The organism is Abyssibius alkaniclasticus, from assembly GCF_020447305.1.
Lineage (GTDB): Bacteria > Pseudomonadota > Alphaproteobacteria > Rhodobacterales > Rhodobacteraceae > Abyssibius > Abyssibius alkaniclasticus.
Genome location: NZ_CP095732.1, coordinates 1,077,844 through 1,189,784, shown reverse-complemented (window position 1 = coordinate 1,189,784; position 111,941 = coordinate 1,077,844). Strand labels below are relative to the sequence as shown.

At 61.8% G+C, this 111,941-nt stretch carries 113 protein-coding genes and 1 riboswitch (2 of these 114 only partly in view); of the genes, 52 read left to right on the top strand and 61 right to left on the bottom strand.

Going from position 1 to position 111,941, the window contains the following annotated elements:
- The 7 genes from tssF to tssA form a co-directional block, all read right to left on the bottom strand.
- Positions 1–1,079, bottom strand: partial view of a type VI secretion system baseplate subunit TssF gene (gene tssF, locus LGT41_RS06100; protein ID WP_274129226.1) — the 5' portion only. 808 nt of this gene lie to the left of the window's left edge; the window shows 1,079 of its 1,887 coding nt (coding positions 1–1,079); the start codon lies at positions 1,077–1,079; the stop codon falls past the left edge of the window.
- 1 nt (position 1,080) lies between these two features.
- Entirely contained in the window at positions 1,081–1,575 is a 495-nt protein-coding gene (tssE, locus tag LGT41_RS06095; protein ID WP_274129225.1) for a type VI secretion system baseplate subunit TssE, read from the bottom strand.
- Positions 1,568–2,416 carry a type VI secretion system accessory protein TagJ gene (locus LGT41_RS06090; protein WP_274129224.1) on the bottom strand — a complete coding sequence of 283 codons (849 nt, stop codon included), beginning with the start codon at positions 2,414–2,416 and terminating at the stop codon, positions 1,568–1,570. The genes tssE and LGT41_RS06090 overlap by 8 nt, the downstream gene beginning before the upstream one ends.
- A gap of 99 nt (positions 2,417–2,515) precedes the next feature.
- The gene (locus tag LGT41_RS06085; protein ID WP_274129223.1) at positions 2,516–3,055 is read right to left on the bottom strand and encodes a type VI secretion system tube protein Hcp; all 540 of its coding nucleotides are present in this window, start codon (positions 3,053–3,055) and stop codon (positions 2,516–2,518) included.
- A gap of 84 nt (positions 3,056–3,139) precedes the next feature.
- Positions 3,140–4,633: a type VI secretion system contractile sheath large subunit gene (gene tssC, locus LGT41_RS06080; RefSeq protein WP_274129222.1), complete on the bottom strand. Its 1,494-nt coding sequence runs from the start codon at positions 4,631–4,633 to the stop codon at positions 3,140–3,142.
- 2 nt (positions 4,634–4,635) lie between these two features.
- Positions 4,636–5,145, bottom strand: a complete 510-nt coding sequence (gene tssB / locus LGT41_RS06075) for a type VI secretion system contractile sheath small subunit (RefSeq protein ID WP_274129221.1) — start codon at positions 5,143–5,145, stop codon at positions 4,636–4,638.
- Between the two features lie 50 nt (positions 5,146–5,195).
- On the bottom strand, positions 5,196–6,236 hold the full coding sequence (gene tssA / locus LGT41_RS06070) for a type VI secretion system protein TssA (RefSeq protein WP_274129220.1): 1,041 nt from the start codon (positions 6,234–6,236) through the stop codon (positions 5,196–5,198).
- A gap of 255 nt (positions 6,237–6,491) precedes the next feature.
- Between tssA and LGT41_RS06065 the strand changes: the two genes are divergently transcribed.
- Positions 6,492–7,343, top strand: coding sequence for a M15 family metallopeptidase (locus tag LGT41_RS06065; RefSeq protein ID WP_274129219.1), 852 nt, complete (start codon positions 6,492–6,494; stop codon positions 7,341–7,343).
- A gap of 25 nt (positions 7,344–7,368) precedes the next feature.
- Here the strand turns inward: LGT41_RS06065 and LGT41_RS06060 are convergent, their stop codons facing one another.
- Positions 7,369–8,691 carry a serine/threonine-protein kinase gene (locus LGT41_RS06060; RefSeq protein WP_274129218.1) on the bottom strand — a complete coding sequence of 441 codons (1,323 nt, stop codon included), beginning with the start codon at positions 8,689–8,691 and terminating at the stop codon, positions 7,369–7,371.
- A gap of 28 nt (positions 8,692–8,719) precedes the next feature.
- Entirely contained in the window at positions 8,720–9,541 is an 822-nt protein-coding gene (locus LGT41_RS06055; RefSeq protein ID WP_274129217.1) for a c-type heme family protein, read from the bottom strand.
- Positions 9,542–9,710: 169 nt separating this feature from the next.
- Here LGT41_RS06055 and LGT41_RS06050 point away from each other — a divergent pair, with 169 nt between their 5' ends.
- The 4 genes from LGT41_RS06050 to LGT41_RS06035 all read left to right on the top strand — a co-directional run bounded on the left by LGT41_RS06050 (position 9,711) and on the right by LGT41_RS06035 (position 13,640).
- Positions 9,711–10,820, top strand: coding sequence for a peptidoglycan-binding domain-containing protein (locus LGT41_RS06050; protein WP_274129216.1), 1,110 nt, complete (start codon positions 9,711–9,713; stop codon positions 10,818–10,820).
- A gap of 77 nt (positions 10,821–10,897) precedes the next feature.
- Positions 10,898–12,469: a caspase family protein gene (locus tag LGT41_RS06045; RefSeq protein ID WP_274129215.1), complete on the top strand. Its 1,572-nt coding sequence runs from the start codon at positions 10,898–10,900 to the stop codon at positions 12,467–12,469.
- Positions 12,439–13,161 carry a hypothetical protein gene (locus LGT41_RS06040; RefSeq protein WP_274129214.1) on the top strand — a complete coding sequence of 241 codons (723 nt, stop codon included), beginning with the start codon at positions 12,439–12,441 and terminating at the stop codon, positions 13,159–13,161. The genes LGT41_RS06045 and LGT41_RS06040 overlap by 31 nt, the downstream gene beginning before the upstream one ends.
- Positions 13,162–13,178: 17 nt before the next feature.
- On the top strand, positions 13,179–13,640 hold the full coding sequence (locus tag LGT41_RS06035; protein WP_274129213.1) for a hypothetical protein: 462 nt from the start codon (positions 13,179–13,181) through the stop codon (positions 13,638–13,640).
- A 68-nt stretch (positions 13,641–13,708) separates the two neighbouring features.
- On the opposite strand, the gene LGT41_RS06030 is transcribed toward LGT41_RS06035, so the two are convergent.
- The 5 genes from LGT41_RS06030 to LGT41_RS06010 form a co-directional block, all read right to left on the bottom strand.
- Positions 13,709–14,332 (bottom strand): OmpA family protein, encoded by a 624-nt coding sequence (locus LGT41_RS06030; protein ID WP_274129212.1) that lies wholly within the window; start codon positions 14,330–14,332, stop codon positions 13,709–13,711.
- Positions 14,333–14,415: 83 nt separating this feature from the next.
- Entirely contained in the window at positions 14,416–16,584 is a 2,169-nt protein-coding gene (locus tag LGT41_RS06025; RefSeq protein WP_274129211.1) for a serine/threonine-protein kinase, read from the bottom strand.
- A 121-nt stretch (positions 16,585–16,705) separates the two neighbouring features.
- Positions 16,706–17,617: a dihydrodipicolinate synthase family protein gene (locus LGT41_RS06020; RefSeq protein ID WP_274129210.1), complete on the bottom strand. Its 912-nt coding sequence runs from the start codon at positions 17,615–17,617 to the stop codon at positions 16,706–16,708.
- Positions 17,614–18,816, bottom strand: a complete 1,203-nt coding sequence (locus LGT41_RS06015) for a pyridoxal phosphate-dependent aminotransferase (protein ID WP_274129209.1) — start codon at positions 18,814–18,816, stop codon at positions 17,614–17,616. The genes LGT41_RS06020 and LGT41_RS06015 overlap by 4 nt, the downstream gene beginning before the upstream one ends.
- 59 nt (positions 18,817–18,875) lie before the next feature.
- The gene (locus LGT41_RS06010) at positions 18,876–20,849 is read right to left on the bottom strand and encodes a lytic transglycosylase domain-containing protein (protein WP_274129208.1); all 1,974 of its coding nucleotides are present in this window, start codon (positions 20,847–20,849) and stop codon (positions 18,876–18,878) included.
- Positions 20,850–21,012: 163 nt separating this feature from the next.
- On the opposite strand from LGT41_RS06010, the gene dapA reads away from it, so the two are divergent.
- A complete protein-coding gene (gene dapA, locus LGT41_RS06005; RefSeq protein WP_274129207.1) occupies positions 21,013–21,888 on the top strand; it encodes a 4-hydroxy-tetrahydrodipicolinate synthase in 876 nt (291 codons plus the stop codon).
- 244 nt (positions 21,889–22,132) lie between these two features.
- On the opposite strand, the gene LGT41_RS06000 is transcribed toward dapA, so the two are convergent.
- Positions 22,133–22,381 (bottom strand): YjiS-like domain-containing protein, encoded by a 249-nt coding sequence (locus tag LGT41_RS06000; RefSeq protein ID WP_274129206.1) that lies wholly within the window; start codon positions 22,379–22,381, stop codon positions 22,133–22,135.
- Positions 22,382–22,515: 134 nt separating this feature from the next.
- Between LGT41_RS06000 and LGT41_RS05995 the strand changes: the two genes are divergently transcribed.
- The 4 genes from LGT41_RS05995 (at position 22,516) to LGT41_RS05980 (ending at position 26,205) form a co-directional block, all read left to right on the top strand.
- Positions 22,516–23,406: a LysR family transcriptional regulator gene (locus tag LGT41_RS05995; RefSeq protein ID WP_274129205.1), complete on the top strand. Its 891-nt coding sequence runs from the start codon at positions 22,516–22,518 to the stop codon at positions 23,404–23,406.
- Between the two features lie 85 nt (positions 23,407–23,491).
- The gene (locus tag LGT41_RS05990) at positions 23,492–24,112 is read left to right on the top strand and encodes a hypothetical protein (protein ID WP_274129204.1); all 621 of its coding nucleotides are present in this window, start codon (positions 23,492–23,494) and stop codon (positions 24,110–24,112) included.
- A 60-nt stretch (positions 24,113–24,172) separates the two neighbouring features.
- The gene (gene smpB, locus LGT41_RS05985; protein WP_274129203.1) at positions 24,173–24,649 is read left to right on the top strand and encodes an SsrA-binding protein SmpB; all 477 of its coding nucleotides are present in this window, start codon (positions 24,173–24,175) and stop codon (positions 24,647–24,649) included.
- A gap of 182 nt (positions 24,650–24,831) precedes the next feature.
- A complete protein-coding gene (locus LGT41_RS05980; protein ID WP_274129202.1) occupies positions 24,832–26,205 on the top strand; it encodes an MATE family efflux transporter in 1,374 nt (457 codons plus the stop codon).
- Here LGT41_RS05980 and fghA read toward each other — a convergent pair.
- From fghA to LGT41_RS05960, 4 genes are all read right to left on the bottom strand, one after another.
- Positions 26,202–27,038, bottom strand: a complete 837-nt coding sequence (gene fghA, locus LGT41_RS05975; protein WP_274129201.1) for an S-formylglutathione hydrolase — start codon at positions 27,036–27,038, stop codon at positions 26,202–26,204. The two genes, LGT41_RS05980 and fghA, sit on opposite strands and share 4 nt — an antisense overlap.
- A gap of 4 nt (positions 27,039–27,042) precedes the next feature.
- Positions 27,043–27,813 carry an NYN domain-containing protein gene (locus tag LGT41_RS05970; RefSeq protein WP_274129200.1) on the bottom strand — a complete coding sequence of 257 codons (771 nt, stop codon included), beginning with the start codon at positions 27,811–27,813 and terminating at the stop codon, positions 27,043–27,045.
- Positions 27,814–27,815: 2 nt separating this feature from the next.
- Positions 27,816–28,397: an ATP-dependent Clp protease proteolytic subunit gene (locus tag LGT41_RS05965; RefSeq protein WP_337993026.1), complete on the bottom strand. Its 582-nt coding sequence runs from the start codon at positions 28,395–28,397 to the stop codon at positions 27,816–27,818.
- 131 nt (positions 28,398–28,528) lie between these two features.
- Complete coding sequence (locus LGT41_RS05960) at positions 28,529–29,641, bottom strand: S-(hydroxymethyl)glutathione dehydrogenase/class III alcohol dehydrogenase (protein WP_274129199.1); 1,113 nt, start codon at positions 29,639–29,641, stop codon at positions 28,529–28,531.
- Positions 29,642–29,787: 146 nt separating this feature from the next.
- Here LGT41_RS05960 and LGT41_RS05955 point away from each other — a divergent pair, with 146 nt between their 5' ends.
- Complete coding sequence (locus tag LGT41_RS05955) at positions 29,788–30,060, top strand: I78 family peptidase inhibitor (protein ID WP_274129198.1); 273 nt, start codon at positions 29,788–29,790, stop codon at positions 30,058–30,060.
- On the opposite strand, the gene LGT41_RS05950 is transcribed toward LGT41_RS05955, so the two are convergent.
- From LGT41_RS05950 to LGT41_RS05915, 8 genes are all read right to left on the bottom strand, one after another.
- Positions 30,057–30,788, bottom strand: coding sequence for a hypothetical protein (locus LGT41_RS05950; RefSeq protein WP_274129197.1), 732 nt, complete (start codon positions 30,786–30,788; stop codon positions 30,057–30,059). The genes LGT41_RS05955 and LGT41_RS05950 overlap by 4 nt on opposite strands.
- A 38-nt stretch (positions 30,789–30,826) precedes the next feature.
- Entirely contained in the window at positions 30,827–31,249 is a 423-nt protein-coding gene (gene arfB / locus LGT41_RS05945) for an alternative ribosome rescue aminoacyl-tRNA hydrolase ArfB (RefSeq protein ID WP_274129196.1), read from the bottom strand.
- A gap of 23 nt (positions 31,250–31,272) precedes the next feature.
- Positions 31,273–31,626: a type II toxin-antitoxin system death-on-curing family toxin gene (locus tag LGT41_RS05940; RefSeq protein WP_274129194.1), complete on the bottom strand. Its 354-nt coding sequence runs from the start codon at positions 31,624–31,626 to the stop codon at positions 31,273–31,275.
- 28 nt (positions 31,627–31,654) lie between these two features.
- Entirely contained in the window at positions 31,655–31,858 is a 204-nt protein-coding gene (locus LGT41_RS05935) for a hypothetical protein (protein WP_274129193.1), read from the bottom strand.
- Between the two features lie 447 nt (positions 31,859–32,305).
- Positions 32,306–32,926, bottom strand: coding sequence for a queuosine precursor transporter (locus tag LGT41_RS05930; protein ID WP_274129192.1), 621 nt, complete (start codon positions 32,924–32,926; stop codon positions 32,306–32,308).
- Between the two features lie 85 nt (positions 32,927–33,011).
- Positions 33,012–33,530 (bottom strand): GNAT family N-acetyltransferase, encoded by a 519-nt coding sequence (locus LGT41_RS05925; protein WP_274129191.1) that lies wholly within the window; start codon positions 33,528–33,530, stop codon positions 33,012–33,014.
- Positions 33,527–34,057, bottom strand: a complete 531-nt coding sequence (gene moaB, locus LGT41_RS05920; RefSeq protein ID WP_274129190.1) for a molybdenum cofactor biosynthesis protein B — start codon at positions 34,055–34,057, stop codon at positions 33,527–33,529. Before moaB ends, LGT41_RS05925 begins: the two co-directional genes overlap by 4 nt.
- A complete protein-coding gene (locus LGT41_RS05915) occupies positions 34,050–34,865 on the bottom strand; it encodes a uracil-DNA glycosylase (RefSeq protein ID WP_274129189.1) in 816 nt (271 codons plus the stop codon). The genes moaB and LGT41_RS05915 overlap by 8 nt, the downstream gene beginning before the upstream one ends.
- Positions 34,866–35,013: 148 nt before the next feature.
- Here LGT41_RS05915 and LGT41_RS05910 point away from each other — a divergent pair, with 148 nt between their 5' ends.
- From LGT41_RS05910 to plsY, 4 genes are read left to right on the top strand one after another with little or no spacing between them, the layout of a single operon-like run.
- Positions 35,014–35,949 (top strand): aspartate carbamoyltransferase catalytic subunit, encoded by a 936-nt coding sequence (locus tag LGT41_RS05910; RefSeq protein ID WP_274129188.1) that lies wholly within the window; start codon positions 35,014–35,016, stop codon positions 35,947–35,949.
- Positions 35,949–36,536: an aspartate carbamoyltransferase catalytic subunit gene (locus LGT41_RS05905; protein ID WP_274129187.1), complete on the top strand. Its 588-nt coding sequence runs from the start codon at positions 35,949–35,951 to the stop codon at positions 36,534–36,536. The genes LGT41_RS05910 and LGT41_RS05905 overlap by 1 nt, the downstream gene beginning before the upstream one ends.
- Entirely contained in the window at positions 36,533–37,798 is a 1,266-nt protein-coding gene (gene pyrC / locus LGT41_RS05900) for a dihydroorotase (RefSeq protein ID WP_274129186.1), read from the top strand. The genes LGT41_RS05905 and pyrC overlap by 4 nt, the downstream gene beginning before the upstream one ends.
- The gene (gene plsY / locus LGT41_RS05895; protein ID WP_274129185.1) at positions 37,795–38,436 is read left to right on the top strand and encodes a glycerol-3-phosphate 1-O-acyltransferase PlsY; all 642 of its coding nucleotides are present in this window, start codon (positions 37,795–37,797) and stop codon (positions 38,434–38,436) included. Before pyrC ends, plsY begins: the two co-directional genes overlap by 4 nt.
- Positions 38,437–38,595: 159 nt before the next feature.
- On the opposite strand, the gene LGT41_RS05890 is transcribed toward plsY, so the two are convergent.
- From LGT41_RS05890 to LGT41_RS05870, 5 genes are all read right to left on the bottom strand, one after another.
- Entirely contained in the window at positions 38,596–38,841 is a 246-nt protein-coding gene (locus LGT41_RS05890; RefSeq protein ID WP_274129184.1) for a hypothetical protein, read from the bottom strand.
- Positions 38,842–38,914: 73 nt separating this feature from the next.
- Positions 38,915–40,285: a glutamate--cysteine ligase gene (locus LGT41_RS05885; RefSeq protein ID WP_274129183.1), complete on the bottom strand. Its 1,371-nt coding sequence runs from the start codon at positions 40,283–40,285 to the stop codon at positions 38,915–38,917.
- Positions 40,286–40,366: 81 nt separating this feature from the next.
- Complete coding sequence (locus LGT41_RS05880) at positions 40,367–40,882, bottom strand: hypothetical protein (protein WP_274129182.1); 516 nt, start codon at positions 40,880–40,882, stop codon at positions 40,367–40,369.
- A 42-nt stretch (positions 40,883–40,924) separates the two neighbouring features.
- Positions 40,925–41,764, bottom strand: a complete 840-nt coding sequence (locus LGT41_RS05875; RefSeq protein ID WP_274129181.1) for a GNAT family N-acetyltransferase — start codon at positions 41,762–41,764, stop codon at positions 40,925–40,927.
- On the bottom strand, positions 41,761–42,486 hold the full coding sequence (locus LGT41_RS05870) for a 16S rRNA (uracil(1498)-N(3))-methyltransferase (protein ID WP_274129180.1): 726 nt from the start codon (positions 42,484–42,486) through the stop codon (positions 41,761–41,763). The genes LGT41_RS05875 and LGT41_RS05870 overlap by 4 nt, the downstream gene beginning before the upstream one ends.
- 13 nt (positions 42,487–42,499) lie before the next feature.
- Between LGT41_RS05870 and ubiA the strand changes: the two genes are divergently transcribed.
- From ubiA to LGT41_RS05855, 3 genes are all read left to right on the top strand, one after another.
- Entirely contained in the window at positions 42,500–43,462 is a 963-nt protein-coding gene (ubiA, locus tag LGT41_RS05865; RefSeq protein WP_274129179.1) for a 4-hydroxybenzoate octaprenyltransferase, read from the top strand.
- A 77-nt stretch (positions 43,463–43,539) separates the two neighbouring features.
- A complete protein-coding gene (locus LGT41_RS05860; RefSeq protein WP_274129178.1) occupies positions 43,540–45,456 on the top strand; it encodes an OmpA family protein in 1,917 nt (638 codons plus the stop codon).
- A complete protein-coding gene (locus LGT41_RS05855) occupies positions 45,449–45,769 on the top strand; it encodes a hypothetical protein (protein ID WP_274129177.1) in 321 nt (106 codons plus the stop codon). Before LGT41_RS05860 ends, LGT41_RS05855 begins: the two co-directional genes overlap by 8 nt.
- A 698-nt stretch (positions 45,770–46,467) precedes the next feature.
- On the opposite strand, the gene ubiB is transcribed toward LGT41_RS05855, so the two are convergent.
- The 4 genes from ubiB to LGT41_RS05835 all read right to left on the bottom strand — a co-directional run bounded on the left by ubiB (position 46,468) and on the right by LGT41_RS05835 (position 50,723).
- The gene (gene ubiB / locus LGT41_RS05850) at positions 46,468–47,988 is read right to left on the bottom strand and encodes a 2-polyprenylphenol 6-hydroxylase (protein WP_274129176.1); all 1,521 of its coding nucleotides are present in this window, start codon (positions 47,986–47,988) and stop codon (positions 46,468–46,470) included.
- Positions 47,985–48,728, bottom strand: coding sequence for a bifunctional demethylmenaquinone methyltransferase/2-methoxy-6-polyprenyl-1,4-benzoquinol methylase UbiE (ubiE, locus tag LGT41_RS05845; RefSeq protein ID WP_274129175.1), 744 nt, complete (start codon positions 48,726–48,728; stop codon positions 47,985–47,987). Before ubiE ends, ubiB begins: the two co-directional genes overlap by 4 nt.
- A 214-nt stretch (positions 48,729–48,942) precedes the next feature.
- Entirely contained in the window at positions 48,943–49,509 is a 567-nt protein-coding gene (rsmD, locus tag LGT41_RS05840; RefSeq protein ID WP_274129174.1) for a 16S rRNA (guanine(966)-N(2))-methyltransferase RsmD, read from the bottom strand.
- The gene (locus LGT41_RS05835) at positions 49,509–50,723 is read right to left on the bottom strand and encodes an NAD(P)/FAD-dependent oxidoreductase (RefSeq protein ID WP_274129672.1); all 1,215 of its coding nucleotides are present in this window, start codon (positions 50,721–50,723) and stop codon (positions 49,509–49,511) included. Before LGT41_RS05835 ends, rsmD begins: the two co-directional genes overlap by 1 nt.
- Positions 50,724–50,878: 155 nt before the next feature.
- Between LGT41_RS05835 and LGT41_RS05830 the strand changes: the two genes are divergently transcribed.
- Together LGT41_RS05830 and LGT41_RS05825 are read left to right on the top strand one after the other, a co-directional pair.
- Positions 50,879–51,373, top strand: a complete 495-nt coding sequence (locus tag LGT41_RS05830) for a peroxiredoxin (protein WP_274129173.1) — start codon at positions 50,879–50,881, stop codon at positions 51,371–51,373.
- Complete coding sequence (locus LGT41_RS05825) at positions 51,370–51,801, top strand: VOC family protein (RefSeq protein WP_274129172.1); 432 nt, start codon at positions 51,370–51,372, stop codon at positions 51,799–51,801. Before LGT41_RS05830 ends, LGT41_RS05825 begins: the two co-directional genes overlap by 4 nt.
- Here the strand turns inward: LGT41_RS05825 and LGT41_RS05820 are convergent.
- The 11 genes from LGT41_RS05820 to LGT41_RS05770 all read right to left on the bottom strand — a co-directional run bounded on the left by LGT41_RS05820 (position 51,798) and on the right by LGT41_RS05770 (position 61,808).
- The gene (locus tag LGT41_RS05820; protein ID WP_337993025.1) at positions 51,798–52,127 is read right to left on the bottom strand and encodes a 4a-hydroxytetrahydrobiopterin dehydratase; all 330 of its coding nucleotides are present in this window, start codon (positions 52,125–52,127) and stop codon (positions 51,798–51,800) included. The genes LGT41_RS05825 and LGT41_RS05820 overlap by 4 nt on opposite strands.
- Positions 52,114–53,313: a GNAT family N-acetyltransferase gene (locus LGT41_RS05815; RefSeq protein WP_274129171.1), complete on the bottom strand. Its 1,200-nt coding sequence runs from the start codon at positions 53,311–53,313 to the stop codon at positions 52,114–52,116. The genes LGT41_RS05820 and LGT41_RS05815 overlap by 14 nt, the downstream gene beginning before the upstream one ends.
- On the bottom strand, positions 53,310–54,056 hold the full coding sequence (locus tag LGT41_RS05810; protein ID WP_274129170.1) for a glycerophosphodiester phosphodiesterase family protein: 747 nt from the start codon (positions 54,054–54,056) through the stop codon (positions 53,310–53,312). Before LGT41_RS05810 ends, LGT41_RS05815 begins: the two co-directional genes overlap by 4 nt.
- Complete coding sequence (locus LGT41_RS05805) at positions 54,049–54,507, bottom strand: RidA family protein (protein ID WP_274129169.1); 459 nt, start codon at positions 54,505–54,507, stop codon at positions 54,049–54,051. The genes LGT41_RS05810 and LGT41_RS05805 overlap by 8 nt, the downstream gene beginning before the upstream one ends.
- A 9-nt stretch (positions 54,508–54,516) precedes the next feature.
- Positions 54,517–55,125, bottom strand: a complete 609-nt coding sequence (gene cobO / locus LGT41_RS05800; protein ID WP_274129168.1) for a cob(I)yrinic acid a,c-diamide adenosyltransferase — start codon at positions 55,123–55,125, stop codon at positions 54,517–54,519.
- An 89-nt stretch (positions 55,126–55,214) separates the two neighbouring features.
- A complete protein-coding gene (locus LGT41_RS05795; protein WP_274129167.1) occupies positions 55,215–55,607 on the bottom strand; it encodes a GFA family protein in 393 nt (130 codons plus the stop codon).
- The gene (locus LGT41_RS05790) at positions 55,604–56,062 is read right to left on the bottom strand and encodes a GNAT family N-acetyltransferase (RefSeq protein WP_274129166.1); all 459 of its coding nucleotides are present in this window, start codon (positions 56,060–56,062) and stop codon (positions 55,604–55,606) included. Before LGT41_RS05790 ends, LGT41_RS05795 begins: the two co-directional genes overlap by 4 nt.
- Positions 56,059–59,799 carry a cobaltochelatase subunit CobN gene (cobN, locus tag LGT41_RS05785; RefSeq protein ID WP_274129165.1) on the bottom strand — a complete coding sequence of 1,247 codons (3,741 nt, stop codon included), beginning with the start codon at positions 59,797–59,799 and terminating at the stop codon, positions 56,059–56,061. The genes LGT41_RS05790 and cobN overlap by 4 nt, the downstream gene beginning before the upstream one ends.
- Positions 59,800–59,831: 32 nt before the next feature.
- Positions 59,832–60,902 carry a cobalamin biosynthesis protein CobW gene (cobW, locus tag LGT41_RS05780; RefSeq protein ID WP_274129164.1) on the bottom strand — a complete coding sequence of 357 codons (1,071 nt, stop codon included), beginning with the start codon at positions 60,900–60,902 and terminating at the stop codon, positions 59,832–59,834.
- Complete coding sequence (locus LGT41_RS05775) at positions 60,903–61,637, bottom strand: CbtA family protein (protein ID WP_274129163.1); 735 nt, start codon at positions 61,635–61,637, stop codon at positions 60,903–60,905.
- A gap of 3 nt (positions 61,638–61,640) precedes the next feature.
- Positions 61,641–61,808 (bottom strand): CbtB domain-containing protein, encoded by a 168-nt coding sequence (locus LGT41_RS05770; protein ID WP_274129162.1) that lies wholly within the window; start codon positions 61,806–61,808, stop codon positions 61,641–61,643.
- A 35-nt stretch (positions 61,809–61,843) separates the two neighbouring features.
- Positions 61,844–62,049, bottom strand: a riboswitch (cobalamin riboswitch).
- Between the two features lie 395 nt (positions 62,050–62,444).
- On the opposite strand from LGT41_RS05770, the gene LGT41_RS05765 reads away from it, so the two are divergent.
- The gene (locus LGT41_RS05765) at positions 62,445–63,218 is read left to right on the top strand and encodes a hypothetical protein (RefSeq protein ID WP_274129161.1); all 774 of its coding nucleotides are present in this window, start codon (positions 62,445–62,447) and stop codon (positions 63,216–63,218) included.
- Between the two features lie 5 nt (positions 63,219–63,223).
- Here LGT41_RS05765 and LGT41_RS05760 read toward each other — a convergent pair whose 3' ends face one another.
- From LGT41_RS05760 to LGT41_RS05745, 4 genes are read right to left on the bottom strand one after another with little or no spacing between them, the layout of a single operon-like run.
- A complete protein-coding gene (locus LGT41_RS05760) occupies positions 63,224–63,592 on the bottom strand; it encodes a DUF1636 domain-containing protein (protein WP_274129160.1) in 369 nt (122 codons plus the stop codon).
- Complete coding sequence (locus LGT41_RS05755; protein WP_274129159.1) at positions 63,589–64,293, bottom strand: cobalt-precorrin-6A reductase; 705 nt, start codon at positions 64,291–64,293, stop codon at positions 63,589–63,591. The genes LGT41_RS05760 and LGT41_RS05755 overlap by 4 nt, the downstream gene beginning before the upstream one ends.
- A complete protein-coding gene (locus tag LGT41_RS05750) occupies positions 64,293–65,354 on the bottom strand; it encodes a cobalt-precorrin-5B (C(1))-methyltransferase (RefSeq protein WP_274129158.1) in 1,062 nt (353 codons plus the stop codon). Before LGT41_RS05750 ends, LGT41_RS05755 begins: the two co-directional genes overlap by 1 nt.
- Positions 65,351–66,163: a propanediol utilization protein gene (locus LGT41_RS05745; RefSeq protein ID WP_274129157.1), complete on the bottom strand. Its 813-nt coding sequence runs from the start codon at positions 66,161–66,163 to the stop codon at positions 65,351–65,353. Before LGT41_RS05745 ends, LGT41_RS05750 begins: the two co-directional genes overlap by 4 nt.
- A 29-nt stretch (positions 66,164–66,192) precedes the next feature.
- On the opposite strand from LGT41_RS05745, the gene cobD reads away from it, so the two are divergent.
- Positions 66,193–67,182 carry a threonine-phosphate decarboxylase CobD gene (cobD, locus tag LGT41_RS05740; protein ID WP_274129156.1) on the top strand — a complete coding sequence of 330 codons (990 nt, stop codon included), beginning with the start codon at positions 66,193–66,195 and terminating at the stop codon, positions 67,180–67,182.
- Between the two features lie 4 nt (positions 67,183–67,186).
- Here the strand turns inward: cobD and LGT41_RS05735 are convergent, their stop codons facing one another.
- Positions 67,187–68,449 carry a DEAD/DEAH box helicase gene (locus LGT41_RS05735; protein WP_274129155.1) on the bottom strand — a complete coding sequence of 421 codons (1,263 nt, stop codon included), beginning with the start codon at positions 68,447–68,449 and terminating at the stop codon, positions 67,187–67,189.
- Positions 68,450–68,766: 317 nt separating this feature from the next.
- Between LGT41_RS05735 and LGT41_RS05730 the strand changes: the two genes are divergently transcribed.
- Positions 68,767–69,993 carry an MFS transporter gene (locus tag LGT41_RS05730; protein ID WP_274129154.1) on the top strand — a complete coding sequence of 409 codons (1,227 nt, stop codon included), beginning with the start codon at positions 68,767–68,769 and terminating at the stop codon, positions 69,991–69,993.
- On the opposite strand, the gene LGT41_RS05725 is transcribed toward LGT41_RS05730, so the two are convergent.
- Positions 69,972–70,772 (bottom strand): phytanoyl-CoA dioxygenase family protein, encoded by an 801-nt coding sequence (locus LGT41_RS05725; RefSeq protein WP_274129153.1) that lies wholly within the window; start codon positions 70,770–70,772, stop codon positions 69,972–69,974. The genes LGT41_RS05730 and LGT41_RS05725 overlap by 22 nt on opposite strands.
- Before the next feature lie 238 nt (positions 70,773–71,010).
- Between LGT41_RS05725 and LGT41_RS05720 the strand changes: the two genes are divergently transcribed.
- The 5 genes from LGT41_RS05720 (at position 71,011) to LGT41_RS05700 (ending at position 76,546) form a co-directional block, all read left to right on the top strand.
- On the top strand, positions 71,011–72,603 hold the full coding sequence (locus LGT41_RS05720; protein WP_274129152.1) for an ABC transporter substrate-binding protein: 1,593 nt from the start codon (positions 71,011–71,013) through the stop codon (positions 72,601–72,603).
- 91 nt (positions 72,604–72,694) lie between these two features.
- Positions 72,695–73,702 (top strand): ABC transporter permease subunit, encoded by a 1,008-nt coding sequence (locus LGT41_RS05715; protein WP_274129151.1) that lies wholly within the window; start codon positions 72,695–72,697, stop codon positions 73,700–73,702.
- 4 nt (positions 73,703–73,706) lie between these two features.
- Positions 73,707–74,597, top strand: a complete 891-nt coding sequence (locus tag LGT41_RS05710) for an ABC transporter permease subunit (RefSeq protein ID WP_274129149.1) — start codon at positions 73,707–73,709, stop codon at positions 74,595–74,597.
- Positions 74,598–74,600: 3 nt separating this feature from the next.
- Entirely contained in the window at positions 74,601–75,572 is a 972-nt protein-coding gene (locus LGT41_RS05705; protein WP_274129148.1) for an ABC transporter ATP-binding protein, read from the top strand.
- A complete protein-coding gene (locus LGT41_RS05700; RefSeq protein WP_274129147.1) occupies positions 75,569–76,546 on the top strand; it encodes a dipeptide ABC transporter ATP-binding protein in 978 nt (325 codons plus the stop codon). Before LGT41_RS05705 ends, LGT41_RS05700 begins: the two co-directional genes overlap by 4 nt.
- Before the next feature lie 2 nt (positions 76,547–76,548).
- Here the strand turns inward: LGT41_RS05700 and LGT41_RS05695 are convergent, their stop codons facing one another.
- From LGT41_RS05695 to LGT41_RS05685, 3 genes are all read right to left on the bottom strand, one after another.
- Entirely contained in the window at positions 76,549–77,205 is a 657-nt protein-coding gene (locus LGT41_RS05695; RefSeq protein WP_274129146.1) for a GntR family transcriptional regulator, read from the bottom strand.
- 44 nt (positions 77,206–77,249) lie between these two features.
- Entirely contained in the window at positions 77,250–79,358 is a 2,109-nt protein-coding gene (locus tag LGT41_RS05690; RefSeq protein WP_274129145.1) for a TRAP transporter permease, read from the bottom strand.
- Between the two features lie 69 nt (positions 79,359–79,427).
- The gene (locus tag LGT41_RS05685; protein ID WP_274129143.1) at positions 79,428–80,429 is read right to left on the bottom strand and encodes a TAXI family TRAP transporter solute-binding subunit; all 1,002 of its coding nucleotides are present in this window, start codon (positions 80,427–80,429) and stop codon (positions 79,428–79,430) included.
- Between the two features lie 160 nt (positions 80,430–80,589).
- On the opposite strand from LGT41_RS05685, the gene LGT41_RS05680 reads away from it, so the two are divergent.
- Entirely contained in the window at positions 80,590–81,579 is a 990-nt protein-coding gene (locus LGT41_RS05680) for an aldose epimerase family protein (RefSeq protein ID WP_274129141.1), read from the top strand.
- On the opposite strand, the gene LGT41_RS05675 is transcribed toward LGT41_RS05680, so the two are convergent.
- Positions 81,580–82,284, bottom strand: a complete 705-nt coding sequence (locus tag LGT41_RS05675) for a GntR family transcriptional regulator (protein ID WP_274129140.1) — start codon at positions 82,282–82,284, stop codon at positions 81,580–81,582. It abuts the gene before it with no gap.
- 225 nt (positions 82,285–82,509) lie between these two features.
- Here LGT41_RS05675 and LGT41_RS05670 point away from each other — a divergent pair, with 225 nt between their 5' ends.
- Positions 82,510–83,472 carry a dihydrodipicolinate synthase family protein gene (locus tag LGT41_RS05670; protein ID WP_274129139.1) on the top strand — a complete coding sequence of 321 codons (963 nt, stop codon included), beginning with the start codon at positions 82,510–82,512 and terminating at the stop codon, positions 83,470–83,472.
- A 50-nt stretch (positions 83,473–83,522) separates the two neighbouring features.
- On the opposite strand, the gene LGT41_RS05665 is transcribed toward LGT41_RS05670, so the two are convergent.
- The gene (locus LGT41_RS05665; protein WP_274129137.1) at positions 83,523–84,554 is read right to left on the bottom strand and encodes an Ldh family oxidoreductase; all 1,032 of its coding nucleotides are present in this window, start codon (positions 84,552–84,554) and stop codon (positions 83,523–83,525) included.
- Positions 84,555–84,677: 123 nt separating this feature from the next.
- Between LGT41_RS05665 and LGT41_RS05660 the strand changes: the two genes are divergently transcribed.
- From LGT41_RS05660 to LGT41_RS05620, 9 genes are all read left to right on the top strand, one after another.
- Entirely contained in the window at positions 84,678–86,195 is a 1,518-nt protein-coding gene (locus tag LGT41_RS05660) for an aldehyde dehydrogenase (NADP(+)) (protein ID WP_274129136.1), read from the top strand.
- Positions 86,196–86,329: 134 nt separating this feature from the next.
- Positions 86,330–87,145, top strand: coding sequence for an ABC transporter substrate-binding protein (locus LGT41_RS05655; RefSeq protein ID WP_337993024.1), 816 nt, complete (start codon positions 86,330–86,332; stop codon positions 87,143–87,145).
- An 80-nt stretch (positions 87,146–87,225) separates the two neighbouring features.
- Complete coding sequence (locus tag LGT41_RS05650) at positions 87,226–87,891, top strand: amino acid ABC transporter permease (protein WP_274129134.1); 666 nt, start codon at positions 87,226–87,228, stop codon at positions 87,889–87,891.
- Positions 87,892–87,901: 10 nt separating this feature from the next.
- Positions 87,902–88,555 (top strand): amino acid ABC transporter permease, encoded by a 654-nt coding sequence (locus tag LGT41_RS05645; protein ID WP_274129132.1) that lies wholly within the window; start codon positions 87,902–87,904, stop codon positions 88,553–88,555.
- Positions 88,548–89,270, top strand: coding sequence for an amino acid ABC transporter ATP-binding protein (locus LGT41_RS05640; protein ID WP_274129130.1), 723 nt, complete (start codon positions 88,548–88,550; stop codon positions 89,268–89,270). Before LGT41_RS05645 ends, LGT41_RS05640 begins: the two co-directional genes overlap by 8 nt.
- The gene (locus LGT41_RS05635; protein ID WP_274129128.1) at positions 89,270–90,505 is read left to right on the top strand and encodes an NAD(P)/FAD-dependent oxidoreductase; all 1,236 of its coding nucleotides are present in this window, start codon (positions 89,270–89,272) and stop codon (positions 90,503–90,505) included. Before LGT41_RS05640 ends, LGT41_RS05635 begins: the two co-directional genes overlap by 1 nt.
- Entirely contained in the window at positions 90,502–91,503 is a 1,002-nt protein-coding gene (locus LGT41_RS05630; protein ID WP_274129126.1) for a 4-hydroxyproline epimerase, read from the top strand. The genes LGT41_RS05635 and LGT41_RS05630 overlap by 4 nt, the downstream gene beginning before the upstream one ends.
- Positions 91,500–93,167: a cis-3-hydroxy-L-proline dehydratase gene (lhpI, locus tag LGT41_RS05625; protein WP_274129124.1), complete on the top strand. Its 1,668-nt coding sequence runs from the start codon at positions 91,500–91,502 to the stop codon at positions 93,165–93,167. Before LGT41_RS05630 ends, lhpI begins: the two co-directional genes overlap by 4 nt.
- Before the next feature lie 9 nt (positions 93,168–93,176).
- Entirely contained in the window at positions 93,177–94,205 is a 1,029-nt protein-coding gene (locus LGT41_RS05620) for a trans-3-hydroxy-L-proline dehydratase (RefSeq protein ID WP_274129123.1), read from the top strand.
- Between the two features lie 19 nt (positions 94,206–94,224).
- Here LGT41_RS05620 and LGT41_RS05615 read toward each other — a convergent pair whose 3' ends face one another.
- Complete coding sequence (locus tag LGT41_RS05615) at positions 94,225–94,968, bottom strand: sulfite exporter TauE/SafE family protein (protein WP_274129121.1); 744 nt, start codon at positions 94,966–94,968, stop codon at positions 94,225–94,227.
- A 186-nt stretch (positions 94,969–95,154) separates the two neighbouring features.
- Between LGT41_RS05615 and LGT41_RS05610 the strand changes: the two genes are divergently transcribed.
- The 7 genes from LGT41_RS05610 (at position 95,155) to LGT41_RS05580 (ending at position 102,219) form a co-directional block, all read left to right on the top strand.
- Positions 95,155–98,016 (top strand): monovalent cation/H+ antiporter subunit A, encoded by a 2,862-nt coding sequence (locus tag LGT41_RS05610; RefSeq protein WP_274129119.1) that lies wholly within the window; start codon positions 95,155–95,157, stop codon positions 98,014–98,016.
- Between the two features lies 1 nt (position 98,017).
- Positions 98,018–98,374 carry a Na+/H+ antiporter subunit C gene (locus tag LGT41_RS05605; protein WP_274129116.1) on the top strand — a complete coding sequence of 119 codons (357 nt, stop codon included), beginning with the start codon at positions 98,018–98,020 and terminating at the stop codon, positions 98,372–98,374.
- Complete coding sequence (locus LGT41_RS05600; protein WP_274129114.1) at positions 98,371–99,915, top strand: monovalent cation/H+ antiporter subunit D; 1,545 nt, start codon at positions 98,371–98,373, stop codon at positions 99,913–99,915. The genes LGT41_RS05605 and LGT41_RS05600 overlap by 4 nt, the downstream gene beginning before the upstream one ends.
- A 1-nt stretch (position 99,916) precedes the next feature.
- Positions 99,917–100,417, top strand: coding sequence for a Na+/H+ antiporter subunit E (locus LGT41_RS05595; RefSeq protein WP_274129112.1), 501 nt, complete (start codon positions 99,917–99,919; stop codon positions 100,415–100,417).
- Entirely contained in the window at positions 100,414–100,701 is a 288-nt protein-coding gene (locus LGT41_RS05590) for a K+/H+ antiporter subunit F (protein ID WP_274129110.1), read from the top strand. Before LGT41_RS05595 ends, LGT41_RS05590 begins: the two co-directional genes overlap by 4 nt.
- Positions 100,701–101,084 (top strand): cation:proton antiporter, encoded by a 384-nt coding sequence (locus tag LGT41_RS05585; RefSeq protein ID WP_274129109.1) that lies wholly within the window; start codon positions 100,701–100,703, stop codon positions 101,082–101,084. Before LGT41_RS05590 ends, LGT41_RS05585 begins: the two co-directional genes overlap by 1 nt.
- A gap of 67 nt (positions 101,085–101,151) precedes the next feature.
- Entirely contained in the window at positions 101,152–102,219 is a 1,068-nt protein-coding gene (locus LGT41_RS05580) for an alpha/beta hydrolase (RefSeq protein ID WP_274129107.1), read from the top strand.
- On the opposite strand, the gene LGT41_RS05575 is transcribed toward LGT41_RS05580, so the two are convergent.
- Positions 102,216–103,742, bottom strand: a complete 1,527-nt coding sequence (locus LGT41_RS05575; RefSeq protein ID WP_274129105.1) for a trimethylamine methyltransferase family protein — start codon at positions 103,740–103,742, stop codon at positions 102,216–102,218. The genes LGT41_RS05580 and LGT41_RS05575 overlap by 4 nt on opposite strands.
- Complete coding sequence (locus LGT41_RS05570; protein ID WP_274129103.1) at positions 103,739–105,817, bottom strand: oxidoreductase; 2,079 nt, start codon at positions 105,815–105,817, stop codon at positions 103,739–103,741. The genes LGT41_RS05575 and LGT41_RS05570 overlap by 4 nt, the downstream gene beginning before the upstream one ends.
- A gap of 140 nt (positions 105,818–105,957) precedes the next feature.
- Here LGT41_RS05570 and LGT41_RS05565 point away from each other — a divergent pair, with 140 nt between their 5' ends.
- The 6 genes in view from LGT41_RS05565 to LGT41_RS05540 are tightly spaced (at most 9 nt apart) and all read left to right on the top strand, a layout consistent with a single transcriptional unit that may run on beyond the window.
- Complete coding sequence (locus tag LGT41_RS05565; RefSeq protein WP_274129101.1) at positions 105,958–107,973, top strand: CocE/NonD family hydrolase; 2,016 nt, start codon at positions 105,958–105,960, stop codon at positions 107,971–107,973.
- Between the two features lie 9 nt (positions 107,974–107,982).
- Positions 107,983–108,933 (top strand): ABC transporter permease, encoded by a 951-nt coding sequence (locus LGT41_RS05560; RefSeq protein WP_274129100.1) that lies wholly within the window; start codon positions 107,983–107,985, stop codon positions 108,931–108,933.
- Entirely contained in the window at positions 108,917–109,807 is an 891-nt protein-coding gene (locus LGT41_RS05555; RefSeq protein WP_274129099.1) for an ABC transporter permease, read from the top strand. Before LGT41_RS05560 ends, LGT41_RS05555 begins: the two co-directional genes overlap by 17 nt.
- A complete protein-coding gene (locus LGT41_RS05550; RefSeq protein WP_274129098.1) occupies positions 109,804–110,775 on the top strand; it encodes an ABC transporter ATP-binding protein in 972 nt (323 codons plus the stop codon). The genes LGT41_RS05555 and LGT41_RS05550 overlap by 4 nt, the downstream gene beginning before the upstream one ends.
- Positions 110,772–111,779 carry an oligopeptide/dipeptide ABC transporter ATP-binding protein gene (locus tag LGT41_RS05545; RefSeq protein ID WP_274129096.1) on the top strand — a complete coding sequence of 336 codons (1,008 nt, stop codon included), beginning with the start codon at positions 110,772–110,774 and terminating at the stop codon, positions 111,777–111,779. Before LGT41_RS05550 ends, LGT41_RS05545 begins: the two co-directional genes overlap by 4 nt.
- Positions 111,763–111,941, top strand: the 5' portion of a protein-coding gene (locus tag LGT41_RS05540; RefSeq protein ID WP_274129094.1) for an ABC transporter substrate-binding protein. It continues 1,372 nt past the right edge of the window; only the first 179 of its 1,551 coding nucleotides appear in the window; its start codon is at positions 111,763–111,765; its stop codon lies beyond the right edge, outside the window. Before LGT41_RS05545 ends, LGT41_RS05540 begins: the two co-directional genes overlap by 17 nt.

Genomic DNA, 111,941 nt, shown 5'->3' with positions numbered 1-111,941 from the left:
ACATCCTGAATTTCGAATATCTCGAAATCCAGTGGTGCTGTGCGGTCGGGCACAACGTGATAGTCCACATCGCGCCCATCGACATGCACGCGGTCGCAGCGTTTTTCAAACAGGTTGATGGCAGGCGTGGCAAAAAGCTCGAAACTCGCAGGCTCGATCAGGGTTTTCAAACTGCCAACCGATTGTGACAGCAGAATATAGATATCGACCGCGTTTTCCTTCTGAACCTTCTTGATGATCGGCTTCAGCCCGGACAGTTCGACAAAGAAAAACCGGTTCGGCAGGGCGAAATATTCCTGCAACAGCCGATAGCCATCAAAGCTTTGGCCGGGGAAGGGCAACATCGCCTCGTTGGGGGCGAAGCCTTTGGCCGCAATGCCGCCGGGCGGGTTCACATGGCTCCAATCGGCACGGCGGTTGATGGAGCGGCCACCGATGCCCACGCCATCATTGGCCAGATGCTCGTAAAGCCGCCAGGGCTGCCAGCCGGTGCCGGTCATGAACAGGGTCAGCTTATCCAGCGGCAATTCACCCAGCTTGGCCTGACCAAGGGCTCTGAGGCGCAGGCGCACGGCGGCCTTGGCCTCTTTATTGCCACCAAGCCCGGCGGCAACCACATCCCCGCGCCCGTCGATATATTCGGCCTCGGCAATTTCGATTGGCCAAAGCGTTACATCATGCGCGGTGGTAAACTGGCAGGCGGTCACATCGCCCGCGCTCAAAGGGCTGCGCAGGGTCGCGCCGCGCTTCATCAGAAAGCCTTCATCCATGCCGCCCTGTGCCGGGTCGGGCACGAATTTGGCGATCATCATCGAAGGTGTCGGGGCCAGGTAATGCGGATAGACGATTTCCAGCAAATGCTGGGTCAGCACCGGATATTGCAGATCGAGTTCAAGCTGCACGCGGGCCGCCATGAAGGCAAAGCCTTCCATCAGCCGTTCGACATAGGGGTCGCGAATTTCGATCCCGTCCATGCCAAGGCGGGCGGCGATTTTCGGGTAGCTCTCGGCGAATTCCTCGCCCATCTCGCGCATATAGGCGAGTTCCTGTTCATAATGTTTGAGAAGCCGGGTGTCCATGTCAGGCCTTGTTCACCACCATATTGCCCGATGCGACATCGAGTTCGGTGCGCAGATACACCTCCATCGGCACGGGCTCCGCCCAAAGATCGGCGTTGATATTGAACACAATCCGCGACGCGGCCCCGATATCACCGGCCGACAGGTCAACCTGCAAACTGCCCTTTATGATACGCGGCTCGAAGGCTTCGATGGCGGCGTGCAGCATCCGCTCCAATTCATAGGGCCGCGCCTCGACCGCGCGCTTGCCCGATACATCGGTAATGCCATAATTCAGCGTGGATTTTGCCGCATAGGGGTAGGTATCGGCCGGGATGGCAAGATCCTGGTTCACGGTGTTGAGCAGCCAGCCAAGATCGCGCATGACGATCTCTTTCAGCCGGCGCATGTCGATCACCCGCTCGCGCGCCGATTCCTTTACCTCCGAAGGGTTGTCATCGGTCAATCGGTCGAGCAGCGAGGGTTGAAGCCGCTCAAGATCGCCCTGATTAGCCATCCTTCACCTCGGCTTCAGCCTCATCTTCCGGCATCTCTTCGGGCTCGGGCAGGTTCAAGTCCAGCGCGCGAATATCCATCACGCCGAAATCGCCGCCATCGGTGGCAAACAGCTTCTGGCCGGCGCCCAAATAGGTTTCCGCGCCAATATCCTGCCAGTCGGTCAGCCGTGCAAGGCGCACATCATCACTGTCTGAAGCCCCGGCGCCGGGGTAGCGCGTGGGAATGAAGGCGACCGATTCACCGCCCGTGGCGAACATGATATTGGCAGGGGTCCAGACCCTGTCGCGCAAATCTGTCGGCTCTTCGATCTGGATGCGTTTGATATTGGAAAACGGCGCCCAGTAATACTTGCCGTTCAGGATAAGCTCGCAAACCGGGCCAAGGCGGCTATCGGCATCGGCGACCCACGCGAAAGGTTCACCGTTCAGCGTGCCATCAATGGCGGGTGCGTCCTCAAAGGCTTTTTCACGCAAGGCGGCAGCGGCGGCGCCGTCCCCACGCGCGGCAGGCTCCAGCGCCTGAATAAGCAGCGCGATCCAGTTTTCCGGCTGGCCAAAGACCAGCGGCGCCTTTTTACCGGCAAAGACCTTTTCGCGCATCATTTCGCAGGCAATCGCCTCGCGATAGGTTTGCACCATCGACAGGGTGCCGGCGTCAAGCTCGCCACAAACCTTGAGCTGGGTCAGCGCCTTTTCCCAGGCACCCAGCACACAATACATTTGAAAGATGAAAATCCGCCCGCGCGCATCGGCGGGGTTTTTGCGCACCTGGTCGGTCAGGGCGGCCATAGTTTCAGCAATGCTGCCCGTTTTCAGAATATCTTCAGCAGCCACACTCATACCTCCCCAAGGCGCATTGCATCGCGGCGCACAAAGGCGCCGCGAGGTTTAGCTGGCCCGATTCTGGCGGCAGGTTTAAGCCTGCCGCCGCAATCAGATTTAGGCGACCGCGTATTTCGCAGTGTTGAGCACGCGGCTCCATTCGGCTTTTTTGGTTTTGCCGGTATCCATCGAACCATCCACCTTCTGCGGGATGTATTCGACCTTCATCGCGCCATACTGGTAGGTGATGCTTTCTTCGCAGATGTCATCACCGTCCGAGCCAGACCATTCAATGTCTTGCACCATGACGTGTTTGAAGGAGAAGCGCATGAAGATCGCGCCGGATTTATCGGCAGCACCGCCGGAACGGCGAAGCTCGACCAGCATTTCGTCGAAATGGCGGCCAACGCAGAGCTGCTGGAAAATGCCCGGCGAGCCTGTGTCGGTTTTCTTGGTCATGCTGAACTCTTTGAAGGTGGCTTTACCAGCGCCACCGCCGCCCGAGCTAGAACCGATATTGATCACGTTTTCGGCGCCGAAGGAAAAGCTGATCAGCTCCCATGCGCCCTTGTCTTTGTAGCCAGCGTCAAGCGTTTCGCCGGGAACCTTGTCTTTGTCAGCACTGGCTGTAAAAAATGCAAATGCGTCAAATGCCATGATATCTCTCCTGTGATATGGTCGTATCCGTTAATGTTACGGTTGCGGCGGACCAGGGGGCGAACCCCCGGGCCCAGTTCATAATCAGCCTTTTTCTGACGGTAGTTTCGAAACCAAACGTAGCGAAACTGACAGCCCCTCCAGCTGATAGTGCGGGCGAAGGAAGAACTTCGAAGAGTAATAACCGGGGTTGCCCTCGACCTCCTCGACGACCACTTCAGCAGCGGCCAACGGTCTTTCAGCCTTTACCTCTTCCGACGAAATGTCGGCGTTGAAATCAACATAGTTGTTGATCCATTCCTGTAGCCAGTTCTGCATGGCTTCGCGCTCTTTGAACGAGCCGAGCTTGTCGCGCACGATACATTTCAGATAATGCGCAAAGCGGCAGGTGGCAAACAGATAGGGCAGACGCGCACCAAGATTGGCGTTGGCGGTCGCGTCCGGATCGTCATATTCGGCGGGTTTGTGCAGCGATTGCGCGCCGATAAAGGCCGCCATATCCGAGTTCTTGCGGTGAATCAGCGGCATCAGGCCGTTATTGGCAAGCTCTGCCTCACGACGGTCGGAAATCGCAATCTCGGTCGGGCATTTCATGTCCACGCCCCCATCATCCGACGGGAAAGTATGCGTGGGCAGGTTTTCAACCGTGCCGCCGCTTTCAACACCGCGGATTCGCGTGCACCAGCCATACATTTTGAACGAACGCGTGATGTTCGTGGCCATGCCATAGGCGGCGTTCACCCAGCCATATTTGGAATGGTCCGAGCCATCGGTGTCTTCCTCGAACGAGAAATCCTCGACCGGGTCGGTTTTGGAGCCATAGGGCAAACGGCCCAGGAAGCGCGGCATGGCAAGGCCGACATATTGCGCTTCCTGGCTTTCGCGCAGGCTGCGCCATGCGGCATATTCCGGTGTCTGGAAGATTTTGGTCAGATCGCGCGGATTGGCAAGCTCCGACCAGCTATCCATCTGGAACAATGTCGGCTCGGCCCCGGTCAGGAAGGGGGCATGTGCCGCAGCGGCGATTTTCGACATCTCGCCAAGCAGTTCCACATCGGGCGGTGAATGGTCGAAATAGTAATCGCCCATCAGGCAGCCATAGGGCGCGCCACCGAACTGGCCATATTCTTCTTCATACAGCTTCTTGAAAATCGGCGACTGGTCCCAAGCGGTGCCTTTGAACTTTTTCAGCGTCTTGCCCAAATCCTTCTTGGAAATGTTCAGCACGCGAATTTTCAGCATTTCGTCGGTTTCGGTGTTGTTCACCAGATAGGACAGGCCGCGCCAGGCGCTTTCCAGCTTCTGAAAATCTTCGTGATGGAGAATTTCATTCACCTGTGCGGTCAGCGTCTTGTCGATCGCGGCGATAATGCCTTCGATGGTCTTCAGCGCGTCATCCGATACCAGATTCGTATTGGCCAGCGCCTGCTCGGCCAGGGTTTTTACCGCCTGTTCAACCGCAGTGCGCGCCGAGTCGGATTTCGGGCGAAACTCCTTTTGCAGCAGGCCTGCAAATTCCTCATTCGCAAAGATGGTTTTCGTTGCCCCACCTTCGGCTTGTTTTTCAGCTTCAGCCATTCTTATTCCTCCGCCGCATCAGATTTGGGTTTCGGGGTGGCGGCCAGCGCCTTCAGCAGCGCCGGGTCCTGGGTGATTTTCGCCATCAAATCCTCGGCCCCGGTTTTCCCGTCCATATAGGTCATCAGGTTGGAAAGCTGGGTGCGCGCCTCCAGCAGCTTGCGCAGCGGCTCGACCTTGCGCGCAATCGAGGCGGGGGTAAAATCGTCCATGCTGTCAAAGGTGATATCGACAGGCATATTGCCCTCGCCCGTCAGCGTGTTGGGCACCGAAAAGGCCACGCGCGGCTTCATGGATTTCATGCGATCATCGAAATTGTCGATGTCGATTTCCAGAAACTTGCGGTCTGCCACGGCGGGCAGTGGCTCTTCCGACTTGCCGGAAAGGTCTGACATCACGCCCATCACGAATGGCAGCTGCATCTTCTTTTCTGCGCCGTAAACTTCTACATCATACTCGATCTGCACGCGTGGGGCGCGGTTTCTCGCTATAAACTTTTGGCTGCCAGCCATTGTAAAGTCTCCTTCCTGATATGTCGCCCGATCCCTGGGCTTATAATTACTTAATAGTCGCTGGACTCGCTAATCCCGCTGATCGTTGCAACCTGTTCCACGCCACCCGAAGCCATATCCTTCATGATGGTCATAAAGTCTGCCGAAACAAGCCTGCGCGCGCGCTGCATCAAAAGCGGCACCGGGCTTGAAGGCTCATAACGGGCATAATACTCGCAAATGCGATCAATCGCACGTATTACATCATCGTTTGAAGCGATTGCGCCACCACCACCGCCGCCGGTCGGGCGCGGGCCGCCACCGCCGGTCGTGGCCGGGGCATCATCGCCGGCTGCCGGGGCCTCGGCCTCACCGCCGCCAAGCGCCTTGTTCACAGCACCCTGGGCCTTGAACAAAAGCTTGTCGAGCGCCGAAAGATCGGGGCTTTGGCTGGAAATGCGCGCATCGAGCGTTTTGCCAAGCTGCTTGAGCGCATCGCGTGATTTCGCAATGCCCGTGCGGATGCCATCCATCTGCTCGGGGTCGGTATCGGCAAAGGCACCGTTGATGATCGCCGTGGTCGGCACCTCGTCCATATCGGCGGCGGGCGGGTTTTCACCCTCGGCCACCTGCACATGGCGCAGACCGAAGCGGCCCATCCCGCGTGAAAGCGTCAGCGGCGCCCAGCGCACGGCGCGCAGCACGGTATCGGTGCCGACAAGCCCGCGAATGGCGTTCACACGCATGGTCGGGTCATCGTCATCATCGGCGTCGAGCATGGGATGCACCGTGTCCCAATACATGTCGAGCGCGCGGTCGATATACTCCATGACCTTGCCGAACGCAGCAAAACCTTCGGTATGCAGTGCCGCTTCGGCCAGAATTACCGCAATGCGCAAATCCTTGCTGCGGCCCAGAAGCTCCAGCGCGCGCTTGCCCACATCGTTGAAGTCAACCGCTTCGCCCGCGATAACAGCATCGCCAACCTGCTGTTCATCCTTGGGCTTGGCCAGGGTTTCAAGCTCGACAAAATCCGGGTCATATTCCAGGTCTTCGCCGCAAGGCGAGTCCCCGTCAAACGGTGCGATGAGGGCTTCTACATCAATATTCAAGCCGACGTTCCCCTAGGGCAGAAATTATTGTTGGGCGGAAATCCGCCATAATGCGGCTATCCTAAGCGGAAATTGCCAATTTGGGAAAGCATTTTATTCCACAAAATTTTCACCGCCGCGGCCAACTTCGCCTTGCAATCCTTGCGCATTGCCCTATGCGCAATTTCCTGTCTGGCGCGCGCTGATCGGGCCTCATCGTATCGACAGTCCCTTGCCGGGCCGCTAGACTGCGCGTGAATTTCAGAGGAGCGGTTTATGCGTTGGGCACTGGTTTTGATTGCGCTTGCAATAGTTACGGCACCTGCCGGGTGGTTTGGTGCCTATTATTTGCTGGGCCGCGATACCGCCACACGCGCCGATCTCGAGCAGGTTTCAACGGCACTGCGTGATTTGACGATCGATTTCAACAATTTGCGCCAGCAGGTTGAAATGCTCGAACAGCGCGGCGTTGGCGGGGATGAGACCATCACCTTTTCGGATGCGCCCGTCGCATCGGACAGTTTGCAAGACTCCTTTGCGCAAGTCGTGCTGATCGCCGACCGTCGCGAGGTGAACGAGGGGATGTCGACCGCATCGCCAAGCTATCTGACCAGCCTGTTCGGTCCACCCCGCACCGATCTGACGCAAGATTGCCAGACCATGACCAACCCGGTTCTGTCCGGCATGTTGCGCACCGAAAATGTGGGGCCGATCAATGTGCAGATGCTGGAACCGGCCATCATCTCACTGCGGCAGGTGTTCAAGAATGTCGAAATTTTCGAACCCGAGCTTTATGCGCGCATCCGTTCTGCCGGCAGCCTGTGCGTGCGGCTTATCCGTGGCTCGGACAGTTCGGTATCCACCCATAGTTTCGGGCTGTCGCTCGACCTCAATATCGACGGTGTGACCGATACTTTGGGCGATGACCGCACCCAATTGGGCCTGATTCTGCTGTCGGAGTTCTTCCAGCGCGAGGGCTGGTATTGGGGGGCGGGCTTTGGCCGCGAAGATTCGATGCATTTCGAGGTTTCGCGCGAAAAGGTCGAGCAATGGCGCCGCCTTGGCCTGTTGCCCGATGAGGCTGCGGTGGCGGCGATCATGTCAGGGGCCGCGCCCGCGCCCCAGTAATCAGCCCCCCAAAAAGGGCCGGTAACTAGCCCATTTCGCTGAGAAATGCGCGGCGCGCGCTGTCGCTGTCGATATGCCCGGCAAGGCTTTCGCACAGCTCGGCGCGGTTGCGGCAGGTCTTGGCCGTGCGGCGCACCAGCACCTTGGCAATAGGCCCCAGATGCGGCAGCAGATATTGGGTCATCGCATCAAGCGTGGCCTCATCCAGCCCCAGCCCGCCCTGGGTTTGCGACCCGCCAAGCATCGCCTTTACCGCATTGCGGAACTTTTCGCGCTGCTCGGGGGTGATCTCGGCCGAAAGCTTGTCAACCAACTGGTCGGTGGACGAAGTGCTGGAGGAAACCTTGCGCATCAGATGCTTGGCAATCGGGCCGATCTGTTCGGCCAAAAGCCGCTCGATCTTTTCCATCGCCGAGCGCGGCATCAGATCGGCCATTGTCTGTGACATTGGCGCGGCGGGTGCGGCACTGCGCGGGGCGGCCACAATCGTGCGCTCCATCGATTCCATTGCCTGCGCGTCGAGCGTGCGCATGGCTGCGTTGATCGCGGCGGCGAAATCGCGCGCCGTGGCAAAACGTGCGGCGGGCTCCACCGCCAGCGCGCGGCGCATGATGTCATCGAGGCTTTGCGGCAGCTCCGGTGCAATGTCGAGCAAAGCCAGCGCATTGCCCGACATGACCTTCTGGCTCAGCTCGCCAAGCCCCGAGGCCTGAAACGGCTTGCGCCCGGTCAGAAGCTCGAAGAAAATCACGCCCGCTGCAAACAGATCGGCCCGCGCATCAACCTGCTGGCCGGCGAATTGTTCGGGCGACATGTAATCGGGCGTGCCGATCATGCCGCCATAGGTCGCCCCAAGCGATTCGACCCGCGCCACACCGAAATCGGCAATTTTCAGGCGGCCATCGGGCAAAAGCAGCGCATTGGCGGGCTTCACATCGCGGTGGATGATGCCAGCACCGTGGATCGCATCGAGCCCGGCCAGCATCTGCACCATGATCGACTGCGCTTCACCAAGCGGCGGCAGGGGCGGGCGGCGAAGGCGGTCGCCCACGGTTTCGCTTTCGATGAATTCCATCACCAGATAGGGCTGCGCATCCTGCTCCAGATAATCAAAAATCGTGACAAGATTGCCGTGCAGCACGCGCCCGGCGGCGCGCGCCTCGCGCGCGAACCGTTCCAGCCAGGCGGCGCGCTCGCTATCGCTCATCAGATGCGCATGAAGGGTCTTGATGGCCACGGTGCGGTCGATATCCGGGTCATGGCCCTTATAGACCACGCCCATTGCACCTTCGCCCAATACCGAATCGACACGGTATTTCCCGACACTTTGCGGCTGTTCCGCAGGCATGTTCACCTCAAATTTCTGCGTATGCGCGTTAGTCGTCCAGCAATTTCATGGCCGAATCAAGCGAGCGTCGCATCCGGTTGAACGACACAGACAACGAGGAAATTTCATCCTTGCCCGGCTTGACGTAATCGGGTGCAGAGAAATCGCCCAGCGAGACCTGTTCGGCCATTTTGGACATAGTTGTCACAGGACGAATAACAATACGTGAAAGCAGCACGTTGATCACGATGATGACAATCGAGAATGCCCCAAGCACGGTGGCCACCAGCACGATGATCAGCTGTTTGGCGCGGGTGTCGGCCAGTGTCAGCGGCGCATAGATGACCTGTGCGCCAATGGTTTCGCCCAATTGCCAGCCAAAGCCGTTTTCGGTGCCGTAAAGATCGACCATCGCCGCCGGGGCAAGCGCCGGGTCGGAATGGCATTCAAGGCAGGATTCCGCGCCGACTTTCAGCGGAAAGGCCACAACACGCACCGGGCCGATTCCGTCGACCTCGCGCTCGACCGACACCGAGGCCAGATCGGGATTGTCGCGCAACTGGTTGATCAGCTCGGCCTCCCAGGGCTCGGCCAGGTCATCGGGGTTGGTCGGGTTCAGCGCGGCCTCTTTATAGTAGTAGTCGCGAAAGCTGCCCTGGAACTGTGCAAACACCGTTTGCGCCGAAAAAGACGGCACGCGGTGTGGCAGGAACAGAATGTCGTTATCGGCGGCCAGCAGCGGGGCGACCCCGGTCGAGGTATAGGCGCGCACGGCCAGCGCATTGCCGCGAATAATCGCAATCTCGTTTTCAATTTCGACAATCGCATTCTTGCGCGCCGCGACATAGGCAAAATATGACGCGGTTGTCATGCCGATCAAACAGGCAATTACAAGAACGAGGTTAAATTTGGTCCGCAAACGCATTTGCAACTATCCTGTCCGACGGTATCTTATAGTGCCGATGTGTATTAGAGTTTGTCGAATTTCGCTAGCACGGATTCCGCCTGCACCAGGAATCCGGTCATTATCTGGAGCTGTCATGCCTTTGCTACGTATCCTTTGCCTTGCATTTTCAACCCTGATCCTTGGCGTTTCAGCCTATGCACAAAGCGATGCGCCGCGCGTTGTCGCCGTGCTGATTTCGGCCGATGCCGACAACAGCCGCATCGAACGGCTTGCAACGGCGCTGCAAGGGGTGAATGCCGAAACCAAGATCGTGGCCGCCCCAAGTGATTCTGAAATGCGCGCCCTGTTGCAAAGCTTTGCCAATATTGCGCTCGAATCAGATGTGGTGATTATCTATATCGATGCCCCGATCCTGAAACTGGGCGAGCGCGGCTTTGTGGCCACGCGCGGGCTGACCTTGCCGCGCGCCTCGGCGCTGCTCACCCGTGCCGTGCCGCTTTCGGCCTTTGCACGCGCCGCGGCTTTGGCCGGAAATGGCGGGCTGGTCATGGTGGGCGCACAGGATTTTGGCGGCACTGTTCCCAGCGGTGCCACGCAAGCCAGCGCCGCGCCCGGCCCGCGCAACGGCCTGGCCCCGATTGTGTTCATACCCCAGGGCGCGGCCGATAGCGCCATCGCCGCGCTGGCCATTGCCCTTGAAAAACCCACGGTCGAGCTTGGTGACATGATGGCAACGCTGACCAGCATCAACGATGTCACGCAATCCCAGACCCTGCCGCGCCCGGTCGTGCTGCGCGCACCGCCTGTTGTGAGCCGCACGCAAACCCCGGCCCCGCCCGCAGCACCACCGGCCACCACGCAGCCGCAAACCACGACCGCCCCGGCAACCGCCGCAGAGGCACCCGCTCCAGAGGAATCCGCCCCGGAAGCTGCGCCCGAAAATGGCAATACTGCCGGCCTGCCGCAGGTCAGCGCCGAAGAACTGGCCGCCCAGCAAACCGCGCCCGCCGGTGCAACGCCGCGCGCCGTGTCGCTCGAAGAGCTGCAAGCGTTCGAAAACAACCTGTCGCGCAGCGACAAGCGCGAAATCCAGCGCGGTTTGCGCGCGCTTGGCTTTTATCGCGGGCTGATCGACGGGCTGTTCGGCCGCCAGACCAAAAGCGCCATCGAGGCCTATCAGGAATCTATCGGCGCAGAGCCGACCGGGCTTCTGACCGAAGACCAATTTGCCGCGTTTCATTAGACGTGCTGCTTGGCACTTGGCGTGCCGGGGTGTATCATCGGGCATTTCGTGCTTTTTATTAGCCTTGGGCGGACCAGATGTTTTTGAAGCGAATAGTTTTGGTGCTGCTTATCGCAACGGCGCCAGCCGGTGCATATGCCGCAAACCGTGTTGCTTTGCTGATCGGCAATTCCAATTACGACAATCCCGACCTGAGCCTGCGCAACCCGGTCAATGATGCAGAGCTTTTGGCCCAATCGCTGCGCGACCTCGATTTTGATGTCACCGTCGTAACGGATGAAGACCGCGACGGGATGCAGGCCGCCATAAACGATTTTGGCGCTGCCGCTGAAGGGGCCGAAATGGCCGTGTTCTTTTATGCCGGCCACGGTGTGCAGATTGACGGTTCCAACTACCTGATCGGGCGCGATTTTTCGGGCAATGATGTTGATGCCCTTTTGGCCGGGGGGTTGCCAATGGGCGCGGTCCGCGACGTGCTAACCGTTGCCAAACCGGAAATCGGCATTATCATCCTCGATGCCTGTCGCAATAACCCGTTTGTTGAAGCCGGCACGGTGCCCAAGGGGCTGGCGCGCAGCCAGGGCGGCGCGGGGCTGCTTCTTGCCTATTCCACCGATCCGGGCAATGTGGCCTATGACGGGGCGGGCAACAATTCGGTCTTTGCCGAGGCGCTGGCCAACAATCTTCCAACTGACGGGCTTGAAGCACGGCTGATGTTCGGACGGGTCCGCCAGGAGGTGATTCTCGCCACACGCGGCGCACAGGTGCCCTGGGTGGAAGAGGCAACCCTGGGTGAGCATTATTTCGCCAATCCGGGGGACACACCGGCGGTGAATGTCGCATCGGCGCGCGAAATGCAGGTCTGGCGCGAAATTTCGGTGCGCAGCGATATCGAGCCGTTCGAGGCATATATTGCCGATTTTCCCGATGGCATGTTCCGCCAGTTTGCCGAAGATCGTATCCGGATGCTGCAACAGGCACGGCTTTCCGGGTCGCGCGCGGGCCAGACCAGCGGCGAAATTCTGGCCAATGCCGAGCCGACCCGCGTGGCGGCCGCGCTGGAAACCCTTGGCTTTCTGACCGACACGCGCAGCCTGAGCATCGTCACCCAGAACAGCCTGACCAGCGCTTTCGATGTGTATCGCGCCCAGCTTCTGAACCCCGAAACCGCTACGCCGGAAACGCTGTATGTCGATGCGGCGCGCATGACCATGTTTCTGGCCGCGACCACGGCGCAGCAGATCCGCACCGATATTGTGGCGCTGTCAGCCATAGACCGCACATTGACGATTGCGCGCGATGCGCTGCGCCAGATCGAAGATATCGCCGCCAGCAACCCCGATGCCCTGCCGCTGCTGCAACAGGCCCGCGCCGATGTCGATGCCATTTCCGCATCGCAAAACGAGGTGCTGGCCCGGCTCGACGCGACGCGCACCTACTATCAAAGCCTGCTTGACAACGCCTATGAAAACTTCCCCGACGAAATCACCTACGATCTGATGGACGTGCAGGGAACATCGGGCGGCCTGTCCCGGCTTCAGGAAAGACTCGCCCGCGATGCCGAACAATTCGTTCGCCATGTGCAGGGGCTAACCCCAGAAAACAAAGGAACATATGCATGGCTTATCGACTTTCTGCCAAAAACCTGACCCTTGCCATTCTGGTTGGAACAACCCCGCTTGCGGGCTGCGCGGTGAGCTTTGGAAATACCAATGCATCCGATGTAAGCACCGCACCCGAGGGGGCAACCGCCTCCGAGGTGGAGCTGCGTGAACGTGCCGCCGCCATGCAGCGCACCGTCGTCGAGGCGATTGCCGCCGGTGGCCTTGCGGGGGCCGCGCTCAACTTTGTGGTCGGCAACCGGACGCGCGGAACCAATCTGGGCTTTGCCGGCGCGTTTACAACCGGCGCCGTGCTGGGGGGCGCTGCGGGCAGCTATGTGGCCTATCTGCAAGACCAATACGCCACGCGCGAAGACCAGCTTGAACGCGTGCGCGCCGATTTGCGCGCCAACAACGCCGAAACCGAGGCGACGCTTTCGGTCATGCGGGTGGTTCTGGCCAACCAGACCGAAGAGCTGAACCGCCTGCGCGCCGCGGTTGCCGCGTCATCGGGTGAATCTGCGGCACTGGCGCGTGAGGTGAGCGAAGCGCGCGCCAACCTCAACGAGATGCAGCGCGCGCTGGAAGGCGCACAGGCCCGGCGCACCGAGCTTAGCCAAAGCCGAAGCCTGATCGCCGGCGCGCAGCCCGACCCGGCCTCGGATGCGGAAATTGCCGCGCTGAGCGAGCGTATCACCCAGATGCGCGCCGTGGCCGACGCGCTGGCCACACAGCTTTGACGTTGAAAGGATTTCAAATGAAACATGTTCTCATCCCGGTGGCGCTTGCGCTCCTTGCCGGTTGCGCCACCTCCGATGATCCGGCGGCTGGTGGCTTTTTCAACGGGGTCTCTGGCCTTGCGGGCGGGGGCTATCAGGCTCGGGTCGACGAGCGTCAGGCCGATGTGGATAGCGAACAGGCCCGCGCCGCCGCCCTTGCTGCACAGCAATCCAGCGTCGCGGCGCAAACCGCCTCGGTCGGCGTGCAGATAGACCAACTGCGCGACGAGCTGACCCGTCTGCGCATTCAAATCGCCAACCAGCAGGCAGAATTGCGCAGTTCGGGTGTTGCCATTCCGGCCTCGATGGTCACGCGCGTCAATGCGGTGGTCAACGCCTCGCCCGGTGGCGCCAATGATGCCGAGCGGCTGGCGAATTTGCAGGCCGCAATCGCCAATGCCCGCGCCCTTTCAGCCGATCTTGCACGGCTTTCAAGCTAGGGCGGATACAAAAACCCCGGCGCTGGCTTTGGCCGCGCCGGGTTTTGGCGTTTCAGCCGCGCGTCTGGTTACAACAGAACCTGAATTTCGACACGGCGGTTCACATCACCGTCCGGGTTCGCCGGGTCTTTCAGGCGCGCCTCGCCCATGCCAACCGCTTCCAGCCGATCGGCGGGAATGCCGCAGCTGTCTATCATATAACGCACCACTTCGCGCGCGCGCGCCGTGCTTAAGGACAGGTTGTATTCCACCGATCCGGCCGCATCGGTATGGCCGATGATCTGGTATTTACCCTCGCCGCCCGCGGTCTGGATTGCGCTGCACAGGGCCTGAACCTGCTCGCGCGATTCCGGTTTCAGCAGGGCCGAGTCAAACTCGAAGAAAATCGTCAAATCAAGCACCAGCTCTTCGGGCAGGGCTGCGGCGCCATCACCGGCGGCCACGGCTTGCGCATCGCCCGCAACTTCGGTGCCAACCGAAATGCCGGCATCGGTTTCAGGGGTCGATTCGGTTACAAATTCCAGCGTGCGCGATGTGCCAAGGTTGATTGTGCTTGTCTCGGCCAAGGCCTCGCGCTGGGCCTGCAGAAGGGCCAGAATATCTTCTGCGGTCATTTCCTGGGCAATGCTTTGGGCCGTCATCGCGCTAAATGCAGCAACGCAGGCTACGCTATAAAGTCGCCATTTCGCCATTGTAATTCTCCATTTCAATCCGCCCAATATAGGGTATTTTTACGCCATAAAACAGGGGGTATGCAAAATTACCCCTGTCCTGGTCACTTGTCTGTTACCAGATAACGCCGTGTCACCATCGTTGTGCCAAGCTGCAAGAACGCAGCTTTTTCACGAAACGCATCCATGAAGGCCGAAACCGATTCCGCGCGCGGGCGCAGCCGGTCGAACAGGGGCGTGTCGCTGACGATGGCCACAACCATATTCGTGCCCACCGGCTCGACCACGTTAAAGCCCAGTTGCGATGTCGACGCCTCGGCGACCGGCCATGTCAGGCGCACGCGGCGCAGCGCGCCATCAATCTCACCCAGGCGCACAAGGTTGTTTTCCGGGCGTGCCATATGCGGCAGCAGGTGAAACACCTGACCCTCCTGATCCACGTAAAACGCGGTCAGATAGCCCACGGCGCTGGCGGGCAATGTCACGTCGATCACCGGGTTTTCGCCCAGATAGTAAACCCCGTCGCGCGCCTCGCCCTCGCGGTCTCCGTAAAGAAAATCGAGGTTTACAACAATGCTCGACCGGCTTGGCAGCAGATTGTCGACCAGACAGACCGGCTCGTTCAGCACCGCAAGGTTAAAGTCAACCGCGCGCCCGTCAAGCACATCATCCAGCGCCGTGCGCAGCACGTCGATATCGCCCTCACGTGCAATAATGCCCGAAACGGCAAGCCGGTCCGTGGCCTGCAGCGCCACGCCATCACCGCCCGAGGGGCGCAACGGGCCGCAGGTTTCATAGCGCTTTATGGCGGCTTCAACATCGGCAAGCGCCAGCGGCTGGCTTTCGCTGCGCAAAGCAATGCTCACGGTCATGCCCGCTGATGTGGCGGCGGCGCGCAGGCCGGCGCTTACTGCGTCCGATTGCGCATCATCCTGTGCAGTGCCTTCTATCCTTGCGTTCAACCCGTCAACGGCGAGCGACCATTCCGGCAGGGGGCGGGCCGCGGCGACAAGGGCGGCCAGACGTGTCTCCCAATCGGAAATCGGCGCGCCCGAGGCGTTTTGCAGATCACCCGCATCCGTGGCCAGGCCAAGTGCGCTGCGCAGTTCTGCCGCCGCCTCCGGGCCTTGCACAAAACCCTGCACCTGCAAATTTCCCCCGGCGAAGCGCGCTTCAAACTGCCAGTTCTCTTCAATGGGGAATTGCGGGCCAAAGACCATTTCCTTGCCGGGGCCAAGGCCAAAATACCAGCCGCCACCGCCAATCGCCCCCAAAAGCAGCAGCACGAACAGCCATTTCAGCCCGCCACCCTTCCGCCCGGTCGATGTCGGCTCGGCGGGCAGGCTTACCGCGCCGCGCCCGGTTTGCGACTGATACGCCCCCGGCGTGGTGGTCACGCGCGGCGCGATCACCGTTGCTTCACTATCCGGGGCGGGTGCCCCGCTGCGCAACGCCTGTATGACAGCAAGGGCCGATTGGAACCTGTCTTCTGGGCGCGGGGCGACAAGCCGCGCGATCAGCCCGCCAAGCGGTTCGGGAATGTCGGATGTATCCACGGCCTTCATCTTGGTCTGGACAATTTCCATCAGCGAGGCACCAACCCCCATCGGCTTGCCCCGAAAGCCCGTCAGCAGGGTAATGCCAAGGCTGTAAAGGTCCGAGCGCGCATCGACCTTGCCATCCATCTGCTCGGGCGAGGCATATTGGTATTTGCCGGCAAACCCGTCACCCACCACGGTTTGCGCATTCTCGTTCACATCGCGCGCAATGCCAAAATCTATCAGCACCGCCTTGTCGGGCGAGCTGTCGCGCAAGATCACATTGTCGGGCGAAAGGTCGCGGTGGAAGGCCTTCTTGTCATGCGCGGCCTTCAAACCCTTGGCCACGCGCCCGGCGATTTTCATCAGGTCAGCCGGGGCCATCGGCCCTTTTTCCTTGATGATCTGCGCCAGCGACGGGCCTTCGATGAACTCCATCACCAGAAAGACAAACCCGCCATGCGTGTCGCTTTCAAGCAGGTCGTAATAGCGCACCACCGCATCATCCACGACCTCGTGCAAGACCGAAGCCTCGCGCCGCATCAGGTTGATGAAATTCTCATCCGCCGCAAATTCGCGCCGCAGAATCTTCACCGCCAGAAGCCGGCCCGTCACCTTGTTATGCGCGCGATACACCTCGCCCGTGCCGCCAAGCCCGACGAGCATGTCAATCACATAGGTGTTGTTCAAAATCTCGCCGGGCTGCAACGTGCCTCTGGTTTCAGACTCGTTCACCGGCGGGCTCCTTGGGCTGGTTGGCTGTTATCGGGTTCGCCCGATACTATAGGGCCGCGCCGCAACCTGCCAAGCGATTTGGCGTATAAAAGTGACGCAGCGGCACGGTTTATGGCCGCGATTACCCCCGCAGCAGCGGCAGGTTGAACGCGCTGCGCAGTTTTGCAAGCTGCGCAGCCCCGGCATCGGCGGCTGTGGGCAGCAGGGGCGGGCGTGTATTGGCCCAGCGCGCATCGCCTTTGGCCAGCGCCAGAAGCCGCTTCATATCGGCGATCTGCGTGCCGCCCTGCACAAGCAGGCGAAGCGCGCGGTTCACATCATGCCGCGCCTGCGCCCCGGCACCATCACCGGCAATCCACAGCGCAAAAGCCTCGGCCAGCCCTTCGGGGTTGATATTGGCGGTGGCGGAAATCGTGCCGCGTGCGCCCCGCGCCAGCGCATCGATCATTGGCAATTCCGAGCCGGGGAACACCGCCAGCCCCGGAATTTCAAGCAGGGCGGCAGTATTCTCCCAATCACCCGAGGAATCCTTGATGCCGACAATCTGCGCCGGAAAATCAGCGCGCAGCCGCGCCGCAAGGCTTGCCGGAATGCCAACACCCGCCACCTGCGGAATGTGGTAAAGCACGATGCGCGCATCATCGCCAATGGCGGCAATCAGCGCAGAAAAATAGGCATAAAGCCCGTCTTCTGGCACACCTTTGAAGTAAAAAGGCGGCAAAACCATCACCGCCGCACAGCCCATATCCAGGCATTTGCGCGACAGATCGGCGGTTTCGGGCAGGTTTGTCAGCCCGGTGCCCGGCACAAGCTTATGGGCGGGCACGCCGCCTGCGATGAGCCGCTTGATCGCCTCAACCCGCTCGGCGCTGGCCACCGAAAGCGCCTCGCCCGTGGTGCCAAAGGGCGACAGGCCGCCGCAGCCGCCTTCGAGCAGCGCCTTGGCATGGGGCAGATACAGGTCATGCGCGATGCGCAGATCATCATTGAACGGGGTCAGAATCGGGGCGACAATGCCCTTGGGAAGCGTCATGTCAAACCCTTGCAAAACCGCGCGATGCGCGCGCAAGCATCAGCCAGAACCTCATCGGCCGCAGCATAAGACACCCTGAAATGCGGGCTCAGCCCAAAGGCCGCGCCATGCACAACGGCGACGCCCGTCGCCTCGAGCAATTCGCGCACAAAATCCGCGTCACTGGCGATTTCTACGCCGCTTGGCGTGCGCCTGCCGATCAGCCCCGCAATGCTTGGATAAACGTAAAACGCGCCTTCGGGCGTGGGGCAGCTTAGCCCGTCAATCGCGTTCAGCGCCGCCACGACCAGATCGCGCCGCCGCAAAAACGCCGCGCAGCTTTCAGCAATATAGTCCTGCGGCCCATCCAGCGCCGCCACCGCCGCCCATTGCGAAATGCTCGAAGGGTTGGTCGTCGACTGCCCCTGCACCATGCGCATCGCATCAATCAAAACCTTCGGTGCGCCCGCATAGCCGATGCGCCAGCCGGTCATCGCATAGGCTTTGGACACACCGTTGAGCGTGAGTGTGCGGCCATGAAGCTGCGGTTCCACCTGCGCGGGGGTTACGAAGGTAAAACCTGGATAGGCAATATGTTCATACATATCATCGGACAGAATCCACACATGCGGATGGCGCAGCAGCACATCGGTGATGGCGCGCAGCTCGTCGGCCGAATAGCCAGCACCCGTGGGGTTGGAGGGCGAGTTGAAGATCAGCCATTTCGTGGCCGGGGTAATCGCCGCCTCCAGCGCCGCGGGGCTGAGCTTGAAGCCCTGTTCCGCCGGGCAGGGCAGCACCACGGGGCGTGCGCCGCACATCTCGACGATATCGGGGTAGCTCACCCAATAGGGCGCGGGGATCAGCACCTCGTCGTCCGCATTCAGCGTGGCCAGCAGCGCGTTGAACAGCACCTGTTTGCCGCCCGTGCCGACGATGATCTGGTCGAGGCCGTAGGTCAGCCCATTCTCGCGCGCAAACTTGCGCGCAATCGCTTCCTTAAGCTCCACAATCCCGTCGGGCGCGGTGTAGCGGGTTTTGCCCGCATCAATCGCCGCCTTGCCCGCCGCGCCAATATGGGCGGGCGTATCAAAATCCGGCTCACCCGCGCTTAGCGCAATAATATCGCGCCCCTCGCGCTTCAACGCCCCTGCCCGCGCGGTAATCGCCACGGTGGGCGATGGCTTCACCGCCGCCAGCCTGTCTGCCAGAAATGCCATAAATCCCCCTGAATTCGCGCGCGGATCGTGGCACAGGCCATTACGGGCTTCAAGCGGGATCAGCTTCGCCCGCGCTGCAAATCGGCGGGCAGGCTTTGCGCGCCAACTTCGCCCGTCAGCCTTGCGCGAAACACGAACACCGCCTCCATCACCCGTTGCACATAGTTGCGGGTTTCAGAGAAGGGGATGCTTTCGGCCCAGATGATCGGGTCGGCGCCGATACGCGGATCACCATAGTCGATGATCCAGCGGTCTACCCGTGTCGGGCCCGCATTATAGGCGGCGGCGGCCAGCAGGTATGAGCCGGTATAGCGCTCCAGCAGTTCCGCCAGATAGGCGCTGCCAATCTGGATATTGTAGCCCTGATCCGACAAAAGCCTATCCGCGTCATAATCCAGTTCCAGCCGCCCTGCGACCTCGCGCGCCGTATCGGGCATGACCTGCATCAGCCCGCGTGCGCCCACGCTGCTGATGGCGCGCGTATAAAACTCGCTTTCCTGCCGGATGATTGCCAGAGCAAGCTCCACCGGCACAGGCAGATCCGCCACGTCCCAATAGGCCAGAGGATAATAGGCCGACATGATCACATCGCCGTTGCGCGCATGGTTCTTGGCGATGTTCAGCGCCGCCTGTGGCATTCCCATTTCCATAGCAAGCTGCGCCAGTTTGGCGGCGTCATCCGGGCTGAGCGATTCGCTTTCATGCGCCATGAAACGGTGGGATTGCAGCACATCGCCCGCGAAATAGAGCAAGATCGCGGCGCGCACGGAATCATTAGTCAGGAAGCCCGCATCATACCATTCAATCGGGGTTGCGGGGCCGGTCAGGGCCGCATCGGCGGCCACGGCCCCCTCGACTGCGGCCAATTGCCCGTAGAAACTGGTCTGGTAGCGCGCGGCATTGGCAAAGGCGGCGGCGGCGGCCACCTCATTGCCCACCGTGCGCTCGGCCACACCCAGCCAATATCCGGCCCGCCCCTGGCTGATGGGAGAGGAGACCGCCCCCTGAAAGCGGGTGAAATGGCGCACGGCATCGCGGGGCTGGTCCAGCCGGGTAAGCGCGATATAGCCGGCCAGCCATTCCAGGTCGTCAAAATCATCGTTACCGCTGCTCAGCTGGTGCTGCGCGGCAACGCGATAGGCCTGTTCGGCATTTCCTTCGCGCAGCAATTGCCGTGCAAGGCTGCGCCGCGTTCCGGCCCAGAATGCCGGGCGGCCAAGGCTGGCGGCCGACATGCTGACACTGTCCAGAAGCTCCAGCGCGCTGGCCTCATAGCCGTTGCGCATCCGCCAATCAAACCGGTCGCGCGCCAGCCCGCCATCGGCAAGCTGGGAGGGGCTGAGCGCGGCAATCAGCGCATCCACCCCGCTGGCATCGGCCTGCAGGGCAATGCGCACTTCGGCCAGCTGGCGGGTCGGGGCATCGACCCGTTCAAGATAGCGTTCGGCCGCGGCCCTGTCGCGCTTCCACAACAGCCAGTCAAGCCGCGCGGCATCCTGGGCACTGGTGGTTTGCGGCCATGCGCTGCGCATGGCGGCCTCGTCATCGCTGCTCAGCTCCATGCTGCGCCAGGCTTCGGCGATCAGCACGGCACCATCTTCGGTGCGGCCATCGCGGCGGCGGGCATCGGCCAGGCGCATGATGCCGGTTGCGGTTTGCGGGGCGATGGCGGCGAAATAGGTCTCCAGCCGCGCCGGGGCCAGCCCTTCGGGAATTTCGCTTTCCGAGACCTTTGACATCAGCGGCAGGCCGGGCCAATCGGCATTCTCGGTCAGGAAATGCTCGTATTCCGCAAAACTGCCTTCACCGGCGCGCAAGCGAATCCAGTCGATGATTTCAACGGCGATATCGTCGGGGTTTGCGGCGGCCAGGCTGACCGCCTCTTCCCAGCGCCCGGCATTGGCCGCAGCCAGAGCGGGCGCAAAGGCGGCGCCGTTTTCCTGCGGCGATTGCGCCGTCGCCCCGCCCGCCGCCAATGCCAGCGAAAGGCCCAGACCAGCCGCCCGAAATTTCAATTTCCTCATCATCATCATTGTGCCCGGCCTCGATTTTATATGATTTGGGCATGTGATACCATGTCGCCGCCATATTGTCGCGGCACCAAAGCTTGCCCGCCGCTCAAATTTCTGTATAGCGTTCGCCTTGGTCAATTTTCCGCCGATTTTACCGCCCGGCCCAACCTTACGAGGCTTTCCGATGTTCTCTGGCTCACTCACCGCGCTTGTCACCCCTTTTGCAAATGGCAAAGTGGACAAGGCCGCGCTGAAGGCGCTGGTCGATTGGCAGATCGCCGAGGGCAGCAACGGGATCGTGGCGGTTGGCACAACGGGCGAAACCCCCACGCTCAGCCACGAGGAACACCGCGAAGTTGTGAAAATCATCGTGGAAACCGCTGCGGGCCGCGTGAAGGTTATTGCCGGTGCAGGCTCCAACAATACAGCCGAGGCGATTGCGCTGGCGCAATATGCGCAAAGCGTGGGGGCCGATGGCATTCTGGTTGTCACCCCCTATTACAACAAACCCACCCAGCGCGGGCTGGTGGCGCATTTCACCGCCGTGCATGATGCCTGTAGCCTGCCGATCATCATTTACAACATTCCGGGCCGCTCGGTGGTCGATATGCTGCCCGCGACAATGGCCGAACTGGCCCGCCTGCCGCGGATTGTCGGCGTGAAAGACAGCACCGGCGATCTGGCGCGCGTCTCCAGGCAGCGCATGGCCTGCGGGCCGGATTTCATCCAGCTTTCGGGCGAGGATGCCACGGCACTTGGCTTCAACGCCCAGGGCGGGGTTGGCTGCATTTCGGTGACCGCCAATGTCGCCCCGCGCCTATGTGCCGAATTCCAGGCCGCAATGGCAGCGGGAGACTACACAGCCGCGCTTGGCCTGCAAGACCGTCTGATGCCGCTGCACGAGGCCGTGTTCCGCGAACCGGGCGTGACGGGGGCCAAATTTGCCCTGTCGCTGCTTGGCAAATGCAGCGACGAGGTGCGCCTGCCGCTGACCACCGCCCTGCCCGAAACCAAGGCAGAACTGGAAGCCGCGATGCGCCATGCCGGGCTGATCAACTAGCGACGGCGCGAACAAAAAGGGCCGGCAGCTTCGGGATGGGTGAAGCGGCCGGCCAAGAAAGAAACGGGTTCTGGGAGGAACAAACCGTCGTCTATTCCGCATCGGTTTTACTCTGGGAGGAGCGAGCGCCGATGCGCGTTGATATCGGATTTACCCTGGGAGGAGCGAGGTCCGATATCTTCGATGTCGTGTGTTCGCCACGATCATCGGGTAACTGATACAGTTGGATTGATAGGCGGCCTCCTTATACGTTATGCGTGTTGAATTCGAGCGCGACCGACCTTGCGGCAATCGCGGGAATGTCGTCGCGCGCAAAGCCATTATCGGCCAGCGAACGGTCGGACAGTTTTGACATTTCATTGATCGTGGCGCGCAGGCGCGCCCTGCGCCGCACCGCCACTGGAATGCCGGCAAGGCTGCGCGCAAGTTTTGCGGCCAAGGTATTCGGCCCGCGCATAGCCCAGCCGAGCGTATTGTTTTTTGCGATCTGCATGGTGCCACCTTTTCTGTTTGCTGCGCTGCAATATTTATGCTGCACTGCGGTAGTAGTAGCGCGATATTCGCAGCGATCAAACACGCTCAATGCGCATAGGGGCGTTGCCCAACAGGAAAGGATGCCAGGATAATATGGACGTATCGTCGCAAATGCTGACTTTTGTGCGTGTTGTGGAGGCCGGCAGCATTTCTGCCGCATCAAGGTCGAGCGGGCAAACCCCCTCGGCGCTGAGCAAGCAAATCAGCCATCTGGAAGACCATGTCGGCTATCGGTTGCTGCACCGCACCAGAGCCGGAATTTCGCTTACCGAAGACGGCCAGCCCTTTTATGAAAAATGCCGCGCGGTTGCTGAAAAAGTGCAAGAGGCGGAAGAGCTGGTTCTGGCCTTTGGGGCGGCCCCGAAGGGGCAGTTGCGCGTTGCCACCAGCGTTGCCTTTGGCAAGGCGCAGCTCATTCCAGCATTGCCGCGCTTTTTAGAGCTTTACCCGGACATCAAGATCTCGCTCGAGCTGACCGACCGGCATGTCGACCTTGAAGCCGAAAAGTTTGACGCCGCCATCAGCTATGCCGAACAGCTTACCCACCCCGATGTCATGACCCGCAGAATCATGAAGAACGAGCGGGTTATCTGCGCGGCGCCCAGCTTTATTGCCCGCTATGGCGCGCCAAATTCGTTTGAAGACCTGGAAAATTTCAACTGTTTGCGCACATCCAACGGCATTGGCCGCAACGCCTGGCGCGCCGAATATGAAGGGGTGACCCATAATGTAAACGCCTCTGGAAATTTTGAAGGCAATAGCGGCAATGCCGTTTATATGGCGGCGCTTGCGGGCTTGGGCATCGCGCGGCTTTCCACCTATCTGGTTGCCGATAAAATTGCGTCGGGCGAGCTTGTCCGCCTGTTTCCGTGGTATACCCAGCAACATGCCGATGTTGCGGTAAATTTTCCCGCCAAGCGCAATCTGGCCCCCAAAATCCGGGTTTTCATTGATTATCTGGCCGCGCAGTTCCAGAAGGGCTAGCACCTGCGCCACACGCTGGCAGATGATTGGCGCGACTCACCAAATATGCTAGGTTATGCGCATTGAAACCTAGGAAATTTACAAAATGGCCGATCCCGATCCCGACACGCTCGTCAAGATAATCGACAAAGAAATACTCTTGCTGCGCAAGGTTTTTGACAAGATGCGCGGACTGGCAACCAGCGTTCTGGCGCTGCTTGGTCCGGTGCAGAGCGCGATCAACCTGCTTGTCTCCAAGCTCAGCCGGATCAAGAGCTTTGTGCCCAATCTGGTCAGTTCGGTGGCAAAGGGTCTGCAGAAATGCCTCAAGACCCTGGTCAAGACCGTGCCCAAGGCGCTGCGCCTTGTCGCCAAGACAATCGGCGACCTGCTCAAGGCGGTGCGCAGCAAGGTGCTGGCCACCATCATCCGCGCCTGGACCATTGCGCAGCGGGTTCTGGAAACAACGATCACAATGATCGTCACCACCATGAAAACGCTTCTGGACTGGGTGCGCCCGGTCGAACAGCTTGTTGGCGCGCTGCGCGGCGTAATGTCGGCGATCCAGACTATATTCGCCGAAGTTGTTACCATCATCGCGCAGCTCGATTTCATGAAGGTTATCAAGGCGATGATCAAGCGCATCCATGCCGTGCTGCAAAAAATGATGACATCCGTTGCCAGCCTGAAAAAACGCATGACCGAGGCCGCGCGCCTGCCCGCCTGAACCCGCCGCGCGCCGCTGCCACTGGACTTTGGCGGCGCGCGGCATTACATCCGCGCCAGTATGGCAGGTAAGAAATCAGACCCGAACAACAAGACCGTCGCCGAGAACCGGCGCGCACGGTATAACTATGCCGTTGAAGATACGCTGGAATGCGGCATCATGCTTGAAGGTTCGGAAGTGAAAAGCCTGCGCATCGGCGGGGTGAATATCGCCGAAAGCTATGCCAGCGTTGAAGATGGCGCGCTTTACCTGATCAACGCGCATATCCCCAGCATTGACCACGGCCGCACCTTTGGCCATGAGGAACGCCGCAAGCGCAAGCTGCTGGTGCATAAGCGCGAATATGTGAAATTCGCCAATGCCATCGGGCGCGAGGGGATGACGCTGGTGCCGCTGAAAATGTATTTCAACGACAAGGGCCGCGCCAAGCTGCTGATCGGCGTTGCCAAGGGCAAGAAACTGGCCGACAAGCGCGACATCGAGAAAAAGCGCGACTGGAAGCGCGAACAGGGCCGGCTGCTGCGCGAACGCGGCTAGGCGCTTGACAGGCCAACCCCTTGGCGCTAGCCCATGCGCAAGGGTGCAGGCCCCCGCCGTGTGCAGACGTTTGTCTTGGTGAAGCCCTGCCGGTAAAACCGTTTCCCCCCCTTGACGCCTATCGCCGGGTTGGCAATGCACGCCGCCGCCAATTTGCGAGACTGTTGAAAGAGCGCGGGATCATGTCGACCCCCCAAAACCCCTATACGCACGGCCCGCTCGGCGCGGTCTTTGCCAAAACCGCCCTGCCCATCATTCTGGTGATGGGCATGAACGGGCTGCTTGCCGTTGCCGATGCGCTGTTTCTGGGCCATTATGTTGGTGCGGCGGCATTGGGCGCGGTTACGCTGATGTTTCCGCTTTACATGTTCATCACCGCATTGGCGACACTGGTGGCCAGCGGCATGTCTTCCATTCTGGCGCGCCATCTGGGCGCGGGCCACATAAATGCGGCGCAGCGCGTCTTTGCCGGTGCGCATGGGCTGGCGCTGCTCATTGCCGCATTGCTGATTGTGGCTTTCTGGCAATTTGGCGCGCCGCTGGTGCTGCTCATCGCGGGCGGCAATGCCGCGCTGGCAACGATGGGCGCGCTTTATATCGGCATCATCGTCATGTTCACGCCGCTGGCCTTTGTGCTGGCGCTCAACTCCGATGCGCTGCGCTGCGAAGGGCGGATCGGGTTCATGGCGCTGGTTTCGGTGCTGGTGGCCTTGGCCAATATCGCCTGCAACTATGTGCTGATTGCCCTGCTTGATATGGGCGTGGCCGGGTCGGCCTATGGCACGGCATTGGCGCAAGGCCTGGCCTTTGGCGTGCTGGTGGTGTTCCGCCTGTGGGGGCGCACGGTGCTGCGCCTGTCGGCCCTGATGCAAAACAGCCTTGTTGCAGGCTGGCGGCGGATCATTGCACTTGGCGCACCGCCCAGCCTGAACTTCATGGGCATCGCGCTGGGGGCGGCGGCGATTATCGCCGCATTGCAACTGGTGCAAACCCCGCGCATGGCCGACACAATCGCGGCTTACGGCATTGTCACCCGCATCCAGACCTTCATGTTTTTGCCCCTGCTTGGCCTGAGCTTTGCCATGCAATCCATCACCGGCAACAATTTCGGCGCGCAGATGTGGCAGCGGTCTGATGACAGCCTGCGCATCGCCATCACCGTGGCGCTGGTCTATTCGGCCCTTGCGCAACTGGTGCTGAACCTATGCGCCCGCCAGATCGGCGCGGCCTTTGTGTCGGAAACCGTGGTGATTGACGAGGTGGCGCGCATCATGCCCGCGATGACCGCGCTCTACATTCTCGCAGGCCCGCTGATGATGATTGGCGGTTATTTTCAAGCCATCGGCGAAGCGTCCGGCGCCGCCATTCTCGGCCTGTCGCGCACCTATCTCTTTGTGCTGCCGCTCACGTTAATCCTGCCCCGCCTGCTGGGCGAGGCCTGGATCTGGCGTGTTGCCCCGATATCCGAGGCGCTGCTCCTGCTGCTTACACTTGCTGTGCTGGCGCAAACCGCGCGCAAACACGGGCGCAGGCGCGGACTATTCTTTGCGCGCTAGTCCATCACAGCCCACAATGCCTCGGCATGGTGGGCGATATGGTCGCGCATGAAGCTGGCGATGAAGAAATAGCTATGGTCATAGCCCGGCTGCATCCGAAACACGCCGGGCTGGCGGCGCGCGGCCATAGCAGCGGCCAGGGCTTCGGGGCGCAGCAGGTCCAGAAACTGGTCGTCGGTGCCCTGATCGATCAGCACCGTGCCCTCAAAACCCTTCTCGGCCATCAGCAGGCTGGCATCATGCGCCGCCCACAGGCTTTCATCCGGCCCCAGATAGGCGCCAAGCTGCTTGCGGCCCCAATCGCTTGCCACCGGGTTGGCGATGGGGGCAAAGGCCGACAGGCTGGCATAGCGGCCGGGGTTGTTCATGGCCAGCGTAAGCGCCCCATGCCCGCCCATCGAATGCCCGGTTATGCCATGCGCATCGCCAAAGGCGAAGTTGCGCGCCAGCATTTCGGGCAATTCGCGGGTTATGTAGCTGCCCATCTGGTAATGCGCCGCCCAGGATGACTCGGTCGCATCTACATAGAATCCGGCCCCCTGCCCAAGGTCGAAGGCTTCGTCATTGGCCACAGCTTCGCCGCGCGGCGAAGTATCGGGGAAGATCAGCGCCAGCCCGAATTCGGCCGCATGGGCCTGCGCACCGGCCTTGATCATGGCGTTCTCATGCGTGCAGGTCAGCCCCGACAGGAACCATAGCACAGGCACCGGCCCTTCGGCGGCCTGTGGCGGGGTGTAAACCGCGAAGGTCATATCACAATCGCAAACATCGGATCGATGGGCATAAACGCCCTGCGTGCCGCCAAATGCACGGTTCTTTGAAATGGTCTTCATGGGGCTATCCTTTGGCTTGGCCGCTGGCAGGTTTCGGCTTTGGGGCTTGGGCGGGATTGATGCGCACACGCGGCACGCTGCCCGTCGTCGCCACCTCGAATGCACCGACAGCTTTGAGCAGGTCGATCAGCTTGGCCTTGCCATAGTCACGCGGGTCAAAATCCGACTTCATCGCGCGGATTTTTTGCCCCAGCGCGCCAAGCGACATCCATTCGTCAGCCTCGCTTGCAGCCAAAACGCGGTGAATGATCGGCACTGCCTTGCTTGGCGGGCTCACCTTGCGCGCGGATTTCGTTGCCGGCGTGTCAGCCTGCACGGAGTCCACAATATTTTCGACGTAAATAAACTGGTTGCAGGCTTCACGAAAACTTTCGGGGGTCTTGCGTTCGCCAATGCCATAGACGATCAGCCCCTGTTCGCGAATCCGGCTGGCCAGTCGGGTGAAATCGCTATCGGATGACACAAGGACAAACCCGTCGAACCGGCCCGTATGCATCAGGTCCATCGCATCGATGACCAGTGCGATATCGCTGGCATTCTTGCCCTTTGTGTTGGCGTGCTGTTGATGCGCGACAAGCGCGAGTGCGCCAAAGGCCTTGTTCCAGCCATTCATATTCGCGCTGGAAAAATCGCCATAGACCCTGCGCACGGCCGCCTCGCCAAGGCCCGCGATCTCGTCAAAAATGTCGCTGGCAATGTCGGCCCTGATATTGTCCGCATCAATCAGAACGGCGAGCAGGCGTCGCTGTGCATCGCCGTTCTGGTCGGTTGCCATGCCTAACCCAACTCATTTACCGAGCTGATCACCTTGCCGAGCAGCCCGTAGTTCAGCGCCTCATCGGTGTTCAGCCAGAAATCGCGCCTGGTGTCCTGGGCAATCTTTTCGGGTGTCTGGCCCGTGGCCTCGGCGAAGAGTTTGTGGAAACGTTCGCTCATCCGGCGGATTTGCTCGGCCTGGATCTGGATATCGGAGGCCGAGCCGCCGATGCCGCCGCTGGGTTGGTGCAGCAAGAAGCGGGTATTCGGCAGGCAGAAACGGTTTTCGCGCGCAGCCCCCACAAAAATCAGGGCACCCGCACTGGCCACCCAGCCCGAGCCGATCGTGCGCACGGTGGGGCGGATGAACTTGATCATGTCATGCACCATGTCGCCGCTTTCCACATGCCCGCCGGGCGAGGAAATGAACATGTTGATCGGGTCATCGCTTTCTTCGGCCAGGGCCAGCAGATGCGTGACCGTGCGGCTGGCCAGCTTGTCATTGATCGCCCCGGTCACAATGACCGTGCGGCTTTTGAAAAACAGCTGCTCAACCGGTGTGCTGGCTTTTTCGTCTTTGGTTTCGGTTTCGTCGGTCATCATTCTGCCTTTGTTGTTCTACCGATTAAGTGGGGCATAAATGCGCGATGCACAACCTCCCCTGAACAGATTTGCCCGGGTGCGAAAGATATTTTCGATGCGGTGGCTTGCGCCCGGCCGGTTGATGCGGCGCATCAATACACCACCACCCCGCGGATGCTTTTGCCCTCGTGCATCAGATCGAAGCCTTTGTTGATGTCTTCCAGCCCCATTGTGTGGGTGATCATCGGGTCGATCTCGATCTTGCCATCCATATACCAGTCGACAATCCTGGGCACATCGGTGCGGCCGCGCGCGCCGCCAAAGGCCGTGCCGCGCCAGCTGCGCCCGGTCACAAGCTGGAAGGGGCGGGTCGAAATTTCGGCACCAGCAGGCGCCACGCCGATGATGATGCTTTCACCCCAGCCCTTGTGTGCGCTTTCCAAAGCCGTGCGCATCACCTGCACATTGCCCGTGGCATCGAATGTATAATCCGCCCCACCGCCGGTAAGTTCCACCAGATGGCCGACAAGGTCGCCCTTCACCTCGGACGGGTTCACGAAATCGGTCATGCCAAAGCGTTTGCCCATGTCGACCTTGCCGGGGTTGAGATCGACGCCGACAATCTGATCAGCCCCCGCCATGCGCAGCCCCTGAATGACGTTGAGGCCAATGCCGCCAAGCCCGAACACAATCGCCCGGCTGCCGATTTCCACCTTGGCTGTGTTGATCACCGCGCCAATGCCCGTGGTCACGCCGCAGCCGATATAGCAGATCTTGTCGAACGGTGCGTCCTTGCGCACCTTGGCCAGGGCAATTTCCGGCAGAACCGTGTGGTTGGCGAAGGTCGAGCAGCCCATATAGTGCAAAATCGGCGTGCCATCGAGCATGGAAAACCGGCTTGTGCCATCGGGCATGACACCCGCGCCCTGGGTTGCGCGGATTTTCTGGCAGAGGTTGGTTTTCGGGTTCAGGCAATAGTCGCATTCGCGGCATTCCGGCGTGTAAAGCGGAATGACATGGTCCCCCGGTTGCAGGCTGGTCACGCCGGGGCCGACCTCCAGCACCACGCCCGCGCCTTCATGGCCCAGAATGGCCGGAAAAGCGCCTTCCGGGTCGGCACCCGAGCGCGTGAACTCGTCGGTATGGCACAGGCCCGTGGCCTTGATCTCGACCAGAACCTCGCCCGCTTTCGGGCCGTCCAGGTTCACCTCCATGATTTCAAGCGGCTTGCCGGCGGCAAGGGCAACTGCGGCGCGTGTTCTCATCGAATCCTCCCATGCGTTTGGTGCCAGTCTTGTGCAAACGCCGCACAGGGGCAAGGGTGCCGGCAAGGATTTGCTGGCATCCGGGCGCATTACTTGACCCGGCGCAAGCCAGCCCCTAGCCTGCCCAAAAACCCGAGGAGACCGTCATGACCACCAAACCCTTCACGCTGATCGCCCTGCCCTTCATGGCCCTTGCCGCCTGCAGCACGGCCGTCATTCCCGCGGGTGAGGACGTTTGCGGCGCTTCGGCCTTGCAGGATTTGGTCGACCAGCCCGCCGACCGGCTGTCATCCATGCGCTTTGTGGCCCCGATGCGCATTTTGCGCCCCGACAGTGCCGCCACAACCGATAACCGGCCCGAGCGCATCAACATTGCCGTTGATAACCGTGGCATCATCACCGGCGTGACCTGCGGCTAGCGCAGATAGGTTTCGATCAGGCTGTCGGCGCAGTTTTTCGCCGCCTCGCGGGCAAAAATCGTGCTGGCGGCCACGCCTTGCGCTGCCGCATCGCTGATCAACTGCGGGCGTGTATTGGTTTCATCGCATTGCCCGCTGACCAGCACAGCCCCGGTTTCAATGTCATAAATCGCCATATTCGCCGCCACGCGCACCGAGAATTTCTCATCGCGCAAGCCAAGGTCGCGGCCGGTCGATTCGGCGCCAAAAGCCACCAGATAGACATCAATCAAAATACCGCTCAGCCCGCGCCGGCGCGCAATTTCGGTAAGCTCCGGCGCGCGTTCTCCAACCGTCGTGCCGCGCACATTATAGGCATAAAGGTCGCGCAAATTCGGGCGGGTGGCGAAATTCCGGTTCAGATGCGTGGCAATCGCCTCGTCGATAAGCGCCGCCGGGTCCACCTCGGTTGGCGTGGCGATCGTGTTGATCTGCGTGCGGTTCTGGTTATCGGCGTTGAGCGCGCGGTTGCGCGCCTCGCCCACCAGAAACCCCAGCACACCGCCGGGCAAACCGCTTTCGGCCACCGGCAGGCTGCGGGTAAACAGCGGCGGGCGCTCCAACGCGCGCAAAACGGGCTGTGCAACCAGGGCTGCACGCGGAATATTGGCGCTGAGCGGCGGGGCGACATTCACGCAGCCCGCGGCGGTCAGCACTGTGGCAAATGCCAGAATTCGAGCGATCATCATAAAACCCATACTTGCGCGGCGTGGCCAGTCTTTATCATTCACGCATCATCATCAACCGCCCCGCGCAAGGCCTTTACCCCCGATCGGCGGGCTTTCGCCTTCAGCCGCCGCTGGATCGAGCCATAGGTCGGCTTGGTCGCCCGCCGCCGTTTGGGCCGCTCAAGCGATGCACGGATAAGCGCGGCCAAACGCTCTTCTGCCTCGGCCCGGTTGCGCGCCTGGCTGCGATGGCTGTCGCATGAAATCAGCAAGGCACCATCATTCGTCCACCGCCGCCCCGCCAAACGCTGAAGGCGCGCCTTGGCATGATCGGGCAGGTTGGGCGAGCGCGCGGCCTCAAACCGCAGCAGAACCGCGGTTTCCACCTTGTTCACATTCTGCCCCCCGGGGCCGGATGACCGCATGAACGTGGTCGTCAGCTCCCAATCGGCAATGGAAATATCATCATTGATGCGCAACATGGCTTTGCTATAGCGGCTTTGGGTCAGGCAGGCAAAGCCCGGAGTCGCGCGCGGAACCAATTCACCAATTCCTGCTCGTTCATACTGCCTTCAACGACGTCTACAACCACATCGTCTATACGGTCATCCTCAAGCAACTCCAACTCGTAACCGCTGCGTTCGATCAGGACTGTGGTGGATATCCAAGCGGTCCGCTTGTTCCCGTCTACAAAGCCGTGGCTGGTCGCCAAGCCGTGCAATAGTGCTGCGGCTTTGCGCTCAATCTTGCGGTGATACCCATGAAAAGGTCGCCCAATAGCGCCAAGAATATTGTCATAATTTGACACCCCTCGCCGCCCACCGGCCAATGCCAACGAAGTTTCATGTGCGTCCAGCACGTCGGCCAGGGTAATCCTGTAATTGATCCTACCGATCGGCCAAGCGGATCAGCGCCGCTGAATGCTTGCTCACAGACCTGCGAATGATTTCGCGGGATTTCGCCGAAGACTTGCCTATGAGTTGGGCTTCAATACTGTAGCCCGAAACCATTACGGATTCGGCATCGCGCTTCGGAATGCCGGTAGACGCCACTCCGCGCCCTTTCTTGTCTACAGATTTTGAATCGGTCATTTCGCTATTGCATCCAAGCAATTCTATTTCCCCTTAAAATATGCTTAAGCGCGGTATACTTCAAGCTGCTTAAAATTCTGTGACCTATTGCGTATTTAAAAACGAAGGGGTTCAGTTGGTAGAGCAGCAAGAAATTCTCATGCTTCTTTCCCTGGCGCATTCACTGTGCAAAGTCAGGCAATGGTAAAGTTCAGCCGCAAAAAGAATGGGCCGGTTCCGCAGAACCGGCCCAACCCAGGTCGGAGGTGGCCAGTGGAACGAATCCAGGCCGGGCTCCTTCTCTAACAGGGCTGCCTGCTAGATTTTCGCCCCGCTTGTTAGCCTGACCTCTAGCTCCAAATCCCAATTAGACATTGGCACCTCCTTTCTGATTGTTGCAAGTAGGGGAATCTTTGCACTGAATTGCGAAATCGCAAAGCAAAAAATTTGTGAACCTGCGCGATCAGATCAATTTGGCGCCCGCATCCGCCCCGCGATCAGCCTGAACGGCACCAGTGCCACCAGTGCCAGCGCCAGTTTCACGCCGAAATCGGCCACGGCCAGGCTGGCCCAGAGCGGCACAACGGGGCCGAGGCCGAGCAGCGGCAGGGCTTCGTTGGCCCAGCTTACATCGGTTGCGGGGTCGATGAAGGCTAGCCATGTTGAAAACGCGATGGTGAAGAACAGCGCCGTATCCAGGCTGGAGCCGATAAGCGAAGAGACCAGCGGCGCGCGCCACCAATGGCCCTGGCGCAGCCTGTCGAACACCAGCACATCGACCAGTTGCGCCACCAGAAAAGCCGTGCCCGAACCGATGGCGATGCGCAAGGTCACGGCGGGGCCGAATTCCAGCATGATTTGCGTGCCGATCAGCGAGCAGATCACGCCGACAACGAAACCCGCAAAAATAACGCGGCGCGCGGCTTTTGCACCGTATGCGCGGTTCATCAGGTCTGTCACCAGAAAGGCAATGGGGTAGGTGAACGCCCCCCATGTCAGCCAGTCGCCCAGCAAGAACTGCACAAGAATATTGGAGGCGACGACAACCGCCGCCATAGCGATAACGCCTGCGAGAATTCCGTTTTTCATGTTTTAACCCGTGTTTTTTAAGAAGGTGTTCGGAGACTTCTGCCAGCACCATGCTGGAACCGGGGCGGCATAAACGCAAATGCGGCTAGGTGCAAGCCCGCTGCATCAGCACAACATCGCCCCCGGCATGGTGCGCCTGGCCAAATGCCGCATAGCCGCATTTTTGCGCAAGGCTGATTGAGGCGGCATTGTCGGGCGAAATCATGCAAACCGTGCGCTGTGCGAAAGGTTGCGCATCAAACCAGCCATGCACCGCCAATGTCGCCTCCAGCGCATAGCCCTTGCCGGTGGCGGCCTTGCGCAAGCTCCAGCCGGCTTCGGGCGCGGTATCAAAATCAGCTCCAAGCTCGCGCATGGCCTCGAACAATCCGGTCTGGCCAATATACTGGCCCGCCGCATTGAAAATCGAGAAAAACCCGAAGCCCGAAAACGCCCAGCCCCCCAAAACCCGCTGGAACCGCATATGCGAGTCCGCGCGGCTTTGCGGTGTGCCGGTCACGTGACGGGCAACAAATTCTTCGGCCCACATGGCGGCATAAGCGTCAAAATCGGCGCGGACGGGCGGGCGCAGCAGCAGCCTTTCGGTGCGAAGTTCCAAACTCATTTGCGGCGTTTATGCTCTTCTAGGCGCGGCATGATTTCCACAAAGTTACACGGCATATGGCGATAGTCGAGCTGGGGGGCCAAAATGCTGTCCCAGCCATCCTTGCAGGCACCGGGGCTGCCGGGCAGCGCGAACAGATAGGTGCCGCCCGCCACCCCCGCACAGGCGCGCGACTGCACCGCCGATGTGCCGATCTTCGGGAAAGAGACCAGCGTGAACAGCGTGGAGAAGGCGTCAATCTCCTTTTCATAGACATCGCGATGCGCCTCGACGGTAATATCGCGCCCCGTCAGCCCCGTGCCGCCGGTGGAGATGACGACATCAACACCGGCATCCGCCACCCATGCGCGCAACTGGCCGGCTATTTCCGCTCGCTCGTCGCGCAGGATTTTACGATCGGCCAGAATATGCCCCGCCGCCTCCAGCCGGTTGACCAGCACGTCGCCCGAACGGTCATCGGCAAGGCTGCGGCTGTCGGAAACGGTGAGAACCGCAATGCGGATGGGAATGAAGTTGCGCTCAGCCATTGTCCAATCCTTCAAGCCTGTCTTTCAGTGCCAGCAAATCGGCCCAGGCATGGCGCTTGTTGGCCGGGTTGTGCAAAAGCCCGGCCGGGTGCAGCATGTGCAGGGCGGGCCGGCCTGCCAGGTCCACCCAACTGCCGCGCAGCCGGGTTATGCCGGTTGTTGCCCCCATCAGCCCGCGCGCCGGCACATTGCCCAAAAGCACCAGCAGCTTGGGGGCGGCAAGTTCGATATGGCGCAGCATGAAGGGTTTCATCATTGCCGCCTCATCGGCGCTCGGGTCGCGGTTTTGCGGCGGGCGCCAGGGCACGAGGTTGGTAATGTAACAGGCATTGGCCACATCCGCATGGTCGCGCGCAATGCCAATGGCGGCGAGCATCCGGTCGAGCATCTGCCCCGCCGGGCCGACAAAGGGCAGGCCGCGCGCATCCTCCTCGCGCCCCGGCGCCTCGCCAATAATCATCAGCGGTGCTTCGGGGTTGCCATCGGCAAACACCGTGTTGCGCGCGCCTTTCTTCAGCGCGCAACCCTCAAAGGCCGCAAGTGCTGCGCGCAAGTCCTCAAGACTGTTGCAGCCTGCCGCCACGCGCTCTGCCTCGGCAACAGCCGCCGCTGCGCCCTCGGCGGCGGGCACAGCCGCAGCAACCGGCGCTGGCGCTTCTGCAACCGCCCTGCCCGCCGCCGGTTTGGCCACGGGGGCGGGCAGCGCATAACGGTCGATCGGGCTGTCACCAATCGCCTCATCGGCGCCAAGCTCGATCAGCCAGCGCAGCCTTGCCAGATCTGCCGCATTTGCCTGTAATCCGCTCACCGCGCCGCACCCATGCCGATTCCATTTCGCCCTTGCCAGCCACCAGTTTAGCCCCCTGCCCGAAAGGATGCGAGTGCTACATGCGCAAGAATGGTTGTTTAGCCCGCGCACCCTGCTATAACGCGCCAAATCAGGTGGAGTATGCGGCGTGCTGAGCCAAAGGCATCTTTTGGGGATAGAGCCCCTGACCCAGACCGATATCACAACCATTCTTGATTGCGCCGAAACCTATGCGCAGGCCAACCGCGCCCACCAAAAGCCGCCCGCCATTCTGTCGGGCCTCAGCCTCATCAACATGTTTTTCGAAAACTCGACGCGCACGCAAAGTAGCTTCGAGCTGGCCGCCAAGCGCCTTGGGGCCGATGTGATGAACATGTCGATGCAGACCAGTTCCGTCAAGAAGGGTGAAACGCTGATCGACACCGCGCTTACGCTCAACGCCATGCGCCCCGATATTCTGGCCGTGCGCCACCCGGCCTCCGGTGCTGCCGATCTGCTGGCTTCCAAGGTCAACTGCATCGTGCTGAACGCGGGCGACGGGGCGCATGAACACCCGACACAGGCGCTGCTCGACGCGCTCACCATCCGCCGCGCCAAAGGCCGCCTGCACCGGCTGACCGTGGCGATTTGCGGCGATATCGCGCATTCCCGCGTGGCCCGCTCCAACATGTTCCTGCTGGGCAAAATGGAAAGCCGCATCCGCCTTGTCGGCCCGCGCACGCTTATGCCAGCGGGCGTTGAGAAACTGGGGGTCGAGGTGACGGATGACATGGCAAAGGGGCTGGAAGGCGCCGATGTGGTGATGATGCTGCGCCTGCAAAAAGAGCGCATGGATGGCGGTTTCATCCCGTCTGAGCGCGAATATTACCACCGCTGGGGTCTGGACGCCGCCAAGCTGGCCGCCGCCAAACCCGATGCGATTGTCATGCATCCCGGCCCGATGAACCGTGGTGTGGAAATCGACGGGTTGCTGGCCGATGACATCAACCGTTCGGTCATCCAGGAGCAGGTGGAAATGGGCGTCGCCGTGCGCATGGCCGCGATGGATTTGCTCACCCGGCACGTGCAGCAAGGAGAAGCGTGATGGCCCGCCGCATTGGTTTTCGCAATTCCACCCCCGAGCAACCCGACCGCACCGCAAGCAATGGCTGGGAGGGGATTCTCGACCCTGACGAGCGCATTCTGTGGCAGGGAAGGCCGGATACGCAAATCATCATCGGGCCGGGCAATATCGCGCTAATGCTGTTCGGTGCTGCCTTTGGCGGCTTTGCGCTGTTCTGGATGGTCATGGCAGCCAGCGCGGGCGGCGGCTTCTGGGCCTTCGGCCTTATCCATTTCTCGGTCGGCTTCGGGATCATGTTCGCGGCAATCTTCGGCAGCCGCTTTACGCGCGCCCGCACATGGTATGCGCTCTCCAACCGCCGCGCCTTCATTGCCACCGATATGCCGCTTGTGGGCCGCAAGCTCAAATCCTACCCGATCACCGAAGCCTCGGTGCTGGAAACCGATGGCAACCACCCCGCGACGATACATTTCGCCACCGAAACCCGGCGGCGCAGTTCCAAAAACGGCGGCGCGCGCACCTACCAAGCCGCCATTGGCTTCGTGCGGATTGATGACGGCGAAGAGGTCTACAAGCTTTTGCGCCGCGTGCAGCGGGGGGCGGTATGACCACAACCTTCACCAATGCCCGCCTGATCGACCCGGAATTCGGCAGCGACTCGCTCGGCAGCCTGACCATCGATAATGGTGTCATTACCGCGCGCGATGCTGCGCCGACGGGCGAAATCATCGACTGCAACGAACAGTATCTTGCCCCCGGCATCATCGATATCGGCGTCAAGATCGGCGAGCCGGGCGAGCGGCACAAGGAAAGTTTCCGCACGGCAGGCGCGGCGGCTGCGGCGGGTGGTGTCACCACGATGGTTACCCGCCCCGATACATCGCCCCCCATCGACACACCCGAGATGCTGGAGTTTTTCCGCACCCGCGCCGCCGCTCTTTGCTGCGTGAACGTGCTGCCGATGGCCGCGCTCACCAAAGCCCGCGCCGGGGTTGAAATGACCGAGCTTGGCTTTCTGGCCGATGCTGGCGCCGTGGCCTTCAGTGATGGTGACAGCCCCGTGCCCAACGCAAAAACCCTGTCGCGCCTCATGGCCTATGCGGCGGCTGACAACGCGCTGATCATCGGCCATGCGCAAGACCCGCAGCTAAGCCTTGGCGCGGCCGCCACTTCGGGCGCCCTGGCCGCCAAAATGGGCCTGCCCGGCGTTTCGCCTATGGCCGAGCGCCTGCGGCTGGAGCATGAGCTGACCTTGGTCGAGGCGAGTGGCGCGCGCTACCATATCGACCAGATCACCACCGCCGCCGCCCTGCCCGCCTTGGCCCGTGCGCGCGCAGCCGGGCTGAAAGTGACAGCGGGCATCAGCATTCACCACCTCACGCTGAACGAGTTTGACATTGAAGGCTACCGAACTTTCTTCAAGTTCAAACCACCCCTGCGCAGCGAAGATGACCGTATGGCAATGGTCGCAGCCCTTGCATCGGGCGAGATCGACATCATCTGCTCGCTCCACACCCCCCAGGATGAGGAAAGCAAGCGCCTGCCCTTTGCCGATGCCGCTTCCGGCGCTGTCGGGCTGGAAACCCTGCTACCCGCCGCGCTGCAACTGGTCCATGCCGGGCATCTGTCCCTGCCGCAGCTTTTTGCGGCGCTTTCGCTGAACCCGGCCAGGCTGCTGGGCCTGCCCGCCGGGCGGCTGGCCATCGGCGCCCCGGCCGATCTGGTGCTGTTCAACCCCGACATACCCTATATCCTCGACCGTTCAACGCTGCATTCCAAATCCAAGAACACCCCCTATGATGGGCGGCGAATGCAGGGCCGCGTTCTGGGCACATGGCTGGCCGGGCGGCAGGTTTGGGGGCTTGAATGATACCCGATATGCTGAGGTTCTGGGCCGAAGGCAGCGGCTTTGCCGCAGCCGCCCCGAGCCTTGCGCTGGTCTTTGCCGCCGCCTACCTGCTTGGCGCCGTGCCCTTCGGCCTTGTCATCACCCGCGCGCTTGGCCTTGGCGATCTGCGCAAAATCGGCTCGGGCAATATCGGCGCCACGAATGTGCTGCGCACCGGCCACAAGGGGGCGGCGCTGGCCACGTTGCTGCTGGATTCCGGCAAAGGCGCCATCGCCGTTCTGCTTGCCCGCGCCATGTTTGGCGATGCCGCCGCCCAGGTCGCCGGGCTTGGCGCCTTCATCGGCCATCTTTACCCGGTCTATCTGCGCTTCAGGGGCGGAAAGGGCGTGGCCACATTCCTTGGCACCTTGCTGGCACTCAACCCGCTGGCCGGTCTGGCCACCTGCGCCACCTGGCTTGTCGCCGCCCTGCTGTTTCGCATCTCCTCGCTCGCAGCACTTGTCTCGGCCACCAGCGCCGCGCTCTGGCTCTATCTGCTGGGCCAGCCACAAATGACCGGCCTCGCGCTTGCACTCGCCGCGCTCATCATCTGGCGGCACCGCGCCAATATCGCGCGGCTGATCAACGGCACCGAGCCAAAGATCACCCGCAAACCCTGATCATCTTTTGCTCATAAATATCCCACGGGGGTCCGGGGGTGTGAAACCCCCGGCCACCAGCATCGGGTCAGGAGGTGTGAAACCCCTGGCCACCGCCCGTCAGGACACATGAAAACGGCCGGGAGATTCCCGGCCGCTCCCTGACCCTGAAATACCGGCCTAGCCTTTGCGCTCCAGCGCCTCGGCCGTGCGCTTGGTATTGTCGTGAATACCAATGACAAGGAACATGATCCCGCCAAAGATGATGGCGTAAAGCACGCCGCCAATCATGATCCCCAGCCCCATCAGGAAGCCGCCCATCGGATTGCCCATCATCGCGGCACCACCTCCCAATGCGCCCAGCACGATGAGGATAACCATGAGCCAGACCAAAAGCTCCAGCGATTTGATGATCATATCTTTCATAAATACTCCTGTTTTTATACTGTTCCGACTGCCGCATCTTGTGCTGACATGCGACAATCGGGCGCAGCATACATTAATAGGAATATTCGCGATAGATATTGCTCAAATCACCCTTCCAGTCGCCATGAAAGCGTTTCAGCAGCTCATCCGACGGGCTTTCACCGCGCGCTACAATATCGTGCAGCGCGTTCAGGAAATGGGTTTCGTCCGGCACCAAACCGCCCGCGCCCGGGCGGGCGCGCGCCGCAAGCCCGGCTTGCGAAATGTCCAGCACGTCGCGCGCCACATCCAGCACGCGGCGCCCGGCAATCGTGGCATGTAGCCCGTCTTTGGCCACATCAAGGCGCAGCGCCTCGCGCGCATCAAGGCTCCAGCCCTTGCACAGATCCCAGGCCGCATCCAGCGCGCCTTGCTCATAGATCAACCCCACCCAGAAGGCGGGCAATGCGCAAATCCGCCGCCACGGGCCAGCATCGGCCCCGCGCATTTCGATGAATTTCTTGATGCGCGCTTCGGGGAAGGCGGTGGTCAAATGATCGGCCCAGTCGCTCAGCGTCGGGGTTTCTCCGGGCAGGGCGGGCAGTTTTCCCTCCATGAAATCGCGGAAATTCTGGCCCAGCGCGTTAATGTATTTCCCGTCGCGATAGACAAAATACATCGGCACATCCAGCGCATAATCCACCCAGCGCTCAAAGCCGAACCCGTCTTCAAACACAAAGGGCAGCATTCCCGTGCGGGCATTGTCGGTATCCTGCCAGATACGCGCACGCCAGCTTTGATAGCCGTTGACCTTGCCTTCAAAAAACGGCGAACAGGCAAAAAGCGCCGTGGCAATCGGCTGCAATGCCAATGCAACCCGCAATTTCTGCACCATGTCCGGCTCGCTTGCGAAATCGAGATTCACCTGCACCGTGCAGGTGCGCCGCATCATCTGTGTGCCATGCGTGCCGACCCGCTGCATATAGCTGTCCATCAGCTTGTAGCGGCCCTTGGGCATCAGGTCCATCTGCTCATGGCTCCAGACGGGTGCGGCCCCCAGCCCGATGAAGCCCACGCCAATCTCGTCGGCCACCTCTTTGACCTCGGCCAGATGCAGGTTCACCTCGTCGCAGGTCTGGTGGATGGTTTCCAGCGGCGCGCCCGAAAGTTCCAGCTGCCCGCCCGGCTCCAAACTCACATTCGCGCCGTCCTTGACCAGCCCGATCAGCTTGTCGCCCTCGACCACGGGCGCCCAGTTGAACCGGTCGCGCAAGCCTTCCAGCATCGCCTGGACCGAGCGCGCGCCCGCATAGGGCAGCGGCTTTTGCGTATCGCGGCAATAGCCGAATTTCTCATGCTCGGTGCCGATGCGCCAATCGGCCTTTGGCTTGCAGCCATCGGCCAGATATTGCGCCAGTTGTGCTTTGTTTTCGATGGGCCCGCCACCGGATTGAGGGATCGACATGGGCTGGCCTCCGCCTAAAGGGTTTGCTCCGACTTAGCGGCTGCGCGCGGGGCATTCAAGCCACGCTCTTGCGCGCAGCCGTCAACGCTGTTTTTCCCAGATGGATTCCATCCCCGGCCTGGCCGCCGCCACGCTGCGCAGAAGCGTCGCAAGGCTTAGCCCCGGCAGGGCGGCAAAGGTGTCGGGCAAAATATCGGCCCCCTCGGCCCCGAGCGGAATAACCAGCGGGGTCTGGTCGGGTGCATATAGCACCCAGGACTGGGTGCCACCCCTGCCGGTAGACAGCGCCACTCGCCGCAGATCATCCAGATCGAGGCTACCGCCAAGGCTGGGCGCCAGATAGGTGATGCGCCGCTCATCCACCTCGACCAGCCCGACCGCCGCCAGCCGCCGCGCAAGGCTGGCGCGCAAAATCGCAAGGTAGATCAGCACGCCAAGCACAGCGGCCAGCACCAGCCCCAGCCCCACAAGCACCCAGGCCCCGCGCGCAATTCCAAGCCATGCCAAGCGCAGCGCCAATAACATGGCCGCGGCCAGCGCCAGCGGCTCTATCCAGCGGGAAAGTCTTTCACGGGCTTCGGGGCGGATCAGGCTCATGGGGCTAACTTGGGGCTGGGCGCGGCGCGGCACAAGGGCAATTCACGCGCCAACCACATGGGTATCGGCCATCATGTAAAGCGTCCAGTCGCCAATGCGTTCAAACCCGATGCCAATATAGGCCCGCGCCGCCACCTCGCTGGCGGCAAACAGGCTGGCGCGGCTCACGCCTTTTCCGCGCGCGCTGTCCAGATGCAGCGCCAAGGCGCGGCGTGCATATCCCCGGCCACGCAAATCGGGCGGCGTAAACACCCCGCCGATTTGCACCGCTTCGGGAATGCGGGCATTGAACCCGGTCATGGCCAGCGGGGTTTCGCCCGCCATCAGCACGACATGGCTTTGGTTGGCGCAATATTCATCATAGGAAAATGCGGCATCCCTGGCGGCCTGATCGGGCGGTGTTTGCAGCGCCTCCATTTCATAGGCCAGCAACCAGTCGCGGATCACTGCCTCGGGCGCTTGCGCAATCGGCACAATATTTCCCGGCCCATCGGGCAGGCGAAGCTGGCTTAGTTCCAGCGCATACTGCCCGTCATCATCATCCAGCGTGGTGGCGACATTCTCCATGCCCAGCGCGGCAATCAGCGGGCGCACCTGCTGTGCTGGCCCCAGAAACCGCGCGACACTCTCGCCCTGCAAGGCGGCGCGCAGGGCAGCCCAGTCGGCATTCGGACAAACCGGCATGACAGCACCCGAATTCGCCAAGCCCACAGCATCGGTAATGACGCCGCCCGCTTTGGCCACCCAGAACCGCATGGCATAATCATGGCGGCCATCAATCCCGTATTGCGCAATGTTATTCAGCGGAAACATCGCATGGTCGAGATGCTGGCGAAAGAAATCACACAGCTTTGCGCCCATATCGGGGGTGACGCGGATCATGCCCAATCCCCCAACTTGCTCTGCCATATCGCCAGGGCGGCCAGTGCGGCGGTGTCGGCGCGCAGAATGCGCGGGCCAAGGCTGGCGGGCGCGCAAAACGGCAGGCTGCGCAGGGTTTCTGCCTCTTCCGGTGCAAAGCCACCCTCTGGCCCGATCAGAATTGCCCAGGGGCCGGGTGTGTCCAGCACCTCGGCCAGCATCGGTGCAGCCCCACGTTCATCGCAAAACACCAGGCGGCGCGACGCATCCCAACCCTTCAAAACCTTGTCGAGCTTCTGCGGCATCTCAAACGCGGGCAGCGCCGTGGCCCCGCACTGCTCTGCCGCCTCGATGATATGCGCGGTCACGCGATCTTCGCGCAAACGCTCGGTATTGGTGTAGCGCGTCATGACCGGCAGCAGCCGCGCTACGCCAAGCTCTACCGCCTTTTCCACAATAAATTCGGTGCGGGCTTTCTTGACGGGCGCAAAAAGCAGCCAGATATCGGGCAAGCTGGCCTGCGGCGCTTGCATATGGTTACACAGGGCCACCGCCCCCTTGCGGCCAAGCTCGGCAAGGCTGGCGTGCCACTCGCCATCGGCCCCATTGAACAGCGCCACAGCGTCGCCCGACGCGCGGCGCATGACGTTCATCAGGTAATGCGCCTGTGCGCGATCCAGCCCCACGGCTTGCCCCGCCCCCAATGGCGCGTTTACATACAGCCTGATCTTTGCCCTATCCAAAAAAGCGCCCCCAATGACAAACCTGCCCGATACTTCCAATGGTCGCGTGGCCGATGCAACCAAAATGAACTGGGTCGACCGTTTTGCACCTGCCGCGCTGCGCCCCTATCTGCGCCTGTCACGGGCCGATCGGCCCGCTGGCACCTGGCTGCTGCTTATCCCCTGCTACTGGGGGCTGGCGCTGGCCGTGGGCGCGAGCGGCGCGGGCTTTGCCTGGGGCGATCTTTACATCGCGCTTGGCTGCACGGCGGGGGCGTTCCTGATGCGCGGCGCGGGCTGCACCTGGAATGACTTCACCGACCGGCATATCGATGCGCGAGTGGCGCGCACCCGCTCGCGCCCGCTGCCATCCGGCCAAGTCTCCCCGCGTGTGGCCCTGCTGTGGATGGTGCTGCAAGTCGCGCTCGCCGCGCTCATCCTGCTGCAATTCAACCGCTTCACCATTTTTCTGGGCATTGCCGCGCTCATCCCCGTGGTGATCTATCCCTTTGCCAAACGCTTTACATGGTGGCCCCAGGTCTTTCTGGGCGTGGCCTTCAACTGGGGCGCCTTGCTTGGCTGGGCGGCGCATAGCGGCAGCCTGTCGCCAGCACCCGTGCTGCTTTACACCGCCGGCATGGCCTGGACGCTGTTTTACGACACGATCTATGCCCATCAGGACAAGGAGGATGACGCGCTCATCGGCGTCAAATCCACCGCATTGCTGTTTGGCGGGGCCACGATGCGCTGGCTGTTCTACTTTCAGGTCGCCGCAGTGCTGCTGATGGCGGGCGCGGTCATCCTTGCCTTTGCCGCCGCGCCACCCGCTGTGCTGATGCTGGCACTTGCCGCACCCTGGGGTTTCGGCCTGCATATGTATTGGCAGTTGCGGCGGCTCGATATCAACGACCCCGCGAATTGCCTGCACCTGTTTCGCGCTAACCGCGATACTGGGCTGATTGCCGCCGCTTTGCTGGTGATTGCCGCCGCGCTTTAGCACGGCCCTGTGCGGGCGCTTGATATGCGCCCGGCCTTGGCCTAGACAGTTGCCAGCCTCAACATCGGAACTTTTGAATGCGCTTATTTGCCCTTCTGTTTGCCCTATTCGGTCTGATCGGCGGCGGCGTAGCGGCCTGGATCTATGCCGATAATGTGATCACCAAGCTGGAAACGCGCAATCTCACCCGGCTCGATTCGGCCCTGCGCGCCAGCGAAATTGCCTGGCCCAACCTGCGTGCCGATGGCCAGTTGCTCATCATCTCCGGCGCGGCCCCCGATGATGAAGCCGCCGCGCTTGTGTTGCAAATGGCGACCGATGTGCTGCCCGCTGCGCTGGTCATGGATGAAACGCATCGCCTTGAAGGGCAAACCGCCACGGGCCGTGCTGAGCGGATCCAGCCACCGCGGATCGAGATTCTGCGCTCGGATGCGGGAATATCGCTTTTGGGTCGCGCCCCGGGCGGGCCCGCGCTGACCGCGCTGCGCGCCGCGCTCAGCGCGTTGCCCAATGGCGGGCGTGTCACAGACCTGCTGGAGGAAACCGACGGCCCGATCACCCCGGACTGGAATGCCGCCATAGAATTCGCGCTGCGCACCCTGCCGCAAACCCCCGAAGCGACGCTTACCATCATGCCGGGCCGTGTGACCATCGAGGCCGTGGCCAGCACCGCAAGCTGGCAGCAGGGCCTGTCGGAACTGCTCGAACGGATGCGCCCGCCCGATGTGGCGCTGGAGCTGAACATCCGCGCCCCGCGCCCGGTCATCTCGCCCTTCCGCTTTGCCTTTGACCCAAGCGCAGAGACCCCGGTTTTTGACTGTGCCGCGCGCAATGAAGACGAGGCGGCGCGCATCATCGCCGCCGCCGAGGCTGCGGGCCTTCCGGCTGGCAGCGGCACATGCAACATTGGCATCGGCGCCCCGTCCGAGCTTTGGGGCACGGTGGTCAGCCAAAGCCTGGCCACATTGTCCGAACTCGGCAGCGGCAAGCTCGAAATCATCGATACCGATATCATCTTCACCGATATATCCGCCCCGCTCGATGTGCTTGGCCGCACCGAGATCAATCTGCGTGCCGAACTACCGGCCATCTATTCCGTGCGTCCGCTTGGCCAGATCGCACAAGAGGCTGTTGCCCCCGCCGCCACAGCCAGCCAAAACGGCTGGGGGCCGCGCTTTCTGGCCATCCGCGATGCCGAAGGCGCCGTCGTGCTGCGCGGCATGGTGCGCGACAATCTCACCAGCAAGGTGATTGATTCCTATGCCGAAAGCCGCTTTGGCTATGAGAATGTGCAGGTCGATTTCACCGAAACCACCGACCTGCCCGAAGGCTGGCAGGCGCGGATTTTCACCGCACTCGATGCATTGAAGCTGCTGGATACCGGGCAGGTGACCATTACCGCCAACGCCTTTGTGCTGCGCGGCACGGGCGCGCTGCCCGATCTCGAAGCCGAGCTGTCGACCATGCTCGACATCTCGCTTGGCGCGGGCAATTTCAACCTGCAGGTCGTGCAGACCGAACCTGTTGTCCAGGAAGAACCGCCGATGGATGCCCGGCTTTGTGCCGGCCGCGTTGCCGCTATTCTGGCCGAAAACCAGATCAGTTTTGCCCCCTCCTCGGCGGTGATAGATGACAGCAGCGCCGGGGTCATTGCCGAAATTGCCAGCGTGTTGCAGGGCTGCCCTCAGGTCGATTTCCAGATCGGCGGCCATACCGACAGCCAGGGCGGCGAAGAGATGAACGCCGCGCTCAGCCAATCCCGCGCCAATGCCGTGGTCGATGCGCTTTTGAGCCAAAATCGGCTCATGGGCCAGCTTTCGGCCTTTGGCTATGGCGAAAGCCAGCCCATTGCGAGTAATGAAACCGAAGAGGGCCGTGCCGCCAACCGGCGCATTGAAATATTGCCGCTGGACGAGGCGCAGGCCCTGCAAGCGGCAGCGGCCTCTGCCGCACAAGACGACACAGCCGGAGTTGAAGAGGGCGCCAATGAGTAAATCTGAACTTACCCTGATGCTGGTCAGCGCGGTGGTCGTGGCCATTGTCTTTGGCTGGATGCTGCGCTGGATCTATGACCGGATGACCCATGCCGCCCATGCCGCCCCCGGCAAGATCAACACCAACCAGGACGGTCTGGTGAAAGAGGCCGTCGCCGCCCAGCACCGCGCCGAGGCGGCCGAGGCGGAAATGAAAAGCGAGATTCGCCAGCAACGCGCCGAAACCGAAGCGCTGCGCGACGGGCTGCGCGCCGCGCGCGGCCGGCAGATGGAGCTTGAAGCCGAGCTTGAAGCCCTGCGCGGCGGCCAGTAAACCCAAGCCGCCGAAGCCCTGCCGCGCATGGCCATGCTGCATGAATGCAGCCCGCCATGCTTGGCGGTGGCAGCGCGACGAAGGCAGCCCCTGTGGCACCCGCACACCCGCGCTGCCTTGCACCCTTCGGAACAGTTGAGACTGCGGCCAGGCCAGCCCGCAACTACAGGGCAACGCCGCCAGGCGGCGCGGGCCAAACGCCGCCAATCGCGCAACATTTGCCGCGCCGCCACCGCCAAACCCGCTTGCGGGTGCGGCAGGCCATCGTTTAGTCCCGGCAGCCGATGGATTCGATCGCGATTGAATTTCGACGGGCCGGGCTTAAAGCCTACGCGTGCAATCGCGCAGAGGATGGTCGATATACGGTGTTTCGGTGTGAAAGGGCGCGCATTCCTGAATGCCCGGCTTTCAGACAGGCTCGCGGCTTCAACCAGCGCGCGACCGGGGTCAAGTCGAATGGTTTTTTGCCCGTTGCTCCGCGCACGCGCCAACAGCGCAAGCGTCATTGCCTTGGCCTTCATGTCTGGCCAGCAGCAAGGCACCGCTTGGGCGGGCATGAAGATATGCTAATTCTGCGACCAGTTCATCAATCCCGGCCGGATCACATTTCCTGATGTTATTTTCACGCTCTTGCAGCGCGCGCGCGCAGAAATTCCATTTTCCCCAGAACCAGCGCGGCCATAGAAGCGCGACGTTGGCTAGGTGAACAGCCACATGGCCAAGGCCCCAAACACCAGCCCGACCCCAAGGCCAAGCCAGGCCGAGAGCGGTTTTCTACGCGGCACGGGTGCGGGTTGGGCGGCCTTTTGCAACAGGGTTTCGGCGAGTTTTGGCAGATGCGGGCCGAAACGCGCCAACACGCGCATGGTGCTGCCAAGGTCGCGCAGCATGGCGCGCGGGCCAAGATTGTCGCGGATATAGGCCTCGACCACCGGACGGGCGGCATCCCAGATGTTCAGCGTCGGGTCCAGCGAGCGGGCCACGCCTTCGACCACAACCATCGTGCGCTGCAGCAAAATCAGCTCGGTGCGGGCTTCCATGCCGAAACGCTCGGTAACCTCGAACAGATGGGCAAGCAGCCGCCCGATGGAGATTTGCGTGGAGTTATGGCCGAAAATCGGCGCGGCCACGGCGCGCAGGGCCTGAGCGAACTCGTCGATATCGCGATCGGCCGGCACATAGCCGGCCTCAAAATGCACTTCGGCCGTGCGGCGATAATCCCTGTGCAAAAACCCCATCAGGATTTCGGCATAGACCCGGCGCGTATAGGGGTCTATCCGGCCCATGATGCCAAAATCATAGGCGATCAGGTCGCCATTGTCGGCGCGCTTCAGGTTGCCCTGATGCATATCGCCATGAAACAGCCCGTCGCGCAGCGCCTGACGCAAGAAAAGCTGGATGATGCGGGTGGCGAATTCATGCGCGTCATAGCCGGTCGCGGCCAGCGCCTTCACATCACCAAGCGGCACACCATCGGCCCAGCTCGATGTCATCACCCGGCGCGCCGACAGGTTCCAATGCAGCTTTGGCACGGTGAAACCGGCATCATTGGCGGTGTTCTCGGCAAATTCATCCCCGGCCGAGGCTTCGGTGCGCAAATCCAGCTCGGCCAGCACCACGCCTTCGAAATGCTTGATCACCTCGCGCGGGCGCAAACGGCGGGCTTGCGGGGCGATGAGCGAAACCATCCAGGCGGCAAGGTGGAAGGCATCGACATCGCGCAGAAAGGCGCGCTCGATTCCGGGGCGCAGCACCTTTACGGCAACGGTTTCGCCTGTCGCGCGCAGCTTTGCCTTATGCACCTGTGCCAGCGAGGCGGCCGCAATGGGTTCGGAAAACTCCGAGAATACATCATCAAGCCTGATGCCAAGCTCGCGCTCCACCTCGACTTTGGCGATGGCGCGTTCGAAGGCGGGCAGCCGGTCTTGCAACACGCGCAACTCGGTGGCGAGGTCTTCGCCCACAAGGTCGGGCCGTGTGCTGAGCAACTGGCCGAATTTGATATAGGCGGGGCCAAGGGCTGTAAGCGCGCGCAGAATAGGCGGCTGGCTCGGGTCGCCCTTCAGGCCAAGCCAGGCAAAGGGCCAGCCCAGAATACGGGCGGCAATGCGCAGGCTGCGCGGGGCGTCGAGCGCATCAAGCGCCACACGCATTGCGCCGGAACGTTCAAACGTGGCGCCGGTGCGGATCAGCCGCCAGATATTATGCGGCCCCCTCAAATCTTCCACCCAGAATGCAGCGCGGCAATGCCCAGCGACAGGTTGCGATAGCTGACCTGCCCAAACCCGCCTTGGCGGATCATGGCGGCGAATTCGTCCTGCCTGGGGAATTTGCGGATGGATTCGACGAGGTATTGGTAGCTGTCACGGTCATTGGCGATCATCTGGCCAAGCGGCGGGATGATGTTGAAGGAGTAGCGGTCATAGAGCCATTGCAGCCCGGGCTGGGGAATGGATGAGAACTCCAGCACCATCAGCCGCCCGCCGGGGCGCAGCACGCGGAACGCCTCGGCTATGGCATCGGGGATGCGGGTGACATTGCGAATGCCAAAGCTGATCGTATAAACATCAAAGCTGTTATCGGGAAAGGGCAGCGCCATTGCATCGCCGACCACCCAGTCGAGCTGGCTGGCCAATGTTGCCGCCTCGGCACGTTTGCGCCCCGCGATCAGCATGGATTCGGTCATATCCAGCACGGTGACTTGCGCTTGCGGTGCGCGGGCCAGAAAGCGAAAGGCAATGTCGCCGGTGCCGCCCGCCACATCCAGCAGGCGCTGGGGGCCGCGCGGGGCCAGCCAGTCCATCATCGCATCTTTCCAGATGCGGTGGATGCCAAGGCTCATCGCGTCATTCATCACATCGTATTTGCTGGCGACATTGGTGAACACACCATGCACCATGCCGGCCTTGGCGGTTTCATCGACTTCGCGAAAGCCGAAATGCGTGGTCTTGGCGGTCATAACTGGCCCTTCATGCTTGGCCCTGATTAAAGCGGAACGCGGCAAGGTGCAATTGCCTGCATGTCGCAAGGACATGGCCGACGGGCTGCCGCGCAGCTTTGGCCCGATCAGGTGATCGGGCCGCGCCGCTTGGCGGTGGCGGCGCGGCGAAGGTTGCACCCGGGCCAAATGATGCACCCGCGCTGCCACCGCCAAACCCGAAGGGTGCGGCAGGCTATGTGGCGGCTTTGAAAATCCGGATGGTGGTATCGCCATAGCGGCGCTCGTCGACTTGGGTGAAACCGGACACGGGGGCAATATTGGCGGCGCTGCTTTCCTCCAGCACCACAATTGCGCCCGGCGCCACCCAGCCGCCTGCAAGCGCGCTTTCGATGGCACGCTCGCCCAGACCTTTGCCATAGGGCGGGTCGATGAAGATCAGATCATAGGGCGCATCGCGGTTTTCGCCCAGCCGGGTGGCATCGCGGCGAAACAGGCGGGTCTGGCCGATGGCGCGCAGCGTGTCGGTGTTGGTGCGGATGAGGGCGCGGGCCTTCGCACCCTCGTCCACAAACAGCACATGCGCGGCACCCCGGCTCAGTGCTTCAAGCCCCAGCGCGCCGGTGCCTGCAAACAGGTCAAGCACGCGCGCACCTTCCAGCGGCGGATAATCGCCATGCGCCAGCAGGTTGAACAGGCTTTCGCGCGTGCGGTCCGATGTCGGGCGCAGATGCGCCGCCGCATCGCCCGCGCCAAGGCTTGCCAAAGCGGTGCCCTTGTGCTTGCCGCCGATAATGCGCATCAGCCTGCCAGAAGGGTTTTCAGGTTCACCCCGGCATCGGCCACCAGGGCCGCATCGGGGGATTTGCCCGCCTCGATCAGCCGTTTGCCCACCATATAGGCGCGCGGGTCATTCATGGCATCGACCGCCAGCAAGCGGCCCTTGGCGTAATACCAGAAGGATACGGCATCGCCCTCGCCCTGCCGTGTAACGATCTGCTCATAGCCTGCCGACAGCCCGGCGATTTGCAGCTTGCAGTCATACTGGTCGGACCAGAACCACGGGGCGGCGGTATAGGTTACGTCCTCACCCATCATGGCACTTGCGGCTGCGGCGCCCATATCTATGGCATTGCCCACGCTTTCCAGCCGCATCCGCCCGGCAGCTTGCGGGAAAGATGCACAATCGCCTGCGGCAAAAATCAGCGGGTCCGACGTGCGGCAGGCGACGTCACAGGCAATCCCGTTGTCAATCTCCAGCCCCGCCGCCTCGGCCAGCGCGGTATCGGGAGTTATGCCAATGCCGATGATCACGAAATCCACATCCATAGCACTGCCATCGGCAAGCTCGGCCCGGCAAACGCGACCATCTTCGCCCACAAGCCGCGACAGGGCGCAGTTTTCGCGAATATCGACACCATGCGCCAAATGGAGCGCGCGGAAATAATCCGAGGTTTCGGCCGAGGCGACGCGCTGCAAGATACGCGGCGCGGCCTCGATCAGCACCACGTTCAGCCCGCGCTTGGCGGCCACGGCGGCAGCCTCCAGCCCGATATAACCGCCGCCGACAATCAGCACCCGCGCGCCCGGCTTGAATTCGGGCGCCAGCGCATCGGCATCGGCAAGGCTGCGCATGGCGTAAACGCCAGCAAGCGCGCCGCCAATCGCTTCGGGCAGCAAGCGCGGGCGCGCGCCGGTGGTCAGCGCCAGCCTGTCATAGGAAATCTGGCTTCCATCGGACAGGGCAACACGCTGGCCGGCGCGGTCAATCTCTATGGCCATCACATCGGTTTTCAGCGCAATATCATGCTCGCCGTAAAAACCGTCAGGGCGGAAAAACAACCGCTCTACCCCCATTTCGCCCAGCAAATAGGCCTTGGAGAGCGGCGGGCGCTGATAGGGCGGGTGGGGCTCATTGCCGATCAGGGTGATCGGGCCGCCATGCCCGCCCTTGCGCAAATGCTCGACAAGCGAGAACCCGGCCTGCCCGGCCCCGATAACGACAATATGTTCCATAACCGTTTCTGCCTTCAATATTTGCGCCATTCTGGCCAGCAGGCCGGGCGGGTCAAGCGGCAAGTTGCGCTGAATTTCGCTGCTTTGCGCCTGCCCACTCGACATTGGTGGCCGTGCAAGCCTAGGCTGTGTCAACGTAATTCAAGGAGCTGACCATGACAATCCAACCCGGTGACAAATTGCCAAGCGCAACCTTTCTGCAAATCGGTGCCGCCGGCCCCGAACCCGTGGCCAGTGCCGATGTGTTCAAGGGGAAGCGCGTGGCGCTGTTTGGTCTGCCCGGCGCCTATACCGGCACCTGCTCCACCCTGCATGTGCCGAGCTTCATGCGCGTCGCGCCGGCGCTGCGCGACGCGGGGGTGGATGCGATTGTATGCGTTTCGGTCAACGACCCGTTTGTGATGAAAGCCTGGGGCGAGGCCACGGGCGGGGCCGATGCCGGCCTGACCTTCTTGGCCGATGCCGATGGGGGTTTCATAAAATCCATTGGCCTTGATTTCACCGCGCCGCCCTCGGGCCTGATCGGCCGCAGCCAGCGGTTTGCCGCCTTGGTGGACGATGGCGAGGTGAAAATCCTGAATGTCGAGCCTTCGGCCGGCGAATGCAACCTTTCAGCCGGTGAAACCCTGCTTGCGCAGATGGCCGCATGAGCCGGCCGCCGTTTTCGCTGGTCGGGATCGACCATGTGGTGTTCACCGTGGATGACATGGCCAAGGCGCTTGCCTTCTATCACAACGTGCTGGGCTGCGTTCCGGGCTATTCCTACCCCGCTTTGGGGATGGAACAGGTCTGGTGCGGGGCGGCGCTGATCGTGCTGTGGGATATCACCGATCCCGGTGCTGCCGATGCGGTGCCACCAATTGCCGGCGGGCGGAATGTCGACCATATCTGCCTGGCCCTTTCGCCCTTTGCGCCTGAAGACATGCGCGCACATATGGCCGCGCATGGGGTAACGATAGAGAATGAAGCTGTGCATGGCGGGGCGCGCGGACGGGCACAATCCTTTTACATCCGCGACCCGTTTGGCAACAAGCTGGAGCTGAAAGGCCCCGCCCAATACCCCGACGGGCGCGGCTAACCTGCCAGTTTCGGCGCGCTGGGGGCGGCGGCAATTTCGGCGGCGATGCTGTCCATCGCCAGCGCCAACTGCCAATCGAGCCCCGAAAGCCCGCCCGTGTCATGCGTGGTCAGCAGCACCTGCACGCGGTTATAGACATTGAACCATTCGGGGTGGTGGTTGAGCGCATCAGCCTTGACCGCCACCGCCGCCATAAAGCCAAAGGCGCGGCGAAAACCCTTGAACTTGAACTCTTTCTCAAGCGCCTCGCGGGTGGTTGCGCGCGCCCAGCCTGCGGCAATCAGGGTGTCAAGCTGGTCTTGTGTCATCGCGTCAGGCATCATCATCTCCGGTTCTTTTGGCAAAGGGCGAATGGTCTTGCAGATAGTCGATTTCCGCCACCACCATTTCGCCTTCTTCATTCAGAAAGACTTGCACGGCGGCGGCAAAGCGCGGCTCGGCGATCCAGTGGAGCGAGTAGCAGGGCACTGGCAGATAGCCGCGCGCCAGCTTGTGTTCGCCCTGCGCGCCCGCCTCGACCCGGGCAAGCCCCATGTCTATCGCCGCCTCGATCGCCTGATAATAGCATAGTTCGAAATGCAGGTTGGCATGATGTTCGGTGCAGCCCCAATAGCGGCCATACAGCACATCGGACCCGATGAAATTGAGCGCGCCGGCAATGGGCGTGCCGTCTTTTATGGCCAGAACCAGCAGCATATCATCGCGCAGATGCGCATGGGCTTCCTCAAAAAACGCACGTGTCAGATAGGGTTGGCCCCATTTGCGCGCGCCGGTATCCTGGTAGAACTGCCAAAAATAATCCCAATGTTCGGGCTGGATCTCATCGCCGGTCAGCCGCACGATATCGCCACCAAAGGCTTGGGCCGAGGCGCGCTCGCGCCGCACATTCTTGCGTTTGCGCGATGAGAGCGCCGCCAGATAATCGTCGAACGACGCATAGCCGGGGTTGAGCCAGTGGAACTGCTGGCTGGTGCGCTGCATCATGCCAAATTCCGGCCCGCGCGCCCATTCATCCTGCGTGCAAAAGGTAATGTGGAACGAGCTGATCTTGTTTTGCCGCGCCAACTCGCGCGCCGCCTCTACCAGCAATATCCCCGCTTCAGCCGGAGCATCGGGGTGGACAAGCAGCCGCCGCCCGGTGGCCGGCGTAAACGGCACCGCTGCTTGCAGCTTGGGGTAATAGCGCCCGCCGGCGCGCGCGTAGGCATGGGCCCAGTTGAAATCGAAGATATATTCGCCCTGGCTGTGGCCCTTGGCGTAAAGCGGCATCACGCCCAGCAACTGCCCGCCCAACTGCCCGCCCAACCGCGCCACCAGATGCCGCGCCGCCCAGCCCGTGCCCTCACCGACCGAGCCGGAGCGTTCCAGCGCCAGCAAGAAACGATGTGTCAGGAACGGGTTTTCGGGGCGGCCCCGGTTAGGAGCGGCGCAACTGTCCCAGTCCTCGGCGCTGATCTGGTCAAGCCCCGTCAACACCGTGATTTCGACATTGCCTTCTGCGCTGTCTGTCACGCCAGATAGCCCTCGAACGTGATGTTATGCGCCACGCGGCGGGCCTGTTTTTCCTGCAAGGGGCCGCGCACTGTCCAGCACAGAATGGGCACACCGGCGGCGCGCAGCAGGGTTACGGCCTCGCGGTCAAGGTCTTCGCGGTCATGCGAAATGAAGCTGCTTCCCGTCGCGCCAAAATCGGGGATTTCGGCCAAGGCCGCACGGCGGGCGGCGGGCGTGAGCGCCCATTCCTCATCGGCAAAAGCGCAAGTGACCAGCCCGCGCGCAATATCAGGGGCAATCCTGGCCATTTCGTAAATGGCGTGCGGGTTGAAAGACATCACCGCCACCGGGCCGGCATAGCTGGCCAGTTCAGCCGCACAGGCCGCCTCCAAAGCGCCGATATCGGGGCCGAGCGTGCCATCCTGGTCCTTGATTTCCACCAGCAGCGGCACGCGTCCGGCAACCAACGCCAGCACCTCGGCAAAGGTCGGAACCCCCTCGCCATTGCCAAGGGTCAGTTCAGCCAGTTCAGCCGCGCTGCGCATTTGAATTGGCCCGCTTTGCCCGGTCAGCCGCGCAAGGTCATAATCGTGAAACACCATTGCCTGCCCGTCGGATGACAGCTGCAAATCCAGCTCGATCCCATAGCCGCCGTCAATCGCGGCTTCAAAGGCGGCGCGGCTGTTTTCCGGCACCGCGCCGCCATGCAGCCCGCGATGGGCGATCGGGCGCGCCAGAAACGGGGCTGGCAGGTCAGGCAAGCTCGAACACCGCGTCAATTTCTACCGCGACGCCCAGCGGCAGCACGGCCCCGACGGCGGCGCGCGCATGGCGACCTGCATCGCCAAACACCTCGGCCATCAGGTCGGACGCACCGTTGATCACCGTCGGTTGCGCGGTAAAATCCGGGGTGCAGTTGACAAAACCACCGAGTTTGACCACGCGCGCCACCCTGTCCAGATTGCCGCCGCACGCTGCCTTGGCCTGCGCAATCAGCGCCAGCCCACAGCTGCGCGCTGCGGCATAACCCTCTTCAAGCGTGCAATCCGCCCCCAGCTTTCCGGTGATGAAACCCGCATCATTGCGCGATACCTGCCCGGATATGAACAGCAGCTTGCCGCTGATCACATAAGGCACATAATTGGCCGCCGGGGCCGGGGCTTCGGGCAATGTTATGCCAAGTTCGACCAGTTTCGCATCAATCTTTCCCATGCTCTCTCCTTAAAATTCCACGCCGCGCTGGGCTTTGATGCCGCCCCGGAACGGATGTTTCAACAGCTCCATTTCGGTGGCCAGATCGGCAATGTCCAGCAGCTTTTCATGTGCATTGCGCCCGGTCAGCACGACATGGGTCATGGGCGGCTTTTCGTCTTTCAAAAAGGCGATGACCGCGTCGATGTCCAGATATTCATAACGCAGCGCGATGTTGATCTCGTCGAGCAGCACCATTTTGTTGCGCGTGTCGCGGATAAGCTCCTTGGCCTTTTCCCAGGCGGCCTGTGCCATTTCAATATCGCGCGCGCGGTCCTGCGTTTCCCAGGTAAAGCCCTCACCCATTGCATAAAACGGGCAAATATCGGCGAATTTCTCGGTGATCAGCTTCTTCTCGCCGCTTTCCATTCCGCCCTTGATGAATTGCACAACCGCGCAAGGCATATCCCATGCGATGCAGCGAAAGATCATGCCGAAGGCGGCGCTGGATTTACCCTTGCCCTTGCCGGTATGCACAACGATCAGCCCTTTTTCGCCGCTTTTGGTGGCCATGATCTTGTCGCGCGCGGCCTTTTTCTTGGCCATCTTCTCGTTATGGCGGGCAGTGTCGTCTGTCATCGGGATTGTCCTTGTTCAGGGGCGTGGTTTGGGAGGAGTGTAGCCCCATCGGCGCAATGCTGGCCACGGGAAATTCGAACAAACCTGGGCTACTTGCGGCGCAAATTGTCGCCAAGCTGCACCCAGCCCACAGCCTCGTCGGCATGAACATGGATGGTGGGAATGAAATGCGTATCGGCGGTAAGCGTTGCGGCATGAAAATGAATTTCGCCGGGGTAGCGTTTGGCGCGATAGGCCATCGGGCTGCCACAGGTCGGGCAGAAATCGCGCCAGACATCGGGGCTGGATTCGTAGGTTTGCGGGGCGGCCCCCGTCCATTGCCACTGCCCGTCGCGCACACAAAAATACGAGGTGAAGGCCGAAGACGTGGCCCGCCGACAGCTTTCGCAATGGCAATGGGCCATCCACTTCACCGGCGGGTCATAGCTGTAGGTGACCGCCCCGCACAGGCAGCGCCCGGTATGTGTTGCAACATAGCTCATATTGGCCGCTCCATTGTCACACTGGTTGGCCTAGCGTAACCCGAATGCGAGGATTCGGCCACAATTACAAAGCCAAGCCGCGCGAAAGCCCGCTGGTTTTCAACAAGCTCAACGCGCGTTTGAAGCTGAAGCGCGGCGCAGCCCGTTGCATTTGTGGCACTAGCTTCCATCAGCCTGCGCGCCAAACCAAGGTTGCGATGCGCAGCATCAACCGCGATTTTGCCAAGATAGTAACGATCGCCCTTCACCTGCCCGAGCAGGCAGGCGACAGGGGTGCTGCCCGCCTCGATCACCCAGACATCATGCGCGGCGGCATGGGCCGCAATCGCCGCCGGGGTGAGGCTGGCAATAGAGGATGGCGGGGCGATCCGCCCGTCCATATAGGCGAAGCTATCGGCAATCAGCCGGTGCAGCGCCGCCCAGTCATAGGGCGCTGCCACACGGCGCGGCTTCATGCGCGCAGCCTGTCAATCAGCCCGCGCGCGGAGTTGGATTTTGGCACCCAAAGCCCGCGCTCTATTGCCTCGGCCAGCCGGTCGGCCATTTCGCGCAAGGCGGCGGGGTTGGCTTCGGCGATGAAGTCGCGTGTGGCCTCATCCTCCAGATAGGCGGCGTGGATCATGTCGAAATGGTGGTTCTTCACCGCCCGCGTGGTGGCGGCGAAGGCGAACAGATAATCCAGCGTTGCCGCCATTTCGAACGCGCCCTTGTAGCCGTGGCGCTTTACCCCGTCTATCCATTTCGGGTTGACCACGCGGCTACGCATCACGCGGCCGATCTCCTCATCCAGCGTGCGGATGACCGGGCGTTCGGGGCGGGAATGGTCGGCATGATACACGGTCGGTGCAATGCCCCGCAGGCTTTCAATGGCGGCGGCGGCCCCACCTTCGAACTGATAGTAATCATCGCTATCCAGCAGATCATGTTCGCGGTTGTCCTGGTTCTGGATCACCGCCTCGGCGCGGCCAAGCCGGGCTTCCAGCATGTCGCGGGCGCGCGGGCCTTCAGCGCCCGCACCATAGGCATAGCCGCCCCATTCCAAGTAAGCAGCCCCAAGGTCGGCGCGGCTGTTCCAGATACGCTCGTCGATCAGCGCCTGAAGGCCCGCACCGTAAGCCCCCGGCTTGGCACCGAAAACGCGAATGCCGGCGCGGTCTTCGCCATGCCGGGCCGCCTCGGCGCGAAAGCGCGCGGCGGCGGGGTTGATATCCTCCGGCTCGTCCAGCGCCATGATCGCGCGCGCCGCACTGTCGACAAGGTCAATCTGTGCGGGAAAAGCATCGCGGAAAAAGCCGGAAATGCGCAAGGTCACATCCACGCGCGGGCGGTCAAGCACCGAGGCGGGGATAATCTCGAACCCCGTCACGCGGCGGCTGGCCTCGTCCCATTTCGGCCTGGCCCCCATCAGCGCCAGCGCCTGAGCAATATCATCGCCACCCGTGCGCATGTTCGACGTGCCCCAGGCCGTGATCACCGCGCTGCGCAGATGATCGCCCGCATCCTGCAAATGCCGCTCCAACAGCTGCGTGGCCGATTTCCAGCCGAGTGTCCAGGCGGTTGGCGTCGGCAGGGTGCGGCTGTCGATCGAATAAAAATTCCTTCCCGTCGGCAATACATCCAACCGCCCCCGGCTGGGTGCGCCCGAAGGGCCGGGCGTGACGAATTGGCCAGCAAGGCCGGTGAGGAGCGCCCCCCTCTCTGCAGGCCCACAGGCCGCAATATCGGGGGCAACGCGGCTGTTGACCTCTTCCATCACCGCAGCACTTGCGGGGCCGGGGGCTTTTGCACCGGCAATCAGCCTGGCGGCAAGAAGCTCCAGCCGTTCCACCGTATCGCCCGCTGTCCGCCACGGGTCATCGGATAGTGGGCGCATTTCTATCGGGCGCGGGCCTGTCCAAGGCGCGCTCATCTGGCAATCCAGCGGATCGAACGCTTGCGGCAGGCCGCTATAGCTGGGCACTTGCGTATCGTTGAGACCGAGATCCACGGCCAAAGCCCGCAACAGGCTGGCATTACGGCCCTTGCCATCGCCGCGCGGCAAGCGCACCAAAGCCGCCGCCAGATCCCGCGCCAGGCGGCCTTCGGGCGCGCGGCCAAAAATGTGCAACCCGTCGCGGATCTGGCTTTCTTTGAGGTCACACAGATAGGCGTCGAGCTTTTGCAGGCGCGCTTCGTCGTCATCGCCATCGGTCAGACCTGCATCCTTGTCGAGTTCCGTTGTCGCCGTCAGGCTCAGAATTTCACGGCGCAGCAGGGCGGTGCGGCGCGCATCCACGCCCGCAGCCTCGTAATATTCATCGACCAGCGCCTCCAGATCCTTCAGCGCGCCATAGTTTTCAGCCCGCGTCAGCGGCGGGGTCAGATGGTCGATGATCACCGTCTGCGCGCGGCGCTTGGCTTGCGTGCCTTCGCCGGGGTCGTTCACAATGAACGGGTAGAAATGCGGCGTCGGGCCAAGGGCGGCTTCGGGAAAGCACTGGTTCGACAGGGCCAGCGCCTTGCCCGGCAGCCATTCCAGATTGCCATGCTTGCCCATATGCACAATCGCATTGGCGCGGAAGGCATTGCGCAGCCAGAAATAGAAGGCCAGATAGTTATGCGGCGGCACAAGGTCGGGCGAATGGTAACTATCGGTCGGGTCGATATTATAGCCCCGTGCGGGCTGCACGCCGATCACGACATTGCCGAATTCAAACACCGACAGCGCGAAGGCGCCACAATCCACCTCGCCCTGCTTGAAGAACGGGTCGGCCTCGGGCAAGCCCCAACGCTCGGTGACTTTTTGGCGCATTTCGGCGGGCAGCTGGCCCCAGTCCAGGTGGTATTCCGCAAGCGTCAGGCGCACACCGCCGCTGCGCTGCGCGCGGTCGGTCAGCCAGTTGGTTGGCCCTGCGGTTATTTGCGCCATCAGCTCGGCCGATGTGGCGGGCGGGTTATGCACGCGGTAGCCGTTTTCAGCCAGCGTCGCCAGAAAATCGACCGTTGCGGCGGGGGTGTCCAGCCCCACGCCATTGGCAAGCCGCCCGTCCTTGTTCGGATAGTTTGCCAGCACCAGCGCCACGCGCTTCTCAGCAGGCGGCGTTGTGCGCAGCCTGGCCCAGTTGGCGGCAAGCTCGGCGACAAAGCCGATGCGCTCACCATGCGCGCGATAGGTGGAGATGAGGCATTCGGTCGCCGCGTCAAAATACGCCTCGCCCTTGAAGGACAGCGCGCGCGTCAGAATGCGCCCATCAAGCTCCGGCAGGCTGACATTCATGGCGATATCGCGGGCCGAAAGGCCTGATGTGCCCGCCTCCCACCCCGCCTCGGTGCCCCCGGCAAAGACGATCTGGAACACCGGCGCGCCGGGCGCATCAAGCACGGTGCCGGCGAAGGCACCGGGGGTGGAAATGGCAAAACTGGTGGCATTCAGCACCAGGGCTGGCGGGGCATCTTCCATCAGCCCTGCCAGCGTTGCCGCCGAAACCGCATCCTTCAGCGAAGCGACATAAACCGGCAGCGGGTTCATCCCCTTGGCCAGCAGCGCCTTGATCAGCCGGTTGATCGGGTGCAGCCCCGCGCCCTGCACCAAGGCGCGGTAAAACACCACCGCCACAACAGGTGCATCGGGCTGCCAATGCTGGCGCAGGCTGGCAAGGTCGGGCGAGTCCAGCCCCGGAAAATACAGCCCGGCGCGCAGCAGCGGGCGGGCCGGTTGGGGGCGCGCACTGCCCGCCACCATCGCACGGGCATAGCGCAGAAAATTCGTGGCATTCTCCGGCCCACCCTCGGTGAGATAGGACCAAAGCGCGTCGTAATCCGCATTTGGAATGTTGGACAGGCTGCGCAGGTCCGGGTCGGGCTTGTCATCGCCCGGCAGCAGCGCAAGGCCAATGCCCGCACCCGCCAGCCGGATGGCGAATTGCTCCACCCCGTAGGGCCAATAGGCGCGGCCACCCAGCACGCGCACCACCACAAGTCTGGCATGGCTTGCCGTGTCATCAAGGTATTTGTCGACGGTGAAGTTATGGCCAAGGTTCAGCAGGCTGGCGAGGCGCAGGCTGGTCTCACCCGCCCCTTCGCGCGCTGCTGAAAGGGCGGCAATCTCGGTATCGGCTGCCGAAATCACCACAATTTCGGCGGGCGTCTGGCCAAGGTCTACGGGCGAGGTGCCATCGCTGATCTCGCCCGCCTGAACCTGTAGCAAATGCATGGCACCGCCCCTTTATTGCTGCGCGCAGCCTGTCAGGCCTGCAAGGCGGTTGCAATATCGCCCTGTTTCAACCCCGTCTCGCCAATCACAACCAGCCGCGTGCGGCCCTTTTCAGCCGCCGTCAGCGGGCGGTCGAAATAGTGTTCGATACGCGGGCCAACCGCCTGAATGACCAGCCGCATGGGCTTTTCACCCACTTGCGCAAAGCCCTTCAGCCGCAGAATATCATGCGCGGCGATGGTGGATTTGAGCCGTGCGACATAGGCTTCGACATCACCAAGCGCGCCGGTATCCACCTGAAAGGTTTCAAACTCGTCATGGCCGTGGTCATGATGATGGTCGTGGGCGTGGGCGTCGTCTTCATCATCATCGTGGTGATGGTGGTGATGCTCGGCGCGTGCATCCAGATCATCCTCCGCCCCGATACCCAGGCCCAGCAGCAGCGCGGGCGAGATTGCGCCGTGCTGTGCGCGGATCATCCGCACACCGCTGCGCAGCTCGGCCTTCAGACGTGTCTCCAGCGCGTCAAGCGCGGCGGCATCAAGCAGGTCGGTCTTGTTCAGCACCACCATATCGGCACAGGCCAACTGGTCGTCGAACAGTTCAGAGAGCGGGGTTTCATGGTCAAGCCCGTCATCTGCGGCGCGCTGCGCATCAACCGCCGCCTCGTTATGGGCGAAGCGGCCCTCGTGCAGCGCCACCGAATCCACCAGCGTGACCACGCCATCCACCGTTACCCGGCTGCGGATTTCCGGCCATGCGAAGGCGCGCACCAGCGGCTGCGGCAAGGCAAGGCCCGAAGTCTCGATCACAATATGGTCGGGCGGGGTTTCACGGCCCAGCAGCTTTTCCAGCGTCGGCACAAAGTCTTCGGCCACGGTGCAGCAGATGCAGCCGTTGGACAGTTCCATCACGTCATCATCGGCGCAGCCCTCGATGCCGCAGCCCTTCAGCACCTCGCCGTCGACACCAAGGTCGCCAAACTCGTTGATGATCAGCGCGATGCGCTTGCCGCCTGCATTTTGCAGCATATGGCGGATGAGCGTGGTCTTCCCCGCGCCCAGAAAGCCGGTGATGATTGTCGTTGGAATTTTTGCGGGCATCTAAGCCTCCTGTGATTGGATACGTGCCCAGACCATGCCGGCAACCGTGCCCAGCACCAGCCAGGCAACCGCGCCAACGGCATAGGCGCGCGCGACATAAAGCGCCATAAGCTCGGGCGGCACAACGCCACCATAACCCTGCGGATGCGGCGCGCCATAAAGATGCGGCAGCGCAATGAGCAACGCACCCAGCGCAATGCCAGACAGGCTGCGCATATAGGCCAGCGTGTAGATACCGGCCGCCGAAAGCAAAGCCGCAGACAGCCACCAGATCTGGCGCGCCTGAAGATCGGCGGCGAAATTGCCCGGCAGTTCCGGCGGCAGGCCCGCACCGGTCGCAATTTGGAAGGCCGCAAAGCCCCCCAGCCCCCAAAGCGCGCCCATGCGGGCGGACACGGCAATGCCCTGCCGCTGCGCCAGCCCGAAAGCGGCAACCAGCAGCAGGCCAAAGCCGCCAAATGCCGCGATGTTGGACAGCAGCGTCAGCGCGTTGCGCTCAAGGTTGAACCCGGCAGTTTCGGCGGGCTCGGGCGTAGCTTCTTGCGGGCTTTCCGCCGCGCTGTCAGGCTCTGCATGATGGTCGGGGGCGGCTTGCGCAACATGCACAAGCGTGCCGTTTTCATAGAGTTCCGCCTGCAAAATCAAAGGCAAAACAAGCGCCAGTTGCAGCAGGGTGGCAATCAACCCCGCCGCAACGCCAGCGATCATTCCGCTGGCAACCAGTTTTTTAAGCATTGTTCAGTGGCAGGGAAAGCCGATGGCATGGCGCGAATCATGCGCAGAATCATGCAATGTGGCCGAATTTGCAAAGCCTGCGGTAAACAGCAAACCCGCGCCCAGAATGGCAACAAAAAGAATGGTCGCAAGGTTGGTGGAGGCGGCTTTTGCCTGTGTGTTGGTCGTCATGTCTCATCTCCTAAATCCGTCATCCCCGACGGAGGTTTCAAGGTCGATGCAAAGCCGGTCTCCTGGCTTGTGGGTCCTTGCGCCTACACCCCTTCCCGACCGAGGTCAGTGGTTCCGGTGCGCGCTCGCCACGTACAGTCGCGGGGGCGGCTACGGCTTCAGGTGCCCTATGGGCTGGCCTGTCCCGTATTCCCATTTATCCACCCCCGGAGGGATGAAAACTTCTCATCAGGTTATGTATGGAGGCCGAGGGACGGGCTTGTCAAGTTAGCCAAGACAGGTTGAGGCCCGTTTGCGACAGGATGCGGCGATTCACGCAGTCAAAGCGCAAGCCGGGCAGCGCCTGCCCGTGGGATGGCGCTGCCATCGTGGAGCGGCACACTTTATCCCCGCACCCCCGCCCTATGGCCTAGCAACGCATTGCCACCACCAAAGCGCCAGCCCGCCGGAACGGGCAGGCGCTGCCCGGCGCCTTCGACTTGATTCCGGGCGGGGTATAAATTGACGTTGCAAGGAAGCGCGTAAGTTGCTCAATCACAACACGAACCAAATACAACTTACGGCAACTTGAAGGGCATTTCGTTTTCTGAGAATTCTAGCACTGGCTTTGCATTCAAGATTTCGTAGAACAACATAATGACGCATAAACCATTAACACTCGGCGACAAACTAACGCCCGTATTAGCATCCGCCAATGAAGTAAGATCGCCGTCCAAATTGAGTGCAGCGGCGCGAAATACTGCGTTCTACCTGCTGAACTTGGTGCTGTTGGCGGCGATCATTACGCTTCCCGTTTGGTGGTTCACGATGCGCCCCGATATAGACGAAAACCTGGTGTTGGTCCTATTGGCTGCGCTGCTGATATTTTGGTTTATTGTCTATCTTCGAAGCAAAACCAACACGCGAACTGCGCGACCCCCACGCCCCAGAATACATGATCTGCTGGCAAATGATCGTCAGGGGTTTATGCGCGATTTGCGACTAGATGCAAAAACCGCCGTCTTTGATGGCAGCAACATTTACCACTTTGGACGGAGCAACGGGCTGGATGCCCAACCGCTTGGCGAACTCGCTCATCAACTTCGCGCCAAAGGCTATCGCATTGTCAGTTTCTTTGATGCCAATATCTTTTATACGCTGAACGAGGATGGCGCATTCCCCAGGGAACAGGCCCATTCAACTAAATTACTCGAGGACATTTTCGGGCTATCAGCGAATGAAATCTATGTGGTGCCAAGTGGAAATCAGGCCGATAAATATATTCTCGAAAGCCTAAAACACCTGCCAATTTCCTTCGCGGTGACGAATGATCTCTATCGCGACTATGCAAAGAGTTACCCTACGGTAATGAAGGACAGCCAGTGGCGCAAAGGTGTGGTGGTTTCAAAAAATGGGGTTAGGCTGCGATAGCTTAATCACCCATCCTCCTCAATCGGGGGCATCCGGCTCACGAAATGCCCTTTCACGCCGACCGGCCATTCCTTGAAGGGCACGCGGCCCGTTTCCGATTCATCGAATTTCGCGGCGAATTCCACCACTGCGGCGGCGGATTCTGCCGTTGGTTCGAACGCGCCCAGCACATAGGTCAGCTTGCCGGGGGCGCGGATGGCGAGGTTGCAGTGGTGGTCGCACCCCATCAGGCAGGAATGGCGGCGCATTTTTACGCCTTCTGGCAGGGCGGCGGCAATGTGGTCGCCCAGAATCTCGCCGCCGGTTTTATCGCCGCACAGTTTTTCCTTTGCCGAAAAGCGGCAGGTATCGCAAACGAGGATGGTTGTTGTCATGCCAAAAGCGCCCCAAGCAGAGTTTCGGGCGTGGCCCATTCGGGGGCAGGCGGTAGCACGGGGCGGTTGATGATGACAACCTTTATCCCCAGCGCATCCGCCGCGTCAAGCTTGGCGGCGGTCTGGCTGCCGCCTGCGTTTTTGGTCACCAGATGGGTGATGGCGCGCTCGCGCATCAGCGCGGCCTCAGCCTCCAGCGAAAACGGCGGGCGGGCCAGCAGCACCTCGCCCCGCAGCCGCGTTGCGGGCGGGGCGATTGCGCGGGTCAGGCACCACAGATCACGCCGCTGGAATGCCGTAAGCGACTGGCCGCCGACCGTCAGGAAAACACGGGCGCCCGCTGGCAGCGCGGCGGCGGCATCGGCAAGGCTGTCAACCGCCTGCCAATGCGCACGAAGCGCCCATGCGGGGCGGATCAGGCGCAACAGCTTGGCGCCGGTTTCAGAGCTTGCGGCAGCGGCATGGTGGCTCATCTGCGCGGCAAACGGGTGGGTGGCGTCGATGATATGGGTGATGGTATGCGCGCGGATATAGCCAGCCAGCCCCGCCACCCCGCCAAACCCCACACGGCGCTGCGGCAGGGGGCTGTGCGGTGCATCTGTCACGCCCGCCAGCGAAAGCGTTGCGTCAATGCCGCGCGCGGCAAGCAGCGCGGCGAGTTCGCGCGCTTCGCCCGTGCCGCCAAGCAGCAGCACCCGCATCAAAACCCCGTATCCGCGATGATGTTGCCGGCCCGGTCGCAGACCAGCACCTGCACCGCAATTTCTGCCGGTGCAAGGGCGGCGCGGGCTTGGGCGCGCGCGGCCCTTGCCACCTCCATCGCCAAGGCTGCGCCGCCATAATCCAGTGCGGCCAGCGCGGTTTCGGCAGCGGAAATCGGCTCCGGGTCCAGCCCGGCCTTGGTGCCAAGGGCGGCGAGCGCGGCGAAGTCCACCTGTGAGCGCGCCGAATGCAGATCCATCGCGCCTTGCGCCAGTTTGGCAAACTTACCAATCCCGCCCGCCAGCGTGAGCCGCGCGATCGGGTGGCGGCGCAGGTATTTCAGCACGCCGCCCGCAAAATCGCCCATATCCAGACAGGCGCTTTCATCGAGCCCTGTCAGCTTGCGCGCCCCGGCTTCCGAGGCATTGCCGGTGGCGGCAATCACATGGCTGCGCCCCTCGGCGCGGGCGACATCGATACCGCGATGAATCGAGGCTATCCAGGCCGCGCAGGAAAACGGGCGCACAATGCCGGTGGTGCCGAGAATCGACAACCCGCCTTTGATACCCAGCCGCCCGTTCCATGTTTTCAGCGCAATCTCGGCCCCGTTGGGAATGGAGATTTCGACGGTGAAGTCGGGCGCGGCCCCCTCCAGCACCTCGGTGAGCGCGGCATCGATCATCAGGCGCGGCACAGGGTTGATGGCAGGCTCGCCCACACCCAGCGGCAGGCCAGGCTTGGTTACGGTGCCCACCCCTTCGCCCGCCACAAAAACCAGCCCCGCGCCGGGTGTGCCGTGGCAAATGCGCGCGCGAATTTCGGCCCCGTGGGTGACATCGGGGTCGTCGCCGGCATCCTTGATGATGCCCGCCTGTGCCCAGCCATCGCCCAGAACCTGCATGGATAGCTTGAACGCCGGCTGTTGCCCCTGTGGCAGGGTGATTTGCACCGTGGCTGGAAAATGCCCGCTCAGCAGCGCCTGCATTGCGGCCTTGGCGGCAGCGGCGGCACAGGTGCCGGTTGTCCAGCCACGGCGCAGCTTTTTGGGCGGCGCGGTCATGCGCCACCACCAAACGCAAAGCGCATGACATGGCTGAGGCCAAGGGCTGAAAGCCCGGATTGCGCGCGGTCCAGGCCCACAGCGCCCGGCACAAAGAGCAGGCTGATGGCCGAGCCTGTATGCGCCACGGCAATGCCCAGCGCGCCGGTTTGCCGGGCAATGTTTTGCACGGCCGCCCAGTTCGGGCGCGGGTTGCGCTGTTGGTTGGCCTCTGCCGACAGGCGCGCCGCCTGGCCGATATTTGCAGGCGTCGGGCTGCGCAACAGCGCGAAGGCCGCCGACATATCGGGGAAATTGTCATCCGCCGGATCTGTCACCTGGCCCGGCCCGTCGAAGCCACCCACGGCAACAAGGGGCGGGAAGGCCGGCAAAATTTCAAGCGTTTGCGCCTGGCGGCTGGCCCAGATACGCGGCGGCGAGGGCGCGAAGGCCAGCGGGTCTACCGCGCCTTCAACCGCCAGCATATGCGCCGAGTCCGCTTCAGCCGACAGGCCCGGGGCCAGCAGCCGCAAGGTGGCCAGCAGCGTGGCCGTCGAGATACCCGCACCGCAGCCGGGCGGCACATTGGCATCAATCGCAATCGCCGCACCCTTATGGCCCAGCCGCGTGGCCATTGCCGCGGCCAGCGGCGGCGTGCCGTCGCCAAACCGCGCGCGCACGCGCACCCGGGTGCAGGGCAATGTCACCAGCGCCAGCGGCCCGTCCTTGCCCAGCCGCCCCTGCACCAACTCGCCCATATGGCCAAAAACCAGCGCCCCCCGCGCTTGAGTGGCGGGCCGTGCCGGGCTAGAAGGGGCGCAAATCTCCATGCACTTGCTCTAGCGCGAAAGTCTGCCCCTTGCAAAGCTTCCCAGCGACCGTTCAGCGCCCCGCGCGCGACCACGGCGGCAATTTATCCGCAGCCATCGCGCAATATGGCGGCACGATGGAAGGCTGGCTCGACCTGTCGACCGGTATCAACCCCCATGCCTATCCGCTGGGCCCATTGCCCGCCCGCGCCTTTACCGCCCTGCCCGATGCCGGGCGGCTGGCGGCCTTGTGCGCTGTGGCACGCTCGGCTTACGGGGTGCCGGATACGGCGGGTATTCTTCCCGCCCCTGGCGCGCAGGCCTTGATCGAGGCGCTGCCAAAGGTGCTGGCGCGCCTGCCTGTCAGCATTGCCAGCCCCACCTATAACGAACACGCCGCCACATTTCGCGCACATGGCTTCAAGGTAACGGAAACCGCCACGCCCACCGGGCCGGTCCGGCTGGTTGTAAACCCCAACAACCCCGATGGCCGCCGCTGGGGGCGCGACACGCTACAGGCCTGGCTGGATGAGGGCGCGATCGTCATCGTCGATGAAAGCTTTGCCGATGCAGAGCCGGGCCTGTCACTGGCCGATCTGGCCGGGCAGGAGCGGCTGATCATTCTGCGCAGTTTTGGCAAGTTCTACGGGCTGGCCGGGCTGCGGCTGGGCTTTGCTTTGGGCGAGGCGGGGTTGATTGAACGCCTTGGCCGCACCTTCGGGCTGTGGGCGGTAAGCGGCCCGGCAATCGAGGCGGGGATTACGGCATTGGCCGACACGGCCTGGCAGGCCGATATGCAGGCAAGGCTGGCCGATGAGGCACAGGCGCTGCACGATCTGCTGATATCGACAGGGGCCGAATGCATCGGCCAGACGCCGCTATTTGTAACCGTTGCGCATGACCGCGCCGCTGCTTTGCACAAACATCTTGCACGCCAACATATCTGGACGCGTGTTTTTCCCTATGCGCCAAACTGGCTGCGCCTTGGCCTGCCCGGAAATGCACAAGGCCGCCTCGCGGCGGCCCTGGCGTCATTCTGATCCGTCAAGCCGATTTACGGCGGCGCTGGCGGCCTTGGGCTGATTTCGGTTTGCCAAGCGGGGCCACACCAGCCGGGCGGCCCTGCCCACCCCGACGGCCACCGCCGCCGCGCTGCTGCTTGGGGGCATCCTCGTCGGGTTGCATCACGCCGCTGGCGGTTTCGATCTCGATCTTCATCAGCTTTTCGATCTCGCGCAGGGTCTTGTTTTCGGTCGGCGCGCAGAAGGCCACAGCCTCGCCGCCCTTGCCGGCCCGCGCCGTGCGGCCAATGCGGTGGACGTAATTCTCGGCCACATCCGGCAGATCATAGTTATAGACATGGCTCACGCCGGGAATATCAATGCCCCGCGCCGCCACATCGGTGGCCACAAGAATGCGGTATTCACCCGATTTGAAGCCCTTGATCGCGCGGTCGCGCTGGTTCTGGCTTTTGTTGCCGTGAATGGAGATCGCCTTGAAATCATGGCTCACCAGCAGCTTCATCAGCTTTTCGGCGCCATGCTTGGTGCGCGCAAAGATCAGCGACAGATCATCGGGGTTTTCGCTCAGCAACTCGCGCAGCAGCGTGTATTTACCCTTTTGGCTTACAAAATGCACCGACTGGCGCACTTTATCCGCCGCCTTGCCGGGGGGTGATACCTGCACGCGCACGGGGTTGGTCAGGTAGGTTTGCGCCAGTTCGGCCATCAGCTTGGGCATGGTGGCGGAAAACAGCAGCGTCTGGCGCTTGGTCGGCAGCAGCTTGGCAATCCGGCGCAGCGCGTGGATGAACCCCATGTCGAGCATCTGGTCAGCCTCGTCCAACACCAGAAAATCGGCGGCATCAAGGCGCACATCGCGGCGTTCGAGCAGGTCAATCAACCGGCCCGGCGTGGCCACAAGAATATCGGTGCCGCGCGACAGGTTCTGTGCCTGACGGTGCAGCGACGCCCCGCCGATGACCATGTTGATGCGCAAATGCGAGTTTTTCGTCATGGCGCGCAGATTGTCGAAAATCTGCGTTGTCAGCTCGCGGGTCGGGGCCAGAATAAGCGCGCGCACCGATTTGGGCGCGGGGCGGTCGGGCAGCGGCATCAGGCGCTGCACCAGTGGCAGGCCAAAGGCGGCGGTTTTGCCTGTGCCGGTCTGGGCAAGGCCCATAAGGTCGCGGCCCTTCAGAATTTCGGGAATGGCCTGTGCCTGAATGGGCGTGGCTTCGGTATAGCCCATCGCGGTGATGGCGTTGAGCAGGTTCGGGGCAAGCCCGAGGTCGGAAAATTGCGTCATTGCGCAGTCCTTTGGTGTGGCCCGGCGCAAAGGCGCGGTGCCAGAATCAAAACCGCTCCGCGCAAATGCGCGGTGCGAAACGGGTGCGGCCCACCGGGGGCCGCCAGAACCCCGCGTGAATTGGGAACCGGAAAAAGGGTATGGGGCGCATCGCCCCCGTTATGTTTGGCGCAGGCGTAGAATTCATCTGGAAGATGGCATCAAACGGGCGCAGGCTGCTCACGCGGCAGCGGTATGGGGTGCATATCGGGGGGATTGGCGCGAAAGTCAAGCCGCATGATGCTGCAGCGCACAAGTGAATTTGCTTTTGCGACAGCGTGAAATCTGCCAAGGAGGTGCAATCATCCAAAGGCCGCGCCGTGCATTCGACCCCTCTGAAATCGCGTCAGATCACCGTCATCATCGGCATGGGCCAGTTGATTGTCTGGGGGATGACCTATTACCTGCCGGCCGTTATTTCAGCCCCCGTGCGCGCCGAAACCGGGTGGAGCGAGGGGCTGGTCTTTGGGGCATTCTCGCTTTGCGTGCTGGTATCGGGGCTGGTTGCACCCACGGTCGGCCATTGGATGGTGGCCACAACCGCGCGCCGTGTGCTGAGTGTCGGGCTTATCCTCAACGCAGCGGGGCTGGGCCTGCTTGGGGCGGCGCATAGCCCGGCGGTTTGGGTGCTGGGCTGGCTTGTGCTGGGGCTTGGCATGGCGATGGGGCTCTATACCGCCGCCTTTTCCGCGCTGGGGCTGATATTTGCCAGCGGCACGCGGCGGGCGATTACCAATGTCACGCTGTTTGGCGGCTTTGCCAGCACCGCCATGTGGCCGCTGGGCGCGTGGCTGTTGCCGCTTATCGGCTGGCGGATGCTCTGCTTTACCTATGCGCTGGCGCTGCTTTGCCTGCTGCTGCCCTTCTATCGTCGCGGCCTGCCGCGCCCGCATTCACGTGATGCACCCTCAACACTGCGCCCTGCCCGCGCGCCGCAGGCGACGCTGCGCCAGATCTCCATATTTACAGCCCTTGCCATCAATCTGATGATCTCGGGCTTCATCTCGGCCACGCTTTCGGTGCATCTGCTGGCCATTCTTGGCGCGCTTGGCGCCAGCGCGGCCGTGGCGGTCGGGCTTGGCGCAATGATCGGCCCCGCGCAAGTAGGCGCCCGGTTGCTGGAACGGATCGGTGGCGAGCGCCTGCATCCGCTTTATACCCTGTTCATTTCCAATATCGCGCTGGCGCTTGGGGTTGGGCTGTTGCTGCTTGGCCAGCCGTTTCTGGCGCTGGCGGTCATCGCCTATGGGGCGGGCAACGGGCTGACAACGATTGCGCGCGGCACCGTGCCGCTGGCGCTGTTCGGTCAGGCAGATTACGCGCGCTGGATCGGGCGGCTGGCGGTGCCCGCACTGGCGGTGCAGGCATCGGCACCATTGCTTTCGGCGCTGATCATTTCGAGGTTCGGCATGAACGCGCTGCTGATCGGCCTTGGCGTGGCCGCGTTGTGCAGCCCGCTGATCTGCCTTGCACTGCTGCGCGCTCAACCCGCAACAGGTAGATAGGGAAACCAGTCTTCCCGCAGCTTCTGGCCCGCCGCCATCCCATGCCCCGGAAAGGGGGGTGAGGTGCGGCCGGGGCGCTCCACATAGCGCATATCATCGCCCAGCAGGCGCAAGGAAAACGCGCGGCGGCGATTTTGCGAAGTATTGCCGCGCGCCCCGTGCAGGGTGCGAAAGTTGAAGGCCACGGCATCGCCCGGCTCCATGTCCCATTCCAGCACCGTCATGCTCTCGGCATCCGGGTCGGGCACGGGCATGTATTTTTCGGGGTCGGGATAGAAGGCATCCTCGTTCAGCCAGCGGGTGGGCAGCACCTCGCGCGGCCATTCATGCGAACCGGCCACGCAGCGCAGGCTGGCCGCGGTCACCGCATCCATCGGCGACCAGAAGCTGACATTCTGCCGCCCCTCGACAAAGTAATAGGGGCCATCCTGGTGCCACGGGGTTGGCTTGGATGTGCCGGGCTCTTTCACCAACACATGGTCATGAAATACCTGCACTGTTTGCGAGCCCATCAGCGCGGCCGCAACTGCGGCGGCCTCCGATTTCATGATCACCTCGGCAAATTCGGGAATGCGCTGCCAGTTGCAGTAATCATCAAAAAACCGCCCGCCATCGCCCGGTTTCAGGTTTTCGGCGGCATATTCGCCCGGCTTGGCCATATTGCGCTCTATGCCGGCGGCAAGAATGTCAACCCAATCGGCCCAAAGCCCCTTGACCAGCACGGCCCCGTCGCGCTGATAGGCTGTGATCATTTCATCGTTTACAACTGGGTGTGGCATGGGCTTGCTCCTGTATCTGGCGCAACGCTACCCAACGCTTGCAACGGGTGCAACAGCCGGGCCGTTCCAGGCCCGAATGGGAAACACACGAAAACTATGGGAAATTGCGAAACAGGGTTGAGTATTGATGTCACATATATCACACTCCCGCAATCCGAAGGGAGGGCAGGGTGACAACGGGGCAATCATTGCACCCGCCGCCTTGCTTAATGATAAAAAACATCAGGAGGATTTCTGAATGCTACCATTCCTTAAACTTGCCAGCACGACTGCGGTCGCGGCGCTGATCGGCCTGTCGGCCTCGGCCCAGACGCTGGTCTACTGCTCGGAAGGCTCGCCAGAAGGGTTTGACCCGGCGCTATATACTTCGGGCACCACATTCGATGCCTCGTCGCACCCGATCTACAACCGTCTGGTTGAATTCAAGGTCGGCACCACCGAGGTGATCCCCGGGCTGGCTGAAAGCTATGAAGTGTCGGAAGACGGGTTGGAATACACGTTCAACCTGCGCCAGGGTGTTCAGTTCCACACCACCGACTATTTCACCCCCACCCGCGATTTCAACGCCGATGACGTGATCTTTTCCTTCGATCGTCAGGGCAACCCGGACAACCCCTATTATCAGGTTTCCGGCGGCACCTGGGAATATTTCAACGGCATGTCGATGCCCGATCTGATCAAGGAAATCGTCCGTGTTGACGATTACACGGTCAAATTCGTGCTGAACCGCCCGGAAGCGCCCTTCGTTGCCAATATGGCGATGGATTTTGCCTCGATCGTTTCGGCTGAATACGCACAGGCCATGCTGGATGCGGGCACACCTGAAAACCTGAACCAGGCACCCATTGGCACGGGCCCGTTCGAGTTTGTCGCCTATCAGAAAGACGCCGTGATCCGTTACACCCGTAACGTGGGCTACTGGGCAGGCGACACCGCGCTGGAGAACCTTGTATTCGCCATTACCCCCGATGCTTCGGTGCGTTACCAGAAGCTGCAGGCCAATGAATGCCAGGTCATGCCCTATCCGAACCCGGCCGATATTGCGGCTATGGAAGCCGATGAAAACATCACCATGATGAGCCAGGAAGGCCTGAATGTGGGCTATCTGGCCTTCAACACCCAGGTTCCGCCGTTCGACAATCCCAATGTCCGCCTTGCGCTGAGCATGGCGATCGACCGTCAGGCCATTCTGGATGTTGTGTTCCAGGGGGCGGGCCGTCAGGCCGTGAACCCGATTCCGCCGACCATGTGGTCGTATAACAACGACATCGAGGACTATCCGTTCGACCCCGAGAAAGCCCGCGAAATGCTGGCCGCCGAAGGTGTTGAAAACCTGTCGATGGAAATCTGGGCCATGCCCGTTCAGCGCCCTTACAACCCCAATGCCCGCCGTATGGCGGAAATGATGCAGGCCGATCTGGCCAATATCGGGGTCGAGGTCGAGATCGTCTCCTATGAATGGGGCGAGTATCTGGAACGCTCCAAGGCATTGGACCGTGCCGGTGCCGTTCTGCTTGGCTGGACCGGCGACAATGGTGATCCGGACAACTTCCTTGCCGTTCTGCTTGGCTGTGACGGTGTGGGCGGTTCCAACCGTGCGCAATGGTGCAACCCCGAATTCCAGGCGCTGATCGACGCGGCCAAAGTCACCTCGAATGTTGCCGAGCGGACCCGCCTGTATGAAGAAGCTCAGGTTGTCTTCAAGGCACAGGCGCCGTGGCTGACGATTGCGCATTCGGTTGTGTTCATGCCGGTGCGTAACGAAGTTGAAGGCTATGTCGTTCACCCGCTGGGCGGCCATATCTTCACCAATGTAAGCCTGGCTGAATAAGCTTCAACCAAGCCTTGAACGGGCCGGTGGTTAACGCCACCGGCCCGATTTGCACCCGCGACGGCGCGTGCCAGCCTTGCAAGGACATGCGATGCTAAAGTTTTTCCTCCGCCGATTGTTGACCTTTCTGCCAACCTTCCTTGGCGTGACCATCATTTCATTCGGCTTCATCCGCGCCATCCCCGGCGATCCGCTGCTTGTCATGGCCGGCGAACGCGGGATGAGCGCCGAGCGCCATGCCGAGCTGATGATCCAGTTCGGCTTTGACCGGCCGATCTGGGAGCAATACGGCGCCTACCTTATGGGCGTGCTGCAAGGCGATCTTGGCAGTTCGATTGTCACCAAAAAGCCCGTCTGGGACGAGTTTTTCACCCTGTTCCCCGCCACGCTGGAATTGTCGATCAGCGCGATGATCTTTGCGGTGCTGCTGGGGCTGCCTGCCGGCGTGATTGCCGCCGTGAACCGCGGCAAGTTCTTTGACCGCGCGCTGATGTCGACCGCGCTGATCGGCTATTCCATGCCCATTTTCTGGTGGGCGTTGCTGCTGATTATCGTGGTGTCCGGCCAATGGGGGCTGACCCCGGTTTCGGGGCGCATATCGCTGCTGTATTACTTTGACGATGTGACCGGCTTCATGCTGATCGACAGTCTGCTGTCGGGCCAGAAGGGGGCTTTCGCATCGGCGGTGCAGCATTTGATATTGCCCACCATCGTGCTGGGCACGATTCCGCTGGCGGTGATTGCACGCCAGACCCGCAGCGCCATGCTTGAAGTGCTGAGCGAGGATTATATCCGCACCGCCCGCGCAAAGGGGCTGTCGCCCATGCGCATCAACGGCATCCACGCGCTGCGCAATGCGATGATTCCGGTCATCACGGTGATCGGGCTTTCGGTTGGCACTTTGCTGGCGGGCGCCATTCTGACCGAAACAATCTTCTCATGGCCGGGCATTGGCAAATGGATGGTCGACAGTATTTTCCGCCGCGACTATCCGGTCGTGCAGGGTGGTCTGCTGATGATCGCCGTGATGGTGATGATCGTCAACCTGTCGGTCGATCTGCTCTATGGCTGGATCAACCCCAAAATTCGCAACGGATGACAGTATGAGCATAGTGACAACACATAGCGCCCCGCCGGGCCGTCTGCGTGAATTCTGGACGTATTTTTCCGAAAATCGCGGCGCGGTCATCGGGCTTTGGGTTTTTGGCATTCTGCTGGCGCTGGCCATTCTGGCCCCCGTCATCGCCCCGCATTCCCCGATTGCGCAATACCGCGATGCGCTGCTCCAGCCCCCCGTCTGGCAAGAGGGTGGCTCGTGGCGCTTCGTGCTTGGCACCGACCCGACGGGGCGCGACATGCTTTCGCGCCTGCTTTACGGCGCGCGCTTTTCCTTTTTCATCGGGCTTGTCGTGGTGGCCATTGCCGCAACCGGCGGCATTCTGATCGGGCTGATCGCAGGCTTTGCGCGCGGCTGGGTCGATACGCTGATCATGCGCGTGATGGACATCATCCTCGCCTTTCCCAGCCTGTTGCTGGCGCTGGTGCTGGTGGCCATCCTCGGCCCGTCGCTGCTGAATGCGATGATTGCCATCGCCATTGTTCTGCAACCCCATTATGTGCGCCTGACCCGCGCCGCCGTTATGGGGGAATTGCCCAAGGAATATGTTACCGCGGCCCGCGTTGCCGGTGCCGGCAGGCTGCGGCTCATGTTCAGAACCGTGCTGCCCAACTGCATGGCACCCATTATCGTGCAGGGCGCATTATCGTTTTCCACCGCCATTCTGGATGCCGCCGCGCTTGGCTTTCTGGGCATGGGTGCGCAGCCCCCTACCCCGGAATGGGGCACGATGCTGGCCGAAAGCCGCGAATTCATCCAGCGCGCATGGTGGGTTGTAACCCTGCCCGGCCTTGCGATTCTCATCACCGTTCTGGCCATCAACCTGATGGGCGACGGGCTGCGCGACGCGCTTGACCCCAAGCTGAAAAGGAGCTGAAGCATGGCGCTGCTCGAAATCCGCAATCTTTCGGTGTCCTTCACCACCGGCTCCGGCCCGTTCAAGGCGGTTGACGGGGTCGATCTTGCGCTCGACCCCGGCGAAATTCAGGCCATTGTCGGCGAAAGCGGCTCGGGCAAATCGGTGTCGATGCTCGCCCTGATGGGCCTGCTGCCCTGGACGGCGAATGTCACCGCCGACAAGATGGAATTTGCGGGCCACGATCTGCTCACCATCCGCCCCAAAGACCGCCGCCGCCTGATCGGGCGCGATATGGCGATGATCTTCCAGGAGCCGATGTCATCGCTCAACCCGTGCTTCACCGTCGGCTACCAGATCAAGGAATCGCTTCGTAAACACACCACGATGGACCGCGCCCAGCGCCAGGCCCGCGCGGTGGAACTGCTCGAACAGGTCGGCCTGCCCTCGCCCGAAAAGCGGCTCAACACCTTTCCGCACCAGCTTTCGGGCGGCATGAACCAGCGCGTGATGATCGCAATGGCCATTGCCTGCAAACCCAAACTGCTGATTGCGGATGAACCAACCACCGCGCTTGACGTGACCATTCAGGCGCAAATCCTCGATCTGCTGATCGGTTTGCAGCGCGAAACCGGCATGGGCTTGGTGCTGATCACCCATGATATGGGCGTGATCGCCGAAACCGCCGAGCGGGTTTCGGTGCAATATGCGGGCCAGAAGGTGGAAGAACAGCATGTGCGCGATTTGTTCGCCACACCGCACCACCCCTATACCTCGGCGCTGCTGGAAGCTTTGCCCGAGCGCGCGACAACGCGGCTTTTGCCCACCATTCCGGGGGTTGTGCCGGGGCAGTTCGACCGCCCCGAAGGCTGCCTGTTCTCGCCGCGCTGCGCCCATGCAACCGAAATTTGCAAGACCACGCCGCCGCCGCGCGTGCCCCAAGGTCAGGCGCTGTGCCACCATCCGTTGAATATCAAGTCCGAGGCCACAGCATGACAGCCCCCATTGTAACCGCCAACCATCTGACGCGCACCTACCATGTGGGGGCCAGCATGTTCTCCAAAGGGCAGGATCTGCACGCATTGTCCGAAACCAGCTTCACGCTGGCACCGGGGCGCACGCTGGCCGTGGTGGGTGAATCGGGTTGCGGAAAATCGACACTGGCGCGCGTTGTCACGATGATCGAACCGCCCACCGCAGGCGCGCTGAACATCGACGGCATCGACGTGGCCAAGGCGACGAATGCCGAGCGGGTTCAGCTCCGCTCGACCGTGCAGATCGTGTTTCAAAACCCGTTCGGCTCGCTCAACCCGCGCCAGAAAATCGGCAAGATTCTGGAAGAACCTTTGCTGATCAACCGGCGCGATATTCCGGCCAAGGAACGCGAGGAACGCGCCCGCAAAATGCTCACCCAGGTCGGCTTGCGCCCCGAACATTACGACCGTTACCCGCATATGTTCTCGGGCGGTCAGCGCCAGCGCATTGCCGTGGCCCGCGCGCTGATGATGGACCCGCGCGTGCTGGTGCTGGATGAACCTGTTTCCGCACTCGACCTGTCTATCCAGGGGCAGATTCTGAACCTGCTTGTTGAATTGCAAGACCGGTTGAACCTCGCCTATCTGTTCATCAGCCATGACCTTTCGGTCGTCAAACACATGGCGAATGATGTGATGGTGATGTATCTCGGCCGCGTGGTCGAATATGGCAGCAAGGAAGAGATTTTCGGCAATCCGCGCCACCCCTATACGCGCGCGCTGCTCTCGGCCACGCCGGTGGCCGACCCCGAAGCCCCGCGCAAACGGATCAAGCTGGAAGGCGAGTTGCCCTCGCCGCTGAACGTGCCGCCGGGCTGCGCCTTTCATGCGCGCTGCCGTTTCGCCACCGAAATCTGCAAAAAAGACCGCCCGGAGCTGCGCAAGGTCGGCGGCCAGCTCACCGCCTGCCACCACGCCGAAACCGTGGCCGATTAGCGTTACGCCATCTGCGCGGTCGCGTTGGCCAGAAGACCCGCCAGCAGCGTTTGGCTGGCCCCGCGCGCCGGCTCGCCCGCGCCCGCATGGCAGGCATCAATCAGCGGCAGGTGCAGTTGCACGGCCGCCGCCACGCCATTGGCCGAAAAGAACCGATACCAGAAACGGCGCGAATGGGTTTGCAAAGGCGCAATCGACAGCGCCAGAAACGGCTCGTCGGCCAGTTCCGCCATATAGGAATCGAGCGCCTTGTCGGCCTTCAGAAATGCGGCACGGTCATTTTGCGCCTCGGATTTTACAAAATCCGCACGCAATCTGGCAAAATAGGCGCGCTGCTTCTCGGTCGAATTCGCAACCGCGGCGGCCACGAGTTCAGGCTCAAGCGTGTGGCGCAGACGCAGCACTTTGGCAAAATCGCTCTGGCGCAAATCCGTCACCCGAATGCCCGCGCGCGGGCGCACCTCGATCAGCCCTTCCCATTGCAGCCGCTGCATCGCCTCGCGCAAGGGTGTGCGGCCAAGGCCAAGCTGGTCGCGCAACTGCGCCTCGGTCACCAGAATGCCGGGGGGCAGTTTCATGGTGACAATCTCGTTTTCAAGGCATTCATATGCCAGCTGCGACAGGCTTTTGGGCTTTGGTTTATCCTGCGGGTGTCGCACCTTTTGCTCCGATTTCCTGCACATTATGTGCAGACATTAAACAATCACACCGCCGCGCGCCGGACCGTTGGGCCGCTGCGGATATTATAGACCAGAACGGCCAGCACGACGAGCGCGCCTGCAATGTTCAGCCAAAGCGGATCGGGCCAGAGGCAGGCAATGCCCCCCGCCCCGGCCAGCAGGCGCATGACCCAGCCGAACCGATGCTCCATGCAGCCCTGAAGCGCCCCCGCCAGCCCGTAAATGCCAACCACACCAAAGCCGAAAATAACCAGCGCCTGCCCGGCGCTGCCCGATAGAAATGGTGTGTAGGCAATCATCAGCGGCACGATATACAAACCCTTGGCCAGCTTCCAGCTTGCAAATCCGGTGGCCATAGCGGGCGCCTTGGCAATGGCCGCCGCCGTAAAGGCGGCAAGCGCCACGGGCGGGGTGACGTTGCTATCCTGGCTCAGCCAGAAGATGATCATATGGGCTGAGAGCAGCGCGCCAAGCGCGGCTTCGGGCGGCACGGTCAGGTCGCGCAGCGGCGCGGCAATTTCCAGCGGCAATGCCTGCACGATGTCAACCGCCTGCGCATAGGGCATGGGGCCGGACAGGGCGGCGATATGCTCGGGCGCGCCCAGCATCAGGATGGCGCGCGCACCGTCATTCAACTGGCCAAGCACCAGCGTATCAATCACCACTCGGTCGGCGATCATGCCGGCAAGCGCGGGGGCCGACAGGGTGGCCAGCACGATATAGGCGGCGGTCACCGGCAGGCCCATGCCCAGCACAAGGCTGGCAAGCGCGACAAGCAGAATGGCGATAAGCAGGTTGCCCCCCGCCCAATCGGCAATCATCAGGCTGAATGTATTGCCGATGCCCGCCGTTGATATGACATTCACGATCAGCCCGACGGTGCAAAGCAGCACGGCCGTCATGATCATGCCCTTGGTGCCCATGATCAGCGCCTCGACCACCGCGCGCGGGCCCATGCGGTTCTGGGTCAGCCAACTGCTGACCACCACGGCGATAATGCCGAACACCGCCGCATAGGCCGGGGTGAAGCCCATGATCAGCATGGTAATGAGCGCGCCGATGGGCAGAACGAAGCTGGCCCCGCCCTTGGCAAAGGCGGAACGGAAGGTTTCGCCATCGCTTTTCATCGGGGGCAGGTCCATGCGCTGCGCTTCGATCCGCACAAAGAAGGCGACCGACAGGAAATAAAGCAGCGCGGGCAAGGCGGCCACGGCAACGATTGTTTCGTAAGGGATAAGCGTAAGGCTGGCCATGACAAAGGCCCCCGCCCCCATGATCGGCGGCATCAACTGCCCGCCGGTCGAGGCTGCGGCCTCGACCCCGCCTGCGAATTTCGGGGAGAAGCCCGCGCGTTTCATCAGCGGAATTGTGATCACCCCGGTCGAGGCGGTATTGGCCACGGCCGAGCCGGAAATCGTGCCCGTCAGCCCGCTGGCGATAACCGCCACAATGCCCGGCCCGCCGACCATGCGGCCCGCGACGGCGCGCGCAAGGTTGATGACAAAATCACCCGCGCCCGACCGCAGCAAAAACGCCCCGAAGATGATGAACAGGAACACATAGGTGGATGAAATACGCGCAATGGTGCCGAACATCGCATCATCGCCATAGACCGAGCGAAAGGCGATCGTTTCCCAGCTCAGCCCCGGAAAGCTGAACACGCCGCCCACATATTTGCCCCAAAAGCCGATATAGGTGAGCGACAGGATCACCAGCGCCGGGATAACCCAGCCGGTCAGCCGCCGCGTAAGCTCGATCCCGCCGACCACGCTGATGGCAATGGCGGTGGCATCAAACAGGTTGAGCTTTACGCCGCGGTCATAAATCGCGTTTTCGGCGGCAGGCAGGTAGATGGCGGCCGCAGCAACCGCAAGCCCGAAGGCGAAATCGGCCAAAAGCAAGGCGCGGCTTCGGGTGCGCCCGCGCAGCACCGGAAAATAGACCGCCGCCAGAAACGCAAACCCCGCAAAATGATAGGCATTGCGCTGAAATTCGGAAATGATCGGCGCGAAGGCCACATAGATATGGCCAAGGGCGATAAACAGCGCCAGCACGCTGAGCGCAATGGCCACCGGCCCGGAAAAGGCGCGCTGGATCAGCCCCTCATCCGCCGCTTGGTCTGGTTCGCTCATGCTTGGCCCCCGGCACTATGGCCCCGGCCCTGACTGCAGGGCCGGGGTGGTTTCATGGCAATCTGCTGCCTAGTTGGCGATCAGGCGCGCGGGAATCTCGATGCCGACTTCCTGATAATACCGCGCTGCACCGGGGTGCAGGGGCACGGGCAGACCGGCAATCGCCGCCTCGATCATCATGGCTTTGGTGGCCGGGTGGATGGCTTGCAGGAATGCCAGATTCTCATAGATCGTCTTGGTGATCAGATAGACATTCTCTTCGGACACATCATCATTTACCGCCAGAAAGTTCGGCTGTGCAACCGTGGCGATATCGGCCTCCTGGCCGGGATAGGTGCCGGCCGGAATGACAAAGCGCGTCCAAAGCTCGCGGCCGCCATCGGCGGCGGCCATTTCCTCATCGGTGAAGTCGAGCATGGTCACGCTGTCGCCCGCCGAGGCGAAAAGCTGGCTGAGCGCGCCGGTTGGCACACCGGAAGGTGTGGAAATGCCGGTCACCTGCCCGTTTTGCAGCGCCTCAGCCGCCGGGCCATAGCCGCCATAAACAAGGTCATAGGCGGTTTCGATATCGACACCCAGCCCTGCCAGAAGCGTGCTGTTGGAACCAAGCGTGCCGGAGTTCTGTGCGCCAAGCGCCACCGATGTGCCTTCAAGCGCCACGAAATCGGCCATCGTGCCGGTGGTCGCACGGTCGCTGGCCACAACGAACTGCTCCACATTCTGCCACAGCATGGTGACTGAACGCAGATTGCCCTGCGCGCCGGCCTCCTCCAGCGGGCCGGTGCCCGAGGCGGCGTAATAGCCATAAAGCCCCTGCAAAATGGCAAATTGCGCCTCGCCTTCACGCAACAGGCGAATATTCTCGCCTGACCCGGCCGAGCTGATCGCCGACATGGCAATGTTCATGCCGGGCTCGAGCTTCACCTTCACCAGCGTGGCCAGCGCCACCCCAACCGGATAATAGGTGCCGCCGGTCGAGGCCGTTGCAAGCACATAGCTCGCCTCTTCCGCGCTTGCAGGTGCGGCAAAGGCAAGGCTGGCCGCCAGAGCGGCTTTGGTCATCAGTTTCATAACATCCTCCTATTTTTTGGGCTATTTTTGACAAACCCTGGCTTAACCTGCAACAAAGTTGGGCATCTGGCTATAAAAACATTGCCATCGCCGTGGCGGGCTTGACCATTTGCGCGGCAAACCGTTGAGTTCAGCGCAAGAAAAAATTGACGGGGCCGGCATGGTGGTTGAAAATTTCGGGGCGCTGCCCGATGGCAAGATGGTGCAGAAAATTACCCTGGGCAGTGCCGATCTGCGCGCCGAGATCCTGACCTTTGGCGCCGTGATCCGCGATCTGCGCCTGTCGGGCCATGATTTACCCTTGGTGCTTGGCCTGAATTCGGCCGCCGATTATGCCACGCATTCGCCCTATTTCGGCGCGATAGCGGGCCGGTGCGCCAACCGTATCGCCCAGGGGCGCTTTCGGCTCGACGGGCAGGATTATCAGCTTGCGCTGGCAGACGGCGCGCGCCACCACCTGCATGGCGGCCCGCAAGGGTTCAGCCAGAAAATCTGGAAACTGGCCGGATATGGCGAAGATTTCGTCACGCTCACCCTTTGCGCGCCCGCCGGTGAAGGTGGTTATCCCGGCACGCTGCGCGCCAGTTGCACCTATCGGCTTGTTGCGCGCAGCCTTGTCTGCGAGCTGACCGCCACGACAGATGCGCCGACTTTGGTGAACCTCGCTCTGCACAGTTATTTCAACCTTGATGGCAGTGCCACGATCGACGGCCATCGCCTGCAAATCTTCTCGGACCATATCACGGCAACCGATGACGAACGGATCCCGACCGGCAGGCTCAAACCCGTCAGGAACACCATGCGCGACTTTCGCCAGATGCGCGAAATCGGCAGCCAGCCTGCCGATGACAATTATTGCCTTGCCGCCGGGCGCTACACCAGCCCGCAGCTTGCGGCGCGCGTTGCCAGTGCGGCGGTTTCAATGGCGGTTTACAGCACCGAGCCGGGGATCCAGTTTTATACCGCCGATCACATAGACCTGCCCGCACAGGGCCTGGACGGGCGGCGATACAGCGCGCGCGCCGGCCTGTGCCTGGAGCCGCAATTCTGGCCCGATGCCATAAACCATGCGCATTTCCCGCAGCCGGTTTTGCGCCCCGGCGATACCTACAGGCAGATCACGCGCTATGAATTTACAGCCCGCAGCTAGCTAAAGCGCAATCTTTTGCCGGCGGTCCTGCGAAACCAGCTTTTGAATCTGCTTCACAATCTGGTCGGCATGATTGCTGACAATCCGGTCTGCCGCCTCGACATCGCGCGCGGCAATCGCGGCGATGATATCCTCATGCTCGGTCACATATTGCTGCGGAAGCTGGTCGTCGAAGGACGAATAATAGAGCCGCAGAATCCGCCGCCCCTCATCGAGCAGTCGAATGAACAGCCCTTCGTAATAGGTGTTGCGCCCGGCCACGGCGATGGCGGCATGAAAGTCGCGGTTCCTTGCAATCATCTCCAGCGCGTTCTGCTCGTCCACGGCCTTGGCAAACGCGGCCTGAAGCGCGCGGATCTGGGGCAGGTCATCGGGCGTATGGTATTGCGCCGCCAGCCGCGTGGTGACGCGATACATGAGCGTGAGCGCATCAAAGAAGGTGTGCAGGTTCAAGAAGTCGATATGCGACACAACGGTCGAGCGGTTGGGCAGGGTCATCACCAGCCCCTCGCCCGCCAGCTTTACCAGTGCTTCGCGGATCGGTGTGCGCGACATGACAAAGCGTTCGGCAAGCTGGATTTCGTCGATCGGGCTGCCGGGGGCCAGTTCCAGCCCGATGATTTCATCGCGCAGCACGTCATAAACATGCTTGACCCCCGAGCCACGCTTGCGGTCTGTCTTTTTGGTGGCCTGGGCGTTCGGCATATTAAATCCTTTGTGTCGACACATTGAATAGCCAGTTTGGGGCAACGGATCAAGCGCCGCGGTGGTGGCCAGCGGCGCGCAGACCGAAAAATGTCTTGCTGAACCTAATTGTGTCGACAAATAAAATACAATGGATATAATGCAGCGCGATCAGACGGGATTCGGGGCGACAGCCCTGCACCCGTCAGCAAAATTGCACCACGTTTGACATCGAAGGAGACCGCGATGACCGCCAGCATTTTTTCCGGGACCATTCCCGCCCTGATGACCCCCTGCAAAGCCGACCGCAGCCCCGATTTCGATGCGCTCGTGCGCACGGGTGAAGCGATGATTGCCGCCGGCATGTCGGCGGTTGTCTATTGCGGCTCGATGGGCGATTGGCCCTTGCTGAGCGATGCACAGCGCATGGAAGGGGTCGAGCGGCTGGTTGCCGCCGGCCTGCCGGTAATTGTCGGCACGGGGGCGGTCAACTCGGCCAGCGCCATTGCCCATGCCGCCCATGCCCAGAAGGTTGGTGCCAAGGGGCTGATGGTTATTCCGCGCGTGCTGTCGCGCGGCAGTTCCATTCCCGCCCAGCGCGCCCATTTCAAGGCAATTCTTGCCGCAGCCCCCGATCTGCCCGCCGTGATCTATAACAGCCCCTATTACGGTTTTGCGACCCGCGCCGATCTGTTCTTTGAACTCCGCCGCGACCACAAGAACCTGATCGGCTTCAAGGAATTTGGCGGGGCTGCCGATATGTCCTATGCCGCCGAATACATTACCAGCCAGGATGACGAGGTTTCGCTGATGATCGGTGTGGATACGCAGGTCTTCCACGGCTTTGTGAATTGCGGCGCGACCGGCGCGATAACCGGCATCGGCAATGTGCTGCCGCGCGAAGTGTTGCATCTGGTGGCGCTCAGCCAGGCTGCCGCGGCGGGCGATGCCGAGGCACGCGCCCGTGCGTTGGAGTTGGAAGCCGCGCTTGCTGTTCTGTCGAAATTCGACGAAGGCACCGACCTTGTATTGTATTTCAAACATCTGATGGTGCTGAAGGGCCATAGCGAATTTGCGCTGAACTTCATTGAAACCGATGTGCTTTCAGCCAGCCAGCGCGGCTTTGCCGAACGCCAGCTTGCATTGTTCGATGCTTGGTATGGTGAATGGTCCAAACAGCCCGGCGCTGTAACGAAATACGCCGCCTAGGCGCCAGAAAAGCAACAAAGGCCCGCATCGCGCGGGCCTTTTCCGTTTGGTTAGATTGCGTCGAGCCCCAGCCTGGCGAAACGTTCGAGCTGCGCGCATTCATCAGCCGTAAGCTGAATGCCCGTCGCTTCGGATTGGGCGCGCGCCGCAAAGCGCCGTTGCGACGGCAGGCGCGCCCCCTGCCCGATGATGGCCTCGAACAGGTTTTCGGCGCGTGACAGGCTGTTCGCCCCGCGCGTGGCGGCAAAACGCTCCGGGCTGAAGGCCAGAATCAACTCGCCATGACGCGGCGCAATGCTGGTCGTGCCCAGATAGTCCAATGCCTCGGGGCTGGTCAGATCGCCGATCATCACCCCCGCCAGAAGCTCGATCATCGTGGAAATGGCCGAGCCTTTATGCCCGCCAAAGGGCAGCATGGCACCGGCAAGTGCGGCATCGGGGTCGGTTGTGGGCTTGCCATCCACATCCACCGCCCAGCCTTCGGGCAACCTGGTGCCCGCGCGGCGATGCAGCTCGATTTCGCCCCGCGCGGCCACGCTGGTGGCGAAGTCGAACACATAGGGGTGCTGGCCGGCGCGCGGCCAGGCAAAGGCAAAGGGGTTGGTGCCGAAAAGCGGTTTGGAGCCGCCAACGGGCGCAACCGAAGCATAGCTCGGGCACATGGCCATCGCACTCAGCCCCATATCGGCCAGCGCCTCGACCTCGGGCCAAAGTGCCGAGAAATGCGTGCAGTCATTGATCAGAAGCGCGGCAAGGCCCAGCTTTTTGGCGCGCTCTGCCAATGCGGGTGCGCCAAGCTCGAAAGCCGCATTGGCATAGCCGAACCCGGCATCGACACGGATGATCGCGCTGTCATCGACATGCAGAACCGGCTGGGCATCGGGCCTGACCTTGCCCATTTTCAGCGTGCGCAGACATCCTTCGATCCGGTATATCCCGTGCGACTTGCAGGCATCACGCTCGCCTGCCACAATTACCCTGGCCATTGGCCCGGCCTGCGTGGCATTAAAGCCGATCTTGCGGAAAATCGCGGTGACGGTCTCGGTCAACTCGGCGCTGGTAACTGATTTTGCGGCGCTCATATCCTGCCCTTTCGGATTGCGTTGCTGCAAGGCTTGTAATCTTGTATACATGTAGTATGCAAGAAACCGGACAAGGGCAAGGCCGATGCCGCGCCCCATAGCATTACAAAACAGGACAGGCAGATGAGCTTTACCCCACATGGAAAACATTTGATCGCGGGCGCTTGGGTTGGCGGCGGTGCGACCTTCAAGTCCGAGCCCGCAAGCGGGCCGGCCTTCGATTTTTCGGCTGGCACCGTTGATCTGGTCGACCAGGCCTGCCGCGCGGCGGAAGATGCGTTCTGGACCTATGCCTATACCAGCCGCGCCAGTCGCGCCGCCTTTCTGAACGCGATTGCCGATGAGATTGAGGCCCGCGCCGAGGCGATTACCGAAATCGGCACCTCCGAAACCGGGCTGCCGGTTGCGCGCCTGCAGGGCGAACGTGGCCGCACAACCGGCCAGCTGCGCCTGTTTGCCAGCCATATCGAAGCCGGCACCTATCTGGACAAGCGCCACGATACTGCCCAGCCCGAACGCCAGCCCGCCCCGCGCCCCGAGATTGTGATGGTTCAACAGCCCATCGGCCCGGTGGCGGTGTTTGGCGCATCCAACTTTCCGTTGGCCTTTTCCGTGGCGGGGGGCGATACCGCCGCGGCTTTGGCGGCGGGCTGCCCGGTTGTGGTCAAAGGGCATTCCGCCCATCCCGGCACCAGCGAGATTGTCGCCGAGGCGATCAGGGCGGCGGTTGAGCGTTGCAACATGCCCAAAGGGGTGTTTTCGCTCATTCAGGGTGGCACGCGCGACGTTGGCCAGGCGGTTGTGCAGCACCCGCTGATCAAGGCGGTTGGCTTTACCGGCAGCCTTGCCGGGGGCCGTGCGCTGTTCAACCTCTGCGCCGCACGCCCGGAACCCATCCCGTTTTTCGGCGAGCTTGGCTCGGTCAACCCGATGTTTGTTCTGCCCGCCGCCGCTGCTGCGCGGGGCGAAAGCCTGGGCCAGGGCTGGGCGGGCTCGCTGACAATGGGTGCCGGGCAGTTTTGCACCAATCCGGGCATTGCCGTGGTGGTGGATGGCCCCGAAGCCGATGGTTTTGTGGCCGCCACGCAAGAGGCGCTGAACAAGGTTGCCCCGCAAACCATGCTGACCGACGGCATCGCCCAGGCCTTTCATGACGGGCAAAGCCAGATGGCCACGCGCAACGCCGTGCGCGCGGTTGTCAACACACCGTTAACGGGCCGGTCAGCCGCGCCCGCCCTGTTTGAAACCACGGGCGAAGCCTTTATGGCCGATGCAGGCCTTGGGCATGAAGTGTTCGGCCCGCTCGGCCTTGTGGTGCGCGTTGGTTCGATTGATGAAATGGTTGCGCTGGCCAAAGGGTTTGAGGGGCAGTTGACGGCAACACTGCACATGGATGCCGGCGACATGCCAGCCGCCAAGGCCCTGCGCCCAGTGCTGGAACGCAAGGCGGGCCGCCTGCTTGTCAACGGCTTTCCCACCGGCGTTGAGGTGGTTGATTCGATGGTGCATGGCGGCCCCTATCCGGCCAGCACCAACTTTGGCGCAACCAGCGTTGGCACCCTGTCGATCCGGCGTTTTCTGCGCCCGGTCGCTTATCAGAACATGCCGACAGAGCTTTTGCCGCAAGATCTGGCGGACTGATGCCTTGAAATGCGCGCGGCGCAACGGAAAATCTAGCACACAACGTGTATACAAAGATTATTTTCATTGCGTATTGCGCCGCGCGGCCACATAGTAACCAAACGAATCGACATAACCGCTACTAGGGAGAGAGAATGATGAAACTATCGTTCATTTCGGGCAGCCTGCTTGCCGCAACATTCGTTGCGTCGGCCTCGGGTGCCTTTGCTGACAAGCTTGATGACATTATGGCCTCGGGCGAATTGCGCTGCGCCGTGGTGCTGGACTTCCCGCCAATGGGCTCGCGCGATGCCGACAATAACCCGATTGGCTTTGACGTTGACTATTGCCGCGACCTTGCCGCCGCACTGGGCGTTGAAGCGGTGATCGTCGAAACCCCCTTCCCCGACCGTATTCCTGCGCTGGTTTCGGGCCGGGTCGATGTGGGCGTTGCCTCGACCTCGGACACGCTGGAACGGGCCAAAACCGCCGGCTTCACCATTCCTTACTTCGCCTTCACCAATGTGGTGCTGACCCGCGAAGATGCCGGCATTGAAACCTATGACGACCTGGCCGGCCGGACCGTGGGTTCGGTTTCCGGCACCTATGAAGGCATCCAGCTTGAAGACAGTATCGAAGCCTGGGGCGACGGCACCTTCCGTCCTTACCAGACACAGGCCGATGTGTTCCTGGCCCTGTCACAGGGGCAGATCGAAGCCACTGTCGTCACCTCGACCGTGGCCTCGGCAATCATTGCCTCGGGTCAGTATGACGGCCTCGTCATCAAGGGCGATGCGCCTTATCTGGTTGATTATGTTGCCCTGATTGCGCTGCGTCAGGAATATGGTTTGCTGAACTATCTTGATCTGTTCATCAACCAGCAGGTGCGCACGGGCCGCTACCAGGAACTGTATGAAAAATGGGTAGGCGGTGCTGCGCCCGACCTGACCGTATCGAACGTCTATCGCTAGGCGCTTCACATGCGCTAAACTGGCCGGGGGGCCCAAGCGGTGCCCCGGCCTTCCCCTGAACTCTCACTTTAAGGGCGACGATGTTCAATTATACGTTTCAATGGAAACAAGCCCTGCGCGGCCTGCCCGAAATGCTCGACGGCGCGCTTGTCACTTTGCAGATCGCGCTCTTGTCTATGGCTATCGGCATTGCATTTGCGGTGCTTCTGGCCGTTGGACGCAACGCCAAGTCGCGCCTTGTGCGCGCCCCGGCCACGGCCTGGGTAGAGGTTGCCCGCAACACACCCGCTTTGTTCCAGATTTACATGGCGCATTTCGGGCTTGGCACATTCGGCATATATCTCAACCCCTATCTGTCGCTGCTGGCGGGTATCGCCTTCAACAATGCCGGGTATCTGGCCGAAACATTCCGTGGTGCCCTGCGCGCCATCCCCGGCACGCAAATCCGCTCGGCCCGTTCGCTGGGCATGGGGCCGGTTCAGGCCTTCCGGCTGATCGTGATGCCGCAAATGTTCCGCATCGCGTTTCTGCCAACCACCAACCAGATGGTCTGGGCGATTCTGATGACCTCGCTTGGCGTGACCGTTGGCATGAACACCGATTTGATGGGCGTCACGCAAGACTGGAACAATCGCAGCTTCAGAACATTCGAGTTTTTCGCCATCGCGGCGGTGATCTATTACGTCATCGCCAAAGCCGTAACCATTGGTGCAAGGCTGATGGCCGCGCGCATGTTCAGATATTGAGGGGGCGATCATGTTTGAAACGGGATTAACCCTCAACGATCTGAGATTCATGGGACAGGGCGCGCTGATCACGCTTGAAGTGACCGCGATTGCCGTGATCGGCGGCACGCTGCTTGGCCTGCTCTTCGGCGTTATCCGCAGCCAGGTCAACCCGTGGTTCACCCTGCCGCTGGTTTTTGTGCTGGATCTGTTCCGCTCGGTGCCGCTGCTCATCCAGCTTGTGCTGGCCAATGCGTTTCAGGCCATCGTCGGGCTGGGGATTTCGGCCTTCACCACGTCTTGCATCGTGCTGGCGCTTTATACCTCGGCCTATTGCACCGAAATTGTGCGCGGGGCCATAGCGGCCGTGCCCGGCACAACCCGCCGCGCGGCCCGGTCGCTGGGCATGACATGGGCGCAAGACATGCGCCAGATCGTCTTTCCGATGGCGCTGCGTGTCGGCCTGCCCAGTTGGATTGGCCTGACACTTGGCGTGATGAAAGACTCGGCCCTTGTCGGCTTCATCGGGGTGTTTGAGCTTCTGAAACAGTCGCAAACCCTTATCACCCGGCTGCAAGAGCCGATGTTCATCCTTATCGTCGCTGGTGCAATCTACTTCCTTATCAGCTTTCCCATTGCCCGGCTTGGCGGCCAACTCGAAAAAAGGTGGCGCGAAAATGATTGAGATTAAAAACGTCCACAAATCCTTTGGCCCGCTCGAAGTGCTGAAGGGCGTTGATCTGACGGTGGAAAAAGGCGAGGTCGTTTCGGTGATCGGCGGCTCGGGGTCGGGCAAATCCACCCTGCTGACCTGCATCAACGGGCTGGAGCCAATCAATAGCGGCAAGATTCTGGTCGATGGCACCGAAGTTCATGCCAAATCGACCGACCTGAACAAGCTGCGCCGCAAGATCGGCATCGTGTTCCAGCAGTTCAACGCCTTCCCGCACCTCACCGTGCTGGAAAACGTCACCCTTGCCCCGCGCAAGGTGCTGGGCATGGCCAGGGGCGAGGCGGAGGCGATTGCCGTCAAGCAGCTCAATCATGTCGGGCTTGGCGACAAGCTCAAGGTCTATCCCGGCCGCCTGTCGGGCGGGCAGCAGCAGCGTATGGCCATTGCCCGCGCGCTGGCCATGAACCCGGCCTATATGCTGTTTGACGAGGTGACATCGGCGCTTGACCCGCAATTGGTGGGCGAGGTGCTGGACACGCTGAAACTGCTGGCCGATGAGGGGATGACGATGATCTGCGTCACCCATGAAATGGGCTTTGCGCGCGATGTCTCCAACCGCGTGGCGTTTTTCCACAAGGGCATTCTGGCCGAGGTCGCCGCACCCAAGGAATTCTTTGGCGCACCGCAGCACCCGGAAACGCAAAAATTTCTGGCCAGTGTGCGGTAGTGTGCAGCGATAAAGTTGTTGTCATCGGCGCGGGTGTCGTTGGCCTGTCGATCGCGCTTGAAGCACAGGCGCGCGGGCTGGATGTTTGCGTGGTGGAACGTGACGCGCCCGCGGCGGGGGCATCGGCGGGCAATGCCGGTGCCTTTGCCTTCAGCGATATTCTGCCGCTCGCCTCGCCGCGTATCATCCGCCAGGCGCCCAGATGGCTGCTCGACCCGCTTGGCCCGCTATCGGTGCCGCCGCGCTATGCGCTCAAGATCACCCCCTGGATGCTGCGCTTCTGGCGCGCAAGCCGGGCGGCGCGTGTTGCCGCCAGCACCGAGGCACAAACCGCGCTGATGGCGCACAGCACCGCCACGCTCACCCCGTTCCTGACCCGCCAGAAACTGGCGCATATGCTGCAAAAGCGCGGCCAGTTGCAGGTGTATGAGGGCGAAAAGGAATTCAGGGCCTCGTTGCCCGGCTGGGATGCGCGCAAGGCGGCTGGCATTGCCTTTCGCCATGTCAAAGGCGATGAGATTGCCGAAATCCAACCGGGGCTGGATGCGCGCTTCACCCATGCCAGCTTTACGCCCGACTGGTGTTCGATCACCGATCCGCGCGACTATACACTGGCCCTGGCCGATGCTTTCAGGGCATCGGGCGGCAAGATTATCATTGCTCAGGCAACCAGGCTGACCGCGACCGGCATTGAGACAAGCGCCGGGCCGCTGACCGGGCGCATCGTGCTGGCGGCAGGCGCGCATTCTCATCTGCTGGCGCGCACGGCTGGCGCAAGAATTCCGCTGGAAACCGAGCGGGGCTATAACACCACCCTGCCCGCCGATGCCTTCGAACTGAAAACACAAGTCACCTTTGGCGGGCATGGCTTTGTGATCACCTCGCTGACATCAGGCATTCGCGTGGGCGGCGCGGTCGAGCTTGGCGGGCTGAGCCTTCCCCCCAACTATGCCCGCGCCGATGCGATGCTGAAAAAGGCAAAACGCTTTCTGCCGGGGCTGAATATTGAAGGCGGCAAACAATGGATGGGCTTTCGACCATCGCTGCCCGACAGCCTGCCCGCCCTTGGCCCGCTTGCCCGCCAGCCCAACACGATTTGCGCCTTTGGCCACGGCCATCTGGGGCTGACCCAGTCAACCGGCACGGCGGCCATTATTGCCGATATGCTGGAAGGCAGGCCCGCGCAGATCGACCTTGCCGCCTTTTCGCCCCAGCGTTTCACGAGAGCATCATGACCCAATACACCTTCCCCTGCATCGACGGGCATACCTGCGGCAACCCCGTGCGCCTTGTCACCGGCGGCGCGCCGCTTCTGCAAGGCGCCACAATGCTGGAACGCCGCGCCGATTTTCTGGCCAGGCATGACTGGATCCGCACCGGATTGATGTTCGAGCCGCGCGGGCACGACCAGATGTCGGGCGCCATCCTCTATCCGCCTGCGCGTGATGATTGCGACATCGGCGTTTTGTTCATCGAAACCTCGGGCTGCCTGCCGATGTGCGGGCATGGCACGATCGGCACGGTGACGATCGCGCTGGAAAACGGGCTGATCCGCCCCGCCACCCCCGGCACATTGCGGCTCGACACGCCTGCTGGACGCGTGGATGTGACCTATCGCCAGGAGGGGCGGTTCGTTGAGGAAGTGCGGCTGACCAATGTGCCGGGCTTTCTGCATTCCGAAGGGCTGACCGCGGATGTTGCGGGCCTTGGCGAAATCGTCGTCGATGTCGCCTATGGCGGCAATTTCTACGCGATTGTCGAGCCGCAGAAAAACTATGCCGATATGGCCGATTACGCGGCGGGCGACCTTGTTGGCCTTGGCCGCAAGCTGCGCGATGCGCTGAATGCCAAGTATGAATTCATCCACCCCGAACACCCGGCGATCAACGGGCTCAGCCATATTCTGTGGACCGGCGCGCCGCGCGATGCCGCCGCGCATGGCCGCAATGCCGTGCTGTATGGTGACAAGGCGATAGACCGTTCGCCCTGCGGCACCGGCACATCGGCGCGCATGGCGCAGCTTGCGGCCAAGGGCAAGCTGAAGCCGGGCGATGATTTTGTGCATGAAAGCATCATCGGCTCGCTGTTCAAAGGCCGGGTCGAGGCGGCAACGACGGTTGCGGGCAGGCCCGCCATCATCCCCTCCATCGCCGGATGGGCGCGGGTGACGGGGTTCAACACCATCTTCATTGATGACCGCGACCCGTTTGCGCATGGTTTCGTGGTCAAATGAGCCATCGCAGCATCATTGCAGGCACGGCTGAAGGCCCGGTTCTGGCCAGCGCCGAAGGGCTCAGCTTTTGGGGCGGGGTGGACCCGCTCAGCGGGCTGGTGATTGACGCCTACCATCCGCTGCATGGCCAGTCGCTCGCCGGTAAGGTGCTGGTCATGCCCACCACGCGCGGCTCGTGTTCCGGCAGCGGTGTCATGCTCGATATGGCGCTGAACGGCACCGCCCCCGCCGCCTTTGTGTTTCGCGAAAGCGAGGATGTTGTCACGCTGGGCGCAATGATTGCCGCCAAAATGTTCGACCATTCGGTGCCGGTTGTCCGCCTGGGGGCCGAGGCTTTTGCGCAAGCCAGCGCCGCGAAGGCGGCCGAAGTCACGCCCGAGGCGCTGATCATCGACGGGCAGAGCCTGCCGCTGGCGCGGGCAAAAGCCGATGCGCTGGCGCTGACCCCGGACGACCGCGCCATGCTGAACGGCGAGACCGGCACCGCCAACCGCATCGCGATGGAGGTGATCTGCGAAATGGCGCTGCTGCAAGGGGCAACCACGCTGGTCGATGTCACCCAGGCGCATATTGATGGCTGCATTCTGGCCAATACCGCCAATCTGCGCTTTGCCGAAAGAATGGCCGAAATGGGCGGGCAGGTGCGCATTCCGACCAGCATGAACGCCATTTCGGTCGACCACGGCAACTGGCGCGCACAGGGCGTGCCGCCAAGCTTCGGGCTGCGCGCCGCACGTCTGGCCGATGCCTATGTGAACATGGGCGCACGCCCCACATTCACCTGCGCCCCCTATCTGCTGGCCACAGCGCCAAAGGCGGGCGAAAATATCGGCTGGTCGGAATCCAATGCGGTGATCTATGCCAATACCGTGCTGGCGGCGCGCTCGGTCAAACACCCCGACTATCTGGACCTGTTCATTGCCATGACGGGCCGCGCGCCGCTTTCCGGTGTTTACCTGACCGCCAACCGCGCCCCGCGCCGCCGGTTGCATATCAACGCGCCCGACGGTGCCGACGATGCGCTTTGGCCCATGCTCGGCTATATTGCCGGCCAGCTTTCGCCCGACAGGATTCCGCTGCTCACCGGGCTGGAGGCGCTGGCGCCAGGCGATGACGACCTCAAGGCACTATGCGCCGCCTTTGGCACGACTTCCGCAGCCCCCATGCTGCATGTGGCGGGCCATACGCCCGAGGCCGAGGGCTTTCCGGTGCCGGATGATTGCGTTCAGGTCAGCCGCGCCGAGCTGGCGCATATCTGGGCGGGGTTGAACCAGGGGCCGGAAGCGGTGGAGCTTGTCGCCTTTGGCAGCCCGCATTTTTCCGCCCCCGAATGCCGGGCGCTGGCGGCGCTGCTCGCGGGCAAGGCGGCGGTCAGCACCATTGTCACCGTCGGGCAAAATGTGCTGGCGGAGATTCGCGCCGATGGCACCTTGGCGAAACTGGAGGGCTTCGGCGCGCAGGTCATCCCCGATATCTGCTGGTGTTCGATCACCGAGCCGATTTTCCCGCCCGCGGCGCGCAACCTGATGACGAACTCTGGCAAATACGCCCATTACGCCCCCGGTCTTTCAAACCGCACGGTGCGCTTTGGCAGCCTTGCCGATTGTGTGACCGCCGCGCAAACCGGCCGTGCCCCGAACATGCCCGGCTGGCTCACCGAATAGGAGACCCCCATGCGATCGAGCAAAACAATCCACGTTATTTCAGCCCATGCCGAGGGCGAGGTCGGCGATGTTATTGTCGGCGGTGTAACCCCACCACCGGGCGATACGCTATGGGAACAATCGCGCTGGATCGCCAAGGACAACAGCTTGCGCAATTTCGTGCTGAACGAGCCGCGCGGCGGGGTGTTTCGCCATGTGAACCTGCTCGTGCCCCCCAAAGATGCGCGCGCCGATGCGGCCTTCATTATCATGGAGCCGGAAGATACCCCGCCCATGTCGGGCTCCAACTCCATCTGCGTTTCAACCGTGCTGCTGGATAGCGGGATCATCCCGATGCGGGAGCCTGTCACCGAAATGCTGCTCGAAGCCCCCGGCGGCTTGGTAAAGGTGCGCGCCGAATGCAAGAACGGCAAGGCCGAGCGGATTTTCGTGCAGAACCTGCCGAGTTTCGCTGCCGAGCTGGACGTGCCGCTAAAGGTTGAAGGGCTGGGCACGCTGACGGTAGACACCGCCTATGGCGGCGACAGTTTTATCTTTGTCGATGCCGATGCGCTGGGCCTGAAACTGGTTGCGGAGGAGGCGCACAAGATCGCCAAACTTGGCGTGCAAATCACCAATGCCGCCAACAAGGCGCTGCGCTTCCACCACCCCGACAACCCCGACTGGGCGCATTTTTCCTTTTGCCTGTTCGCCGGCAAGGTCGCGCGCAACGGCAATGATCTGCGCGCCGGTGCCGCCGTTGCCGTGCAACCGGGCAAGGTAGACCGTTCGCCAACCGGCACGGCGCTTTCTGCCCGCATGGCCGTGCTGCACGCGCGCGGACAGATGGGGCTAGAGGACAGCCTGACCACCGTTTCGCTGATCGGCTCGACCTTTATGGGGCGGATTGTCGGGGAAACCACGGTGGGCGGCAAACCCGCCATTCTGCCCGAAATTTCCGGCCGCGCCTGGATCACCGGCACGCATCAGCACATGCTCGACCCGTCAGACCCCTGGCCAGAAGGCTATCGGCTGACCGATACCTGGGGGGCGCGCTAGGGGGCGCTAAGGGGGGGCGCTAAAGGATGCGCCAGAAAAAGATCGCGCTCATCCCGAAGCCAACGGCGGCGACCAGCCCGCGCACAACCGGCTTTGGCAGGGCGCGCGATAGCGGCGCGCCCGCATAGCCACCCGCCGTGGCCGCCAGCATCATGGCCAGCGCATGATGCCAGACCACCAGCCCGCCAGCCGCGTAAACCAGCATCGAAATTGCGGCGAGCGCGAAGGACAGCGCGGTTTTCAGCCCGTTCATTTCGTGAATATTCACCATGCCCCACAGCGCAAACAGCGCCAGAAGCACGATGCCCAAACCGCCGTTGAAATAGCCGCCATAAATGCTGACCATCAGCATGGCCGCCGTGCCATAGGGCGTAACCGCACGGCTTTTGGAGGCGGCCCAGGCGCGCAGCCTGTCGCCAAACATAAAGACCAGCGTTGCGGCCAACAGCAGGAACGGCACGATAACCGAAAACGCTTCGTTGGAGGACACAAGCAGCAGGATCGCGCCAAGCACCCCGCCGACCAGCGTGATCACCACCAGCCGCAGCACAACGGCGCGCTCCATCTGCGCAAGCTCGGCGCGAAAGCCCACAGCACCCGCCAGATAGCCCGGCAAGGCCGCCACGGTGCTGGTGGCATTGGCCAGAACCGGGGGCACACCAATGAACACCAGCGCCGGGAATGTCAGGAATGTGCCGCCACCGGCAATGGTGTTCAGCACCCCCGCCGCAAAGGCCGCGATCAAAATCAATGCGATATCCATCGCCTGCCCCCCAAATGGCGAAATTGCCCCTGCACCCGCTCTATCAGCTTGGCGCGGGCACCGCCATTGGCCAAGATGCGGCAATATTGCGCCCCAACTTGCACACCGGAATGTCGGTTTCCCTTGAGGTGCAGGCCGATATGCCGCAAAACGGCTACCAGACTGGCCACAAATTCAGGAGCACGCGTGTCGCTTTTCCTTATCGTCGCCCTGCCGTTTCTTGGCGCGCTTTTGCCCGGCATAATGAATGGCGCGGGCCGTCGTGTATGCGCGGGCGTTACCTTTTCAGTAAGCCTTGCGGCCTTTGTCGGGCTGCTCAGCAATCTGCCAGGCATTCTGGCGGGCGAGGTTCTGGTTGCCCGGCTCGACTGGATCCCGCTTTTGGGGCTGAATGCCAGTTTCATGCTTGACGGGCTGGGTTTTTTCTTTGCCCTGCTCATTCTTGGCATCGGGCTGCTGATCATCGCCTATGCGCGCCACTATTTGTCGCGCGATGATAATATGGGCGAGTTTTTCACCTATCTGCTGCTGTTCCAGGGCGCAATGCTGGGGATTGTGCTAAGCGATAACATCTTGCTTTTGCTGGTGTTCTGGGAACTGACATCGCTTTCCTCCTTCCTGCTGATCGGCTATTGGAAGCACCTGCCCGAAGGGCGCCAGGGCGCGCGCATGGCGCTGACCGTCACCGCAACGGGCGGGCTGGCCATGATCGCGGGTATGCTGATTTTGGGTGACATCGTTGGCAGTTATGACCTGAGCGTCATTTTGCAAAACCGCGCGCTGATCCAGGCTTCGCCGCTTTATACACCCGCGCTTTTGCTGATCTTGCTGGGCTGTTTCACCAAATCGGCGCAGTTTCCCTTCCATTTCTGGCTGCCGCACGCAATGGCCGCGCCAACGCCGGTTTCGGCCTATTTGCACTCGGCCACAATGGTCAAGGCGGGTATCTTCCTGATGGCGCGGCTCTGGCCGGTTCTGTCCGGCACGCCGGAATGGGTGGTCATCGTCACCTCGGTTGGCCTGATCACAATGGTGCTGGGCGCGGTCATATCGCTGTTCAAGCACGACCTGAAGGCGCTTTTGGCCTTTTCCACCGTCAGCCAGTTGGGGCTGATCACCATGCTTTTGGGCACCGGAACAGCCTTTGGGGCGATGGTTGCGATGTTCCATATCCTCAACCACGCCGCATTCAAGGCGGCCTTGTTCATGTCGGCGGGCATTGTCGACCACGCAACGCATACGCGCGACATTCGCCGCCTTGGCGGCTTGCGCCAGCTGATGCCTGTGACCTTTGTCATTACCACGATCGGGGCTTTCGCGCTGGCGGGCGTGCCCCTGTTCAACGGCTTCATAACCAAAGAAAAAATGCTGGAAGAGGCCGCGCATACCACCCTGTTCAGCCTGCCTTTGCTTGTGCCGGTGCTTGCCACGATTGGCGCGCTGTTTTCGGCCGCCTACAGCTTTCGCCTTATCTGGCATGTCTTTTTTGGCCCGGTGCGCACAGATTACCCCGCCAAGCCGCATGACCCGAATCCCGGTCTTTGGCTGCCGCCCGCCCTGCTGGCCGTGATTGTTGTGGCTATCGGCGTTGCCCCGTTTCTGGCCGAGCCGCTTATCAAGCTTGTAACCGCTTCGGTGCTGGGCGGCGCGGTTGAAATGCCGGAAATCAAGTTCAAGATCTGGCAGGGGGTATCGGCTGCGCTTTACATGTCGGTCATCGCGCTGGGCGGCGGCATAGCCATGATCGCGCTGTTCAAACCCGCCCTGCGGCTATGGGATGCGGCACCGCGCCCCGAGGCCAAGCGCATTTTTGACAGCATCATCGCCGCGACGATTGCCGCATCGCGCGCGCTGATCAACCGGCTGCATAACGGCGCCTTCACCCGCTATGCCGCGATCATGGCGCTGACGGTCGTCGTGCTGGGCTACCATGCCTGGACAACCGGCACGATGGGGCCGCAAACCCGTGCGCCGCAGCCCGCAAACGGCGTGCATATCGCCGGCTGGCTGATGCTGGTCGCCGCCACTTGCGGGCTGGTATTCCTGCACCGCAACCGGCTGCTTTCGCTTATCCTTATCGGCATTGTCGGGCTTATGGTCTCGGTCGCCTTCGTGTTTTTCAGCGCCCCCGATCTGGCCATGACCCAGCTGACGGTCGAGGTCGTGACCATCATCCTTCTGTTGCTGGCGCTCAACTTCCTGCCCAACCGCACACCGATTGAAAGCAGCGTTCTCAAGCGCACGCGCGATGGGGCGATAGCCATTGTTGCCGGTCTGGGGGCGACGGCGCTGTCTTACTATTTCCTACTGCGCGATCCGGTTGCTACCAGCATTTCGGAATTCCACATCGCCAATTCCTACAAGGGCGGCGGCGGCAACAATATCGTGAACGTGATCCTTGTCGATTTTCGTGGCTTTGATACCTATGGCGAAATCATCGTGCTGGGCATTGCCGCGCTGCTGATCTTTGCGCTGACCGAAACCCTGCTTGCCGGCCCGGTGCGCGCGCGCCTGCTGAACCGCAAGCCCGACCAGCCGCGCGCCGGAGACATGCACCCGATGATGATGGTGGTCATGACCCGCGTGATCATGCCCGTCGTTCTGCTTGTCGGATTTTACATCTTCCTGCGCGGCCATAACGAGCCGGGCGGCGGGTTCATCGCCGGGCTGGTCGTGTCGATCGCCTTTGTGATGCAATATATGGCCAGCGGGTTTTCATGGGCTTCGGCACGAATGCGCTACCCCTATCATGGCATTATCGGCGCGGGTGTGCTGGTGGCCGGGCTTACGGGTATTGGGGCCTGGTTCTTCGATCTGCCCTTCCTGACATCGAATTACACCTATGTGCGGATTCCACCTTTTGAAAAATTCGAGCTGGCCACCGCCTCGCTGTTTGACCTTGGGGTGTTTCTGGCGGTTGTCGGCGCGGTCATGCTGAGCCTTGAGAGCTTTTCGCGCCTTGCGCGCCGTGCGCATGTGCCCGATGCCGAACATGCAATGGATATCGACCCCTCGCGCGATGATGACGAAGAAGAGGCACAGGCTTAACATGGAATTTCTCTTTGCATCCGCCATTGGCGTTCTGACCGCAGCGGGCCTGTATCTGGTGCTGCGCCTGCGCACCTTTCCGGTGATCATGGGCACATCTCTGCTGACCTATGCGGTGAATGTGTTCCTGTTTGCCTCGGGCCGGCTGACGGTTGGCGCGCCGCCCATCCTGAGCGATGAGGCCACAACCTATACCGACCCGCTGCCACAGGCGCTGGTGCTGACCGCCATCGTCATTTCCTTTGGGATGACCGCGGTGGTCGTGATGATCGCGCTCGGCGCCTATCTTGGCGCGAATGACGATCATGTGGATGACCAGAAACCGGACCCTGACCAAGATCCGGAGGCAACAACATGATGCACTGGATCATTCTGCCCATTGTGCTGCCCGCCTTTATTGCACCCTTTATCGTGCTGGCGGCGCGCTATCATATCGGCATCCAGCGGGTCATTTCACTGGCGGGCGTGCTGGCGCAGGTGGGGATTGCGCTTGGCCTGTTCTGGCAGGCCTCCGATGGCACGGTCACGCTGTATCGGCTTTCGGATTGGGCGGCACCCTTTGGCATTGTGCTGGTGGCCGACAGGCTTTCAACGCTGATGGTGCTGCTCACGGCGGTGCTGGCGCTTTTCGTGCTGCTCTATTCCATCGCCTCGCATTGGGATACGCGCGGGCGGCATTTTCATGCGCTGTTCCAGTTTCAGCTTATGGGCATCATGGGTGCCTTCCTGACCGGCGATCTGTTCAACCTGTTCGTGTTTTTCGAGGTGCTGCTCATCGCCTCATACGGGCTGATGATTCATGCGGGCGGCACGGCAAGACTGCGCGCGGGCACGCAATATGTGCTGTTCAACCTGCTCGGTTCGACCCTGTTCCTGTTCGCGCTTGGCGCGATTTACGCCGAAACCGGCACGCTGAACATGGCCGATCTTGCGCAGCGTGTGCAGTTGATCAGCCCAGATGCGACCGTGGGCATTCGCGTGGCTGCCGTGTTGCTGCTTTTGGTTTTCGCCATCAAGGCGGCGCTGGTGCCGCTGCATTTCTGGCTGCCCTCAAGCTATGCCGAAGCGCCCGCCCCGGTGGCGGCGCTGTTTGCGATCATGACCAAGGTTGGCGCCTATGCGATCATCCGTGTCTTTACGCTTGTCTTTCCGCCACAGCTCGAGGCCACCGCTGGCCTGCATGGCTTGTGGCTGTTGCCCGCCGCGCTGGTTTCGCTGGCCATTGGCATGATCGGCGTGCTGGCCGCACGGCACTTTGACAGGCTTGTCGCCTTTTCGGTCATCGGCTCGATGGGCATGGTCATGGTCGCCATTTCGCTGTTCACGCCAGCCGGCATAGCAGCGGCGCTTTACTATATCGTGCATTCCACGCTGGCGGCCGGCGTGCTGTTTCTTATCGCCGATCTGGTGCGCACAGGGCGCGATAACCTGAACCTGACCCCGCAACCCCCGATGAGCGGCACAAACCTTACGGCGGGGTTGTTCTTTGTTGCGGCAATCGCAATGGCCGGGCTGCCGCCGCTGTCGGGTTTTATCGGCAAGCTGCTCATTCTGGATGCCGGGTTTGACAGCGCCTATGTGGCATGGATTTGGGCCGTGGTGCTGGGCGCAAGCCTGATCAGCGTTGTCGGCTTTGCGCGGGCGGGCAGCATTTTGTTCTGGAAATCGCATGGCCTGGAACATGCGCCCGATACCGCCAAACCGCTGGCCCCGCCGCGGCTTGGCTATTTCGCGGTAGGTGGCCTTGTCAGCCTGATTGTGGCGCATACCGTTTTTGCGGGCCCGGCTATGGAATATACAACCGCGATTGCCGAACAGCTTTTCGCGCCCGATGGGTATATGACAACCGTGCTGGAGACACCCGGCAAGCTCTCAGAGCCAAGCGAAGGGGGGTATTGAGATGTTGAAACTGCTCCGCTGGCTGTTGCCCCACCCCGCGCTGACCCTGCTTCTGGCAGCCGTCTGGACCTTGCTGCAAAACGAGCTTTCGGCAGGTATGGTGGTGTTCGGGTTGCTGCTGGGCATTGCCATTCCCATTGCCACGGCGCCCTGGTGGCCCGACCGCCCGCAAGGGTTTCGCTGGGGGAAAATGCTGGTCTATTGCGGCCTGGTGATCTGGGATATCATCATCGCGAACATTCACGTGGCCTGGATCGTGCTGACCAAGCCCAATGCCAAGATCCGCTCGGCCTGGGTGGTTGTTCCGCTGGAATTGCGCACACCGGAAGCCATTACCATTCTGGCGGGCACCATTACCCTGACCCCCGGCACCATTTCGGCCGACCTGTCGGATGAGGGGCACAGCCTGCTTGTTCATGCGCTGGATACCGATAACCCCGATGCCGTGCGCGACGAGATCAAAGCGCGGTATGAGCGCCGCCTGCTGGAGATTTTCAAATGAGCTTTGCAACCGACCTTATGAACTGGGCCATGTATGCTGCGTTTGGCGTTGTCGCCCTGGCGCAGATCATGGCGATGATCCGGCTTTGGATCGGCCCCGATACGGGCGACCGGATTCTGGCGCTGGATACGATGTTCGTCAACGCGCTGGGGCTGATCGTGCTGCTGGGCATTGCCAATGGCACGCAGATTTACTTTGAGGCGGCGCTGATCATCGCCATGCTCGGCTTTGTGTCAACCGTGGCCTATGCGCGGTTTGTTCTGCGGGGGGATATCATCGAGTAATGCTTGAAATTATCGCGACATATCTCATCACATTCCTTCTGCTGGTCGGCGGGTTATTCACCTTCGTTGCCGCCATCGGCCTGCTCAAGTTCAACGCCGCCATGATGCGCCTTCACGCCCCCACCAAGGCCGGAACGGTGGGCATAGGCGCCTTTTTGCTCGCCTCGATTCTGAACGCCTATACCTTTGGCGAAGGCTCGCTGCACGAATTGCTGATCCTGGCCTTTTTGTTCATAACCGCCCCGGTTTCGGCGAATTTCATGGCAAAGGTGAATATCCACCGCCGGGCTTGCGCGCTGCCCCCGCCGCCCGCGGAAGACAAGACATGGTCCACGCTTGACGTGCCCGAAGCGGATCGCGAGATCGAGGAGACCAGCGCCTAGCTGCACCGGCTTGCAAAGGGCGCCGGCATCTGCTTAGGCTGATTGCGGGGTCATGAGGGGCATTTACATGGGCTATTCCGCCGTCAACCGCCGATATTTTCTGGCCTCAGCTTCGGCCTTTGCGCTTGCCGGCTGTGCCGAGCGCGGCGCCTTTCTGCCTGTGCCATATGTCGCCGGCGATAGCGTGCAGCCGATCTTTCTGGCCACCGACCGCAAGGTCGATGCGCAGCTCAACCCCGGTGACGGGCGCGGCGATGCCCCCGCCTTTGGCCGGGTCGATGTGCGCATTCCCGCCGCGCATGAGGTTGGGCAGGTCGAATTGCCGCTGGCCGGGCGCGACAATTCCGACAGGCTTGGCGTTCTGGAAACGCGCCGCTATGACACTATGGCCAGCTTTCTGGCACAGGTAACAGCCACCGGCAGCGCCCGCGATGAAGTGCAGATTTTCGTGCATGGCTACAATTACACATTGGCCGAGGTGGTCTATCGCCACGCGCAAATGGCGTTTGACTATCAAATCCCCGGTCCGCAAATCAGCTATTCATGGGCCTCGGCGGCCACGGCGGTCGGCTATCTGGAAGACCGCGACTCTGTAGCCATTTCGCGCGACGGGCTAGAGGCGCTGCTGACTGCCCTGGCGCGCAGCGAGCGGCGCAAAATTCGCATTCTGGCGCATTCTATGGGCTGCCTGCTGGTTATGGAAACCCTGCGGCAGATGGCGATTGGCGGCAATACCGCCGCATTTTCGCGCCTGTCCGATGTGATTCTGATGTCGCCCGACATCAACCTTGAACTGTTTGAAAGCCAGATCGCGCGGCTGGGCCGTTTCCCTGCGCAGCTTTGGGTGCTGGTGGCCCAGAATGACCTTGTTCTGCAACTGTCCGAACGCATCAGCGGCAACCGTGCGCGGCTGGGGCGGGTGACGGATTTCAGCCGGCTGCAACAGATGGGTGTGAATGTGGTCGATCTGTCGAGCTTTGAAGACAGCGACCTGGGCAACCACGCGGTTGCCATGTCATCGCCGCAAGTGATTGCGCTGTTTCGCGGCTTGCTCGGGTCGGATTTTCGCAATTCGCCAGCGCGGCGCGTGCCCGGCATTGCCGAAATTGCCTTTCCAGCCAGCAGCAGCAGCTAGTTCATCGGGGCGCCGCCGTCTTCCTTGCGGCGGGCGACATAGGCATCAAGCGCCTCGCATATGCCTTCATCCATTGGCGGCTGCACATATTCATCGCGCAGCTGCTTCCACACCTGGTTGGCGCGGGTGCGCGCATCAATACCGCCATTTTGCATCCACTGGCCAAAATTGTCCCAGTTGGAAATGAGCGGCGTGTAAAAGGCGGTTTCATAGCGCTTCATCGTATGCTCGGCCCCAAAGAAATGCCCGGCCGGGCCGACATCGGCAATGGCATCAACGGCCATGCTCGCCTCGTCCACCACGATCGGTTCAAAATATGCGGCCATCATTTGCAGCATTTCGGCATCGATGATCAGCTTTTCAAAACTGGCGGTCAGCCCGCCATGCATCCAGCCTGCCGCATGGTTGACCAGATGCGCGCCGCCCATCATCGCCCCCCATAGCGACATTTGCGATTCATAGGCCGCCTGGGCGTCCACCTCGTTGGCGGCAGTTACATTGGACGAGCGGAACGGCACGCCGATATGCCGCGCCAACTGCCCGGAGGCCTGCGCCGCCTTTGCATATTCCGGCGTGCCAAAGGCGGGCGAGCCGGTGCGCATATCCACATTCGAGGTGAAGCCGCCATACATGACCGGGCAGCCGGGCCGCACGATCTGGGTCAGGATGATCCCGGCCATCGCCTCGGCATGTTGCTGCACAAGCGCGCCGGCCAGTGTTACCGGCGACATGGCCCCGGCCAGCGTGAAGGGGGTAATCGCCACAACCTGCCCAAAGCTGGCCATCGCGATCAGCCCTTCGGCCATTGGCACATCGAGTTGCAGCGGCGAGTTGGTATTGATGATGCCCAGCAACATCGGCACATCTTTCAGCCCCTCGGGCGTTATGCCCATTGAGATGGCGGCCATTTCGATCCCGTCCATCGTGCGCGCATGGCCAAGGGTTTGGGTTTGCCAGCTTTTATCAAGCAGCGTGATTTGCGCGTGGTAAATGTCCAGATGGCGGGTATTGGCGGGCAGGTCGAGCGGCTCGAACGGGCCGCCGCCCTCCTGGTGCAGAATGTTGAGCGACTGGATCACGCGGATATAGTCGCACATTTCTGCATAGGTGCCGTCGCGCTTGCCCTTGTCATTATCCATCACATAGGCCGGGCCGCCGACCGCGCCGAAGATCAGGTCATCGCCGCCAAGGAACAGGTTCCGATCAGGGTTGCGCGCGGCAAGCGTAAAGCACTCGGGCACAGATTTGAGCAGATCGGCCACCAAATCGGGGTCGAACGTCACCATCTCGCCGTGCGTTTCCGCGCCCGCCGCCTTGAACAGATCACGCGCGGGCGGATGCAGCACCTTCATGCCGATCTCGGCCAGAACCCGCAGCCCGCTGGTGTGGATGGCCGCGACCTGATCATCGCTGATGACCTTGATTGGCGCATAGGGGCGGGTCAGCCGCCCGAAAGGCGGTTGCGCAATGCCGCCCATGATGCGGGCCGGGCGGGCGCGTTTGCGGCGAGGGGCATCGCTCATTTGGCAGCCAGATGCTGGGGCGCAAGCGCGCGCACACTGAAAGGGGCATCGCGGCGCGGGGCAATTTCGGCGGCCGCGCGGCCAATGCTTTGCGCTGTTTTATGCGCCTGATAGGTGGCATGTGCAATGGCGCCGGGGGCAAGCGCATCGCCGGTCAGGTGCAGGCTGAACGGGTTATTCTGCGCGGCCAGTTCATCATAAAGCGCACTGCCACCATCGCGCCGCCCGACAATTACCAGCGATCTTGCGGCAATCTCGCGCCGCTCACTGCTGAAAATCTGGCTGAGCCGCAGCGTTTCACCATCAAACCCTGTCACCACTTCAAGCGTGCGGCAAGCAATGCCGCGCCGCGCCAGGGCGGTATGGATATGCGGCTGCTCGTTGGTCATGAAGGACCAGGCCGCCGCCGCGCCCGCCGTGGTGATATAGGTCACGGGCAGGGATTTTGCGGCAAGGTCTTCGGCAATGGCGGAACCAAGATAGTAGTTATCAAAGTCAAACACCGCGACCGGGCCTTCGGGCAGCACGCCCTTGGCAAGGTCATCGGGGGTATAGATGCGCGGGGCATCCAGCGCGGGCATAGGCAATTCATTTGCCGCGCAAAGCTGGTGGCCCCAGCGCGCGCCTGTTGCGATAACCACATGTTGGGCACCAAATTCGGCAACGTCTTGCGCCGTCAGCGGGCTGGCGGGGTAAAGCGAAACATTGGGCATTTTGCGCAACTGGCCAAGCCGGTAGTCGGCCACGCGCCGCCATTGCGCAAGGCCGGGCAGAGCGGTTTCATACAGCAGCCTGCCGCCAAAATCGTCACGCGCTTCGGCAAGTGCCACATCATAGCCTCGCCGGCCAAGCGTAAGCGCGGCTTCCAGCCCGGCCGGGCCGCCGCCCACCACCAGCACCTGACCATTGCCATCGCGCTTCACCTGCTCCGGGTGCCAGCCGCGCCGCCATTCCTCGCCCGCTGTCGGGTTTTGCGTGCAGCGCACCCAAACCCCGTCATGCCAGGAGGAAATGCAGATATTGCAGCCGATGCATTCGCGGATATCCTCTTCGCGGCCTTCGTTGATCTTGTTGGGCAGGAACGGGTCGGCAATGGAGGGGCGCGCGCCGCCGATCAGGTCCAGCACGCCGCGCCTGACCATGCTGGCCATCGTATCGGGCGCGGTGAAGCGACCAACGCCCACCACCGGCTTGTCGGTAAGGGTCTTGACGAAATCGACCACCGGCTCGTGGCTGCCTTCGGCGGTAAAGCGCGAGGGCGAACAATCGGAGGCCGAATAATCCATCTTCACATCGAACAGGTCGGGCGCGTCTTTGAGCAGGGAAATCACCTCATGCGCTTCGCTTTCGGCCAGATCCGACGGGCGGGCGCGCAGCTCTTGCAAGGAAATGCGCAACGCCACGGCGCAGCGCCCATGCGTGGCTTCGCGCACGGCGTCTATCAACTCGTCGACCAGGCGCACGCGGTTCCTGACCGTGCCGCCATAGGCATCGGTCCGCTGGTTGTAATCGCTCAGCAAAAACTGGTAGGGCAAATAGCCCATGCCCGCATAGACATAGAGAATGTCGAACCCCGCGCGTTCGGCCCTGACCGCCGCATCGCAATGCCAGCGGATCAGGTCGCGGATATCGGCGGCATCCATGATCTTGGGCCGCTGGGCCGACATGAAGGGCACATGCGTGGCCATCCAGGGCACACCCGAAGGCGAAAGCGGGGCGATGCGGCTGGTGCGGTTCATGGCCACGGCACCCCCATGCCAAAGCTCGATGCCGGCAAGCGCGCCATGTTCATGCACGGCTTCGGTCATCACCGCATGGCTGCGGATATCCGATTCGTCCCACATCGTGGCGAACGGAAAGGGGGAATCATCCGATGACGGGTCAACCGAGCAGGCGCCCGTGCAAATCGTGCCCCAGCCGCCTTCGGCCTTCATGCCCCGAAACGCCGCGCGCACATGCGGGGCGGCATTGGTCATCCCGCTGGCATGGGGCACCTGAAAAAACCGGTTTTTCGCCGTTTTCGGGCCGATTTTGACGGGCTCGAACAGAATGTCATAGCGGGGGTTGCGGGGCATTTACATTGCTCCTTGTTGAATGAATGTATCATAAGAGCGGATGAACCGCCGCGTCAAGCTGGCTATAAAAGACACGTTGCAAAAATTATTGGTTGCAGGATGCCGCTTGTGTTGTATCGTTGTTCAACAAGGAGGAGTCCATGCCGCAGGTCCGGACAGAATTTCCCTATCCCGTAAAGGTGGTTGAGAATATTTTCGTGCCGCTGGCCGATGGCACGCGCCTGGCCGCCAAGCTTTGGCTGCCCGAAGGCGCGGGCAAGGTTCCCGCCATTCTGGAATACCTGCCCTACCGCAAGCGCGACGGAACGCGCTATCGCGACCAGGGTATGCACAAGTATCTGGCCGGGCATGGCTATGCCTGCATCCGGCTCGATATTCGCGGCACCGGCGATAGCGACGGGCTGATCGATGATGAATACACCGTGCAGGAACAGCTTGACGGCTGCGAGGCGATTGCCTGGCTGGCCGCGCAAGACTGGTGCGACGGCCAGGTCAGCATGATCGGCATTTCATGGGGCGGGTTCAACGGGCTGCAAATTGCCGCCCGCCAGCCCGAGGCGCTGAAAACCGTTATTACCGTCGGTTCGACCGATGATCGTTACGCCACCGACATTCACTGGCTTGGCGGCTGCCTGTCGAAAGACAATTTCGACTGGTCCTCGACCATGTTCGCCCATAACGACCTTCCGCCCGACCCCGCGATCGTGGGCGCGCGTTGGCGCGAGATGTGGCGGGCGCGGATGGAACACCAGCGCCCGTGGATCCTGAACTGGCTGAGGCATCAGCGGCGCGATGAATTCTGGAAGCAAGGTTCGGTCTGCGAGGATTTCCCGGCCATCAAGATTCCGGTCTATGCCGTGTCGGGCTGGGCCGATAACTATTCGGAAACCGTGCCGCGCCTGCTGGCCGGGCTTTCGGGCCCGCGGCTTGGCCTTGTCGGCCCCTGGGCGCATTCCTACCCCTATGACGTGGCGGTTGCGCCCGCCATCGGCTGGCTGCAAGAGGTGCTGCGCTGGTGTGACCATTGGATGAAGGGGGTTGAGACCGGCATCATGGAGGAGCCGATGTATCGCGTCTGGATGCAGGATTCGGTGCCACCTTCCACCTGTTATACCGAACGCCGCGGCCGCTGGGTGGCCGAGGAAAGCTGGCCTTCGCCCAACATCACCCCGCAGAAACTGCCCCTGAATGCCGGAATGCGGCTGGGCGGTGCTGTGCAGGCGGGCGATGCCGCCATCTGCTCGCCGCTTTGGGTGGGGCTGAATGCGGGCGAGGTCGGGCGCTATGGCGAAGATGCCGACTGGCCGGGCGACCAGCGCGAAGATGACGGCGGCAGCCTTGTCTTCCTGTCCGAACCGCTCACCGAACCGCTCGAAATTCTGGGCGCGCCGCTGGTGCATTTGCATTTCTCCAGCGACAAACCACAGGCTTTGGTGGCCGCACGGCTGAATGATGTGATGCCCGATGGCCGTTCAACTCGCGTTGGTGTTGGCGTGCTGAACCTCACGCATCGTGATAGCCACGAACATGCAACGGCGCTGGAACCCGGCAAAACCTATGGCGCGGTGGTGGAAATGGATGACATCGCCCATCACTTCCCCAAGGGCCACCGCCTTGCCGTGGCGCTGTCCACTGCCTATTACCCGCTGGTCTGGCCCTCGCCCGAGCTTGCAACGCTTACCGTAAAATGCGGCGATTCGTGGCTGGAACTGCCTGTGCGCCCGCCCCGCGAGACCGATAAAAACCTGCGCGCCTTCGAGTCGCCGGAAGAGGCGCAAGACACGCCCACCATAGCCCACCCCACCCCCGAAGCGCCCCGCCGCCGCATCACGCGCGATCTGCTGAGCGGGCATATCACGGTTGATTATCCGCGCTGGAACGCGGCCACGGAAATGCCGGATATTGAACAAACGCATGTATCCTCCGGCATCTGCCGCCACGAGATTACCGATGGCGACCCGCTTTCGGCACTGACATTCACCGAAAGCCGTGTCGAAATCCGCCGCACCGATACGACAATCGAGCATCATTCGATTGGCACGCTCACCTGCGACGCCAAGGACTTCATCGTCAGGATGCAGCTTCGAATTTCGGAAAACGGCACCGAAATCTTCGCCCGTGACTGGGATGAAAGGATTCCCCGTGACATGGTTTGAGGAACACTGATGCTGAATTACGCCATCAAACGCATTCTTCTGGCGGTTGTGATCCTGATTGTGGTCATGCTGGGGATGTTCGCGATGGTGTTTGTCATCCCGGGCGACCCGGCAACCGTGGCGCTGGGGCCGCGCGCCTCGCCCGAGCTTAAGGCGCTGCTCATTGCCCGCATGGGGCTGGACCAGCCGCTTGGCACGCAAATCCTCAGCTTCTTCGGCTCTATCCTGAAGGGTGATCTGGGCATCGATGTCTGGTCGCAACGCCCGGTTCTGGATGTCATCCTCGAAGTTTTCCCGCAAACGCTTATCCTTGGTGTGGTCTCGCTTGGCTGGGCGCTGGTGGGGGGCATCGCGCTTGGCTGTATGGCGGTCATCTGGCGCGACAGCTTCATCGACCGTGTGCTTGGGGTGCTGTCGGTTGCCATGATCTCGGTGCCGTCCTTTGTCATCGCGCTTTATTCACTGCTGATTTTTGCCGTCCTGCTCAACTGGCTTCCGGCCATTGGCGCGGGCGAGCGTGGCGATTTCTGGAGTCAGTTCCGCGCGCTCATCCTGCCTTCCTTCGCGATTGGCATTACATGGGTCGGCTACCTTGCCCGGCTCGTGCGCGCCTCGATGCTGGAGGTGATGGGGGCCAACCATGTGCGCACGGCCCGCGCCTTTGGCCTGCCGGAAACCCGCGTGGTGCTGCGCTATGCCTTGCGCATTGCCATTGTGCCAACCATTGCGATTGTGGCCATCGGCTTTGGCTCTATCCTGTCAAGCGCGGTGTTTGTCGAGACCGTGTTTTCGCGCCCCGGCATTGGCACGCTGATCACTGGCGCCGTTGAAAAGCGCAACTATCCGGTGGTGATGGGCACGGTTCTGTTCATGACGGGGTTTTATTTGCTGGTGGTCACATCGGCCGATTTGCTGATTGCCAAGCTCGACCCGAGGGTGCGTGATGTCCTTAGAGGGTGAAGCCAGCCTGAGTGAACCCCTGCCGCCCAAGCGGCGCACCGCATGGCGGGCGCTGCGGCGCGATGCGATGGGGATGACCGGGCTTGTCCTTGTGGCCGGCTTCATCCTGATGGCGCTGCTTGCGCCCTATATCGCACCCTATGACCCCGCCAAAATTGACGTGCTGAACAAGTTCCAGACCCCAAGCTGGGACCATTGGCTTGGCACCGACCATCTGGGGCGCGATTTGCTATCGCGCATCATCTGGGGGGCGCGCGTTGCCCTTGGCATTGCCATTACCGCCACCGGCATTGCAGGGGCGATCGGCCTGCTGCTGGGGCTTGTCGCGGGCTTCGGGCCGCGCTGGCTTGATGCGCTCTTGGTGCTGCTGTTCGACAGCTTCTCGTCCTTGCCGATGATCATGTTCGCACTGGCCATCATTACCGTATTGGGGCCGGGCACCGAAACGCTGATACTGGTCATCGTGATCGTCTCCATCCCCGGCTATGCGCGGCTGATCCGCGCGCAAACCCTGTCGCTGGCCGGGGCGGATTACATTCTGGCCGAACGTTCCATCGGCGCATCGCCGCTGCGCATTGTGCTGCGGCACCTGCTGCCCAATGTCGTTGGCCCGCTGGTGATTTTGCTCAGCATGGATATTCCGGTGGTCATCATGCTGGAAGCCGGGCTCAGCTACCTTGGCTTCGGGGTGAAACCGCCCACGCCAAGCTGGGGGAATATCCTTTACGATGGCTATACCTCGCTGCGCTCTGCCCCGCATATGGTGATTGTGGCGGGCATTCCGCTGGTGTTCTGTACAATCGGCTTCACCTTCCTTGGCGAGGGGCTGCGCGATGCGCTCGACCCCAAGCTCAAACTGCGGGTGGTGCGATGAATCCGCCGCTTCTGGAGATTGCCGGGCTTGCCATCAGCTATCATAGCGATGACGGGATGGTTGAAGCCCTGCGCGGTGTTTCGCTTGCCGCCAATGCGGGCGAGGTTGTGGGCATTGTCGGCGAAAGCGGCTGTGGCAAATCCACGCTTGTCAGCGCCCTGAACGCCCTACTGGCGCCAAATGCCGAAGTGACCGGCGGCATGGTTGCGCTGAACGGGCGCGATATTCTGCGCCGCACGCGGGCCGAACAGCGCGCGTTGCGGGGGGCCGAAATTGCGATGGTCTTTCAGGATTCGATGACCGCCTTCAGCCCCGTGTTGAGCATCGGCGCGCAGCTTGTCGACTTTCAGCACAATCTGCCCAAGGCCAGCCGCCGCGAAAAGCTGGCCCGCGCAACCGAAATGCTGGCCAGGGTTGGGATTGGCGAGCCGGCACAATGCCTGCGCCGCTACCCGCACCAGCTTTCCGGCGGGATGCGCCAGCGCGCGGCGATGGCGGCGGCGCTGCTCATGTCACCGCAGATTCTGGTGGCCGACGAGCCGACAACCGCGCTTGATGTCACGATGGAGGCGCAGATTCTGCACCTTTTGCGCGGCCTGCGCGACGAGATCAACGGCGCGATCATCATTGTCACCCATCACCTTGGCGTCATCGGCGAAATTTGCGACAGGGTCTATGTGATGTATGCCGGGCAGGTCGTGGAAGAGGCCACGGTCGATGCGCTTTACCACGCACCGCAGCACCCCTATACCCGCGCGCTGATCGGCTGCGACCCGGCGCATCTGCAAAAGCGCAGCCCAACCCTGCCCACCATTCCGGGCCGCCCGCCAAGCCTTGTGAACCCGCCCAAAGCCTGCGCCTTCGCCCCGCGCTGCACGCTGGCCGATGCCACCTGCCACAGCGTTCCACCACCGCGCGTGCGCATTTCCGCCAGCCAAACGGCGCTATGCCACAAGGTGGCCCGATGAGCGCGCTGTTTGATATTCGCAACCTCACTGTTGATGTTCCGCTGGAAAGCGGGCTGCTTGGCATGGTCAGTTTCGCGCAACCGAGGCTGAATATTCTGGCCGGGGTCAGCCTGCAAATCGGGGAGGGCGAAACGCTGGGCATTGTGGGCGAAAGCGGGTCCGGCAAAACCACGCTGGCGCTGGCCATGCTGGGGCTAACGGCCAGCAGCGGCGGCGAGATGCGCTTTGATGGCGCACCGCTTGGCAGCCGTGCCAGCTTTGGCACCTTGCGCCAGAAAACCGCGATGATGTTTCAAGACCCTGTCGCCTCGCTCAGCCCGCGGATGAGCGTGGGGGCATTGCTTTACGAGCCGTTCATCATCCACGGCAAACGCGTGGCCAACCGCCGCGCCAAGGTCATCGCATTGCTGGAACAGGTCGGCCTGCCACCCGAAATTGCCACCCGCTTCCCGCACGAGCTTTCGGGCGGGCAGGCGCGGCGGGTTTGTGTGGCGCGCGCATTGGCGCTGAACCCCAGGCTGCTTGTGGCCGATGAGCCCACGGCCGGGCTGGATGTTTCGGTGCAGGGCGAGGTCTTGAACCTGATGGCCGGGCTGAAAACCGCGCTCGGGCTTTCTGTGCTGATCATCTCGCACAATCTTGCCATGCTGCGCCATGTGACCGACCGGCTGGCCATTCTCTACCTTGGCCGTTTGGTGGAATCCGGCCCCACCGATGCCATTTTCGCCAATCCGCGCCACCCTTACACCGCCAGCCTTATTGCCGCCGAACCCCAGCCCGACCCGCGCAAACGCCGCACCGACCTTGCGCTGAAGGGCGAGATTCCAAGCCTGTTTCTGCGGCCCAAGGGGTGCGAATTTCACACGCGCTGCGCCCATGCACAGCCGATGTGCCAAACGACTGCGCCTGAATTGCGCACAATAGGCGAAGGGCAGGTGCGCTGCCATTTCGCCGAAACATTGAAGCTTAACAACAGGAGTGAACCCAATGGAATGGAGAACTGACCGACGCGGACTTCTCAAAGCAGGCGGGGCCGCATTCGCCAGCCTGGCCCTGGCCCCCAGACTAGCCTGGGCACAAGCGGGCGATACTTTGCGCCTGCGCCTGACCGGCGACTATCAGGTGCTGGACCCCTACGGCATTATTGGCGAGCTGGACGAGATCAT

Bases quoted from the DNA above. Each gene is read 5' to 3' on its own strand.
- tssE (WP_274129225.1), bottom strand. From the start codon at position 1,575: ATGGCTAATCAGGGCGATCTTGAGCGGCTTCAACCCTCGCTGCTCGAC.
- LGT41_RS06090 (WP_274129224.1), bottom strand. From the start codon at position 2,416: ATGAGTGTGGCTGCTGAAGATATTCTGAAAACGGGCAGCATTGCTGAA.
- LGT41_RS06085 (WP_274129223.1), bottom strand. From the start codon at position 3,055: ATGGCATTTGACGCATTTGCATTTTTTACAGCCAGTGCTGACAAAGAC.
- tssC (WP_274129222.1), bottom strand. From the start codon at position 4,633: ATGGCTGAAGCTGAAAAACAAGCCGAAGGTGGGGCAACGAAAACCATC.
- tssB (WP_274129221.1), bottom strand. From the start codon at position 5,145: ATGGCTGGCAGCCAAAAGTTTATAGCGAGAAACCGCGCCCCACGCGTG.
- LGT41_RS06065 (WP_274129219.1), top strand. From the start codon at position 6,492: ATGCGTTGGGCACTGGTTTTGATTGCGCTTGCAATAGTTACGGCACCT.
- LGT41_RS06060 (WP_274129218.1), bottom strand. From the start codon at position 8,691: ATGCCTGCGGAACAGCCGCAAAGTGTCGGGAAATACCGTGTCGATTCG.
- LGT41_RS06055 (WP_274129217.1), bottom strand. From the start codon at position 9,541: ATGACAACCGCGTCATATTTTGCCTATGTCGCGGCGCGCAAGAATGCG.
- LGT41_RS06050 (WP_274129216.1), top strand. From the start codon at position 9,711: ATGCCTTTGCTACGTATCCTTTGCCTTGCATTTTCAACCCTGATCCTT.
- LGT41_RS06045 (WP_274129215.1), top strand. From the start codon at position 10,898: ATGTTTTTGAAGCGAATAGTTTTGGTGCTGCTTATCGCAACGGCGCCA.
- LGT41_RS06040 (WP_274129214.1), top strand. From the start codon at position 12,439: ATGGCTTATCGACTTTCTGCCAAAAACCTGACCCTTGCCATTCTGGTT.
- LGT41_RS06035 (WP_274129213.1), top strand. From the start codon at position 13,179: ATGAAACATGTTCTCATCCCGGTGGCGCTTGCGCTCCTTGCCGGTTGC.
- LGT41_RS06030 (WP_274129212.1), bottom strand. From the start codon at position 14,332: ATGGCGAAATGGCGACTTTATAGCGTAGCCTGCGTTGCTGCATTTAGC.
- LGT41_RS06020 (WP_274129210.1), bottom strand. From the start codon at position 17,617: ATGACGCTTCCCAAGGGCATTGTCGCCCCGATTCTGACCCCGTTCAAT.
- LGT41_RS06015 (WP_274129209.1), bottom strand. From the start codon at position 18,816: ATGGCATTTCTGGCAGACAGGCTGGCGGCGGTGAAGCCATCGCCCACC.
- LGT41_RS06010 (WP_274129208.1), bottom strand. From the start codon at position 20,849: ATGATGATGATGAGGAAATTGAAATTTCGGGCGGCTGGTCTGGGCCTT.
- dapA (WP_274129207.1), top strand. From the start codon at position 21,013: ATGTTCTCTGGCTCACTCACCGCGCTTGTCACCCCTTTTGCAAATGGC.
- LGT41_RS06000 (WP_274129206.1), bottom strand. From the start codon at position 22,381: ATGCAGATCGCAAAAAACAATACGCTCGGCTGGGCTATGCGCGGGCCG.
- LGT41_RS05995 (WP_274129205.1), top strand. From the start codon at position 22,516: ATGGACGTATCGTCGCAAATGCTGACTTTTGTGCGTGTTGTGGAGGCC.
- LGT41_RS05990 (WP_274129204.1), top strand. From the start codon at position 23,492: ATGGCCGATCCCGATCCCGACACGCTCGTCAAGATAATCGACAAAGAA.
- smpB (WP_274129203.1), top strand. From the start codon at position 24,173: ATGGCAGGTAAGAAATCAGACCCGAACAACAAGACCGTCGCCGAGAAC.
- LGT41_RS05980 (WP_274129202.1), top strand. From the start codon at position 24,832: ATGTCGACCCCCCAAAACCCCTATACGCACGGCCCGCTCGGCGCGGTC.
- fghA (WP_274129201.1), bottom strand. From the start codon at position 27,038: ATGAAGACCATTTCAAAGAACCGTGCATTTGGCGGCACGCAGGGCGTT.
- LGT41_RS05970 (WP_274129200.1), bottom strand. From the start codon at position 27,813: ATGGCAACCGACCAGAACGGCGATGCACAGCGACGCCTGCTCGCCGTT.
- LGT41_RS05965 (WP_337993026.1), bottom strand. From the start codon at position 28,397: ATGATGACCGACGAAACCGAAACCAAAGACGAAAAAGCCAGCACACCG.
- LGT41_RS05960 (WP_274129199.1), bottom strand. From the start codon at position 29,641: ATGAGAACACGCGCCGCAGTTGCCCTTGCCGCCGGCAAGCCGCTTGAA.
- LGT41_RS05955 (WP_274129198.1), top strand. From the start codon at position 29,788: ATGACCACCAAACCCTTCACGCTGATCGCCCTGCCCTTCATGGCCCTT.
- LGT41_RS05950 (WP_274129197.1), bottom strand. From the start codon at position 30,788: ATGATGATCGCTCGAATTCTGGCATTTGCCACAGTGCTGACCGCCGCG.
- arfB (WP_274129196.1), bottom strand. From the start codon at position 31,249: ATGTTGCGCATCAATGATGATATTTCCATTGCCGATTGGGAGCTGACG.
- LGT41_RS05935 (WP_274129193.1), bottom strand. From the start codon at position 31,858: ATGACCGATTCAAAATCTGTAGACAAGAAAGGGCGCGGAGTGGCGTCT.
- LGT41_RS05930 (WP_274129192.1), bottom strand. From the start codon at position 32,926: ATGAAAAACGGAATTCTCGCAGGCGTTATCGCTATGGCGGCGGTTGTC.
- LGT41_RS05925 (WP_274129191.1), bottom strand. From the start codon at position 33,530: ATGAGTTTGGAACTTCGCACCGAAAGGCTGCTGCTGCGCCCGCCCGTC.
- moaB (WP_274129190.1), bottom strand. From the start codon at position 34,057: ATGGCTGAGCGCAACTTCATTCCCATCCGCATTGCGGTTCTCACCGTT.
- LGT41_RS05905 (WP_274129187.1), top strand. From the start codon at position 35,949: ATGGCCCGCCGCATTGGTTTTCGCAATTCCACCCCCGAGCAACCCGAC.
- pyrC (WP_274129186.1), top strand. From the start codon at position 36,533: ATGACCACAACCTTCACCAATGCCCGCCTGATCGACCCGGAATTCGGC.
- plsY (WP_274129185.1), top strand. From the start codon at position 37,795: ATGATACCCGATATGCTGAGGTTCTGGGCCGAAGGCAGCGGCTTTGCC.
- LGT41_RS05890 (WP_274129184.1), bottom strand. From the start codon at position 38,841: ATGAAAGATATGATCATCAAATCGCTGGAGCTTTTGGTCTGGCTCATG.
- LGT41_RS05885 (WP_274129183.1), bottom strand. From the start codon at position 40,285: ATGTCGATCCCTCAATCCGGTGGCGGGCCCATCGAAAACAAAGCACAA.
- LGT41_RS05880 (WP_274129182.1), bottom strand. From the start codon at position 40,882: ATGAGCCTGATCCGCCCCGAAGCCCGTGAAAGACTTTCCCGCTGGATA.
- LGT41_RS05875 (WP_274129181.1), bottom strand. From the start codon at position 41,764: ATGATCCGCGTCACCCCCGATATGGGCGCAAAGCTGTGTGATTTCTTT.
- ubiA (WP_274129179.1), top strand. From the start codon at position 42,500: ATGACAAACCTGCCCGATACTTCCAATGGTCGCGTGGCCGATGCAACC.
- LGT41_RS05860 (WP_274129178.1), top strand. From the start codon at position 43,540: ATGCGCTTATTTGCCCTTCTGTTTGCCCTATTCGGTCTGATCGGCGGC.
- LGT41_RS05855 (WP_274129177.1), top strand. From the start codon at position 45,449: ATGAGTAAATCTGAACTTACCCTGATGCTGGTCAGCGCGGTGGTCGTG.
- ubiE (WP_274129175.1), bottom strand. From the start codon at position 48,728: ATGACCGCCAAGACCACGCATTTCGGCTTTCGCGAAGTCGATGAAACC.
- rsmD (WP_274129174.1), bottom strand. From the start codon at position 49,509: ATGCGCATTATCGGCGGCAAGCACAAGGGCACCGCTTTGGCAAGCCTT.
- LGT41_RS05835 (WP_274129672.1), bottom strand. From the start codon at position 50,723: ATGGAACATATTGTCGTTATCGGGGCCGGGCAGGCCGGGTTCTCGCTT.
- LGT41_RS05830 (WP_274129173.1), top strand. From the start codon at position 50,879: ATGACAATCCAACCCGGTGACAAATTGCCAAGCGCAACCTTTCTGCAA.
- LGT41_RS05825 (WP_274129172.1), top strand. From the start codon at position 51,370: ATGAGCCGGCCGCCGTTTTCGCTGGTCGGGATCGACCATGTGGTGTTC.
- LGT41_RS05820 (WP_337993025.1), bottom strand. From the start codon at position 52,127: ATGATGATGCCTGACGCGATGACACAAGACCAGCTTGACACCCTGATT.
- LGT41_RS05805 (WP_274129169.1), bottom strand. From the start codon at position 54,507: ATGGGAAAGATTGATGCGAAACTGGTCGAACTTGGCATAACATTGCCC.
- cobO (WP_274129168.1), bottom strand. From the start codon at position 55,125: ATGACAGACGACACTGCCCGCCATAACGAGAAGATGGCCAAGAAAAAG.
- LGT41_RS05795 (WP_274129167.1), bottom strand. From the start codon at position 55,607: ATGAGCTATGTTGCAACACATACCGGGCGCTGCCTGTGCGGGGCGGTC.
- LGT41_RS05790 (WP_274129166.1), bottom strand. From the start codon at position 56,062: ATGAAGCCGCGCCGTGTGGCAGCGCCCTATGACTGGGCGGCGCTGCAC.
- cobN (WP_274129165.1), bottom strand. From the start codon at position 59,799: ATGCATTTGCTACAGGTTCAGGCGGGCGAGATCAGCGATGGCACCTCG.
- cobW (WP_274129164.1), bottom strand. From the start codon at position 60,902: ATGCCCGCAAAAATTCCAACGACAATCATCACCGGCTTTCTGGGCGCG.
- LGT41_RS05775 (WP_274129163.1), bottom strand. From the start codon at position 61,637: ATGCTTAAAAAACTGGTTGCCAGCGGAATGATCGCTGGCGTTGCGGCG.
- LGT41_RS05770 (WP_274129162.1), bottom strand. From the start codon at position 61,808: ATGACGACCAACACACAGGCAAAAGCCGCCTCCACCAACCTTGCGACC.
- LGT41_RS05765 (WP_274129161.1), top strand. From the start codon at position 62,445: ATGACGCATAAACCATTAACACTCGGCGACAAACTAACGCCCGTATTA.
- LGT41_RS05760 (WP_274129160.1), bottom strand. From the start codon at position 63,592: ATGACAACAACCATCCTCGTTTGCGATACCTGCCGCTTTTCGGCAAAG.
- LGT41_RS05755 (WP_274129159.1), bottom strand. From the start codon at position 64,293: ATGCGGGTGCTGCTGCTTGGCGGCACGGGCGAAGCGCGCGAACTCGCC.
- LGT41_RS05750 (WP_274129158.1), bottom strand. From the start codon at position 65,354: ATGACCGCGCCGCCCAAAAAGCTGCGCCGTGGCTGGACAACCGGCACC.
- LGT41_RS05745 (WP_274129157.1), bottom strand. From the start codon at position 66,163: ATGGAGATTTGCGCCCCTTCTAGCCCGGCACGGCCCGCCACTCAAGCG.
- LGT41_RS05735 (WP_274129155.1), bottom strand. From the start codon at position 68,449: ATGACGCAATTTTCCGACCTCGGGCTTGCCCCGAACCTGCTCAACGCC.
- LGT41_RS05725 (WP_274129153.1), bottom strand. From the start codon at position 70,772: ATGCCACACCCAGTTGTAAACGATGAAATGATCACAGCCTATCAGCGC.
- LGT41_RS05720 (WP_274129152.1), top strand. From the start codon at position 71,011: ATGCTACCATTCCTTAAACTTGCCAGCACGACTGCGGTCGCGGCGCTG.
- LGT41_RS05715 (WP_274129151.1), top strand. From the start codon at position 72,695: ATGCTAAAGTTTTTCCTCCGCCGATTGTTGACCTTTCTGCCAACCTTC.
- LGT41_RS05710 (WP_274129149.1), top strand. From the start codon at position 73,707: ATGAGCATAGTGACAACACATAGCGCCCCGCCGGGCCGTCTGCGTGAA.
- LGT41_RS05705 (WP_274129148.1), top strand. From the start codon at position 74,601: ATGGCGCTGCTCGAAATCCGCAATCTTTCGGTGTCCTTCACCACCGGC.
- LGT41_RS05700 (WP_274129147.1), top strand. From the start codon at position 75,569: ATGACAGCCCCCATTGTAACCGCCAACCATCTGACGCGCACCTACCAT.
- LGT41_RS05690 (WP_274129145.1), bottom strand. From the start codon at position 79,358: ATGAGCGAACCAGACCAAGCGGCGGATGAGGGGCTGATCCAGCGCGCC.
- LGT41_RS05685 (WP_274129143.1), bottom strand. From the start codon at position 80,429: ATGAAACTGATGACCAAAGCCGCTCTGGCGGCCAGCCTTGCCTTTGCC.
- LGT41_RS05680 (WP_274129141.1), top strand. From the start codon at position 80,590: ATGGTGGTTGAAAATTTCGGGGCGCTGCCCGATGGCAAGATGGTGCAG.
- LGT41_RS05675 (WP_274129140.1), bottom strand. From the start codon at position 82,284: ATGCCGAACGCCCAGGCCACCAAAAAGACAGACCGCAAGCGTGGCTCG.
- LGT41_RS05670 (WP_274129139.1), top strand. From the start codon at position 82,510: ATGACCGCCAGCATTTTTTCCGGGACCATTCCCGCCCTGATGACCCCC.
- LGT41_RS05665 (WP_274129137.1), bottom strand. From the start codon at position 84,554: ATGAGCGCCGCAAAATCAGTTACCAGCGCCGAGTTGACCGAGACCGTC.
- LGT41_RS05660 (WP_274129136.1), top strand. From the start codon at position 84,678: ATGAGCTTTACCCCACATGGAAAACATTTGATCGCGGGCGCTTGGGTT.
- LGT41_RS05655 (WP_337993024.1), top strand. From the start codon at position 86,330: ATGATGAAACTATCGTTCATTTCGGGCAGCCTGCTTGCCGCAACATTC.
- LGT41_RS05650 (WP_274129134.1), top strand. From the start codon at position 87,226: ATGTTCAATTATACGTTTCAATGGAAACAAGCCCTGCGCGGCCTGCCC.
- LGT41_RS05645 (WP_274129132.1), top strand. From the start codon at position 87,902: ATGTTTGAAACGGGATTAACCCTCAACGATCTGAGATTCATGGGACAG.
- LGT41_RS05640 (WP_274129130.1), top strand. From the start codon at position 88,548: ATGATTGAGATTAAAAACGTCCACAAATCCTTTGGCCCGCTCGAAGTG.
- LGT41_RS05630 (WP_274129126.1), top strand. From the start codon at position 90,502: ATGACCCAATACACCTTCCCCTGCATCGACGGGCATACCTGCGGCAAC.
- lhpI (WP_274129124.1), top strand. From the start codon at position 91,500: ATGAGCCATCGCAGCATCATTGCAGGCACGGCTGAAGGCCCGGTTCTG.
- LGT41_RS05620 (WP_274129123.1), top strand. From the start codon at position 93,177: ATGCGATCGAGCAAAACAATCCACGTTATTTCAGCCCATGCCGAGGGC.
- LGT41_RS05615 (WP_274129121.1), bottom strand. From the start codon at position 94,968: ATGGATATCGCATTGATTTTGATCGCGGCCTTTGCGGCGGGGGTGCTG.
- LGT41_RS05605 (WP_274129116.1), top strand. From the start codon at position 98,018: ATGGAATTTCTCTTTGCATCCGCCATTGGCGTTCTGACCGCAGCGGGC.
- LGT41_RS05600 (WP_274129114.1), top strand. From the start codon at position 98,371: ATGATGCACTGGATCATTCTGCCCATTGTGCTGCCCGCCTTTATTGCA.
- LGT41_RS05595 (WP_274129112.1), top strand. From the start codon at position 99,917: ATGTTGAAACTGCTCCGCTGGCTGTTGCCCCACCCCGCGCTGACCCTG.
- LGT41_RS05590 (WP_274129110.1), top strand. From the start codon at position 100,414: ATGAGCTTTGCAACCGACCTTATGAACTGGGCCATGTATGCTGCGTTT.
- LGT41_RS05585 (WP_274129109.1), top strand. From the start codon at position 100,701: ATGCTTGAAATTATCGCGACATATCTCATCACATTCCTTCTGCTGGTC.
- LGT41_RS05580 (WP_274129107.1), top strand. From the start codon at position 101,152: ATGGGCTATTCCGCCGTCAACCGCCGATATTTTCTGGCCTCAGCTTCG.
- LGT41_RS05575 (WP_274129105.1), bottom strand. From the start codon at position 103,742: ATGAGCGATGCCCCTCGCCGCAAACGCGCCCGCCCGGCCCGCATCATG.
- LGT41_RS05570 (WP_274129103.1), bottom strand. From the start codon at position 105,817: ATGCCCCGCAACCCCCGCTATGACATTCTGTTCGAGCCCGTCAAAATC.
- LGT41_RS05565 (WP_274129101.1), top strand. From the start codon at position 105,958: ATGCCGCAGGTCCGGACAGAATTTCCCTATCCCGTAAAGGTGGTTGAG.
- LGT41_RS05560 (WP_274129100.1), top strand. From the start codon at position 107,983: ATGCTGAATTACGCCATCAAACGCATTCTTCTGGCGGTTGTGATCCTG.
- LGT41_RS05555 (WP_274129099.1), top strand. From the start codon at position 108,917: ATGTCCTTAGAGGGTGAAGCCAGCCTGAGTGAACCCCTGCCGCCCAAG.
- LGT41_RS05550 (WP_274129098.1), top strand. From the start codon at position 109,804: ATGAATCCGCCGCTTCTGGAGATTGCCGGGCTTGCCATCAGCTATCAT.
- LGT41_RS05545 (WP_274129096.1), top strand. From the start codon at position 110,772: ATGAGCGCGCTGTTTGATATTCGCAACCTCACTGTTGATGTTCCGCTG.